Origin of the sequence: Nocardioides lentus, assembly GCF_039529515.1 — a bacterium.
Lineage (GTDB): Bacteria > Actinomycetota > Actinomycetes > Propionibacteriales > Nocardioidaceae > Nocardioides > Nocardioides lentus.
The window spans coordinates 1-84,393 of the sequence record NZ_BAAAMY010000001.1 but is presented as its reverse complement, the minus strand read 5'-3'; the positions used below and the strand labels follow the sequence as shown (position 1 = coordinate 84,393).

The window sequence follows — 84,393 nt, the reverse complement described above, 5'->3', positions numbered from 1 at the left end:
CGCTGCTCGGCCTCGGCGCCGTGGCGGGCGTCGCGCTGGTGCTCGCGCACCTGCTGGTCGGCCGCTCCGAGCTGCCCGCCGCCGACGTGGTCGACGTCCTGCTGCGGCGTACGACGAGCCCCGCCGCGGAGATCATCGTCCTGGACTACCGCCTGCCCCGCGTCCTCGTCGGCCTCGGCGCGGGCGCCCTGCTCGCGGTCTCCGGGGTGCTCGTGCAGGCCGTCGTCCGCAACCCGCTGGCCGAGCCCTCGACGACCGGTGTGGGTGCGGGCGCGGCGTTCGCGGTCGTGGCGTCGTCGCTGTGGTGGCCGACCTCGCCGTACCTGGCCGCGCTGCTCGGCGCCCTGGTCACCGGCGCGGTCCTGTACGCCGTGGGGCGGCGCTCGTTCGCGCTCGTCGGGGTGCTGCTGGGCGCGGTGCTCGCCGCAGCCACCTCGCTGCTGCTGGTGGTCGACTCCGCGCCGCTGGCCACCGTCCTGCGGTGGCTGGTCGGCTCGCTCAACGCCCGCACCCCCGAGGACTGGGCGCTGCTGTGGCCGTGGCTGCTGGTGCTGCTGCCGCTCGCCTGGCTGCTCGCGCCCTGGCTGAACCTCTGGGCGCTAGGGGAGCCGACGGCCGTGGGGCTGGGCGCCCGGCCGGGACCGCTGGTGGCGGTCGTGCTCCTCGCCGCGGTCGCCGCCGCGGGCGCCGCGATCGCGGCCGCGGGGGCGGTGGCGTTCGTCGGGCTCGCCGCGCCCCACGTCGCGCGGCTCGCGGTCGGCACCGACCACCGGCGGCTGGTCCCGGTCGCCGCCCTGGCCGGTGCGCTGCTGCTCAGCGCCGCCGACCTCGCGGCGTTCTCGGTCTCGCTGCGCCTGCCTGGGGTCGGCACCGACGTGTCCGGTGTGCCCGTCGGGGCCGTGACCGCGCTGATCGGCGCGCCCCTGCTGATCGGCCTGCTGCGACGCGAGGGCCGGTCGTGACGGGCCCGGCCCTGCCCCCGGTGCTGGCGGCCGACGGACTCGTCGCGGGCCACGGCGACCGGGTGGTCGTGCCCGCGCTGGACCTCGCGATCGAGGCGGGCACGATCACCGCGCTCGTCGGCCCCAACGGCTCGGGCAAGTCGACGCTGCTGATGACCCTCGCGCGGGTGCTGCGGGCCAGGGGCGGCGTCGTCCGCCTCGACGACGTGCCGCTCGGCGAGCTCGGCTCGACCGCGATCGCCCGGCGACTCGGGGTGCTCCCGCAGACGCCCGCGGCCCCCGCCGGGGCGCGGGTGCGGGAGGTGGTCGAGCAGGGCCGCTTCCCGCAGCGCGGGGCCTGGGCCATGCTGCGGCGCCGCGACGACGGCGCGATCGACCGGGCGCTGGCGCTGACCGGCCTGGGGGACCTCGCGGACCGCCGCCTCGAGGCGCTCTCCGGCGGCGAGCGGCAGCGCGTCTGGATCGCGATGACGCTCGCGCAGGAGACCGGGGTGCTGCTGCTCGACGAGCCGACGACGGCCCTGGACGTGCGCCACCAGCTCGACCTGATGCGGCTGGTCGAGCGGTTGCGCGACGAGCAGGGGATGACCGTCGTGATGGTGCTCCACGACCTCAACCAGGCCGCCCGCCACGCCGACCGCCTCGTCGCGATGCGCGAGGGCCGGGTGCGCGCCGACGGCCCCCCGGACGCGGTCCTGACGCCCGCGACCCTGCTCGACGTCTTCGACCTGCCCGCCGTCGTCGTCGACGACCCCGTGACCGGACGACCGATGTACGTCGCCCGGTGAGCGCCCCGGTGAGCGGCCCGGTGGGTGACCCGGCGGTCGACCCGGGGCTCGGGCTGGCCCGCGAGGTCCACCGCGTCCTCAACGCCACCGCGACCCCGCGGACCCCGGACCTGGCCGACCTGCCCCCGCGCGACGACGGCTCCCCGGTCGCCCTGCCCCGGCCGGCCCCGCCCCGCGGGGACGTCGGCGCGGTGCTCGCCGCGCGCCGCTCGTCGTACCGTTTCGGCGGCCCACCATCCCTCGACGAGCTGGGGGCGGCGCTCCACCACGGCCTGGCGCGGGCGCCCCGCGCGGGCGGCCTGCCCTCGCTCACGGCGTACGTCGTGGCGCGGGAGGGTCCGCTGACCGGGGTGCACCGCGCCGACCTGCGCCTGCCCGTCGCGTCGCTGGTGCCGGTCCGCCGCGGCGACCCGACGGCGTACCTCGCCGCGTCGCTCGACCAGCCGCCCTTCGCCGGCCGCGCGCCGGCGTGGCTCGCGCTCACGGCCGACCTCCGCGCGGCAGCGGGGCGCTACCCGGCGCGGCACTACCGGACGCTGCACCTCGACGCCGGGGCCGCGCTGCAGGCGGTGCTGCTCGCCGCCACCGCCCTCGGGCTGCGGGCCTGCCCGGTGTCGGGCTTCGACGACACCGCCTGGGAGCGGTTGCTCGACCTGGACGCGGACCAGCTGGTGACGGTCGTCGTCGCGCTGGGCAGGTCGGCCGAGGCGACGGGCTAGGGAGGTGCGACCGATCTCAGCTGGTGCTGTCGAGGATCAGGCGCGTCGCTTCACGCGGGGAGTCCCACTGCGGGAAGTGACCGCACCGCTCGAACCAGTGCAGCACCGCGTCCGGGAACAGCTCCGTGGCGCGTGCGGCCTGTCTCGGCACGGTCACCAGGTCACGGCGACCCCATCCGATCGTGACCCGGCCGGGCGCTGTGCCCGCCGGGGCGCCCTCTTGCTTGGGGCCCTTCGTCAGAGCGTTCAGAGCGTCGCGCGTGGACGGGGAGTCCGCCAGCCCGAGCACGTCCGGCAGCACCGTGTCGCGAGGGAGAGCCCAGGGCCGCGCGGACAGCTGCGCCAGCAGGAGAGTCCTGCCCGCCGGGTTGCCGAGCAGCGACGGGAGGGCGCCTCGAAGCGCACGGACCAGAGCGATCGACGGCCGCAGCGTCGCACCGAAGACGGCCTGCTCACGGTCGCTCCAGAAGCCGCCCGGGTCCAGAGCCACGGTGTCGCCGCCGACCCCGCGCCGCGCGAGCTCGAGCACGATGCGCCCACCCATCGACTGGCCCACGGTGGAGACCCCGTCCAGCCCCTGCTCGCGGATGAACTCCGTCACGGAATCGGTCAGGCTCGCGATCGAGACCTCGCCGGCCAACGCCGGTGTCTCACCGAACCCCGGCAGGTCGACAGCGATGACCTCTCGGTGCTCGGCCAGGTCCTCGACGATCGGATCCCAGGACCGCGTTCCTGCGCCCAGGCCGTGCACCATCAGCAACGGACTGCCGCTTCCGCGTCGAACCTGATTCAAGGTCATCTCTAGGACGCTACTCCGGGGGGATCCGGCGGGCTGGGGCTCTCGAGCGCTGAGGGAGTGGTCCTCGCCGGCAGGGCGGGCGCGTCGGTGCTGGGGTGGGCGTCGAGGTCTCCCGAGGACGGAGGTCCCCACGTCGTCCACCTGGAGGGCCTGGACGAGCCCGACGCCACCGTCGCGGCGAGCCCGCCGACGGTGCCACCTCAGAGGGGGTTGGCGACCCGGAAGCCGATGTTGGCGGCCGCGGCGTCGGGGCCGTTGGAGGAGCGGGCGGCGACCCGGTAGCGGTGGCAGTACGACGCGTGGCACAGGTAGGACCCGCCGCGCATGACGCGCAGCTCGGCGCCCTCGCGGGGGGCGTCGGGGCCGGTGGGGTCCCGGCGCGGCGACTCGGCGTACCAGGTGGGCGAGAACCAGTCCGCGCACCACTCCCAGACGTTGCCGGAGGTCTGGTGCAGGCCGTGGCCGTTGGGGGCGTAGGTCTTGACCGGGGCGGTGGTGAGGTGGCCGTCGTCGAGGGTGTTGGTGGTGGGGAAGGTGCCCTGCCAGATGTTGGTGCGCCACCGCCCGCGCGGGGTGAGCTCGTCGCCCCAGGGGTAGCGGGCGCCGTCGAGGCCGCCGCGGGCGGCGTGCTCCCACTGGGCCTCGGTGGGCAGGACGGTGCCGGACCACGCGCAGTAGGCCTGCGCGTCGCGCCACGAGACGTGGACGACGGGGTGGTTCTGGCGCGTCGCGACGTCGGAGTCGGGGCCCTCGGGGTGGCGCCAGTCGGCCCCGCGCACGGCCAGCCACCACGGCGTCGAGGCGACCTGGTGCAGCACGTGGCGGCGCTGCCCTGCGTACGCGAGGTGGAAGACCGCCGAGACCCCCAGGTCCTCGGCGTCGGTGACCCACCCGGAGGCCTTCACGAACGTCGCGAACTGCGCGTTGGTGACCGGGGTCGGCGCGATCAGGTACGGCGAGAGCTCGACGGGGTGCAGCGGCAGCTCGCCGTCCGCGGGGTAGCCCTCGCCGAAGTGGTCGCCCATCGTGAACGCCCCGCCCGCGATCGGCAGCAGGCCCCGGCGTTGCGGCGCCGCGCGCTCGGGAAGGGGGCGGGGGTCGTGGCCGGCGGCGGGGTCGGCGTCCAGCGCGGGGTCCGCGGCCGGGACGCTGCCGGTGATGCCGCCCCTGACGTCGCCGGCGCAGCAGGGGGAGGACTCGGACATCGGCGCCAGCCTAGGTGCGGCCCCCGGTCCCGCTCCCGCTCGACCACCGCGGGGGGTGTCGGTGCGGTCCGGCAGGGTGACCTCGGGCGGTCGTGGGCGGTCGCGGGCGACGCGCTGTACGACGCGCCGACCCGGTTGACGGAATCGAACACGCGTTCGATCATGGACGGGTGACCGCCGCCCCCGACCTCGACGTGCTGCGGGAGCGCATCCGCGGCATGGAGCAGGCCGGGTCGCGCACCGGCGCCGAGCTGCCCACGCACCCCGCCCTGGCCGGGCTGCTGCGCCTGCGCGCCGGCTCGTCGTACGCCGTGGACAGCCTGAGCCTGGCCGCGCTGATGATGGCGGGGCCCTCCGCGCAGGGGGCGTGGACGGCGGTCGTGGGGGTGGGCGACCTGGGGGCGGAGGCGTTCGCCTCGCTCGGGGTCGACCTGGCGCGGACGGTCCTCGTGCCCGACCCCGGGGAGTCCTGGCTCGAGGTCACCGCCGCGCTCGTCGACGTCGCCCCGCTGGTCGTGCTGCGCCCACCCCCGCGGGTCTCCGAGGCCGCCGCGGCCAAGCTCGCCGCCCGCCTGCGCAAGCGCTCCGCCGCGCTGGTCGCGCTGGGCGACTGGCCCCGCTGCGAGGCCCGTCTCGCCGCCACCGGCGTCCGCTGGACCGGCCCCGACCACGGCGCCGGCCACCTCGCCGGCCGCCACGTCGACCTCGTCGTACGACGGGGCGCGGGGCCGGCGAAGGAGGCGTCGCTGTGGTTTCCGGCCGAGGGCTCGGCCCGGCGCGACCGCTCCGTCGAGCGGTCCGGGCTGCGGCCGGCCCGCCCGATCGCGGAGGCCGGCTAGTGGCGGTGGTGCCGGGGCGTCCAGCGCGGGTCGCGGCCGGTCAGCCCGACCAGCCGGTCCAGGTCGCTCGCGTCGTCGCCGACCGCGACGGGCGGACCGAACAGCCCGCCGTCCTCGTTCGCCGGTGCGTCGAAGGACGCCACGAACTCCGCGCACGCCGCCACCGCCGCCGCGTCCGGCGCCCACTCCTGGCCGGTCGCCCGGGCCAGGTCCCAGCCGTGGACGACCAGCTCGTCCAGCGCCACCAGCCCCGCCTCGCGCCCCGGCATCTCGACGGGCCCGGCCATGGTCGTGCCCTCGTAGGCCGCCGGGTCGTCCCAGGCGTCGGCCAGCCCGGCGAGGTCCGCGGCGGTCCGCTCGCGCCACCCGTCGGGCAGCTGGGCGCCGTCACCGTCGCGCAGCAGGCTCGGGTCGAGCGGGGTCCTGCTCGCGGCGTGGGTGAACGCCGCCGTCAGCCCGGTGACGTGCTCGGCCAGGTCGGCGACCGTGTACGCCGGGCAGGGAGTCGGCCCGCCCAGCTGGTCGTCGCGGATCCCGGCCAGCACGCGCGCCATGGCCGTGGCCGTGGGGTGGAAGTCGAGGGTCTCGTCCATGCCGGGGCCGACCCGGCGGGGCGGCCTGACTCATCGGTGCGCCGCTGATGGGCGCCCGCGTGATGGTCGTGTGGTGCCCGGACTGGCCGGTCGTCGCGGCGCTGTGGGAGGCCGGGATGCCCGCCGAGTCCGCGCGTCGCCTGCCCGCCGCCGTCCTCGAGCGCGGCCGGGTCGGCGCCTGCACCGCCGCGGCCCGACGGACCGGCGTACGACGGGGGATGCGGAAGCGCGACGCCCAGGCCGGCTGCCCCGACCTCCGCCTGCTCGACGCGGCGCCCGACCGGGACGCCCGGGCCTTCGAGCCCGTGCTCGCCGCCGTCGAGGACCTGCGCCCCGGCGTCGCGCCGCTGCGCCCGGGGCTGCTGGCGCTGCGCTCGCCCGGGGTGTTCTACGGCGGGGACGCCCACGCCGGCGCGGTCGTCGCGGAGCAGGTCGTCGGCGCCGGCGCCTGGGACTGCCGCGTCGGCGTCGCCGACGACCTCTTCACCGCCGAGCAGGCCGCCCGCCGCGCCGCCCCGCAGGAGAGCGAGGTGGTCGCCCCCGGCGGGTCCGCGGCCTACCTCGCCGCCCTCCCCGTCGAGGTCGTCGACACCCAGCCCGACGCCGGCGACCTCGTCTCGCTGCTGCGCCGCCTCGGCCTGCGCACCCTCGGCGACCTCGCGGCGCTGCCGGCGGACGCGGTGCACGCCCGCTTCGGCGCGTACGGCGCCTGGCTCCACCGCGCCGTGTCCGGCGCGGGCACCGGCGTGGGCCACCTCGGCGCCCGCACCCCGCCCCCCGAGCTCGCCCGGGAGCAGGTCTTCGAGCCGCCCGTGGACTCCGTCGAGGTGCTCTGCTTCTCCATCCGTCGGACGGCGGACGCCTTCGTCGCCGGACTCGCCCACCACGGCCTGGCCGCCACCGAGGTGCGGGTCGAGGTGGAGGTCGAGGACGCCCCGGGCGTCGCCGTCGGCCGCGACTGGCTGCACCCCCGGGTCTTCGGCGCCGCCGACCTCGTCGACCGCCTCCACTGGCAGCTGTCCGGATCGACCCGGGGCGCCCGCAGCGGCTCGGGCCCCTCCGGGGCGGGGACCGGGGCGCAGGGCCGGCGCGCCGCCACCCAGGTCGGCTCGCCGGTGACGCTGGTGCGGTTCGTGCCCGTCGTCGCCGTGCCGGAGGGGGCCCACGCCGAGGGTCTGTGGGGCGGCTCCACCGACGAGCGCGTCGCCCGCGGGCTCGCGAAGGTGCAGGGCATCCTCGGCCACGAGGGCGTCGTCGTCCCCGTGCTCCAGGGCGGGCGCGGGCCCGCGGACCGCCAGACGCTGGTCCCGTACGGCGAGCGCCCCACCGCCCTGCGCGACCGCACCCTGCCCTGGCCCGGCCGCCTGCCCGACCCGCCGCCGGCCCGCGTCTTCCCCGAGCCCTGGCCCGCCGGGGTCCTCACCGACGACGGCCGGCCCGTGCTCGTCGACGACCGCGGCGCCATGACCGGCGTGCCCGGCCGCTTCCGCACCTGCGCCGCCGAGGGCTGGCAGCCCGTCGCCGCCTGGGCGGGCCCCTGGCCCGTCGAGGAGTCCTGGTGGGACGGCGGGCGCCGCCTCACCCGCTTCCAGGTCGTCGGCGTCGACGGCCGCGCCTGGCTGCTGTCCCTCGCCGGCGCCGACTGGTGGACCGAGGCGGGCTACGACTGACACCGACATCCGCACCGACACCGACGGCCGACCCGGCCGCCGGGCCGGCCGGGGTGCTCGGCCCTCACGCCCGCCGGCGCTCCGCCCGCCGCCGCGCGTCGTCGTGCGCCCGCCGCACCAGCTCGACGGCGAGACCGTCGTGGGCGGGGTCCGGGCAGACGATCGAGACCCAGCCCTGGGCGCGGTAGACGGGGTGCGGCACGACGACGTCCGTCGCGGTCCAGTCGTGCGACCCGGGCTCGTCCCGCGGGTCCTCGCCGGTCAGCTCGGTGAACGCGGCGGCGCCGACGTGCACGTTCAGCCGCCAGCGGCCCGGGCCGTCCAGGTCCGAGGCGGTGTCGTCGGGGTAGTCCTTCGTCACGAACGTCGCGTAGGGCTGCTCGCGGGTCGGCACCTCCCCGTCGGGGGCGTAGTAGAAGAAGTGGTCGCCCCAGGCGATCTCCGGGAAGGGTCCGCCCTCGGTCGGGGCGAGCTCCAGCACGCCGTCGAAGGTGCGGACGGTCTCCAGCAGTCGGTCCATGCTCATCCCCCGATCCTCGCCGGGTGACAGGGCCCGCCGCCACGGTCCGAGCTGCTCGACCTCCGCTCGGAGCACCTCGATCGTCGCGCCGCGCCGGGGTGGTCTAGCGTCACGCAGCGTGAGTGCGCAGGCCCCGTCAGCAGTCGTCCTGGTCCGGGCGGAGAGGTTCCGGCCCAACCCGGCGACCGCCGCCGACAACGCCTTCCAGGCCGACGCGCCGGCCGGTCAGAGCGAGGACGACACGGCCGCCCGGGCGCTGGCCGAGATGGACGCCGTCGCCGACGCGCTGCGGGCGGTGGGCGTGCGGGTGCACGTCTTCTCCGACTCCGACCACACCCGGCCCGACAGCGTCTTCCCCAACAACTGGCTCTCCACCCACGCCGGCGGCCAGGTCGCGGTCTACCCGATGTACGCCTCCAACCGCCGCCACGAGCGCCGCGCCGACGTGCTGGAGATGCTGAAGTCCGACTACCGGGTCCAGACGATCGTCGACTACTCCGGCCTCGAGCGCGACGGCATCTTCCTCGAGGGCACCGGCGCGATGGTCCTCGACCACGTCTCCCGGGTCGCCTACGCCGCCCGCAGCCACCGCGCCGACACCCACGTGCTGGAGCGCTTCTGCACCGACTTCGGCTACGAGCCGATGGCCTTCGAGGCGGTCGACTCGCAGGGCGTGCCGGTCTACCACACCAACGTCATCGGCTGCGTCGGCACGGACGTCGCCCTCTTCGCGCTCGGGATGATCCCCGACGAGCAGCGCCGCGAGCAGGTCCGCGAGCGCCTGAGCGTCAACGGCCGGACGGTCGTGGAGATCACCGAGGAGCAGGTCCGGGAGTTCGCCGGCAACGCCGTCGAGCTGTGCGGCCGCACGCCGGAGGGCCGGCGCCGCTACGTCATGGTGATGTCGGCCCGGGCCCGGGCCAGCCTGCGCGACGACCAGGTCGCCGCGATCGAGGAGTCCTGCGAGATCGTCGCGGTCGACATCCCGACCATCGAGCTCGCCGGGGGCTCCGTGCGCTGCATGATCGCGGGGGTCCACCTCGACCGCCGCCCGCAGGTCGAGCCCGAGATCACCGAGGCCGTCGAGGCCATCGACGAGCACCCCCGCACCGCCGACGGCCGCGACCTCATGGAGGGCACGCCGGCCTCCTGACGGTCCGGGGCGGGGATGTCGGTGCTCGCCGGTAGGCAGCGTTCGTGGAGTTCTTCCTCTCGCCGGGCTTCGGCGGCGCCGCAGCGGTGGTGGCCGCTCTCATCGCCTACGCGGCTGCTCGCTCACGCGCGCGGATCGATCGGCGGCTGGGGGAGCGGTCGCAGTGGTGGGCTCGGGCGGAGTGGGCCCTGGACCTGACGAGGGATGCCGACCCCTACAGCCAGCTGATGGGCTGGAACGCCCTCACTACCCTTGTGAACAGCGCACCCACGGACGAGGATGCAGAGCTGATTGCCGGTGCGGCCGAGGCGGCCGAGGCGGACTACCTGGAGCTGGCGGGGACCACGGATGGCGACACGGAGGTGGAAGCGGATGACGACGTCGACGACGAAGAGCGCGGCTGACGCCCCGAGCGCCAGCACGAAGCGCTCGTCGGCACCGGGCCGCTCCGTGTCCTCGAAGGACCTGGCGAAGGCCGCAGGGCGGACGCGCCGGGCCGCCGAGAGGCGCCTGGGCAAGTAGCACCTCGGTCGAACAGGTGTTCGGCTAGTCTTGCGGCATGGGGTGGGAGAACCCGGCGATGCCGTGGCGCGAGCTGGAGCGCCGGCTCTCCGACGGCTCGCGGCCCGAGGTGCCCGACGCCCCCGACGTCGAGGCGCCCATCTCGCGCCGCAAGCGCCGCTCGGGGACCGGGCCCACCCGGCCCCCGCAGGAGACCGCGACCGGCACGCCGTACGCCGAGCTGCACTGCCACTCGAGCTTCAGCTTCCTCGACGGCGCGAGCGGGCCCGACGACCTCGCGGCCGAGGCGGTGCGCCTGGGGCTGCACGGCCTGGCGATCACCGACCACGACGGGTTCTACGGCGCGCCGCTGTTCGCGGAGACCGCGCAGGACCTGCTGGCGGCGGGGCAGCGGCCGCTGCGGACCGTGTACGGCGCGGAGCTCAGCCTCGACCTCAGCGCCGCGCAGACCGGGGTGCCGGACCCCGAGGGCAGCCACCTGCTCGTGCTCGCCCGCGGGGTCGAGGGCTACCACCGCCTCGCCGCCGCGATCACCGAGGCGCAGCTGCGCGGCGACGAGAAGGGTCGCCCGCTGCACGACCTCGACGAGCTGACCGAGCGGGGCCGTGGCCACTGGCTGGTGCTCACCGGCTGCCGCAAGGGGACCGTCCGCCAGGCGCTCGCGGGCGGCGGCGTCCACGCCGGCCGCGCCGACGAGGCGCTGCGCGAGCTGACGAGGCGCTTCGGCGCCGAGCACGTCGCCGTCGAGCTCTCCCACCACGGCCTGCCCACCGACGCCACCACCAACGCCGCGCTCGAGGCGCTGGCCCGCGAGGCCGGGCTGCCGACGGTGGCCACCGGCAACGTCCACCACGCCCGCCCCGCCGACGGCCGGCTGGCCGCCGCGATGGCCGCCGTACGGGCCCGGCGCAGCCTCGCCGAGATGGACGGCTGGCTGCCCCCGTCGGCGTCCGCGCACCTGCGCTCGGGCGACGAGATGGCGCGGCTCTTCGCCCGCCACCCCGGCGCCGTGGCCCGCAGCGTGACGCTGGCCGACGAGTGCGCCTTCGACCTGCAGCGCGCCACCCCGCGGCTGCCCGACCGCAACATCCCCGCCGGCCACACCGCCACCAGCTGGCTGCGGGAGCTGACCGAGCGCGGCTTCGAGCGCACCTACGCCGGGGGCCCGCTCGAGGCCGACGCCCGCGACCGCGTCGAGCACGAGCTGGCGGTCATCGCGGAGAAGGACTTCGCGGGCTACTTCGTGATCGTCCACGACATCGTCGCGTTCGCGCGCAGCCAGGGGATCGTCTGCCAGGGCCGGGGGAGCGCCGCGAGCTCGGCGGTCTGCTACGCGCTGGGGATCACGGTGATCGACCCGGTGTTCTACCGGTTGCCGTTCGAGCGGTTCATCTCCGTGCACCGCGACGAGGAGCCCGACATCGACGTCGACTTCGACTCCAACCGGCGCGAGGAGGTCATCCAGTGGGTCTACGAGACCTACGGCCGTCACAACGCCGCGCAGGTCGCCAACGTCATCACCTACCGTCCCAAGTCCGCCGTCCGCGACGCCGCGAAGGCGCTCGGGCACTCCCCGGGCCAGCAGGACGCGTGGTCCAAGCAGATCTCGTCGTGGTCGCGGGTGATGGTCGCCGAGGGCGGCACGGAGGAGGACCCGGGCATCGACGTGCCCGCGCCGGTGCTCGAGCTCGCGGAGGCGTTCCTCGGAGCCCCACGCCACCTCGGCATCCACTCCGGCGGCATGATCCTCACCCGCCGCCCCATCGGCGAGGTCTGCCCGATCGAGCACGCGCGGATGGAGAAGCGGACCGTCCTGCAGTGGGACAAGGACGCCTGCGAGTGGATGGGGCTGGTCAAGTTCGACCTGCTCGGCCTCGGGATGCTCGGCGCGATCGCGGAGATGACCGAGATCATCGACGGCCACCTGGGCGAGCGCTGGGAGCTGCGCGACATCCCGCGCGAGGAGCCGGCCGTCTACGACATGCTCTGTCGCGCGGACTCGATCGGGGTCTTCCAGGTCGAGTCCCGCGCCCAGATCGGCACGCTGCCGCGGCTGCGGCCCCGCTGCTTCTACGACCTCGCCATCGAGATCGCGCTGATCCGCCCCGGCCCGATCCAGGGCGGCGCCGTGCACCCCTACATCCGGCGCGCGACCGGGGTCGAGGAGGTGTCCTTCGCCCACCCGCTGCTCGAGCCTGTGCTGGGGCGCACGCTGGGCGTGCCGCTGTTCCAGGAGCAGCTGATGGAGATGGCGCGGGTGCTCGGCGACTGCACCGCCGACGAGGCCGACCTGCTGCGCCGCGCCATGGGCTCCAAGCGCGGGGTCGAGCGGATCGAGCGCGTCAAGGACTCGCTGTACGCCGGGATGCTCCGCAAGGGCATGACCCCCGAGCTCGCCGACCGCGTCTACACGCAGATCCTGTCGTTCGCGAACTTCGGCTTCGCCGAGTCGCACTCCCTGTCCTTCGCGGTCCTCGTCTACGCCAGCTCGTGGTGCAAGCTGCACTATCCCGCGGCGTTCCTCGCCGGGCTGCTGCGCTCCCAGCCGATGGGCTTCTACTCCCCGCAGACCCTCACCCAGGACGCGCGCCGCCACGGCGTCGAGGTGCTGCGTCCCGACCTGCTGCGCTCCGCTGCCCGCGCCGACCTCGAGCTGCTCACCGGCCGGACGCCGGGCCCGACCGGGCTCGACGCCTGCGTCGCCGGCGACGCCGAGCCCACGCCGTACGACCCCGACGCGCCGGACCCGACGCCCACCCACCGCCGCGACGGTGCGTACGCCGTGCGGCAGGGGCTGGACGCCGTGCGGGGCATCGGGGTCGACGTGGCCGAGCGGATCGTCGCGGCCCGCGCCGAGCGGCCCTTCGCCGACCTCGTCGACCTCTCGCGGCGGGCCGGCCTGGACTCGGGGCAGCTGGAGGCGCTGGCCACCGCGGGGGCGTTCGAGGACATGGGGGGCGACGGCTCCGGATGGGGGCGCCGGGAGGCGCTGTGGGCGGCCGGGCACACCGAGACCGAGCAGCACCTCGAGGGGATCCGGGTCGCCGGTCCGCCGCCGACGCTGCCGGCGATGGACGCCGTCGAGCTGACGCTGGCCGACCTCTGGGCGACGGGGGTCTCGCCGGAGGGGCACCCGTTCGGCCACCTGCGCCCCCGGCTGCGGGCCGCGGGGATCCGCAGCGTCGCCGACCTGTGGACCGACCAGCCCGGCCGCCGGCTCGTCGTCGCCGGCCTGGTCACCCACCGCCAGCGGCCCGGCACGGCCAGCGGCACGACGTTCCTGAACCTCGAGGACGAGACCGGCCTGCTCAACGTCGTCGTCTCCCCGGGGCTGTGGAAGCGCCAGCGCCGCGTCGCCACCCACGCCGCCGGGCTCGTCGTCCGCGGGATCCTGGAGCGCTCGGAGGGCGTGGTCAACCTGGTCGCCGACCGCCTCGACCCCCTCGAGTCGATCCAGCCCGACGCCGGCGCCGCCCTCGCCGCCCGCCACCGCTCCCGCGACTTCCGCTGAGAGCCAGTCGGCGCGAGCTCCCGGTGCGGTGGGTCGAGTCGGCGCGAGCTCCCGGGAAGTTGCGCCCACTCGGCGGGGTACGGCGGGAGGTTGCGCCCACTCGGCGGGGGTACGGCGGGAGGTCGCGCCGGGTCGACGGACCCGAGCGCCTCCGACGCCGCCCCGTGCTCGTCGGGACCTGCGCCACCCACCCGCCGCGCGATGCGCGACGGCCCCCGGGGGCCGCTGCCCGTCCGGCGCCGGAGGCTCCCCGGCGGGAGAAAGGTAAGGAACGCGGGCGCCGACTCCCAGCCCGATCCACGATCGGCGCGAAGTGGATCGACGTCCTGGGTACCGGGGAGCCATGAGCGACCCCCAGCAGTCCGAGGGCCAGGTCTCCGACGCGGAGTCCCTGGCCGACTCCGGCGAGATCTACCCCGACCAGGCCACCGCCGGCTACCCGACCCACCCCGAGGACGACGACAACATCGACGGCGCCACCGGCGTCGAGGGCTCGAAGCCCCAGGAGGGCACGGCCGGGCCCAACGCCTCGCCGTACTCGGGCAAGCCCACCAACGACTGAGGTCGACCCCGCGGGGGCCCGGGCGTCACGGACGCCCGGGCCTCAGCGCGTGGTGACGACCGCGGGCTCGCCGGGCTCGCTGACCATGCGGCCGGGCAGGCCCCGGCCGACCACGGCGCGGACCTCGTGCTCGCCGGGACCGAGGTCGAGCGTCACCACGTCGTCGGTGTAGAAGCGCGTCTCGCGCTCCTCGCCGTCGGTGGTGACCAGCAGCTGCAGGCTGGTCGCGCTCAGCCGGTCCTTCTCGCTCGCCCAGGCGACCCGCACGCGGCCGTCGTCGGTGGCCGTGACCTCGGGCCGGGGGCGCGGGTCCCAGGCCTCGTCGGCGTCGTAGACGTGCACCTCGCCGGCGAACACGCCCAGCCGGCCCAGCGACTCGAGCATCCGGTCGGCCATCAGGGTCTCGCCCGCGGGGTCCGGGTGGGCGCCGTCGTAGGTGTGCTCGACCGGGTCCCAGGCCGGGTCGTCGGCGTCGCGCAGGCGGTTGACCTGCACCGCGCAGGGCGAGCCGCCCCAGCGCTCGGCCACGAGCGCGTTCGCCTCGGCCGTCCGGCGGTTGCGCTCGGCGGTCTCCTCCGGCGTGCTGCGGGCGCCCTCCGCGGGCGGGATCTCGCCGAGCACGAAACGGGTGTCCGGCGCGACGGCCCGCACGGCCTCCACGTAGGAGGTGAACCGCTCGGCCAGCTCCGCGGGCGTCAGGTCCGGGTCGTTGGCGTCGTTGTAGCCCAGCTGCAGCACGATCACGTCGGGCCGCCCCTGGCGCACCAGCCGCGCGGCGGGGAACTGCTCGCGGCTGCTCGGGAACGTCGCCCCGGCCGAGCCGGCGTGCTCGAGCTGGTCGGCGAAGCCGTGGTCGAGGTGCTCGTACGCCGAGGCGCCGTCGGGGCCGTTCAGCGTCGTCGTCGGGCCGACGAAGACGACGTCCTCGCGACCGGCGCCGCCGTCCTCGACGGGGTCGGTCAGGCCGCGCCACACCCAGTAGCGGTAGGTGGCGGAGCCGCTGCGGCCCTGGGTCATGGAGTCGCCGACGAACATGATCCGCACCGGGCGGCGCTCCGGGTCCAGCACCGGGCAGCCACCGCCGGCGGCCGGGCTGACCCGGGCCTCCTGCGGGACCAGCACCGGCTCGGAGGCGCTGCGGGCCTCGACGAGCACCACGACGAGCAGGAGGATGCTCAAGGCGGTCGCGACCACCGCCGCGCGGGGCACTCGACGACGCACGGCAGCCTGCGGCCGGGCCATGCCCACCTCCCCATGCGATCCGATCGACCCTGCGGGCGGCCCACGGCGTGTCGGGTTGTCCCGGGGCCGCCGTCCAGGCTAGGCGACGGTGCACGCTCGTGCCTAACGATCCCCCGGATCGGACGACGGGGGGCGGTGGACGACGTCGGTGGCCTGCGCCAACCTGGGGTCATGGCCACCCTCCGCCACGCCCGCCCCCACCTCCTCCGCCGAGTCCTGGGGCCCGTCCTCGCCCTGCTCAGCGCGGTGGTGCTGGTCCTCGGAGCCGCGCCGGGCGCCTCCGCGGCGTCCCGCAGCTTCGGCGACGCCCGTGGCGACGGGGCCGCCGACATCACCCGCGTCACGGTCCGCTGGGCCGCCACGCTGCGGGTCTCGGTGAAGCACGCCCGTGCGCTGAGGGACGGCGACACCTACACGGCGTACGTGTCGACCGACCCGGACCGCCCGGGTCCGGAGTACCGCGCCTTCGCCCAGCCCAACTCCGACGTCCTCGGCGTCCGACGGATCTCGTCGTGGGGCGACCGCGGCCGGGCGGTGCGCTGCCCGGGGTTCCGCGCGAGCGCGGACACCTTCGACGCCGACGCGCCGGTCACCTTCAGCGTGCCGGCCGGCTGCCTCGGCGGCGCCGACGGCCCGGTGCGGGTGACCGCCCGCGCCCAGCGCGGGTCGGCCTCGGACTGGGCGCCCCGGGCGCGACGCCTCGGCCCGGCGGTCCGCCAGGGCTGACCGGCCCGAACGGCGTCGTGCGTCAGTCCCGCGTCAGTCCCGCGTGAGCCCCGGCGTGGGCACGCGCCAGGCCGGACCGGGCTCGGAGACCATCGGCAGGCCGGGCGCGCGACCGCGGCCCACCACCGCCCGGACCCGCGAGTCGCGCGGCACCCGCAGCACGGCCGTCGGGGTCTCGAGCCAGTCGGTGCTCCGCGTGTTGCCCTCGGGGCCCGTGACCGTGAGCCGCCAGCGCTGCGAGCCGGTGCGCGCGAGCTCGTCGGTCAGGTCGAAGCGCCACCGGCGCCCGCCCAGGGAGCTCCCGGCGACGGCCGGCGCGGGCGCCCAGGTCTCGCCCGGGCGCACCACGTCGACCCGTCCGGCGAACACGCCGAGCCTGCGCATCGCGTCGAGCATCCGCTGGGCCATCAGGGTCTCGCCGACGGCGTTGGGGTGGGTGCCGTCGTAGGTGTGGCGGGCCGGGTCCCAGTCCGGGCCCCGCTCGGCGCCGAGGCCGTCGCGCAGCCCGTTGACCTCGACCAGGCACGGCCGGGCGAGACGCGCCCGGATCATCCGGTTGGCGCGCTCGGTGGTGGCGTTCTTCTCGGCCAGCGGCAGCTTGGGGCTGCGGCCGGCCTCCGGGACCTGCCCGAGGACGACCAGCGTGCGGGGCCGCCCGAGCCGGGCGTCGGTGGCCCACAGCGCCCGCACGAACCCCGCCGTACGACGGGTCACGTCGCGGGCGGTGACGCCGGCGACGTTGACGTCGTTGTAGCCCAGCTGGAGCACGACGAGGTCGGGGCGCAGACGGCGCACCAGCTGCTCGGGCGGGTCGGGGTGGGTGGGGAACTTCGCGCGCGAGCGCCCGGCGTGGCCGAGCTGACGGGCGAACCCGTGGTCGGGGTGCTCGTAGGTCCGCGCCGCCGCCAGCCCCGCGGGCGCGCCGTTGGTCACGAAGCGCGGCCCGACGAACGCGGCGTCGACGCCCGCACGCCGCAGGCCCCGCCAGGTCCAGTAGCGGTAGGTCGCCGACCCGGTCAGCCCCTGGGTCATGGAGTCCCCGACGAACGTGATCCGCCACGGCCCGGTGTGCTCGCGTGCGGCGGCGCACCCGGCGCCCGGGGCCGGTGTCGCCGCGCCCACCGTCGTGCCGGCCGCGCTGCCCGTCGCAGGGGAGGTCGTCGCAGGGGAGGCCGTCGCGGGCGAGGCCAGGGCGAGGGTCGCGGCGAGGCCGGTCAGCACAGCGGCGACGCGCACGGGACCTCCTCGCGCCGGCCGGGTCCCTCCCGACGGGGCAGCCGCACCCTAGGCGACGGGCGGTGTCGGTGGGGCGTGATTGAGTCGGCGTGTGAGCTTCGGTGTCCACCACGCCCCCGGGACGGCCGCCCTCGCGGACGGTCTCGCCGGGCTGCTGGCGACCCCGCTGGCGGACCCGTTCGCCCAGGAGGTCGTCGTGGTGCCGACCCGCGGCGTGGAGCGCTGGCTCGGCCAGCGGCTCTCCCACCGGCTCGGCGTGGGCCCGCGCGGGGGCGACGGCGCCTGCGCGGGCGTGCGGTTCCTCGCGCCCCACTCCTTGGTGGCCCTGCTGCTCGACCGCGAGCGCGACGACCCCTGGCACCCCGACCGCCTCGTGTGGCCCGTGCTGTCCGCGGTCGACGACTCCCTCGGCGAGGCGTGGTGCGCGACGCTCGCCGACCACCTCGGCCACGGCGTGCCGGGGGAGGAGGGCGAGCTGCGTCGCGCGCGGCGCTGGTCGGTCGCCCACCGCCTCGCCCGGCTCCTCGCCGCGTACGCCGTGCAGCGGCCCTCGCTGGTGACCGACTGGCGCACCCGCCCCGGCGACGGGCGGACCGGCGAGGGCGACGGGGCGGGCGGTCCCCTCGACGGCGACCTCGCCTGGCAGGCCGAGCTCTGGCGCCGGGTCCTCGCCCGCGTCGACGCCCCCGCCCCCGACCTGCGCCACGCCGAGACGCTCGCCCGTCTGCGGACCGGCGACCCGGGCCTCGCGCTGCCGGGGCGGCTGTCGCTGTTCGGCCACACGCGCCTGCCCGTCACCGAGATCGAGCTCCTCGAGGCCCTCGGCGAGCACCGCGAGGTCCACCTGTGGCTCCCGGTCGCCTCCCCGGCCCGCTGGGAGACCGCCCGCGCCGACGGCGCCGGGCGCCCGGTGCCGCGCGCCGACGCGGAGTCCGCGGCCCCCGTCGGCCACCCCCTGCTCGCCTCGCTGGGGCGCGACGCCCGCGAGCTGGCCTCCCTGCTCGCCGGTCGCCCCGCCCTGCCGGTCGATCCCGCGGACGGAGCCGCCGCGCCCCCGGGCGGGCCCCCGGCGACGCTCCTGGGCCGGCTGCAGGCCGACCTGCGCGCCGACCGCGCCCCGACCCCGGCCGAGCGGGCCGCCCGCCCGCTCGCCGCCGACGACCGCAGCCTGCAGGTCCACGCCTGCCACGGTGCGTCGCGGCAGGTCGACGTCCTGCGCGAGGTGCTCGTCGGGCTGATGGAGGACGACCCCACCCTCGAGCCCCGCGACGTGCTGGTGATGTGCCCCGACGTCGAGACGTTCGCGCCGCTCGTCTCGGCCGGGTTCGGCCTCGGCGCGGGCGCCCCCGAGCCCGGCGGCGCCCCGGTCGCGGGCGGCGACCACCCCGCCCACCGGCTCCGCGTGCGCCTCGCCGACCGCTCCCTCGGCAGCACCAACCCGCTGCTGGCCCTCGCCGACCGGCTCCTCGAGCTCTCCGGCAGCCGGGTCACGACCACCGAGGTCCTCGACCTCGTGGCCAGCGACGTGGTGCGCCGCCGCTTCCGGCTCGGCGACGACGACCTCGACCGGGTGCAGCGGTGGATCGACGCCGCCGGGGTGCGCTGGGGGCTGGACCGGGAGTCCCGCGCGGCGTGGGCGATGGACCGCTTCGGCCACAACACCTGGCGCGCCGGCCTGGACCGGGTGCTCCTCGGGGTCGCGATGAGCGGCGACGAGCACGCCCACCTCGGGGTCGGGCTGCCCCTCGACGACGTCGGCAGCAGCGAGGTCGACCTGGCCGGCCGCCTCGCCGAGCTGCTCGACCGCCTCGACGGCTGCCTGCGCGAGCTCGCCGCCGCCGGTCCCGCGCACGCCTGGACCGACGCCGTACGACGGGGGGTCGCCGCGCTCGGCGAGGTCGCGCGCGACGACGCCTGGCAGGTCTCCGAGCTGGAGCGCGAGCTCGACCGGGCCGCCCGCGGCGGCGACGGCACCGAGGAGCTCCGCCTCGCCGACGCCCGCGCCATGCTCCGCACCCGGCTGGCCGCCCGGCCCACGCGCGCCAACTTCCGCACCGGCACCCTGACCGTGTCGACCATGGCGCCGATGCGCTCGGTGCCCCACCGCGTGGTCTGCCTGCTCGGCCTCGACGACGACGTCTTCCCCCGCGCCGCCGTGCCCGACGGCGACGACGTGCTCGCCCGGCGTCCGCTCACCGGCGAGCGCGACGCCCGCGGCGAGGACCGCCAGCTCCTCCTCGACGCCGTGCTCGCCGCCGGCGAGCACCTGGTGGTCACCTACGCCGGCGCCGACGAGCACACCGGCGCCCGTCGTCCGCCCGCGGTCCCCCTCGGCGAGCTGCTCGACGCGGCCGACCGCACCGGCGCGACCGCGGTGCGCGACCACGTGCTCACCCGCCACCCGCTGCAGCCCCACGACGCCCGCAACCTCAAGGCCGGCGCCCCCGGCGACGACCCGCCGGAGTGGGCCGCCGACGGCGTCGAGGGTCCGGCGCGGCGACCGTTCTCCTTCGACACCGGCGCCCTGGCCGGGGCGCGCGCGCTCGTCACCGACCGCGTCGAGCCCGGTCCGCTCGTGCCTCTGCCGCTCCCCGCGCTGCCGCCCGCCGCCGAGGTCTCGCTCGACGACCTCCGCGAGTTCGTCACCCGACCCGTGCGCACCTTCCTGCGCCAGCGCCTCGACGTGTCCCTGCCCCGCGAGGTCGCCGAGCCCGCCACCGCGATCCCGGTGACCCTCAAGCAGCTCTCGCGCTGGGAGGTCGGCGACCACCTGCTGCGCGAGCTGCTCGCGGGCGCGGACCCCCAGGCGCTGTTCACCGCCGAGCAGCTGGGCGGGCGGCTGGGGCCCGGCCAGCTGGGGGAGGCCTCGCTCGCCGAGATCGTCGACGACTGCCTGCGGCTGTGGACCAGCACCGCCGAGCTGCGCGCCGACGGCCCCGACGCGGTGGACGTCGACGTCGAGCTCGGCGGCGACCTGGCGGGCCGCCGTCTGGTCGGCACCGTCGGCGGCGTCCACGGCGACCGCGTGGTGCGCCTGGGCTACTCCCGGCTCAAGGCCACCCACCGCCTGGCCGGCTGGGTCGACCTGCTGGCGCTCAGCGCCGCCGACCCGGAGCGGCCCTGGACCGCCCACACCGTCGGCCGCGACGCCCGCCGCGGCCCCACCCGCGCGGTCGCCGGCCCGCTGCACGACCGCGCGCTGCCGCTGCTCGCCGACCTCGTGCGGATGCGCGACCTCGGGCTGCGCACCCCGATGCCGCTGCCCGCCGCGACCGGCGAGGCCTGGGCCCGCGCCGCCGCCCGCCGCCAGGCCGGCTCCCGCGTCGACCCCGCCGCCGAGGCGTCCCGCGAGTGGGTCACCGACACCTTCAACCCGCGCTCCTTCCCGAAGGAGGACGCCGAGGCCGCCCACGTGCGGGTCTGGGGCGAGCGCGCCCCGCTGCAGCTGCTCCTCGACGCCGGTCTCGCGTCCGCCGCGACCCGGCTCTGGGAACCCGTGCTGGCGCACGAGGAGGTCCGACCCCTGTGAGCACCCCCACCCCGTTCGACGTGACCGGTCCGCTGCCCACCGGCACCGTGCTCCTCGAGGCCAGCGCCGGCACCGGCAAGACCTGGACCATCGGCGCGCTCGTCACCCGGATGGTCGCGGAGGGCGCGGTCGCGCTCGACGACATGCTCGTCGTGACCTTCGGGCGCGCCGCCAGCCGCGAGCTGCGCGAGCGGGTCCGCGCCCAGCTGGTCGAGGCCGAGCGGGTGCTCTCCGAGGACCCCGCCGCCGAGGCCGGGCCCGACGGCCCCGACCCGGTGCCCGCCTCCGAGCTGGTCGACCTGCTCCGGACGCTCGACGGCGAGCGGCGCCGGGCCGCGCACCGCCGCGTCGTCACCGCGCTCGCGTCGTACGACGCGGCCACGATCGTGACCACCCACCAGTTCTGCCGGCTCGTGCTCGACTCGCTCGGCGTGGCCGGCGACACCGACCCGGCCGCCCGGCTGGTCGAGGACCTCTCCGACCTCGTCGGCGAGGTCACCGACGACCTCTACCTGCGGGCCTTCGCCTACGACCCCGAGCCGCCGGCGTTCGACCACGAGACCGCGCTCGCGATCGCCACCGACGTCGTCGGCGACCCGCAGGCCCGCCCCGAGCCCGCCGACGCCGAGCGCACCACGGTGCCGGGCCGCAAGGTCGCCTTCGCCCACGCCGTGCGCGCCGAGGTCGACCGCCGCAAGCGCCGCCTCGGCGTGCTGTCCTACGACGACCTGCTCTCGCGGCTGGCCGACGCCCTCGCCGACGAGGCCGGCGCGGCCCGCCAGCGGATGCGGCGGCGCTGGTCGGTGGTGCTCGTCGACGAGTTCCAGGACACCGACCCCGTGCAGTGGGCCGTGCTCGACCGCGCCTTCTCGGGCCACGCCACGATGGTGCTGATCGGCGACCCGAAGCAGGCGATCTACGCGTTCCGCGGCGGTGACGTCGCCACCTACCTCACCGCCGCCGGCTCCGCCGAGCACCACCACACGCTCGTCGTGAACCGCCGCAGCGACGCCACGCTCCTCGAGCGCCTGCAGGTGCTGCTGGGCGGGGCCGAGCTGGGGGCCGGGATCCGGGTCGGCCCCGTCACCGCCCACCACCGGACGTCGCGAATCCTGGGCGCCGACGGCGCCCCGCTGCCGGCGTTCCGGCTGCGGACCCTGCGCACCGCCGACTTCACCGCGCTCGGCCGCGACGGCCTGCCGACCGTGCGGCAGGTGCGGCCCCGCGTCGCGCTCGACCTCGCCCGCGACGTCCGCCGCCTGCTCACCTCCGGGGCCACCTGGGACGGCCGGCCGCTCCAGGCCCGCGACGTGGCCGTCGTCAGCCACCGCCACGCCGACCTCGCGACCGCCCGCGACGCGCTGCTCGCCGTCGGTGTGCCCGCCGTCATCGCCGGCGGCGGCAGCGTCTTCGCCACCGCGGCCGCCACCGAGTGGCTGGTGCTGCTCGAGGGCCTCGAGCAGCCGCACCGCAGCGCGCGGGTCCGCGCCGCGGCCCTCACCTGCTTCCTGGGCCACGACGTGGCCGACCTCGACGCCGGGGGCGACGACCTCACCGACGCGGTCGCCGACCGGCTGCGCAGCTGGACCGAGCTGCTCCGCGTCCGCGGGGCGGCGGCCGTCTGGGAGGCCGCGACCGCCGAGGGCCTGCCCGCCCGGGTGCTCGGCGAGGTCGGCGGGGAGCGCCGGCTGACCGACCTGCGCCACGTCGGCGAGGCCCTCCACGAGGCCGCTCTCGTCGAGCGGCTCGGCCTGGTCTCGCTGCTGGGCTGGCTGCGCGAGCAGGTCCGCCTCGGCCGGGAGCGCAAGGGCAGCGAGCGCACGCGTCGCCTCGACTCCGACGCCGCCGCCGTGCAGCTCGTGACGGTCCACGCGTCGAAGGGCCTGGAGTACCCGGTCGTCTACCTGCCCGCCGTCGCCGACCGGTGGGTGCCGCCGGCCGACCGCCCCCTCTTCCACGACGCCGACGGCACGCGCTGCCGCAACGTCGGCAACGGCGGACCGCACTGGTCGGACCACCAGGCCCGCTGGGCCGAGGAGGAGGCGGGCGAGTCGCTGCGGCTGCTGTACGTCGCGCTGACCCGCGCGCAGTCGCAGGTCGTCGCCTGGTGGGCGCCGTCGTCCAACGCCGCCGCCTCGCCGCTGCACCGGCTGCTGATGCGCGAGCCGGGCGCCGTCGAGGTGAGGACCCGGCCCACCCCGCCCCCCGACGACGAGATGGCCGAGCGGCTCGCCGCCTGGCAGGCCGCCGGCGGCCCGGTCGTCGAGCGCGCCGACCATCCCGACGCCGGGGCGCCGCTCGTGCCGCGCGACCCGCCCCCGCTGGCCGTGCGCCGCGCCTCCCGGGTCGTCGACCAGGTGTGGCGCCGCACGTCGTACTCCTCCCTGAGCCGGCTCGACGCCGTCGGCGTGGGGGCGGGCGCCGCTCCGGGCGCCGCAGCGGGCGACGCCCCTGCGCCGGTCCTCGCCGGTCCCGGCGTCGGCAGCGAGCCGGAGGTGGGCGTCCGCGACGACGAGGACGCCCCCGGCCTGCCCGCCGCGCTGCCGGCCGTCGCGCTCGCCGACGACCCGGTCTCGCCGATGGCGACGCTGCCGACCGGCGCGACGTTCGGCTCGCTGGTCCACGCGGTCCTCGAGCTGGCCGACCCGGCCGCCGGCGACTGGCGCGCCGAGCTGACGCGCCACGTGGTCGAGCAGCGGGCCCGCTGGGCCGTGGACGTCGACGTCGAGGTGCTCGTCGACGCCCTCGTGGCCGTCGGCGAGACCCCGCTGGGCCCCGCCGCCGACGACGTCACCCTGCGCGCGCTGCCCCTCGCCGAGCGGCTGGCCGAGATGGAGTTCGAGCTGCCGCTGGCCGGCGGCGACCGAGCCGCGGGCGCCGACGGGAGGCCCGGGACGAGGTCCGACGTACGGCTGGGCGACCTCGCCCCGCTGCTGGAGCGGCACCTCGCCGCCGACGACCCGCTGCGCCCCTACGCCGCGACGCTGCGCGGCCCGCTGGGCGACCAGGGCCTGCGCGGCTACCTCACCGGCTCCGTCGACGTGGTGCTGCGCGTCGGCGACGCCGCGAGCCCGCGCTACCTCGTCGTCGACTACAAGACGAACTGGCTCGGCCCGCTCGACGAGCCGGCCACCGCCGGCCGCTACGCCCCGCCGGCGCTGGCGGCCGCGATGACCCACTCCGACTACCCGCTGCAGGCGCTGCTGTACGCCGTCGTGCTCCACCGCTTCCTGCGCTGGCGACAGCCCGGCTACGACCCCGCCACCCACCTCGGGGGCGTGCTCTACCTCTACCTGCGCGGCATGTGCGGGACCGCGACCCCCGTGGTCGACGGCCAGCCCTGCGGCGTCTTCGCGTGGCGGCCGCCCGCCGCGCTGGTCGAGGCCATGTCCGACCTGCTGGACGGCGCCCCCGGCGCCGGGGACGGGGACCCGACGTGACCGAGCTGTTCGAGCCCACCGACGCCGCCGACCACCGGCTCGCGCTGCGCGCCGAGGGCCTGCTGGCGGCGTTCAACCGCGCCGGCCTGCTGACCGCCGCCGACACCCACGTCGCGGTCCGGGTCGGCGCGCTCGGCGGGGAGACCGACGAGACGGTGCTGCTGGCCGTCGCGCTCGCCGTCCGCGCCGTACGACGGGGCTCGGTCGCCCTCGACCTCGCCGCGGCGCCGGGGGCCGCTCCCGCCCCGCCCGCCGAGGACCTCGGTCCGACCCCCTCGACCCCCGCGACCCCCGCGACCCCCGCGACCTCCGCGCCGCCCTGGCCGGAGCCGACCGCGTGGGCGCGGGCCGTGCGCGGCTCGGTCCTCGTCGACGCCGGGGTGCTCCACCACGAGCACGGGCTGCTCTACCTCGACCGCTACCACCGCCTCGAGGCCCAGGTCGCCGACGACCTCGCCCGCCGCGCCGCCCAGGAGCCACCGGAGGTCGACGAGGACCGGCTCGCCGCGGCCGTCGCGGCCGTCGCCGGCGAGCACTTCAGCGCCGAGCAGCGCCGCGCCGCCGAGCACGCCGTGCGCTCGCGCACCACGATCCTCACCGGCGGCCCCGGCACCGGGAAGACCACGACCGTCGCCCGGGTCCTGCTCCTGCTGGCCGACCAGGCCGCGGCCCGCGGTGAGCGGCTCTCGATCGCGGTCGCCGCCCCCACCGGCAAGGCCGCGACCCGGCTCGAGGAGGCGATCGCGGGTGAGCTCGCCGGGCTGCGCGCCGGCGACGCCGCCGCGCTGGTCGACCGGCTGCCGGCGCTGGCGGGCGTCACCCTCCACCGGCTCCTGGGCTGGCGGCCCGACAACGCCACCCGCTTCCGCCACCACCGCGGCAACCGGCTGGGCCACGACGTGGTCGTCGTCGACGAGTCCTCGATGGTCGACCTCACCCTGATGGGGCGGCTGCTGGAGGCGGTCCGGCCCCGGACCCGCCTGCTGCTCGTCGGCGACCCCCAGCAGCTGACCTCCGTCGGGGCCGGTGCCGTGCTGGGCGACCTCGTCGACGCCCACGCCGACACCTCTGGCTCGCCGGTGGCCGCGCTGACCGTCAACCACCGCTCGACCCGCCACATCAACGAGCTCTCCGAGCGCCTGCGCCGCGGCGACGCGGACGGCGTGCTCGCGGTGCTCGACGCCGGGGACGACGAGGTGAGCCTCGTCGAGCTGCCCGACGCCGCCGACGGACCGGAGGCCGCCGAACGGGCCGCGGCGGAGCTGCACGAGGTCTGCCTCGGCGCCGCCCGGCGGGTGCGCGGCGCGGCGCGCGACGGCGACGTCGCCGGCGCGCTCGCGGGTCTGGACGCCCACCGGCTGCTGTGCGCCCACCGGGAGGGCCCCTGGGGCGTCGGGGCCTGGAACCGCCGCGTCGAGCTGTGGCTCGCCGAGGACGACGAGGCGCGCGGCGTCGCCCCGTCGTACGGGCCCTGGTACGCCGGGCGCCCGCTGCTGGTGACCAGCAACGACTACACGCTCGACCTCTACAACGGCGAGACCGGCGTCGTCGTGCCGACCGCGGGCCGGCCACGGGCCTTCTTCGCCGGCGGCCGGGAGGTCTCGCCCGGGCGGCTCGACGCCGTGGAGACGATGCACGCGATGACGGTCCACAAGTCCCAGGGCAGCCAGGCCGCCGAGGTCACGGTGCTGCTGCCCGGCGAGGACTCGCCCCTGCTGACGCGCGAGCTGTTCTACACCGCCGTGACCCGCGCCGAGCGGCGCCTGCGGGTTGTCGGCAGCCGGGCCGCGGTGCGGGCGGCGGTCGAGCGGCGCGCCGAGCGGGCGACCGGCCTGGCGGCGCGGCTGCGGACGGCCCGGGCGGCGGACGGGCCCGCCGACGCCGGGCGCCGATAGGGTTCGGGCCATGCCGTTCCTGCTCCGCGTGGAGCTGCCCGACGTGCCCGGGTCGCTGGGCCGCGTCGCGACGGCGATCGGTGAGGCCGGCGGCGACATCGACGCGATCGAGATCGTCGAGCACCGCGACGACGGCTACGCGGTCGACGACGTGCTCCTCGAGATGGCGCCGGGCCACATGCCGGACTCCATCGTCTCGGCCTGCAACACCCTCGACGGGGTGCAGGTGATCTGGATCAGCCGGTACGCCGCGGGCGGCAACCTGTTCCTCGACCTGGAGGCCGTCGAGGAGCTCACCGCCGACCCGCCGGCCGCGCTGGACCGGCTCGTCGACGTGCTGCCGATGACCTTCCGGGCCGACTGGGCCGCCCGGATCCGCCCCGACGGCGACACGGGCCGCGCCCGGGTCCTCCACGCCACCGGCGCGGCCCCCGACGAGCTGCCCTGGCCGGGCCTGACCCGCGCCGAGCGCCTGGAGGAGGCCGAGGGCGACGTCGACATCCGCTGCGGTGCCCCGGTCGACGACCAGCAGGCCGTGCTGATCGGGCGGCGCGGCGGTCCGGACTTCCTCGACTCCGAGCTGGCCCGCCTGGGTCACCTGGTCGGGCTCGCGGTCACCATCAACCGCGGGTGAGGCACACTGACCGCAGCCGGGCGCCGGCCCGGCCCCACGACGGAGGACCCATGACCGTACGCCGATCTGTCTCGTCGCCCCTCAGGCTGGCCGTCACCCTCGCGGGTGGCCTCGCGGCCCTCGGGCTGCTGACCTCCTGCGGCGCCGGCACCGTCGACGCCGGCACGCTCGAGGAGCAGATCACCAACGAGGTCACCGAGCAGACCGGCGAGGCCCCCGAGGGCGTCACCTGCCCCGACGACCTCGAGGGCGAGGAGGGCGCGACGACCACCTGCGTGCTCACCGCGACCGACGGCTCCGAGTTCGACGTCGCCGTCGACGTCACCTCCGTCGAGGGCGAGCAGGTGAACTTCAACTTCGAGGTCGCCACCGAGCCGACCTCCTGATGGGCGCCGTGAGCACCGTCCGGCGGCCTCGCGGGACCCGCTTGGCCCTCTTCGGCGGGACCCTGCTGCTCGGCGGGGTGCTGGCGGGCTGCGGCTCGACCGTCGACTCCGAGGACGTCACCGACCAGGTCGCGACGGCCATCGAGGACAGCGCAGGCGCACCGCCCGACGCCACCGACTGCCCCGACCCCCTCGACGCGGAGGAGGGTGCGACCACCACCTGCACCGTGACGGTCGACGACACCGACTACGACGTGCCGGTCGAGGTCACCGGCGTCGACGGCGACACGGCCGACTTCGACATCACCGTGCCCGAGGAGCTGCGCGTGCCGCGGGTCGCCGCCGACGACCTGGCCGACCAGATCGCCTCCGGCGTCGCCGACCAGGTGGGCGAGGAGCCCGAGGGCGTGACCTGCCCGGAGGACCTGCGCGGCGAGGTCGGCACCACGCTCACCTGCGTGCTGACCGCGCCCGACGGCACCGAGCTCGACACCGAGGTCGAGGTGACCTCGGTCGAGGGCGCCCAGGTGAACTTCTCCTTCGAGGTGCTCCCCGAGTCGAACGGCTGACGTCGTGAGCGAGCGGTGGCGCGCGGTGGCCCGGGCCGAGAACGGTCCCGGGTACGCCGCGGCGTACGCCGAGCGCTTCTCCGCGATCGCTCGCGAGGGCGGCTCCGTGCACGGCGAGGCCGACTTCCTGGCCGCGCTGCGGCCCCCGCCCGCGCGGGTCCTCGACGCCGGCTGCGGCACCGGGCGGGTCGCCGTGCGGCTGGCGGAGCTGGGGTACGACGTGGCCGGGGTCGACGCCGACGCCGACATGCTCGCCGTCGCCCGCGCCGAGGCCCCGGCGCTCGCCTGGGACCACGTCGACCTGGCCGACGCCGCAGCGCTGGGACGCGCCATGGACGCCGCCGGGCTGGGTACCGGCGTCGACGTGGTCCTCCTCGCCGGCAACGTCGTCCCCCTGGCCGACGAGGGCTCGCTGGATGCGCTGGCCGCGGCGTGCGGCGACGCGGTGGTCCCGGGCGGGCTCCTGGTCGCCGGGTTCGGCCTCGACGACGAGCACCTGCCCGAGGGCTGCCCGGTGACGCCGCTGGCGGACTGGGACGCCGCCTGCGCCGCCGCGGGCCTGACGCTCGCGGAGCGCTTCGCCGGCTGGGACCTCGCCACCCGGCTCGGCGCCTCCGTCGCCCCGGAGGGCTACGTGGTCGCCGTCCACACCCGGGAGGCGGCGTGAGGGTCGTCGTCCTGACCGGCGCCGGGATCTCCGCGGAGAGCGGCGTGCCCACCTTCCGCGACGCCGACGGTCTGTGGGAGGGCCACCGCGTCGAGGACGTCGCGACCCCGCAGGCCTTCGACGCCGACCCCGGGACCGTCCACCGCTTCTACGACGCGCGCCGCGCCGCGCTGGCGGGCGTCGAGCCCAACCCGGCGCACGTCGCTCTCGCCGAGCTCGAGCGCGCCCTCGGCCCCGACCTGCTGCTCGTGACCCAGAACATCGACGACCTCCACGAGCGGGGCGGCTCCACCGCCGTCCTCCACATGCACGGGCGGCTGCTGTCGGCGCTGTGCGCGGAGTGCGGGGCCCGCTGCCCGTGGGAGGGGCCGATGATCACCGCGGGCCCGTGCGCGCTCTGCGGGGTCGCGGCCCTGCGCCCCGACGTCGTCTGGTTCGGCGAGGTCCCGCTGGGCATGGACCGGATCCAGGCCGCGCTCGAGCGCGCCGAGGTGTTCTGCTCGATCGGCACCTCCGGCGCCGTCTACCCGGCCGCCGGCTTCGTGCAGTACGCGCGGGCGCACGGCGCGGGGACCGTCGAGCTCAACCTCGTGCCCTCCGAGGGCACCCACCACTTCGCCGACGCCCGCCACGGCCCCGCCTCGCAGCTGGTGCCCGCCTGGGTCGACGAGGTCCTCTCGGAGGTACGCGCATGAGCACGACGACCCGCAGCGCCCGTCGCCAGCAGATGATCACCGCGGTGTTCGCCGTCATCGGGGCGGTCCTGCTGGGCTCGCTGCTGCGCTTCGAGCCCGGTGGCACCAACTTCTACCTGGTCACGCTCGCGCTGGCCCTGGTCTGGACGATCGGTGCCTTCGCCGCCGGTCCCGTGCACCTCGGCCGGCAGGGCTGGGCCACGCTGCGGCTCGCCGGTCCGGCGCGTCACCCGGACGAGACGCGCCCCGACGCCGGACCCCGGGACCGCTTCATCGGCCCGCGGCCGCTGCTGTGGCCCCTGGCCATCGGGCTCGGCCTGGCCGGCGTGTTCGTCGTCGGCGGCCTGATCGTGCGCGAGATCCCGTTCCTCTACGACGCGGTGACGGCGGTGCTCGCCTTCGCGGACGCCGGCACCGGGCCGCTGCTGCTGTTCATCACCGTGGTCAACGGGCTCGCCGAGGAGCTGTTCTTCCGCGGCGCCCTCTACGACGCGGTGCGCGGGCGCAAGGTGCTGATCACGACGGTCGTCTACGCGTTCGCGACGCTGCTGACCGGCAACGTGATGCTCGCCTTCGCCGCGATCGTCATCGGCCTCGTCTGCGGCCAGCAGCGCCGCGTCACCGGCGGCATCCTCGCGCCGATGATCACCCACGTCACGTGGTCGGCCTCGATGCTCTACGCGCTGCCGCTGCTGTTCCCGATGTGAGGTCAGGCGGCCGGGCGACGACGGACTTCACCAGGGCGGCCCGCGCCACGACGTCCTCCCCGACGGTCGCGGTGACCGTGACGAACGCCAGCCGGCGCGTGCGCCGGTCCAGCGCGCCGCGGGCGACGACCGTCTCCCCGACCCCCGCGGCCCGCACGAGGGTCGTGGCGCTGCTGTGGGTCACGGCGTGCTCGTCGGCGCGCAGCGAGGGCGCCACCGCCAGGTAGCCGGCGGCCTCGAGGAGCACGGCGAGCGCTCCGGCGTGGGCGGCCCCCGCTCCGCCGTCGACCAGTCCGGAGACCGCGAGGACGGCGCCGGCCGCCGGGTCGGCGTCGTCGAGCAGGGCGACGCCGAGCGCGGTGGGCAGCGGCAGGCCGACGGCCAGCCGGGCCCGTCGCAGCAGGGCGGGGCCGGAGGGCGGCTCGGGACGGGTCTTCATCCCGCCTGGGTAGCGGCCCGACGTGAACGGGCGGTGACGCGGCCCGCCGGACCTCAGTCCAGGCCGGCCTTGCGGCGGTCGTCGATGGCGACGCGCACCGCGTCCTCGTAGGACATCGGCTCGCCCGGCACGACGTCGTGGACGGAGTCGTCGGTGACCAGCACCTCGGTGTCCATCGAGTCGACGAGGTTGCGGGCGGTCATGGTGTCGACGTCGGTGACCAGGCTGAGCCAGTACGACGACAGCCGCGGCGAGAGGATCGGGACCGGCACGATCGGCGGGGCGTGGCCCTTGATGACGCGCGAGGCGATGCGGAGCATGTCGAGGTAGTCGATCTGGTCGGGGCCGCCGATCTCGAAGACGCGGCCCACGGCGTCGGGGTTGCCGCCCACGCCGACGAGGTAGCGCACCACGTCCTCCAGCGAGATGGGCTGCGTGCGGGTCTTGACCCAGCGCGGCGCGATCATCGCGGGGAGCTTGTCGACGAGCTGGCGGGTGATCTCCCAGGAGATGCCCTCGTGGCCGACGATGATCGCGGCCCGCAGCACCGTGACCGGCACCCCGCCCTCGCCGAGGAGCCGCTCGACCTCGCGGCGCGACCGCAGGTGGGGCGAGAGGTCCTGCTCGTCGGTGCCGAGGCCGCCGAGGTAGACGATCTGCTCGACGCCGGCCTCCTTCGCGAGCCGCCCGAAGGTCCGCGCGGCCTCGGCGTCCTTCTTCTCGAAGTCCTTGGCGTCCAGCGAGTGCACCAGGTAGTAGGCGACGTCCACGCCGGCCAGCGGCTCGGTCAGGCTGTCGGGCTCCGACACGTCGCCGCGCACGGGCGTGCCCGCCCCGTCGTACGTCTCGGGGTGGCGGGTCATCGCTCGCACCTCGTGGCCCTTCTCGACCAGGGCCGGCACGAGGCGCCGCCCCACGAACCCGGACGCCCCGGCCACCAGCACGTTCCGTGAGTCCGCCATGTCCCCAGTGTGCCCGTCCGTGGCCCGCTCCATGCCCGCCGGGCCGTCGGAGGTGGCGCGGGAGGGGCGGCTCGGCCGGCTCGGGTGGACCGGGGTGGACCGGGGTGGACCGGGGCGGCGGGATAGTCCCTGACGTTCTGACCGCGAAACCGCCCGATCCGTGGTCCGTACGTCAGGGACTATCCGGCGCGGGCCGTACGGCGGCCCCGGGGTGGTCCGTACGTCAGGGACTATCCGGCGCGGGCCGTACGGCGGCCCCGGGGTGGTCCGTACGTCAGGGACTATCCGGCGCGGGCCGTACGGCGGGACCGCGGCGGGACCGCGGCGGGACCGCGGCGGGACAGCGGCGGGATCAGCGGCGGGACCAGGCGGCCCAGAGGTCGGCGTAGGTGCCGCCGGCGGCGACGAGGTCGGCGTGGGTGCCGGACTCGACGACCCGGCCGTCGGCCATGACCCAGACGCGGTCGGCGGCGGCGGCCTGGGTGAGGCGGTGGGCGACGGTGAGGGTGGTGCGGCCCCGGGTGGCGTACGCCGCGGCGCGCTCGAGGTCGCGGGCCCCGGCGGAGCCGGCCTCGGCGGTGGCCTCGTCGAGGACGACGACGAGCGGGTCGGCGAGGGGGACCCGGGCCAGGGCGAGGTGCTGGGCCTGGGCGGGGGTCAGGGGGTGGGCGCCGTCCCCGACGACGGTGTCGAGGCCGTCGGGCAGCGCCTCGACCCAGCCGCGGGCCCCGACCGCGTCGAGCACGGCGACGAGGCGGGCGTCGTCGGCGTCGGGGGCGGCGAGGGTGAGGTTGTCGCGGACGGTCCCGGCGTACGTGTGGACCTCCTGCGTCACCACGGCGACCGGCAGCCGACCATCGGCCTGGGCGGCGTCGAGGGGCACGCCGCCGAGCTCGACGGTGCCGGTGGTGGGTCGCAGGTGACCGGCGGCGATGGCGGCCAGGGTGGTCTTGCCGGCGCCGGTCGCGCCGACGACGGCGACCCGCTCGCCGGGGGCGACGTCCGCGTCGACCGCGACGAGGACCGGGCGGCCCTCGCGGTAACTGTGGCCGACCCCCCGCAGGCGCAGCGACGCGTCCGCCACCGCCCGGGGCGCCGGGGCCGCCGGGCGGGGCATCTCGGCGAGCCCGACGAGCCGGGTCAGCGAGGCCCCGGCGGACTGCACCTCGTCGAAGAGGAAGACCACGGCGCCCACCGGGTTGAACAGCCGGTGGAAGAGCAGCGCCGCCGCGGTCACCTCGCCGACCGTCACCGCGTCGGCCCGCACCCCGAGGAAGCCGACCACGAGCACCAGCAGCAGCCCGACAAGCTCGGCGCGGTTGGTGCGGTTGCCGAAGCGGGTGAACAGCCCGACAACGTCGATCCCCACCGACGCCGCGCGCCAGGAGGCCGCCTCGACGCGGCGCTGGTGGTCCGCGGCGAGGCCGTGGGCGCGCAGCGTGCCGCTGGCGTGGACGCCGACCACGAGCGCCTCGGCCCGCTCGCCGTTGGCCTCGCGCTCGGCGCGGTAGCGGGGGCCGGACTGCGGCAGGTACCACCGCAGCGCCCACACGTACGCCGGGACCGCGCCGAGGCCGGCCAGGCCCAGGCGCCAGTCCAGCGCGAAGAGCCCCGCGCCGGTGAAGACGATCGCGACCACCGAGGTCATCAGGGTCGGCACGGCGTCGCGCAGCGACTCCTGCACCAGGCGGACGTCGTCGCCCACCCGCGACAGCAGGTCCCCGGCGCCGGCCTCCTCGAGCCGGCCGGCGTCGAGGTGCAGGGCGCGGTCCAGCACCTCCTCGCGCAGCTCGGCCAGCGCGGGCTCGCCGGCCCGGGCCAGCCAGGTCACCGCGACCGTGGTGGCCACGGCCCCCACGACCGCGGCGACCGCGATCAGCGCCGCCGCCACGACCAGCGACGAGGTGGTGCCGCCGGACTCGGCCAGGTCCACGATCCGGCCCAGCACGAGCGGCGCCACCAGGCCCGCCAGCCCCGCGACGGTGAACGCCGCGGCGCTCACGGCCAGCGCGCGCCGGTGCCCGCCGAGGAGCCGCCGCGCCGTGCGCGCCGCCTCGGCGCCCGTCGAGGTCGGCAGCGCGCCGGGCCGGGGCCCGCTCACCGCAGCACCGCCGCGGCGTACGCCGGGTCGTCGAGCAGGTCGGCGTGGGTGCCGGTGGCCGCGACCTCGCCGCCGCGCAGGTGCACGACGAGGTCGGCGCGCGCGAGCAGGGCCGGGCTGGAGGTCAGGACCAGCGTGGTGCGCGGCCCCGTGGGGCCGGGGGTGCGGGGGTGGCGCAGCGCGACGAGGCCCTCGGCGATGCGGTGCTCGGTGACGGCGTCGACGGCGGTGGTGGGGTCGTGCAGCACCAGGCCGGGGGCGTCGGCGGCGAGCGCGCGGGCGAGGGCCAGGCGCTGGCGCTGGCCGCCCGACAGGGTGGTGCCGTCGGCGGCGACGGGCTGGTCGAGGCCGGCGGGGTCGAGGTCGACGACGTCGTCGGCGGCGGAGGCGGCCAGCACCGCGCCCAGCTCGTCGGCGCCGAGCCGGCCCTGCGGGTCGACGTTGCTGCGCAGCGTGCCCTCGAGCAGGTCGACGTGGTGGGGCACCAGCAGCAGCCGCTCGCGGCGCCCGACCAGGGTGAGGTCGGCCAGCGGCGTCCCGTCGAGGCGGAGCGCGCCGGCGGCCGGCGGGGTCTCCCCGCGCAGGAGGGCGCCGAGGGCCGCGGCGTCCGCGGGGTCCTCGGTGACGACGGCGGTCAGGGCCCCGGGGGCGGCGCGCAGGGTGACGCCGCGCAGGGTCGCGACGCTGACGTCGTCGAGGACGACCTCCGGGGCGCCCGTCCCCGGCGGGTCGAGGAGGCCCCCGGTCACGAGCGGAGGGGTCGCGAGCAGGTCGACGACGCGACCCGCCGAGGCACGGGCGCGCGCCAGCTCGGCGACCAGCCGGGTCAGCAGCTGCACCGGCTCCGCGAAGAACTGGGCCAGGCCGACGACGGCCACGAGCTCGCCGATGCTCAGCTGCCCGTCGAGCGCGCGGGCGCCCGCCAGCAGCGCGACGCCGGCGAGGAACAGCCCCGACAGGCCGGTCGCGACGCCGTACACGAGGCCCTCGGAGCGGGCCGCCGCCACGCCGGCGTCGGCGGCGGCGCGGCTGGAGCGGCGGTAGCGGCCGAGCACGACGTCCTCCGCGCGGATGCCGCGCAGCGGCCGGACGCCGCGGACCAGGTCGGTCGCGACCCCGGTGGTGTCGGCGACCGCGGCCTGCGCGGCGGCGCTGCGGCGGGCCAGGCGCGGCGCCAGCAGCTGGGTGACCGCCAGGACGGCCGGCACGCCCAGCAGCACCACGAGCGCGATCAGCGGGTCGATGCGCACCAGCACCACGGCGCTCGCCACGAGCCCCACCACCCCGGCCGCGGTGAACACGAGCTGGCGCACGACCGTGGCGACGGCCTCCGCGTCGCCGGTCGCGAGCGCGAGCACCTCCCCGGGCAGGCGACCGGTGCGGGCGCCCCGCTCGTCGAGGACGTGGGCGGAGATCTCGCCGCGGACCCGGTGGGTCTCCTCCTGCATCGCGCGGAACGCGACGAACGCGCCGAACCGGTAGGAGAAGCTCAGCACCACGAACAGCAGGCACAGCGCCAGCGCCCACCCCACCACCGCGCCCACGTCGCCGGTGGCGACCGCGCGGTCGACGACGACGCCGATCAGCACCGGCACCATCGCCTCGCAGACCTGCCAGCTGCTCGCCAGCGTGGCGGCGCCGAGGACACGGCGCCACTGGCGGGCGAGCGTTCGGCGGACCAGGGCGTCGCCGGTGGTCGGACGCGGGCCCGGCGGGGGAAGGGGCGGCGCGGGTCGGGTGCGGCCGTACCGGCCCCCGGGCGTCCCGCCCGCCGTCGTCCCGGGCTGCGACACCTGGCCTCCTCGTCTCGTGTTAGGTCACCCTAACCGTCTCGTGCCCGCGCGCCGGACGGCCCCGGGCCCCCGTCGCGACCACTAGGGTCGGAGTGCACCCCGAGGAGGGCCCATGAGCCAGTACGACCCGGCCCCCGCCGGCGACCCCACCCCGCCCACGACCGGCCCCGCCGGCACCCCGCCGCCCCCGCCGGCGCCCGCGTCGTCCGGCGCCGCGGACCCGTCGTACGACGAGCGGAGCGGCGCGGGCGAGCCCGCCGACCGCCGCGCCCCGGCCAAGGAGGCGCTGTCGGGCACCCGCACCAGCCACCTGTGGGTCGGCCTGCTGCTGATGGTCGTCGTCCTGGTGCTGCTCGCGGTCTTCATCCTGCAGAACACCCAGGACGTCGACGTCAGCTACTTCGGCGCCACCGCCCAGTCGCCCCTCGCGGTCGCCCTGCTCATCGCCTTCGCCGCGGGCCTGCTCGTCGCCGGCATCGCCGGCACCCTGCGGATCTGGCAGCTGCGCCGCCGGGTGCGCAAGCTCGACCGCTGAGTCCCGCCGGGACGGCGGACCCCGGCCGGCGGGACGCGGCTCAGCCGCCGGTCGAGGAGAAGTGCTGGTAGTCCTCCAGCGAGGTGTAGTCGCCGCCCCACCGCCAGCCGATGGCGGCGAAGGCGCGGACCACGACGCCGTCGGGGCGGATCATGCCGGGGGCGTCGCGGGAGCGGTCGAGGTACGCGGAGGCGAGCTCGGGCACGACGACGTCGCCGCGCCGGTAGGGGTTCTGGAACGGGTTGAGGTCGATCGCCCGGCCGTAGGCGTGCTCGGAGTACGACGTGCCGCCGGTGACGGCGCGGCACACGAACGCGCCCGAGCCGTTGCCGTCGCCGGTCGGCGGGACGTGGAGCTCGTCGGCGCGGGTGATCCGCAGCTCCTCGAGCGGGAACCGGGCCCGCCACAGCGTCCGGAAGACCCCGACCAGGTCGTCGGCCCACACCGAGGCGACGAGCAGCTCGCCGGTGTGGCGGGCGTCGTCGAACCCGACGAAGGTCACCCGCACCCAGGCGAGGTCGTCGGCGGCCACGGGGCAGCCGGGCTCCCAGGTGGACCGCTCCAGCACCCGGGCGGGCACGGGGTCGACCACGCGGCTCGCGAAGCCGGGTCCGGGCAGCGGAGCGATCGTGTCGGGCAGCGTGAACGCCCGCGTCCGCAGCGCCGGCGGCGTCGGGCGGACCTCCCCGAACCCGTCCGGGCCCTCCGGCAGCACCCGCGTGCCGAGCCACGGAGGCGGCACGCTGCCGGGCGCGGGCCGGGGCTCGGTGGACGGCTCGCTGGACGGCCCGGTGGTCGGCTCGGGCGACGAGGACGCCGCGGGGGACGCGCTCGGGGCCGGGTCCGCGGTCGGCGCGCCGGCGCCGCAGGCGGTCGTCAGCAGGGCCGACGCGACGGCGACGGCGGCGCAGAGGTGGCGGGCCCGGGACACGCCCCGAGGCTAGGCTCCGGCCCATGACGACAGCTGCCCAGCTCGCCGCCGAGGTCCGCACCGCGATCGCGGACCAGCCCTACACCGTGGTCGACGAGACCCCGGAGGGGTTCTCGATGCACATCGACGTGGTGGACGCGCGGTGGTGGTCGCTGTTCCACCGCAACGGGCTGAAGAAGACGTGGCGCTGGGACGTGAAGGTCAAGGACGGCGGCACCTACTCGGTGACCGACAAGGCCGCCGAGGTGCGCTGGCAGGCGGGCGCGGACGTCGGCGGCGGGGTGCCCCGGCCGACGCTGAAGTTCGCCGCCGAGTTCTCCGGCGGCACGGCGGTGCAGGTCAGCAAGCAGAAGGTGTGGGCCTTCGACGACTCCGGCCGCTTCACCAACGTCGTCGACTACTCCTTCGACTCCCGCGAGGGCAACGAGCTGATCAACACCGTGGCCCAGCGCATGGGCCTGAGGCGCACGATGAACACCCGCGCGAAGATCGCGCTGTACGTCGCGGTCTTCGCCGCCGTCGGCACCGCGCTGGGCGGGCTGTGGGCCCTGGTCCTGGCCCTCACCGGCAACCTCGGCTGAGCCGGGTCGGGCCGGGTCGGGCCGGGTCGGGCCGGGTCGGTCAGCCCGCCCGGCGCGACTCGTCGACGCGCAGGCTCTTGACGAGCGCCTCGAACTCGGGCGCGAGGACCTTCGCCTGCTCCCCGGTGCTCGTCAGGCTCACGACCAGGACGGCGCGGCGCCGGGGCTGCTCGGGGTCGACCAGGCCGAGCACGGCCTGCAGCCGGGCGAGGACGTACTCGGTGCCGTCGATCTGCGCGACCGACTGGATGATCTGGCTGTAGCCGGGGGACTGCGCGGTGCCGGCGGCGCGACGGTCCATGAGCCGGGCGTCGCCGGTCTCCTCGCGCAGCCGCATCACGCACTCGTCGGCGATCTGCTCCATCGTCGCGTCGTCGGTGCGCCAGCCGCCGCTGAAGGACAGCACCGGGGTGTAGTCGCCCTCGGTGTCGTCGCGCAGCGCCACGAACAGCGCGTTGCGGATCCCCCCGAAGTCGGGCGGCACCGCACGCCACTGCGGGGCGGGCAGGTCGAAGCGGATCGGGACGGGGAAGTCGTCCATGTCGTGCTCCTTCTCAGAAGATGCTGCCGAGGGCGTCGCCCATGGCGTCGCCCGCGTCGCTGAGTCCGTCGCCGATGGCGTCCACGCCGTCGCCGATGCCGTCGCCGATGTCCTGCACGGTGTCGACCACCTCGCCCGGGTCGATCGTGATCTCACCACTGAGGCTGCCGCCGATGCCCAGCGCCGCGCCGAACGAGCCGCCGATCGTGAACGACCCGTCCTCGTTCATGCCGACGTTGACGTCGGCCTCCACGCCGGCGCCGACCCAGCCCTCGGCCGTGCCGGCGACACCGACGCCGCCGACCTCGCCGGAGGCGCCGATCTCGCCGCGGGCACCCACGAACGCCTCGCCGCCCGCGTGGACGCCGTCGGGACCGATGCCCGCGTCGACGCCGGCCTCGACGCCGACCATGGCGTTGCCCTCGACGCCGATCTCCACCGGGCCGGCGGCCAGGCTCGCGGAGCCCTCCGCCTGCGCCAGGTAGCCGGCGGCCCCCGCGTTGGCCTGCAGGCCGTCCTCGCCGAGCGTCATGCCGGCCTCGGCCTCGTAGCCGATGCCGTGGACGCCGCCCTGCGCGTTGGCCGTGACCGGCCCGTACTGGTCGGTGACGCTGCCCTCCGCGCCGTACACGGAGTCGCCGGCCTCGACCGAGCCGAGGTCGACGCTGACGCCGAGGCCGTCGTCGTCCTCGCCGGGCTCGGTCGCGTCGGACTGCACGTCGGAGTCGTCGACGTCGGTGAGCCCGTCGCCGTCGAGGTCGGGGTCGACGTCGTCGGTGACGCCGTCGCCGTCGGTGTCGGTGTTCTGCGCGGCACCGTCGCCCCAGCCGCCCTCCCACGACCACGTCGGGTCGGCCTCGTTCTCCGAGACGGTGGTCGTGGTGTCGCCGAAGCCGCCCTCGTCGTCCTCGCCGCCGGGGCCGGTCATCGCCCCGGGCAGCCGTCCGACGCTCTCGCCGGCGGTCTCCGCGGAGGTGACGACGTCCTCGCGGGCCTCGGCGAGCAGCTCCTGCGCCTCCTGCCGCAGCGCCACGCCCGGGTCGAGGAAGATGCCGGGCCGCGGCGGCAGGGACGCCGGGCCGGCGCCGCCGATGGTCGGGACGGGCCGGTCGAGGGCGGCGTTGTAGGTGGCGACCGCGTCGTTGTGCGCGGTCAGCGCCTGCTGGGTGGCCTGCTCGCCCTCGCGCCACTTGGCGATGGCGCGCCGGGCCTTGTCCTGCGCGGAGGACAGCACTCCGGCGTGGTCGCCGAGCTTGGTCTCGACCTCGAGCAGGTCGTCGGCGATGTCGGCCCAGGGCCGCACCGAGCTGCGGTAGGTCGCGTCGAAGGCGTCGGCGGCGAGGCCCTCCCACTGCGGCACGCTCACGCCCGCGAGCGTGTCGTGGACGGCGTTCATGTGGCGGCCCTCGTCGCCGAACGCCGTGGCGGCGGTGCGGACCTGGCCGGGCTCACCGGGCACCAGCTGCGTGGGGTCCTCGGTCTCGCCGAGCTCCTTGACCTCCATCGCGCTCACACCGCCCCGCTCAGGCCGACGAACCCGGCCCCGGACGCGGTGTCCTGCGTGGTGAAGTCGACGCGCGTGTCGCGCAGGCTGCCGGCCTTGGTGGTCGCCTCCGCCGCCAGCTCGTGCATCGCCGACTCCACGCCCCGCTTGCCGGCGTCGACCCAGGAGGCCAGGGTCGGGTGGCCGAAGACCTCGGCCGTGGCGGCGGCGAGGTTCATCGTGCGGGTGCGCGACCCGGCGACGGCGTCCTCGATCTGTCCGGCTGCGGTGTCGAGCTGCTCACCGACTCTGACGGTCATGGGCGGAGGTCTCCTCGGGTGTCGCGGAGGTGGTCACCAGCACGTCTACCCGCCAGGTCGGCGCGGAAACCTCCTCCGCCCGACTCAGTCCGACCCGGGTGTGCGGCGCAGGAGCAGGCCGGTGCCCGCGGGGAGGTCGACGACCGACCCCGCGACGCCGGGCGCGGTCGGGGTGGTGACCAGCACGTCCCACCCTCCGGCGGGCAGCGGGTGCGTCGCGGGCTCGTGCCCGAGGTTGGCGACCAGCAGCGTGTCGCGGCGCGCCAGGGTGAACACGCGGGTCCGCTCGTCGGCCGTCGCGCGCACCGCGGTGAACGAGGGGTCGGTCAGTGCCGGCACCGACCGGCGCACCTCGGCGAGTCGGCGGTAGAGCGCGAGCAGGACGGCGTGACGGCCGCCCTCGGCCTCGGACCAGTCGAGCTTGCTCGCCGTGAAGGTGGCCGGGTCCTGCGGGTCCGGGACCGTGTCGGGGTCCCAGCCCATCCTGGCGAACTCCTCGATCCGGCCGTGGCGGGTGGCCTCGGCGATCTCGGGGTCCGTGTGGGAGGTGAAGAACGCGAACGGCGTCGACGCCGCCCACTCCTCGCCCTGCCAGAGCATCGGGGTGAAGGGCCCCAGGAGCGTCAGCATCGCCGCGAGGGCGAGCCGGTCGTCGTCGAGGTGGCCGGGCGCGGGGTCCGAGAGCCGGTCGCCGCGGGCACGGTTGCCGACCTGGTCGTGGTTCTGGTTGGCCACCACCAGCCGCCAGGTCGGCAGGTGCTCGACGTCGACGGGCCGGCCGTGGTCGGCCTCGCGGAAGGAGCTGTAGGTGCCGTCGTGGAAGAAGCCGCGCTCGCAGACCTTCGCCAGCGCCGAGAGCGGCTCGAAGTCGGCGTAGTAGCCGGAGGTCTCGCCGGTCAGCGCGACGTGGACGGCGTGGTGGTAGTCGTCGCTCCACTGCGCGTCGAGGCCGCGGCCGCCGCCCTCACGGGGGGTGACCATGCGGGTGTCGTTGAGGTCGGACTCGGCGATCAGCGTCAGCGGACGGCGCTGGTGCGCGGACAGGGCGGCGACCTCGACCGCCATCTCCTCCAGCAGGTGCACCGGCGAGGAGTCGACCAGCGCGTGCACGGCGTCGAGCCGCAGTCCGTCGACGTGGTAGTCGCGCAGCCACATCGCGACGTTGTCGAGCACGTAGCGGCGGACCTCGCCCGAGCCCTCGGCGTCGAGGTTGACCGCGTCGCCCCAGGTGGTGCGGCCCTCCGTGAGGTAGGGCCCGTACGCCGGGAGGTAGTTGCCCGAGGGGCCGAGGTGGTTGTAGACGACGTCCTGGACCACGCCGAGGCCGGCCGCGTGGCAGCCGTCGACGAAGCGCTGGTACGCCGCGGGCCCGCCGTACGTCTCGTCGACGGCGAACCAGCCGACCCCGTCGTAGCCCCAGTTGTGGGTGCCGTCGAAGGAGTTGACGGGCATCAGCTCGACGAGGTCGACGCCGATGGAGCGGAGGTGGTCGAGCCGGCCGAGGGCGGCGTCGAGGGTGCCCTCGGGGGTGAAGGTGCCGACGTGCAGCTCGTAGACCACCGACCCGGCGAGCTGGCGGCCGGTCCACGCGCCGTCCGTCCAGGCGTCCGGGTCGAGCTCGACGGTGCGCGAGCGGCCGTGGACGCCGTCGGGCTGGCGCCGCGAGCGGGGGTCGGGCAGCACGGTGTCGGCGCCGTCGAGTCGGTAGCCGTAGTCGACCTCGCCGGTCTCGGGCACCCGCGGGTCCGGCGCGCCGTCGGGGCCGTCGGGGGTCCACCAGCCGCCGTCGCGGGGGCGGAGGGCCACGGCGTCGTCGCCGACGACGAGGTCGACCGCGGCGGCCGCGGGGGCCCAGACGTCGAAGCGGCTCATCGGGTCTCCTCCCCGGCGTGGTCGGTGGGGAGCAGCAGCGCGACGGGGTAGGCCGCGAGCAGTTCGTCGAGGCGGACCGCGCCGTCCCAGCGCCGTCCGGTCAGCGCGTCGGTGACGCCGCCGGCGGGCAGCCGCAGCACGGTGTCGCCCCAGCCGCCGCGCTCGGCGAGGCCCACGGGCAGCCGGGTGGCCACGGTGACGGCGCCACCGCGGTCGAAGGCGACCACGTGGTCGGCGGCGTCACCCTCGGCGAGCAGCGGCTCGTAGGCGGTGAACAGCCCGGGGTGCTCGCGGCGGGCGTGCAGCGCGGCGTGCACGAGGTGCAGCTTGGCGGCCCCGGAGTCGTCGCGACCGCCCACCCACGGAGGCCGGACGCCGGCAACGACCGCGTCCAGCACGGAGCGGCGCACGGCGTAGTCGACCGGCCGGCGGTTGTCGGGGTCGACGAGGCTCTGCTCCCACAGCTCGGAGCCCTGGTAGACGTCGGGGACGCCGGGCATCGTCAGCGAGACCAGCTTGGCCGCGAGGGCGTTGGACTGGCCGGGGGTGACGACGACCTCGAGGAGCTCGTCGAGGACGGCGCGCACCCGCCGGTCGTCGAAGGCCGCGTCGACGCAGGCGTGGACGGCGGCCTCGTACTCGGCGTCGACGTCGGTCCACTGCGTGCGGTCGCCGGCCTCGCGCATCGCCTTCTCGGCGTAGGCGTGGAGGCGGTCGCGGTACTGCTCCCGGGTGTCCGGGTCCTGCGATCCCGGCCACGCGCCGAGGACCGCCTGCCACAGCAGGGAGCCGAACGACGGGTCGGGGACGGGGACCAGGTCGAGCAGGCGGTCCAGGGCCCGCTCCCAGGTCGCCGGCACCTCCGCGAGCACCGAGATCCGGGCCCGCACGTCCTCGCCGCGCTTGGTGTCGTGGGTGGACCCCGCGACCATCGCGTGGGGCCAGGCGTGCAGGCGGCGGGCCATGACGGCGTGGAAGTCGCCCGTGGTGAGGGACCACACCGACGGGTCGCCGCCGACCTCGCACAGCGAGGTGAGCCGCGAGGTGCGGTAGAACGCGCAGTCCTCGACGCCCTTGGCCATCACCATGCCGCTCGTCTGCTGGAAGCGCAGCGCGGGCGGGGCGTCGGCGTCGCCGAGCACCGCGACCGCGGTCTCGAGCACGTCGTCGAGGTCGGGCCGGTGGCGCAGCGCGGCCGCGTGCGCGTCGGCGAGGTGCTCGGCGCCGTGGGGCAGGTAGGAGCGGTAGGTGCCGAAGCAGGCGAGCAGCTCGGCGACCGCGTCGACGAGGGCCTCGTCGGTGTGCCCGCCGACCCCGTGGGCGCGCAGCTCGCGCACGATCCGGCGGACCTCGGAGCCGAGGATGGTGTCGGCGACGGTGCGCTTCGTGCCGTGGACCATGGCCGCCCAGTCGTGGGGGCGCGCGGCGAGGCGTGCCTCGAGGGCGGTCAGCGGCTCCTCGCCGGCCGGGTCGACGAGCAGCCGGTCGACCAGCGCCATCGCGTCGTAGCCGGTGGTGCCGGCGGTGGCCCAGGACTCCGGCAGCTCCTCGGAGCCGGGCCCGACGCCCTCGAGGATCTTCTCGACGAGCACGTAGGCGTCGCCGGTGAGCGCGGCGAGGTCCGCGAGGTAGCCCTCGGGGTCGCGCAGGCCGTCCGGGTGGTCGACCCGCAGGCCGTCGACGAGCGGCTCGCGCCCCTCGCCCGCGAACCAGCGCCCGATCTGCTCGTGGGAGGCGTCGAACCAGCGACGCTCCTCGACCCGGATCCCGGCCAGCGTGTTGACCGCGAAGAAGCGGCGGTAGTTCAGCCCGTGGTCGGCCTCGCGCCACAGGGCGAGGCGGTAGTGCTGCGCGGCGTGGGTGGCCTCGACGTCGCCGGCCACGAGCGTGCCGGGCGCCACCGGGAAGCGGTGGTCGTGGTAGCGGATCTCGCCGTCCTCGAGGCGCAGCGCCCCGCCCCAGTCGTCGACGTCGTCGTCGCCGAGGACGGGGACGACGAGGCGCCCCCGTGAGGCCTCGTCGTCCCCGCCGCCGGTCCAGTCCACGTCGAACGCGTCGGCGTACGTCGAGGACGGTCCGTGGGTGAGCAGGTCCCACCACCAGTCGTTGGCGGCCGGGGTGGCCACGCCGACGTGGTTGGGGACGATGTCGACCAGCACGCCCAGGCCGAGGCGGCGCGCCTCGGCCGCGAGCCGGGTCAGGCCGGGCAGCCCGCCGCGGGAGGCGTCGACGCGGTGGTGGTCCACCACGTCGTACCCGTGGTCGGAGCCCGGCTCCGCGGCCAGCAGCGGCGACAGGTAGACCCAGTCGACGCCGAGGTCGTGCAGGTAGGTCAGGGTCCGCGTCGCCTCGGTGAGGTCGAACGCCTCGGTGACCTGGAGCCGGTAGGTGCTGACAGGCACGCGGCCGGCCGCGCCCGACCTCGACGTGGGGGCCGTGCTCATCTCGCGATCATCCCTCGCTGACGGGCTGCGCCCGGTCGTTGTAGGCCGCGATGGACGCGGCGACGGAGTGGTCCACCTCGGGCGCGGGGGGCTGGGTCTCCCGCAGCACCATCAGGCTGGAGGAGGACATGGGCAGCGTCGAGCCGGGCTCGAGCCCGGTCGAGCCGGTGGCGTCGCCGGCGGTGTCGATCACGACGTCCCAGCCGTCGGCGTACTCGGCCGGCGGCAGGACGATCTCGGCGTCGCCGTCGGCGTTGAAGTACAGCAGGAAGTGGTCGTCGGTGATGGTGCCGCCGCGGGCGTCCTTGCCGGCGATGCCGTGGCCGTTCAGGTACATGCCCAGCGCCTGCGCGGGGTCCTCGCCGTGCCAGTCCTCGTCCTCCATCGGGCGCCCGTCGAGGTGCAGCCAGACGATGTCGTTGAGGCGGTCGCCCTCGTCGCCGGTCGGCACGCGCACCTCGTCACCGGTGAAGAACCGCTTGCGGCGGAACGTCGGGTGGTCGTGGCGCAGCTTGGTGACGGCGGCGGTGAACTCGACCAGGGGGCCGTCGACGTCCTCCCAGTCCATCCACGCGATCTCGGAGTCCTGGGCGTAGGTGTTGTTGTTGCCGCCCTGGGTCCGGCCCATCTCGTCGCCGTGCAGGATCATCGGCACGCCCTGGCTGAGCAGCAGGGTGGCGAGGAAGTTGCGCTGCGCGCGGGCCCGCCGGGCCAGCACCTCGGCGTCGTCGGTGGGACCCTCGACGCCGAAGTTCTGCGAGCGGTTGTGGCTCTCGCCGTCGTTGTTGTCCTCGCCGTTGGCGTCGTTGTGCTTCTCGACGTAGGACACGAGGTCGCGCATCGTGAAGCCGTCGTGGGCGGTGACGAAGTTGATGCTCGCCACCGGGCGGCGCCCGGAGTGCTCGTAGAAGTCGCTGGAGCCGGCGAGGCGGCTGGCGAACTCGCCCAGGCTGGGCTCGCCGCGCCAGAAGTCGCGCACGGTGTCGCGGTAGGCGCCGTTCCACTCCGCCCACTGGGGCGGGAACCCGCCGACCTGGTAGCCGCCGGGGCCGACGTCCCAGGGCTCGGCGATGAGCTTGACCTGGCTCACGACCGGGTCCTGCTGCACGAGCTCGAAGAACGTCGCGAGCCGGTCCACGTCGTAGAACTCGCGCGCGAGGGCGCTGGCGAGGTCGAAGCGGAAGCCGTCGACGTGCATCTCGGTGACCCAGTAGCGCAGCGAGTCCATGATCAGCTGCAGCGAGTGGGGCTGGCGCACGTTGAGGGAGTTCCCCGTGCCCGTGTAGTCCATGTAGTACTGCGGGTCGTCCTCGACCAGGCGGTAGTACGCCGGGTTGTCGATGCCCTTGAAGCTCAGGGTCGGACCGAGGTGGTTGCCCTCCGCGGTGTGGTTGTAGACCACGTCGAGGATGACCTCGATGCCCGCGGTGTGCATCGCCTTGACCAGGGCCTTGAACTCCTGCACCTGGTGGCCGGCGTCGCCGGTGGCGGCGTAGTCGGCGTGCGGCGCGAAGAAGCCGAGGGTGTTGTAGCCCCAGTAGTTGCGCAGGCCCTTCTCGAGCAGGGTGTTGTCCTGCACGAACTGGTGGACCGGCATCAGCTCGATCGCCGTCACCCCGAGCTTCCGGAGGTGGTCGGTGACCGCGGGGTGGGCCAGCCCGGCGTACGTGCCCTTCTGCTCGTCGGGCACCTCGGGGTGCTGGATCGTCATGCCCTTGACGTGGGCCTCGTAGATGACCGTCTCGTTGAGGGGGACGCGCGGGGCGCGGTCGCCCTCCCAGTCGAAGAACGGGTTGATGACGACGCCGAGCGTCATGTGGGGACCGGAGTCCTCGTCGTTGCGCGAGTCGGGGTCGTCGAAGTCGTAGCCGAACAGCGACGGGTCCCAGTCGATCTCGGCGTACGTGGCCTTGGCGTAGGGGTCCAGCAGCAGCTTGGTGGGGTTGCAGCGCAGCCCGTTGGCGGGGTCCCAGGGGCCGTGGACGCGGTAGCCGTAGCGCTGGCCCGGCTGCACGGTCGGCAGGTAGCAGTGCCAGACGTAGGCGTCGACCTCGGTCAGCTCGACGCGGGTCTCGGTGCGCTCGCCGTCGGGCGACACCTCGAACAGGCACAGCTCGACCCGCTCGGCCACCTCGCTGAACAGCGCGAAGTTGGTGCCGCTCCCGTCGAACGTCGCCCCCAGCGGGTAGGGCTCTCCCGGCCAGCTCTCCACCACGTGCGTCTCCTACGAGTCGGGCCGGCGTCCGGCTTTTGAACGATCAAACTAGCGGTCGAGGGGTAGTACCCGCTCATCGTGGCGAACAGTTCCTGCCCTCGTCACCCGGTGGACGCGCCGTCGCGCCGAGTCGGCCCGGATGCGCACGGTCGGGGCGTCGAGTCGGCCCGGATGCGCACGGTTGGGGCGTCGAGTCGGCCCGGATGCGCACGGTCGGGGCGTCGAGTCGGCCCGGATGCGCACGTCGCCACCGGGCTCGCCGCCGGTCGGGTGGCGACCTAGGCTCGGTGCGAGCCCATGACGACCCCCATGACGACCCCCGTGACCGACCCTGCCGCCGGCCCTGACCGGGACACGCCGCCACCGCTGCTGCTGGCGGTCGACGCGCCGTCGCTGCTGCACCGGGCGCACCACGCGCGGGTCGCCTCGGACCTGCGCGACCGGGGCGGGCGCCCGGCGTGGGCGCTGCACGGGATGCTCCGGCAGGTGCTGGACGCGGTGGAGCGGTTCGCGCCCGACCGGGTGGTGCTCGGCTTCGACGACCGTCGCGCGTCGGAGCGGGCGGACCGGTTCGGCGCCTACAAGGCGGGCCGGGCCGAGAAGCACCCCGAGCTGGTCGAGCAGATCGACCGCGCCGCGGCGATGCTCGACGCGATGGGGCTGCACACCGTCACCCCGGCGGGCCTCGAGGCCGACGACGTCACCGCGTCCGCCGCGACGTGGGCGCGCCGCGAGGGCTGGGAGTGCGTCGTGGTGACCTCCGACCGTGACGCCTTCGCCCACATCTCGGAGTCGACGAAGGTGCTGCGGCTCATCAACGGCGGCATCCACGCCTCCCCGCTCCTGGACCCCGCCAAGCTCTTCACCATGTACGGCGTGCCGGCGGGCCACTACCTCGACTACGCGGCCCTGCGCGGCGACGCCAGCGACAACCTGCCGGGGGTCTCCGGCATCGGCGAGAAGGCGGCCGCGCTGCTGCTGGAGGCGGCGGGGTCGATGCAGGCGGTGTGGGCGGACGTCGAGCACGCCGGCGGCGCGACCCTCGTCGCGGCGCTCGACTCGCTCGCCGTCGAGCGCAACGGCCGACGGGTCGGCGCGGGCGTGCTGCGCCGGCTGGTCGCCGACGGGGCGCGGGAGCAGTTCGAGTTCAACCGCTCGATGATGGCGGGGCGCGACGACCTCGACCTCGGCCTCACCCCCGACGTACGACGCTCGACGGGCGCGCTGCCGCTGGCCGAGGACGCGGTGGCCCGCGTGGCCGGCCACCTCGGGGTCACGACGACGACCGACCTCGCCGTCCGGGTGCTGTGCGGGACGACGCCGGCCTCACGAGGGGCCTGACCCGACCCGCCACCTGCGCACCCGGGCCGACTCGGCGCCGATCTTGTGCGCACCCGGGCCGACTCGGCGCCGTTTTCGTGCGCACCCGGGCCGACTCGGCGCTCAGTCGTCGGCGAGCTCCGGCGGGAAGCCGCCGGTGGCGACGGGCGACCAGCGGGTCGGGGTGACGCGGATCAGCGACTTGCCCTGGTCGCGCATGGCCTGGCGGTACTCGTCCCAGTCGCTGTGCTCGCCCGCGATGGCGCGGAAGTAGTCGACCAGCGGCTCGATCGCCTCCGGGACGTCCAGCACCTCGACGTCGCCGTCGACCTGGATCCAGGCGGCGTCGAACTCGTCGGAGAGCACCAGCACGCTGGCCTTCTCGTTGCGCCGGGCGTTGGCGGTCTTCGCCCGCTGCGGGTACGTCGCGATCACGATGCGGCCCTCGTCGTCGACCCCGCCGGTGACGGGGGAGGACTGGGGGGCGCCGTCCTTGCGGCTCGTGATCAGGACCATGTGGTGACGGGGCCGGACGAACTCCAGCATCCCGTCGCGGTCGACCTCGTCGCTCGTCGCCAGCTTGCGTGCCATGGCCGCCACGATATCGAGCGGGCAAGGGCGGCTACCGTCACCGGGCGTGAGGATCTTCGTGGCCGTCCGCCCCGACGAGGAGGCCGTCGCCGACCTCGAGGAGTTCCTCGAGCCGCGCCGCGACGCCCTGCCCGAGGGCTGGCGCTGGGCGGCGAGCGAGCAGTGGCACGTGACCCTCGCCTTCGCCGACGACGTCGACGAGTGGCGCGTGGAGGAGCTGGTCGAGCGCGTCGGCGACGCCGTCGCCCACCGCGCGGCGCCCGCCCTCGCGGTCGCCGGCGGCGGGGCGTTCCCGCACCCCGACGGCGCGAAGGTGCTGTGGGCCGACCTGGCCGGCGACGCGGGCGACCTCACCGACCTCAGCGCCGTGACGCGGCAGGCCGCCACCCGGGCCGGCGTACGCGTCGACGGGCAGGCGTTCCGTCCCCACCTCACCGTGGCCCGCTCCGCGCGCCCGGCGCAGGCGACGTCGTGGGTCCGCCTCCTCGACGCGTACGCCGGGCCCGACTGGCTCGCCGACGAGGTCGAGGTCGTCGCGTCCCACCTCGGCGAGGGTCCCCGCGGGCGCCCGCGCCACGAGGTCCTCGCCTCCCTGCCGCTGCGCGTCGAGGACTGAGCCGTGGCGCCCGCCCGACCCGCCGACGCCCGGTCCGCCGCCGCGGGCCGTGGTCCCCGCCGCCCCCGACCGACGCCGCCGTCGCTCGGCGGCCTCGAGGGGCGCGACCCGGCCGACGTCGACTGGGACGCGGGCCTCGACGGCGCCCGGGTCGTCGGCGCCGACCTGTCGGGGCGGCGCCTGGACGGCGTCACCTGGCAGGAGTCGGAGCTCGTCGACCTCCGCGCCGACGGTGCCCGCTGGGAGGGCTGCCGGCTCCTCGACGTGCGCCTGGACCGGCTGGACGCCCCCGACCTCCTCGCGCCCGGGTCGACCTGGCGTGACAGCGAGGTCCTCGGCTCCCGGGTCGGCGCCCTCGGCCTGCACGGCGCGAAGGTCACCTCGCTGCGCGTCGCGGGGAGCAAGGTCGACTACCTGAACCTGCGTGGCGCGGAGGTCGCCGACCTGGTGCTGGAGGACTGCACGATCGGCGAGCTCGACCTCGCCGACGCGCGCCTGGCCCGGGTCTCCCTCGACGGCTGCACGATCGGCACCCTCGACGTGCGCGCCGCCGGCCTGGTCGACGTCGACCTGCGCGGCGCCCGCCTCGACGCCGTCGACACCCCCGCGGGGCTGCGCGGGGCCACGGTCACCCACGCCCAGCTCCTCGACCTCGCGCCCGCGCTCGCCCGCGAGGCCGGGCTGCTCGTCGACTGAGCGGCCGGCCCCGCCCCGGGGTCCGCGCCGCGTGGGACGCCCGCCGCCGTCGGTGATCGCGGCTAGGTTCAGCACCGTGAGGACACGGGCGTGAGGATCGGGGTGGCGCGCGAGACGCGCCGGGGGGAGACACGGGTCGCCGTCGTGCCCGAGGTCGCCGAGCGGCTGGTCGCGCTCGGCGCCGACGTGCTTGTCGAGCCCGGAGCCGGCGAGGCGGCCGGCTTCGCCGACGAGGCCTACGCCGCGGCGGGCGCGACGCTCTCCGGGGAGGCGCTCGAGGCGGCCGAGCTGGTGCTCGCCGTGCAGCCGCCGGCGCCCGCCACCGTCCGCCGGATCCCGCGCGGGGCGGCGCTGGTGTCGTTCCTGCCGGTCGGGGCCACCGACACCGTCGCCGAGCTGCGCGACCACGGCGTCGACGCCTGGGCCGTCGAGCTGCTGCCCCGGATCTCGCGGGCCCAGGCGATGGACGCCCTGTCGTCGCAGGCCCTCGTGGCCGGCTACCGCAGCGCGATCGTCGCCGCCGGCCTGCTGCGACGGTTCTTCCCACTCAACATGACCGCCGCCGGCACGGTGCCGCCCGCCCAGGTGCTCGTCCTCGGTGCCGGCGTCGCCGGCCTCCAGGCGATCGCGACCTGCCGGCGCCTCGGCGCCGTGGTCAAGGCGTACGACGTGCGCCCGGCCGCGGCCGAGGAGATCGCGTCGATGGGCGCCGAGGCCGTGACGCTCGACCTCGAGGACCTCTCCGGCGAGGGCGGCTACGCCCGCGCGGCCGACGCCGAGACCGCGGAGCGCCAGCGCGAGCTGCTCGCGCCGTACGTCGCGGCGGCGGACGCCCTGGTCACCACCGCGGCCGTGCCCGGCCGACCCGCGCCGCTGCTGGTCACCCGCGCGATGGTCGAGCAGATGGGTCCCGGCTCGGTCGTCGTCGACCTCGCCGCGGAGTCCGGCGGCAACGTCGAGGGCTCCGAGCCCGGCCGGGTGCTGCGCATCGGCGAGGCGCAGGTCTGGGGCGGCGAGAACGTCCCGGCCCAGATGCCCGAGCCCGCCTCCCGGCTGTACTCCCAGAACCTCCTCGCGCTGGTCACCCTGATGACCACCCACGAGCCGGAGACCGACCCCGGGCCCGACGAGCCCCCCGAGCCGGGCGCCGGGGTCGTCGAGGTGCCGGCGCCGACGCGCGGGCCGCTGCGCTTCGCCCCCGACTTCGACGACGAGATCGTCGCCACCTCCTGCGTCGTGCACCGCGGCGTGGTCGTCCACGAGGCGACCCGCGCCACCCTCCAAGGCGGTTCCCTGTGATCGAGCTCCTGACCATCCTCGTGCTGAGCGTCTTCGTCGGGGTCGAGGTGATCTCCAAGGTCTCCTCGACGCTGCACACCCCGCTGATGTCGGGGGCCAACGCCATCCACGGCGTGATCCTGCTCGGCGCCGTCCTCGTCACCGGCTCGACGAGCGAGCCCGCCCTCGTGGCGCTCGGCCTGGTCGCGATCGTGCTGGCGACGGTCAACATGGTCGGCGGCTTCGTCGTGACCGACCGGATGCTGCAGATGTTCGCCCGGCGCCGACCGGGCCCCGGCGGCCCGACCGGCCGGGGCGCCCCGGCCGGCCCGAGCGCCCCGCGGGGGCAGCAGTGACCCTCGACGCCACCCCCACCTGGGCGCAGCTGGTCTACCTGCTCTGCGCCGTCGGCTTCATCCTGGCCCTCAAGGGCCTCTCGGGACCGCGCACCGCCCGCGCCGGCAACCTCGTCGGTGCGGCCGCCGCGGTCGTCGCCTGCGCGCTGCCGTTCCTCTACCTCGACCTCGACCACGTCGTCCTGATGCTGGTCGCGATCGCGGTCGGCGCCGGTCTGGGCGTGTACGGCGCCCGCGTCGTGCGCATGACGCAGATGCCGCAGATGGTGGCCCTGTTCAACGGCGTCGGCGGCGGGGCCGCCGCGCTGGTGGCGCTCGTCGAGCTCCACGCCTACCTCCCGGTCGGCGACGTCCTGGGCTGGGACACCTGGGCGATCACGGCGTTCACGGTCGTTGTCGGCGCCGTCTCCTTCGCGGGGTCGGTGGTCACGTTCGCCAAGCTGCAGGAGCTGATGACCTCCCGCCCGGTCGTGTTCCCGGGGCTGCCGGTCGCCGCCGTGGTCGTGGTGGTCCTCGCGCTGGCGGGGGCGGTCTGGCTGAGCGTCGGCGGGGAGTCGCTGTGGCTCGGCTTCGCGCTCGGCCTGCTCGGGCTCGTGCTCGGCGTCCTGCTCGTGCTGCCCGTCGGCGGGGCGGACGTGCCGATCGTGATCTCCCTGCTCAACGCCTTCACCGGCCTGACCGTCGCGGGCGGCGGCTGGCTGCTCGGCAACACCGTCCTGCTCGTCGCCGGCACGCTGGTCGGCGCCTCCGGCACCTTCCTGACGCTGCTCATGGCCCGCGCGATGGGTCGCCCGGTCACCGGGATCCTGTTCGGCGCGCTGCGGGGCGGCTCCACGGCCGGGTCGACGGCGCTCTCGGACCGTCCGGTGCGCTCCGGCACGGCCGACGACGTCGCCATCACGCTCGCCTACGCCGACCGCGTGATCGTGGTCCCCGGCTACGGGCTGGCCGTCGCGCAGGCCCAGCACACCCTGCGCGAGCTGGTCGACGTGCTCCACGAGCGGGGGGTGCGCGTCGACTACGCCATCCACCCGGTCGCCGGCCGGATGCCCGGCCACATGAACGTGCTGCTCGCCGAGGCGCAGGTGCCCTACGAGCAGCTGGTCGAGATGGACCGGATCAACGGCGAGTTCCCCCGCACCGACGTGGTCCTCGTCGTCGGCGCCAACGACGTCGTCAACCCGGCGGCGCGCACCGAGAAGGCGTCACCGATCTACGGCATGCCGATCCTCGACGCCGACAAGGCGCGTCAGACGGTGTTCCTCAAGCGGTCGATGCGCCCGGGCTTCGCCGGCATCGAGAACGAGCTGCTGCACCAGCCCGGCACGATGCTGCTCTTCGGCGACGCGCGCGAGTCGCTCACCGACGTGCTCGCGGGGGTCAAGGCGCTCTGAGCCGGGGCGCCGCGCGGACCTACTGGGCCACGCCGTACAGGCGGTCGCCGGCGTCACCGAGGCCCGGGACGATGTAGCCGACCTCGTTGAGGCGCTCGTCCATGGCGGCCGTGACGACGGTGACCGGCACGTCGACGCCCTCGAGGTCGCGCTCGAGCCGCTCGCAGCCCTCGGGTGCGGCGAGCAGGCAGATCGCGGTGATGTGGTCGGCGCCGCGGTCGACGAGGAAGCGGATGGCCGCGGCGAGGGTGCCGCCGGTGGCGAGCATGGGGTCGAGCACGTAGCACTGGCGTCCCGACAGGTCGTCGGGCAGCCGCTCGGCGTACGTCGCGGCCTCGAGGGTCTCCTCGTTGCGGACCATCCCGAGGAAGCCGACCTCCGCGGTCGGCAGCAGCCGCACCATCCCGTCGAGCATCCCGAGGCCGGCCCGCAGGATGGGGACGACGAGCGGCTTCTCGGCGAGGCGGACGCCGGTCGTGGGGGAGACCGGGGTGGTGATCTGCACGGTCTGCACCCGCACGTCGCGCGTGGCCTCGTAGGCCAGCAGCGTCACCAGCTCGTCGGCGAGGCGCCGGAAGGTCGGCGAGTCCGTGCGTACGTCGCGCAGCGTGGTCAGCTTGTGGGCGACGAGCGGGTGGTCGACGACGTGGGTCCGCATGACCCGCAGCGTAGTGGTCCGCGAGACTGGCCCCCGTGTGGGAAGACGCGATGCGCGAGGCGCTCGCCGAGGCCGCCCTCGCCGGGCGGGCCGGTGACGTGCCGGTGGGCGCCGTCGTGCTCGACGACGCCGGCGCCGTCGTCGGCCGGGGCCACAACCGCCGCGAGGCGGACGGCGACCCCACCGCCCACGCCGAGGTGCTCGCGCTGCGCGCGGCCGCCGTCGCCCGCGGCGAGTGGCGGCTGACCGGCTGCACGCTCGTGGTCACGCTCGAGCCCTGCACCATGTGTGCCGGCGCCGCCGTCCTCGCCCGCGTGGACCGGGTCGTCCTCGGCGCCTGGGACGACCGCGCCGGCGCGGCCGGCAGCCTGTGGGACGTGGTGCGGGACCGGCGCCTGAACCACCGACCCGAGGTCGTCCCCGGCGTGCTCGCCGAGACCTGCGCCGGCGTGCTCGACGCCTTCTTCGCGACCCGGCGCGACCCCGACGGCCACCGGGCCGGGCCGGTCTAGCCGCCCAGCCCGAGCAGGCCCACCATCACCGGCAGCAGCAGGACGATGAGGATCGCGCCGATGATGTCGAAGGAGAAGCCCGAGCGGATCATCTTCGTGATCGGCACGACGCCGGAGCCGTAGACGATCGCGTTCTGCGGCGTCGAGACCGGCAGCATGAAGCCGAACGACGCGGCGAACGTCGCCGCCAGCGCCGGCACGAACGGGTTGACGTCGGCGGCCAGGGCGATCGGGATGATGATCGGGACGACCACCGCGGCCGCGGCCGTGTTGGAGGTGGTCTCCGAGATCACGATCGCCAGGATCGCGGCGAAGATCGTGATGGCGAAGACGTTGGTCAGCCCGAGCAGGTCGAAGGAGCCCTCGCCGATGGTGAGCGCGAGGCCGGTCGACTCCAGCAGGGAGCCGAAGATGATGCCGGTGCCGAACAGCACGACGGTGCCCCAGTCGATCTTGGCGGCGTCGGACCAGCGCAGCGTGTACTCCCGGTCCTTCCAGCTCGTGGGCAGCACGAACAGCAGCGAGGCGCCCAGCACGGCGACGACGCCCTCGTTGAGCCGGCCGCTCACCGTCTCGTAGATCGCGGAGTCGGTGGTGTAGAGCAGCGCGATGATGCCGGGGAAGATCCACAGCGTCACGGTGATCCCGAAGGCGACGAGGGTGTTGCGCTCCGCGACGGTCAGCTTCCCCAGCTTGGCCTTCTCCTCGCGGACGTACTCCTCGACGCCCTCGAGCTCGCGGATCTCCGGCCTGTTGAGGAGCAGCAGGATGATCGCCAGCGCGACGAACATCAGCGCGCAGATCGGCAGCGCCATCAGCATCCAGTCGAGGAAGCTGATCGCCTCGCCGGTGGCCTCCTCGATCAGGCCGCGACCGATCAGGTTGGGCGGGGAGCCGACCGGGGTCAGCAGGCCGCCGACGGACGCGCCGTACGCCAGCATGAGCATCAGCGCGACGCCGACGCGCAGGCGCAGCGGGTCGAAGTCGTCCTCGACGATCCCCTTGGACTGCATGAGCTTGGCGATGACGGTGAGGATGCCGATCGCCGTGGGCAGCAGCATGGCGACGGTGGCGGTGTTGGACACGAACGCCGAGAGCAGGGCGGTGATCGCCCCGAAGGCGATGATCACCCGGAACGTCGAGCGCCCCACGCCCGGCAGGTTGAGCACGAACATCGCGAACCGCTTCGCCAGGCCGTGCTTGAGCATCGCCTGCGCGAGGATGAAGGCGCCGATGAAGGTGAAGACGGTGGAGGAGCCGAACGGCGCGAGCGTGTCCTCGGCCGGCGCGACGCCGAGCACGACGATGGCGGCGATGCCGATGAACCCGCCGACCGGGATCGGGACGGGCTCGGTGATCCACAGGACGATCACGCCCAGGAGGATCGCGGCCAGCCCCTGCTGCGTGTCGTCCATCGACAGCGGCAGGAACCAGAACACGACCGACACCGCGGGGGCCAGGAAGAGCCCGACCGTGCGACGGGCCTTCTCGAACGCCTCCTCCCGTGGCGAGAGCTGCTGCTCCCCGAGGCTGCGGTACGTCGCCGAGCCCAGGAAGGCCTGGTCGACGTCCGTGCGGCCGCGGGAGGGACCGGGCGGGGGCGTGTCTCCGAGATCCGTCACCGGAGCAGTGAACCATCTGTGTGGCCCGCGACACAGCGCCCCGCGCGGCGACCTCGGTTGGGCGCCCGTCCCCACGCTCCGGTAGCCTCACCGGCGGTGGCGTGTCCGAGCGGCCTAAGGAGAACGCCTCGAAAGCGTTTGTGGGAGCGATCCCACCGAGGGTTCAAATCCCTCCGCCACCGCCAGTCGGACGGATCGTGGTGGATCGGTGCTCCTCAGGAGCAGCGATCCACCACGATCCACGTCCGCCCGCCCGTGCCGTGCCGTGGCACGCTCGGACCATGCGCCTCAGCCGTGACGACACGGGCCCGGACGCGGACTTCTACCGCGTCCCGCGCTTCGTCACCCACCTCGACGACGCCGCGATCGCGGCGGTCTCCGACCTGTACGACGAGCTGGGCGTCGACGGGGACGTGCTGGACCTGATGTCGTCGTGGGTCTCGCACCTGCGCCGGAGACCGGCGCGGCTCACGGTGCTGGGCCTCAACGCCGAGGAGCTCGCCGCCAACCCGATGGCCGACGAGCGGGTCGTGCACGACCTCAACGCCGACCCGGCGCTGCCGTTCGCCGACGCGTCGTACGACGCGGTGCTCTGCTGCGTGTCGATCGACTACCTCGTCGACCCGGTGGCGGTCCTGGCCGAGGTCGCCCGGGTGCTGCGACCCGGGGCGCCCGTGGTCGTCACGTTCTCGAACCGGTGCTTCCCGACCAAGGCCGTGCACGCGTGGCTGGCCACCGACGACGCCGGCCGGTGCGCGATGGTCGCCGACCACCTGGCCGCCGCCGGGGGCTTCGCGCCGGCGCGGGTCGAGCGGCGTACGCCGGCCGGCCGCTACCGCGGCGACCCGGTGTACGCCGTCACCGCGACGCGCGCACCGGGGCCGACTCGACCCTGAGGCGGTGCGCAACCGGGCCGACTCGACCCCGAGGCGGTGCGCAACCGGGCCGACTCGACCCTGAGGCGGTGCGCAACCGGGCCGACTCGAGGCGCCGGTCCGGAACAGGCCCGTGCGGCGGAGGGTTGTCCTCGCATGGCCCAGCACTGGATCGCGACCCGACCGGGAGACCTGAGCGTCTTCGAGCTGACCGACCACGACCCGCGTGTGCCGCGGACCGGGGAGGTCACGATCCGGGTGGCCGCAGCCGGCATGAACCCGGCCGACTACAAGCACGTCGCCGGTGGCGATCCGGCGGACTTCCCCCGCCCGGTCGGCTACGAGGTCGCCGGGACCGTCACGGCCGTCGGGCCGGACACCGAGATCGTGACCGGCGCGGTCGCGGTCGGCGACGAGGTGCTGGCCTTCCGCGTCTCCGGCGGCTGGGCGACCGAGCTGACCGTCCCCGCGGCGGACGTCCTGCACCGCCCCGACGAGATCCCCGTCGAGCAGGCGGCCAACCTCCTCCTCGCCGGCAGCACCGCCGCCGAGATGCTCCACGTCACGGGCGCCAGGTCCGGCGAGACCGTCCTGGTGCACGGCGCCTCCGGGGCGGTCGGCGTCAGCGTGCTCCAGCAGGCCGCCGTCATGGGCGTCCGCGTGGTCGGCACCGCGAGCGAGGTCAACCACGAGGTGGTGCGTCGCTACGGCGGCGTCCCCGTGACGTACGGCGAGGGGCTCGAGCAGCGGGTCCGCGACGCGGCTGCCGACCTCCCGGGCGGGGCGGTCGTCGCCGGCCTGGACTGCGTCGGCACCGACGAGGCCCTCGACGTCTCGCTCGCGCTCGTCGCGAAGGACCGCGTCGTCACCATCGCCGCGTTCGAGCGCGCCGAGGCCGAGGGGATCCGCGCGATCGCCGGCCGGATGCCCGCGAGCCAGGCCTACCGCGACGGCGTCCGCGTCGAGCTGGTGCGGCTCGCCCGCGAGGGCCGCCTCGAGGTGCCGATGGCCCGCACCTACCCGCTCACGCAGGCCGTCGAGGCCGCGGAGTTCCTCGCGAGCCAGCACCCGGGCGGCAAGATCGCCCTGGTCCCGTGACCGCCGATCCCGTGAGCGCCGGCCCCGGGGCCGGTCCCGCGGGCGCCGGCCCCGCCAGCGCCGTCTACGTCGCGGCGCCGACGGGCTGGACCGGCAAGTCCACCGTCGCGCTCGGACTGGTGGAGGCGCTCTCGCGTCGCGTCGAGCGTGTCGGCGTGTTCCGGCCCGTCGTGCGCGCCGGCTCCGACACCGACGGGTCGGGCGGGCGCGACTACGTGCTCGACCTGCTCGTCGCCCACGACGCCGTCGCGCTGTCGTACGACGAGTGCGCGGGCGTGGCCTACGAGGAGGTCCACGCCGACCCGGGCGCCGCGATGGAGCGGATCCTCGAGCGGTTCCACGCGGTGGCCGCGCAGTGCGACGCCACCGTGGTCGTCGGCAGCGACTTCACCGACGTCGGCAACCCGGCCGAGTTCGCGTTCAACGCCCAGGTCGCCGCCAACCTCGGCGCTCCGGTGCTGCTGACCCTGGGCGGCACGGGTCGGGGCGGGGCCGCGCTCGGCGCCGCCGAGCTCGCCACGCTCGCGAGCGTCACCGCCGAGGAGCTGCGCGCCCACCACGCGACGCTGCTCGGCGTGGTGGCCAACCGCGTCGTCGGGGGCGAGGAGGCCCTCGCCGCGGCCCGCGCCGCCGTCACGCTCGGCGACGCACCCGGCTTCGCCCTCCCGGACGAGCCCCTGCTGGGCGCACCCTCGATGGGCGAGCTCGCGGCGGCCTGCGACGGCCGTCTCGTCAGCGGCGACGGTGCGCTGCTCGCCACCGAGGTCACGGGTGTCGTGGTCGCGGCGATGACGCTGCCGCACGTGCTCGACCGACTCCTCGAGGGTGCCGTCGTCGTCACCCCGGGCGACCGCCCCGAGATCGTCCTGGGCGTGCTGATGGCGCAGCTGTCCGACGGCTTCCCACGCACCTCCGGCATCGTCCTCAACGGCGGGCTCGAGCTCCCGCCGCAGGTCGGGCGGCTGCTCGAGGGCCTCGGCTCCACGACCCCGATCGTCGCCACCGACCTCGGCACCCACGCCACCACCTCCGTCCTCAACGACGTGCGGGGCCGCCTCACCCGCGACTCGCCCCGCAAGGTCGCGACGGCCACCGCGCTCTTCGCGGCCCACGTCGACGCCGACGCGCTGCTCGACCGCCTGGCGCTCACCCCGAGCGCGACCGTGACCCCCCTGATGTTCGAGCACCAGATCCTCGACCGGGCCGGCGCCGCGCTGCAGCGCATCGTGCTGCCCGAGGGCGACGACGAGCGCGTGCTGCGCGCCGCGGAGGTCGTCGTGCGCCGGGGCGTCGCGACCCCGGTCCTGCTCGGGGACCCCCGGCAGGTCCGCGCCCGCTCCGCCGAGGTCGGCGTCGACCTCACCGGGGTGGAGGTCGTCGACCCGCGCGACCCCGAGCTGGTCGAGCGCTTCGCGTCCCTGTACGCCGAGCGGCGCGCCCACCGCGGCGTCGACCTCGACGACGCCCGCGCGCTCGTGGTCGACGTGTCCTACTGCGGCACGCTGATGGTCGAGACGGGCCTGGTCGACGGCATGGTCTCGGGCGCCGCCCACTCCACGGCGTCGACCGTGCGGCCCGCGCTCGAGGTGATCCGCACCCCGCCCGGGGTCGCCACGGTGTCGTCGGTGTTCTTCATGTGCCTGCCCGACCGCGTCCTGGTCTACGGCGACTGCGCCATCAACCCCGACCCGACCGCGACCCAGCTCGCCGACATCGCGGTGTCGTCGGCGGCCACGGCCGCGGCGTTCGGGATCGAGCCGCGGGTCGCGATGCTGTCCTACTCGACCGGCACCTCCGGCGCGGGCAGCGACGTCGACAAGGTCGCCGAGGCCACGCGCCTGGTGCGCGAGCGGCGGCCCGACCTGCCGGTCGAGGGCCCGATCCAGTACGACGCGGCGATCGACCAGGCGGTGGCGGCGACCAAGCTGCCGGACTCCGCGGTCGCGGGCCACGCCACCGTGCTCGTCTTCCCCGACCTCAACACAGGCAACAACACCTACAAGGCCGTGCAGCGCTCGGCCGGTGCCGTCGCGGTCGGCCCCGTGCTGCAGGGCCTGGCCAAGCCGGTCAACGACCTGTCCCGCGGCGCCGACGTCCGCGACATCGTCGGCACCGTGGCCATCACGGCCATCCAGGCCCAGGAGCAGGAGGAGGGCCGGGCGCAGGGCCGGGGGCAGGACGCATGAGCGCCCCGGTGCTGGTGCTCAACACCGGCTCGTCGTCGCTGAAGTACCGCGTCGTCGACGCCGCCGACGGCACCGTCCTGGCCTCCGGGCTGGTCGAGCGCATCGGCGAGGCCACCGGCCGTGTCGAGCACCGCGTCGACGGCTCGACCCACGCGGTCGACGTCCCGGTCGCCGACCACGAGGCGGCGATCGCGGCGGCCCTCGACGCGTTCGCGACCCACGGCCCCGACCTCGCCGGGGTCGGCCTGCGGGCCGTCGGCCACCGCGTCGTCCACGGCGGCACGCGCTTCGCCGAGCCCGTCCTCGTCGACGACGACCTGGTCGCCGCCGTCCACGAGCTGGCCCCGCTCGCGCCGCTGCACAACCCCGCCAACGCCGTCGGGCTCGAGGCCGCCCGCCGGGCGTTCGCCGACCTGCCCCACGTGGCCGTCTTCGACACCGCCTTCCACCAGACCCTGCCGCCCGCCGCCCACACCTACGCCGTGCCCGCCGCCTGGCGCGAGGCGGGCGTCCGCCGCTACGGCTTCCACGGCACGTCCGTCGCGTTCGTGTCGCGGGCGGCGACGGCGGCCCTCGGGCGCGCGGTCGACGACACCCGGCTGATCGTCCTGCACCTGGGCAACGGTGCCTCCGCCACCGCGGTCGACGGCGGCCGGTCGGTCGCGACCTCGATGGGCCTGACCCCGCTCGAGGGTCTCGTCATGGGCTCGCGCTCGGGCGACCTCGACCCCGCCGTCCTCGGTCACGTCCGCCGCGAGCTGTCCCTCGACGCCGACGAGGTGGAGCGTCAGCTCAACGCCGCGTCGGGGCTCCGCGGCCTCGCGGGCGACAACGACATGCGGGGGGTCGTGGCCGCCGCCGAGGCCGGTGACGCGGACGCCGAGCTCGCGCTCGACGTCTACTGCCACCGGATCCGCTCCTACGTCGGCGCCTACCTGGCCCAGCTCGGCGGCCTCGACGCCGTCGTGCTGACCGGCGGGGTGGGGGAGAACTCCCTCGCGGTCCGCGCCCGCGCGCTCGACGGGCTGGCGCACCTCGGCATCGAGGTCGACGCCCACCGCAACGTCACCGAGCGGCCCGGTCCGGGGTGGGCCGCGCGGATCTCGCCGGACGGCGCGCCCGTCGCGGTGCTCGTGGTGCCGACCGACGAGGAGTGGGAGATCGCCAGCCAGGCGGTGGCCCTGCTGGACGCGGCCGCGGGGGCGCGCCCGGGTGGGTCCTAGGTTGGGGACATGAGCACCCCCGACGAGACCCCCCGCGCCGACGCGGGCCCCACCGACGCCACCGGCACCGACCACGAGGACGCCGGCACCAGCGGTGGCGACCCGATCGCGGGCGTGCGCATCGACGAGGCCGAGGCCGAGCACGCGGTCGAGCCCGACTCCGACGCCTTCGAGGCCGAGGGCCCCGGCGCCTCCTCCGGCCACGCCTGAGCCGACCCGGCCGGTGAGCGGCACCGTCTGCGTCGTCGGGTCCCTCAACGAGGACACCACCCTCGACGTCCGGGCGCTCCCGGCGCCGGGGGAGACGACGTTGACGGCCCGTCCTCGGCGCGCGGCGCCCGGCGGCAAGGGAGCCAACCAGGCGGCGGCCGCGGCCGTGCTCGGCGCCGAGGTCGCGATGATCGGTGCCGTCGGGGACGACGGGGCGGGTGATCGCGCCCTGGCGGCGCTGCGCGACGCCGGCGTCGAGGTCTCCGGGGTGGTGCGCCGCGCCGGGACCCCCACCGGGGTCGCCGTCCTCGTCGTCGACGCGGCGGGTGAGAACACGATCGTCGTCGACCCCGGCGCCAACGCCTCGCTCGGCGCCGAGGAGACGGCGGGCGCCGTCGCCGCCCTCGCCCCGGCGGTGCTGCTGCTGCAGCTGGAGGTCCCGCTGCCCGCGGTCGTCGCGGCGGCCCGCGCCGCCACCGGGACCGTCGTGCTCAATCCCGCGCCGATGCCCGACGACCCGGGTCCCGTCCGGGCCCTGCTGCCGAGCGTGGACGTGCTCGTCCCCAACCGCAGCGAGCTCGGCCGCCTCGCCGGCCGCTCCGAGCCGCGCACCGCGGCCGAGGTCGCCGACGGGGTCGCCGCGCTCGGCCACGCCGGCGGCGTCGTGGTCACCCTGGGCGCCGAGGGCGCCCTGTGCTTCCCGGGCCCGGGCGCCGCCCCGGTCGTCGTGGCGGGCGAGAGCGTGGCGACGGTGGACGCGAGCGGCGCGGGCGACGTGTTCTGCGGCTGCCTGGCCCGCGAGCTCGCGGCGGGCGCGTCCCTGCCCGACGCCGCGCGGCGTGCCAACGCCCTCGCCGCGGCCAGCACGGCGTACCCCGGCGCGCGGATCGACCCGCGCACCGGCCCGCGAGCCGGCCCGGAGGTCGGCGCGGGCGGCGTCTAGGCCGGCGGGAGACCGTCGGCGGCGAGCAGGTGGAGCGCCGCCGCCGTGACCAGCGCGGGACCGAGGGTCCCGGCCGGCGCCGCCGGCCCGCCGGTGCCGACGACGGCCAGGGCGCCGCGACGTCCGTCGAGCAGGCGCGCGAGGTCGTCGGCCACGAGCAGCGGCCCGTCGAGCTCCACGACCCGGGCCGCGTCGCCGATCGCGCTCCGCAGCCGCGTCACGTACGCCGGGTCGCTGACGACGGCCGCCGGGCCGTCGGTGAGCGTGACCTCGGCGTCGACCCCGACGGCCAGCGCCGTGCAGCGGGCCAGCCGGTCGACCTCGGTGCGGAGGGCCTCGCGCTGGGGCTCCGAGTGGGCCCGCATCACGCCGTGCAGCAGCCCCTCGACGGGGGGCAGGCCCCCGGCGTCGGCCGGCTCGCCGACGCGGGCCGCGGTCACGGTGGCCGCGCAGGGCTCGTCGCGCGCGAGCTGGGCCACCGAGTAGCGCAGCCGCGTCACCAGCTCGCCGGCCGCGAGGAGGGCGTCGCCGCCGGGCGCGCGGCCCGCGCGGTAGGCGACGCGGAAGCCCTCGCCGTGCGCGGTGGTCGCGCCCGCCCGGAGGTGGACCTCCCCGGCGGGCCGGTCCGGGTCGAGCCGCACGGCGAACGCCTCCTCGGGGCCGAGCGGGCCGGTCGTGCCGCGGTCGTCGGGCCGGGTGGCGCCGGGCGTGCGCCACACGAGCAGCACGTCGCGGACCGGCGGTGCCTCCGCGAGCGCGGCGGCCGCGCCGAGGAGCGCGGCGGCGTGGGCCCCCGCGGGGTCGGCCCGCAGCAGGACCGCGGGCCCGGCCCCGGGGGAGGCCGCCGCGACGGGTGCCACCACCCCCGTCGGGCACGTCCGCGGCTCCAGGCCGAGCCCGACGAGGGCGTCGGCGAGGGCCTCGGCGGGGGTGGGGGCCGGGTCGGGGCCCGAGCCCTCGGCGTGCTGCTCCATCCACCCCTGGCGCGCGGCTGCCTGGGACCACCGGTCGACCATGCGGCAGACCGTAGCGGCGGCGCCGCGGGTGGGGGGCCGGAACGGCGCAGACGGCTCGGGTCGCTCGTCTACGTTGGGGCGGTGAGCGACTACGACCTCGTCATCGTCGGTGCCGGCTCGGGCAACATGATCGCGGACCACCGCTTCGACGACTGGCGGATCGCCATCGTCGACGCCGGGCCCTTCGGCGGCACCTGCCTCAACCGGGGCTGCATCCCGTCGAAGATGTACGCCCACACCGGGGAGGTCGCGGCGACGGCGGCCGACGGCCCCCGCCTCGGCGTCCGCACGTCGTACGACGGGGCGGACTGGCCCGCGATCCGCGACCGGATCATGGGCCGCATCGACGAGAACGCCGCCGGCGGCCGCGACGGCCAGGCGAAGCGCGACAACATCGACGTCGTGGTCGGCGAGGCGCGCTTCACCGGCCCCCGCACGCTGACGGTCGACCTCGAGGCGGGCGGCGAGCGGACCCTGACCGCGGACCGCGTCGTGCTCGCCACCGGGTCGCGGCCCGTCGTCCCGCCGATCGACGGGCTCGAGGAGCTCGGCGGCGCGGACCACGGCTGCGTCCACACCAGCGACTCGATCATGCGCCTGGACGCCCTGCCGCAGCGGATGGCCGTGGTCGGCGGCGGCTACGTCGGCTCCGAGTTCGCCGACGTCTTCCACTCGCTCGGCGTCGAGGTGCTGCAGGTCGAGTCCGCCGAGCGGCTGCTCAGCACCCAGGACCGCGAGGTCGCCGACCTGTTCACCGCCAGCGCCGCCGAGCGCTGGGACGTCCGCCTGGGCACCCAGCTGACCCGCGTCGAGGCCGCGGGGGACGGGGCCGGCGGGGACGGGCTGCGGCTCCACCTGGACGACGGGTCGACCGAGACCGTCGGCGTGCTCCTGCTGGCGACCGGCCGCCGGCCCAACAGCGACCGGCTCGACCTCGACGGCACCGGGATCGACGTGGACGACGCCGGCCGGATCGTCGTCGACGCCCACCAGCGCGCGACCGCCGACGGCGTCTGGGCCCTCGGGGACGCCAGCAGCCCGTTCCCGCTGAAGCACGTCGCCAACCACGAGGCGCGGGTGGTCCAGCACAACCTGCTGCACCCGGACGCGCCCGTCGAGACCGACCACCGGTTCGTGCCGCAGGCCGTGTTCGCCTCCCCGCAGGTCGCCGCGGCCGGGCTCACCGAGGAGCAGGCGCGCGAGGAGGTCGCCGACCTCGTGGTCGGACGCGCCGAGTACGGCGCCACGGCCCACGGCTGGGCCCTCGAGGAGGACGACCGCCACGGCGAGGCCACCGGCCACGTCGTCAAGCTGCTGGCCGACCGCGCCACGGGGCTGCTGGTCGGCGCGCACCTGATCGGCCCGCAGGCCTCCGTGCTGATCCAGCCGCTGCTGCAGGCGATGGCCCTCGGCACGCCGGTCGCCGGCCTCGCGCGGGCGCAGTACTGGATCCACCCGGCGCTCACCGAGGTCCTCGAGGGCGCGCTGCTCGACCTCGACGAGCAGCTGGCCGGCTGAGACCGGGCGGGCCCGTCAAGATCCCGCCGGGCCCCGTCAAGGAAGCGTCAGGACCGTCGTCGCGGGGGCCGCCCGGGTGTGGGCTGGGCCCGTGACCGATGTGATCTTCCTGCTGACCACGGTGGCGGCGTTCGCGCTGCTCGCCGTGCTCGTCGGCGTCCTCGACCGGTGAGCGGCGTCTGGCCCGCGCTGGGCCAGGCGGCCCTGCTCGTGGCGCTGCTCGCCCTGACCGTCCCCGCCGTGGGCCGTCTCCTGGCCCACACCTACACCTCCGAGCGGCACCTCGCCGTGGAGCGGGGCGCCTACCGGCTGCTGCGCCTCGACCCCGACGCCGACCAGCGCTGGCGCACCTACGCGCTGTCGGTGCTGGGCTTCTCGATGGTGGGCGTGCTGCTGCTGTACGGGCTCGCGCGCGTGCAGCCCCTGCTGCCGCTGAGCCTCGGGATGGCGGCGGTGCCCGCCGACGGCGCCTGGAACACCGCCGTCAGCTTCGTCACCAACACCAACTGGCAGTGGTACTCCGGGGAGACCACGCTCGGCCACCTCGTGCAGGCCACCGGGCTGACGGTGCAGCAGTTCCTGTCCGCCGCGACCGGGATGGCCGTCGCCGCCGCCCTCGCGCGCGGCCTGGCGCGCACCGGGGCGTCGGGGGTGGGCAACTTCTGGACCGACCTGGTCCGCACCGTCGTCCGGGTGCTCCTGCCGTTCGCGGCGGTCTCCGCGGTGCTGCTCGTGCTGACCGGGGTCGTGCAGAACCTCGCGTCGCCCTCGACCACGGCCACCGCCACGGGCGGCGAGCAGGCCTACGTCACCGGGCCGGTCGCGAGCATGGAGGCGATCAAGGAGCTCGGCACCAACGGCGGCGGGTTCTTCAACGTCAACTCCGCGCACCCCTACGAGAACCCGACGCCGGTCTCGAACCTGCTGGAGCTGTTCCTGATCCTGCTGCTGCCGTTCGCGATGGCGTGGGCGTTCGGGATCATCGTCCGCGACCGCCGCCAGGGCGGCGCCGTGCTCGCGGTGATGGCGCTGCTGCTCACCGTCGCCGCGGGGCTGCTGACCTGGGCCGAGATGGCCGGGCCGGGCGCGGTGCCCACGCTCGCCGGCGGCGCGCTGGAGGGCAAGGAGGTCCGCTTCGGCACGGCGGGCTCGGCGCTGTTCGCGGCCGTCACGACCGGCACCTCGACCGGGGCGGTCAACTCCATGCACGACTCGCTGACCGCGCCGGGCGGCGGGATCAGCCTGTTCCTGATGATGCTCGGGGAGATCGCGCCCGGCGGCGTCGGGTCCGGCCTGTACGGGATGTTGATGCTCGCGGTCGTCACCGTCTTCCTGTCCGGGTTGATGGTCGGGCGCACCCCGGAGTACCTGGGCGTGCGGATCGGGCAGCGCGAGATCAGCCTGGTCGCGGTCTACGTCCTGCTCACCCCGGTGCTGGTGCTCGTCGGCAGCGCCGTCGCGCTCAGCGCGCCCGCCGGCCTGGCGGGGTTGCAGGAGGGCGGGCCGCACGGGCTGACCGAGGCCGTGTACGCCGTGACGTCGGCGTCCAACAACAACGGCTCGGCGTTCGGCGGGCTCACGTCGGGCACGCCGTTCTGGAACACGCTGCTGGGCCTGTGCATGCTGCTCGGCCGCTTCGTGCCGATCGTCGTCGTGCTCGCGCTCGCGGGCCGGTTCGCCGCCGCCGGACGCTCGCCGCGGGGGGCCGGCACCCTGCCCACCCACTCGCCCCTCTTCGTCACCCTGCTGTCGGGGGTCGCGCTGGTGCTCGTCGGTCTGACCTACGTGCCCGTGCTCGCCCTCGGCCCGATCGTGGAGTCCCTGTCATGAGCGTCCTGACCGCCGCCCAGCTCGGCGGCGCCCTGCCCGGCGCGCTGCGCAAGCTCGACCCGCGCGAGCTGCTCGCCACCCCGGTGATGCTGGTCGTCGAGGTCGGCGCCGTCGTCACGACCGTGCTGTCCGTGCTCGACCCGAGCGTGCTCGGCTGGATGGTCACCGTGTGGCTGTGGCTGACCGTCGTGTTCGGCACGCTCGCGGAGTCCGTCGCCGAGGGGCGGGGCAAGGCGCAGGCCGCGAGCCTGCGCGCGCTGCAGACCGAGACCACGGCGTACCGGGTCGTCGGGGAGGGCGCCGGGGCCCGGCTCGAGGAGGTGCCGAGCACCGCGCTGCGGGTCGGCGACGTGGTCGCGGTCGAGGCCGGCCAGCGGATCCCCGGCGACGGCGACGTGGTCGAGGGTGTCGCCTCGGTCGACGAGTCGGCGGTGACCGGGGAGTCGGCGCCGGTGATCCGCGAGTCGGGCGGTGACCGCAGCGCGGTCACCGGCGGCACCACGGTGCTCTCGGACCGGATCCTGGTGCGGATCTCCTCCGAGCCCGGGCAGTCCTTCGTCGACCGCATGATCGGCCTCGTCGAGGGCTCCGCGCGTCAGCGCACCCCCAACGAGATCGCGCTCGACGTGCTGCTCGCGACGCTGACGGTGGTCTTCGTCGTGGTGGTGGGCTCGCTCTGGGTGTTCGCGGACTACTCCGACGCCACCCAGCCGGCGGTGGTGCTCGTGGCGCTGCTGGTCTGCCTGATCCCGACGACGATCGGGGCGCTGCTCTCAGCGATCGGCATCGCCGGCATGGACCGGCTGGTGCGCCGCAACGTGCTCGCGATGTCCGGGCGCGCGGTCGAGGCCGCCGGCGACGTCGACGTGCTGCTGCTCGACAAGACCGGCACGATCACCTTCGGCAACCGGCGTGCCAGCGAGCTGTTGCCCCTCGACGGCGTCGGTGCCGAGGACCTGGCCCGCGCCGCGGTCGCGTCGTCGCTGGCCGACGAGACGCCCGAGGGGCGCAGCATCGTCGAGCTGGTCGACCCGGCCCGGGCCGGCGCCGCCCCCGGGGAGCGGGTGCCCGCGGGGGCGGAGCTGGTGGCCTTCTCCGCGTCGACGCGGATGAGCGGCATCGACCTCGACGGTCGGCGCACGCGCAAGGGGGCGGCGTCGGCGGTGCGCGCCTGGGTGGTGGAGTCCGGCGGCGCGGTGCCCGCGCAGCTCGACGACCTCGTGCAGGACGTGAGCGCCTCCGGGGGCACGCCGCTGGTCGTCGCCGAGCGCGTCGGCGAGGAGCCCGCCCGCGTGCTGGGCGTGGTGCACCTGAAGGACGTGGTCAAGGACGGCATCGTCGAGCGGTTCGCGGAGATGCGGGCCATGGGGATCCGCACCGTGATGATCACCGGCGACAACGAGGTCACCGCGCGCGCGATCGCGGCCGAGGCCGGCGTCGACGACGTCCTCGCGGAGGCGACGCCGGAGGACAAGCTGGCCCTGATCCGTGCCGAGCAGGAGGGCGGCCGGATGGTCGCCATGTGCGGCGACGGCACGAACGACGCGCCCGCGCTCGCGCAGGCCGACGTGGGGGTCGCGATGAACACCGGGACGACCGCGGCCAAGGAGGCCGGCAACATGGTCGACCTCGACTCCGACCCGACGAAGCTGATCGACGTCGTGGAGATCGGCAAGCAGCTGCTCATCACGCGCGGGGCGCTGACGACGTTCTCGGTGGCCAACGACGTCGCGAAGTACTTTGCGATCCTGCCCGCGATGTTCGTCGTCGCGTTCCCCGAGCTCGACGCGCTCAACGTGATGCGGCTGTCCTCGCCCGGCTCGGCGATCGTCTCGGCGGTGGTGTTCAACGCCCTGGTGATCGTCGCGCTGATCCCGCTGGCGCTGCGGGGCGTGCGCTACCGGCCGGCGTCGGCGGAGAGCCTGCTGCGCCGCAACCTGCTCGTGTACGGCGTCGGCGGTCTGGTCGCGCCGTTCGCCGGGATCAAGCTCCTCGACCTCGTCGTCTCCCTGCTGCCCGGACTGTGAGGACCACCGTGACCTCGTTCGACCCCGTGACCCCGCTGCTGTCGCTGGCCCGCTACGCCCTCGCCGGGCTGCGGGTGCTGCTGCTGATGACGCTGCTGCTCGGCGTCGTCTACCCGCTCGCCGTGACCGGCGTGGCCCAGGTCGTCGCGCCCTGGCGCGCGGACGGCTCGCTGGTCGCCGCCGACGGCGGTCGCGCCGACTCCCCCGCCGAGGCGGTGGGCTCCGAGCTGATCGGCCAGGTCGTCGACGACGAGCGGCTGTTCCAGCCGCGGCCCTCGGCGGCCGGCGACGGCTACGACACCCTCGCGACCTACGGCTCCAACCTCGGGCCGAGCTCGCCCGAGCTGCTCGCCCTGGTGCGGGAGCGTCGTACGGAGGTCGCGGAGCGGGAGGGCGTGCCGGAGAGCCGGGTGCCGCCCGACGCGGTGACCGCGTCCGCGTCGGGGCTCGACCCCCACGTCTCCCCGGCGTACGCCGCGCTGCAGGTGCCGCGGGTCGCCCGGGCGCTGGGCCTGTCGGAGACCGAGGTCCGCGACGCGGTCGCGGACCACACCGCCGGGCGCGCGCTCGGGGTCCTCGGGGAGCCCCGCGTCGCCGTCCTGCCGCTCAACCTGGCGTTGCTGCGGGCGGCGGGGGAGCGGGTCGGGTCAGGGGAGTGAGCCGGGGCCGAACCGTCGGAGCTCCTGGGGGCACCGGCAGGCCTCGGCGAGCTTGGCGGCCCACGCGAGGGCCCGTTCCCGCGACTCCAGCTCCAGGACGCAGAACCCCCCGCCGAGGTCCGCGGACTCCGGGTAGAGGTCGGCGGTGACCGTGCCGTCGGCGTCGACGAGCGCCGGGGCGACCTCGTCGTCCAGACCACCGGAGAACAGCAGGACGCCGGCCTCCTGCGCCTCGCGGACGACGGCGAGCGCCGCCTCGCCCACGGCCGGCAGGTCCTCGGGGGCGACGTCCATGGCGGAGGCGGGGAACGAGATCAGGTAGGCGGCCATCCCGTGAGCGTGGCACCGGCGCACCGGGTGCGTCGAGGTGCGCTAGGAAGGAGTCATGGAGCGCGTCTGGACCTTCGTCGACACGGCCGTCACCGCCACGCTGGTCGACTTCGCCGATCCCGCCCTCGCCGGCGAGCCCGACGTGCGGGAGCGCGGCGTACGGCTGGAGGTGCGGCCGGTGCGGTGGTCGACCACGGGCTCGATCTACTCCTCGCCCGCGCTCACGCTGGGACCGGCCGCCGTCCGGGTGGACCTGCTCGAGTCCGCGCCCGGCGCCGCGGACCGCATGCACTGGCACCCGCGGATGAGTGACGGCGAGCCCGGCGACCGCACGTTCGACCCCGCGATGGTCGCCGACCCCGCCGGCTGGGTGCGCGCGTGGCTGGGTCGGGTCGGCGAGTGGTGCGCGGCCGAGGACGTCCCGCGGATCGCCGCCGTCGGCGACGAGGTCGTCGCCGTGGTCGAGCAGCTGATGACCGAGGCCCGCCGGCCCTGGCCCGACGTCGAGCACGACGAGCGCGGCCTGGTCGTGGCCTGACCAGTACGGTCGGGGCTGTGCCGAAGGACCCGCAGGACCCCGCCGACGAGGGCGGTCGGACGCCCCCCGCCTGGCTGATGCTCGCCGCGGGAGCGGTGATCCTCGTCATCGGCGCGTTCCGCTACACCTCCGACGCCGGCAGCTGGCAGATCTCCGTCGTCTTCGGGGTCGTCGCCCTCGTCATGGGCGGCGCGATCGCCGTCAGGAAGCGGAGCCTGCGCTAGCAGCCGGCCCGCGTGCGGGTGGTCCCCCGCGCCCGCTCGAGGACGCGGTCGAGGGCGGCGTGGGTGTCGTGGCCGTGGGTGGTGCTCGCCCGGCCTCGTGGCTCGGCCGCGGACGGCCTCGCACCTCGACCACCGGTCCCGGGGGAGCTCGCGCCGACTCGGCGTTCGCTCGCTGCTCGACCACCGGTCCCGGGGGAGCTCGCGGCGGGTCGGCTCTCGCTGGTCGTCGTACCGCTGACAGGCGCGCCCGGAGCCGATAATCTCCTGCCCGACCATGTGCGTGCCGCATGTCGCGGTGCCGGGGGGCCCGCACGCCGCAGCGGTCGGTGCCACGTCCTGCCCGGACGTGGGGGAGGTGCACGTGCAGGGTCAGTCGTCCGGGGACGGCGGGTTCGACGTCGGAGGGCGTTCCTTCGACCACTACGCCCGGCTCGTCCGGCGCTTCGTCGGCGTGCCGGTGGCGCTCGTGACCCTCGTGGAGGAGGACCGCCAGGTCTTCCCCGGGGTCCTGGGCCTCCCCGAGCCGTGGCTCGCCGCGCGGGAGACGCCGCTGACCCACTCGCTGTGCCGGTACGTCGTGGCCGACGGCGCCCCGCTGGTCGCCGAGGACGTCCGGGAGGTCCCACGCCTCGCCGACAGCCTGGCGGTCCCGGACCTCGGCGTCGTCGGGTACGCCGGGTGGCCGCTCACCGACGCCTCCGGCCGGGCGGTCGGCTCGCTGTGCGCGATCGACACCGAGCCCCGGGCGTGGACGGAGGAGGACCTCGCCGCGCTCGAGGACCTCGCCCGGGCGTGCTCGGCCGAGCTGCAGCACGCCGCGGCCGAGGTCGCCGCGACCCACGAGCTCGCCCGGAGCGTCGTGGCCGCCGCCGACGTCGCGATGGTCGTCGTCGACGACCGCCGGCGCGTGCTCCTCGTCAACGACCACGCCGAGGCCCTCGCGGCCACGGCGGGGTTCCGCTTCGACGCCCCGCCCCACGCCGGGCCCGAGGTGTGGCGCGCCGACCGCGCCGAGCGTGTGGCCGAAGAGGCCCAGGTGGTGCCGCGTGCCGTGCGCGGGGAGGCTCCGTCGCGCGAGATCGAGTGGTTCGGGCCGCCCGGCGACCAGGTCGCCGTGGTCGCCACCGCCCGCCGGCTCGAGGGCGTCCCCGGGTCGTGGCGCACCCTGGTCGTCCTGCACGACGTCACCGAGCTCGCCATGGCCCAGGAGCTGCGGGAGCGGGTGTCGGCCACGGTCGCCCACGAGATGCGGACGCCGCTGACCGCGATCCTCGGCTACCTCGAGCTCCTCGGCGACGACCTCGACGCCGACGACCCCGCCGACGCCGCGACCGTGCGGAGCCTCGAGCGGATCCGCCGGAGCGCCGACTCGCTCGTCGACCGCATCGGACGCGTGCACGACACCTCACCCCGGCGACGCCACCACGGGCTCCGGGCCACCGACGTCACCGACCTCGTCCGTGGCGTGCTCGAGTCCTTCGGGCCCCCGACGGCGCCGCCCGGCTCGCGGCTGCGGCTCGACGCCGAGGACCAGCAGTGGGCGAACGTCGAGGACGCCCGCATCGAGCAGGCGGTCGAGAACCTCGTCGCCAACGCGCTGAAGTACTCCGGGCCGGACGGCCACGTCCACGTCACCGTCCGTGCCCGCGCCGACGACGTCGAGGTCCTCGTCGCCGACACCGGCGCGGGGATGACCCCCGACGAGGTGGCCCGGGCCTTCGACCCCTACTGGCGCTCGAGCGCCGCCCGAGGCAGCAGCGTGCGGGGTCTCGGGCTCGGGCTGCCGCTGGTCCGCGAGATCGCCGCCGAGCACCACGGCCGCGTCGACATCGACAGCGCTCCCGGGCGCGGCACCACCGTCACCCTGACCCTCCCGCGCGTCCCGATCTGACCCCGCCCGCCCGCCCCCGCACACCAGGAGCCCGATGGTCACCTACGTCGTCCGCCTCGAGTGGCCCGCCGACCGCACCCCCGCGCTGCGCGCCGACGCCCTCACCGCCCGCCTCGCCGCGCACGAGCCGAGCGTCGAGCACGAGCCGAGGCTCGGCCCGGGCCCCGTCGTGGTCGACGGCGACGAGCGGCCCTGGAGCATCACGGTCTGCGCCGAGGGCACGACGCCCCGCCTCGCGGCGATGAACGCGCTCGGCGTCGTCGAGCCCGTGATCGGCGCGCGGGTCAGCCGCTTCGAGGTGCTCTCCTCCGCCGAGTGCGAGCAGGTCGCCGAGGACCTCGACGCGGTGCCGGAGCTGATCTCCGACGAGTCCGTCGCCCATCTCGTCGGCGACACCCACGGCCCGCTGGCCGAGCTCCTCACGCGACCCGACTTCCCGCCCGTCGTCGTCGAGACCCGCCTCGGTCCGCTGCGCGACCTCCGCGAGGTGCAGGCCTGGCTGCGGGACCGGGGCGGCGCCCGCGGCCCCGACCCCCGGGCGTCAGGCGGTGGCGGGCACCGGACGGCGTGACGCCCGCGCCTGGCGGGCGAGGTCGCGCAGCTGACGGGGCAGCGTCCGCGGCGTCGTCGAGGCCAGCCACCCGTTGGGCAGCGAGAGCCGGAACACCTTGTGCCACGCGCTCGCCACCTGCTGGGGCAGCGGCGCGGAGTGGTAGCTCAGCCCGAACCGCTCGAAGACCGCGCGCACCTGCGGCGACATGGACCGGTACCGGTTGCTCGGCAGGTCCGGGAACAGGTGGTGCTCGATCTGGTGCGACAGGTTGCCGGCCATCAGGTGCAGCGCGGGCGAGCCGGAGATGTTGGCCGAGCCGAGCATCTGGCGCAGGTACCACTCGCCGCGCGTCTCCTCGGCGGGCACGGTCTCGTGCTCGAAGGTCTCCACCCCCTCGGGGAAGTGGCCGCACATGATCACCGAGTGGCTCCACAGGTTGCGGAGCAGGCAGGCGGTCAGGTTGGCGGTCAGCGTCGCCCGCCACCCCGGACCCGACAGCAGCGGGTGCACGACCACGTCCTTCGCGACCTGCCGCGCGGCCTTGCGCGCCGTGGCGCGCACGTCGCGGCGCAGCTCGTCGGAGAACCCCTCGCCGGCGCGCAGCTCGTCGCCGACGCCGAGGTCGTACAGCGCGATGCCGTACTCGAAGAAGCAGGCGTTCACCAGGTTCCAGAACGGCTGGACGAGGTGGCGCGTGCGCCACTCCTGGTCCTCGTCGACACGGAGGATCCCGTAGCCGAGGTCGTTGTCCTTGCCGAGGATGTTGGTGAAGGCGTGGTGCTGCTCGTTGTGCGCCTTCTTCCACTGCGCGGGCGGCGACGCGTGGTCCCAGTCCCACGTCGCGGAGTTGATCCGGGGGTCGCGCATCCAGTCCCACTGGCCGTGGAGGACGTTGTGCCCGATCTCCATGTTGTCCAGGATCTTGGCGACGGTGAGCGCCGCGGTGCCGAGCACCCAGGCCGGTCGCCAGCGGCCGGCGAGCAGCACCGCGCGGCCGCCGAGCTCGAGGCTGCGCTGGACCGCGATCACCCGCCGGATGTAGGCCGCGTCGCGGGCGCCGCGGCTGGCGAGCACCTGCTCACGGACCTCGTCGAGCGCGCGGCCGATGGCCGCGACGTCGTCGTCGGTGAGGTGGGCGGTGGGACCGGTGGCCCGCTGGGCGGGCGGCTGCTGCAGGAGGGTCATGGGGGAGGACTTCCCGGGCCGGGGGAGGGATGACGACGGACGGTACCCAACGCCGCCAGCGCCACGGGCGGCGCCGGGGGACCCTGGGGTGGTGCGGGAGGATGGTCGCGTGAGGTTCCGCCTGGCCAGCGTCAACGCCGCGTCCGGGCGGGACTGGGGCACCGGACGGCACGACGTCGCCGCCTGGGCCGCGGCCGCCGCGACGCTGGACGCCGACGTCGTCGGGGTGCAGGAGGTCGACCACCTGCTGCCCCGCAGCGGCGCCGTCGACCAGACCGCCGCGCTCGCCGCGGCGCTCGGCGTCGTGGACCCGACCCGCGCGCGGTTCCTGCCCACCGTCCACGGCAGCCCGGGCACGCCGGACTGGCGCCCGACGCGACCCGGCGAGCCCGAGGGCCCGTCGTACGGCGTGGCGCTGGTGAGCCGGCACCCGGTCGAGGCCTGGCACGAGCGCCGCGTGCGCGGCTCACGGCTGCGGCTGCCGCTCGTCGTCGGGCCCGGGGGTGTGATGTGGGTGCCGGACGAGCCGCGGGGCGCGCTGGCCGCGACGCTGCGCACCCCGGAGGGCCCGGTCACCGTGGTGAGCACCCACCTGTCCTTCAGCCCGCCCCGCGCGGTCGCCCAGCTGCGCGAGATCACGACCTGGGCCGCGTCGCTGCCCGGGCCGGTCGTGCTGCTCGGCGACCTCAACCTCCCCGGCCCGGTGCCCGCAGCGGTGTCCGGCTGGGAGTCGGCGGCGCAGCACGCGACCTTCCCGGCGGGGCGGCCGCGGGTGCAGCTCGACCACGTGCTGCTCGCCCCGTCGGCCCCCGGTGCGCCCGCACCGCGGGTGGTCGCCTCGGCGGCCGAGGTGGTCGGCGGCAGCGACCACCGGTCGCTGGTCGTCGATCTCACCATCGGTGCGGGACACTAGGGACATGGCCGGGTCGCTGCAGAAGCCGCCACCGCGCAAGGCGCGGCACCTCATCGACTTCGACGCGCCGCCACCCCCGCCGGACCCGGAGGCGGAGAGGCGCCTCGAACGGGTCCAGCAGTGGGTGCTCTCGGTCCTGGTGGTGACCACGATCGTGCACCTCGTGGTCGGGCTCGTGATCGCGGCCGTGACGCTGGCCGGCGAGCTCTACGCCCAGGTCGGTCTCGTGCTGATCTCCGGGTTGTTCATGGGGATGGCCGTCGCGACCGCACGTGCCATCCACCGCCGCCGCGCGCTGTCGGCCTGGCTGCTGATCAGCCTCGTGCCGGTCGCGGTCGGGCTCTGGCTCCTCAGCCGGTGAGCACGGTGCCGATCGCGGCGACGAGCATGACGGCGGAGCCCGACAGGGCGTAGCGGTGGGCGATCAGCCTCGCCGCCGCCGTGCGCAGGCCGCTCACGCGGCCTGACCGTCGGGAGCGCCCGGACGGGTCGGCAGGGCGACGGAGCCGTCGTCGACGACGGGCGTCAGCAGGCCCTCGCGCACGGCCCAGGCCAGCGCCTGGGTGCGGTCGGAGGCGCCGACGGCGTGGTACGCGCTGCGCAGGAAGTCGCCGACGGTCTCCTCGGGGAGGAGGAGCGCGCGCTGCATGGCGGACACGTCCGCACCCAGCGCGCTCATGCCGAGGACGGTCGCCTCGACGGTCGACAGCTGGGCGGAGTTCACGAACTCGGCGTCGGAGCCGAACCTCCAGCCCAGGGTCGCGGCCCGGGAGGTCGTGGTCCCCGCGGAGGAGTGCGTGACGGTGGGCGCGGTGGAGATGTCGCGGGCCTCGGGGGCGTCGACGGTGAGCGTCACGGTGGTGTCCTTCCGGGTCGGGGCCGGCCTCGTTGCCGGATCCAGGTAGTTCGAGTTCCAACAACTGCAAGTTAACCACAAGGGTGTGGAGGTTTGACCAGGGGTCTGGGGTTAAACCTCTACAAACTTTTCCTTCCACCGTGGACGTTGGCTACCCTGAGTCCATGACGACGACGGCTGACCGAGGCATGCCCGGAGACGCTGTCGACCAGCTGCCCGTCGGGGTGACGCTGTCGATCGGCGACCTCGCCGAGCGCACCGGGCTGACACCGTCCGCGCTGCGCATGTGGGAGCAGCGGTACGGCTTCCCGATCCCGCACCGGCTCGCCGGCGGCCACCGCCGCTACACCACCCACGACGTGGAGCAGGTGCGCGACGTCGTCCGGCGTCGCGACGCGGGGGTGCGGCTGGAGCAGGCGATCGACGACGTACGACGCCGCGCGGCGCCGACGACGCCGTCGGTGTTCGCCACGCTCCGGGACCTCCACCCGCACCTCGAGGTCAGCCGGATGCACAAGTCGACGCTGCTGGCGATGTCGTGGGCCATCGAGGACCAGGTCGTGGCCCTCGCCGACCGCGCCGTGCTGTGGGGTGCGTTCCAGAAGGCGTCGTTCTACAAGCCGGCCACGTCCCGCTGGCGCGAGCTGGCCCGCTCCAACGCGGGGGTGACCGTGTTCGCCGACTTCGAGCAGTCCGACCTGACGACGACCCCGCGCCGGGTGGCGCTGACGCCGGACGCGCCGATGGTCCGGGAGTGGGCGGTCGTCGTGGACTCCTTCGCGTTCCCCGTCGCCCTGACCGCCTGGGAGCTGCCGGGCCAGGAGGACGTGGCCGACCGTGGCCGGGTCTTCGAGACCATGTGGACCCTCGACGCGGCCGCCGTGCGCGACGCCGCGCGGGTCTGCGCCGAGGTCGCCCGCTCGGTGGACCCGTCCGCCGCGCAGGGTCAGTACGCCCCGCCGCCGCCGCTCGACCCTCAGGACCAGCGACCGCCGTCGCTGGCCCGCGTCAGCGGGATGATGACCCGGATGGCCGCCTACGTGGACCGCTGGGCGCCGGTCGACCGCGAGGCGCCGGGCGCGGGACGACCGCCGGGCTGATCCCGCACGTGGCCCGGTGGTCGGCCGCGCTCGTCAGGCACGCCCTGTCTCGACCCGCCCGACCCGCCCGACCCGCCTGGGCGGGCGTGACGCCTACCCCGCCGCGGGCGGGGCGGCGGCGTCCGGCGCGACCGCGTCGGGGCCGGCCTCGTGGTGGACGCGCCCCGTGGAGCGGCGGTGCTGCTTCATCTCGGCCTCGAACAGGTGCCGGCGTCCGCCGACGAGCTGCTCGCGGGCCTCGCGCTCCAGGCGCCGGAACGTCGCGTAGTAGCCGTCGTCGTACTCCTCGACGACCTGGAAGGTCCACCGGCCGGCCAGCACGTTGCGGCCGACCAGCTCGCGCTCGACGGTGTCGGCCAGGTCGTCGTGCCCGGCGCTGCGCAGCTTGCCGACGGCCTCGCCGAGGGTGAGGTCGGCGGTGCCGCTCATCCGGTGGAAGGCGTAGAGGCCGCCGCGGGCGACCTCGACGGCCTCCAGGGCCTCGGAGAGCGAGCCGAGCGCCTCGACCGTCGCGTCGCCCACACCGTCGGGTCGCTGATGACCGGCGGCGTCGGGGAGGTCGCGACCGCCGGCACCGTCCGCGGGCTCAGACATCGATCCCCCTCACCCAGCGCTCACCGGCGTCGCCACCCCAGGCGTCCCACGCCACCCGGCCGGGGGACGGGAAGCCGTCGGACCCGCTCGTGAAGCCCTCGGCGTCCTTGTCGACGGAGTGGCGCTTGAAGTACGCCTGCATCTTCGACACCTCCTCGTCGCTCAGCGCCTCGCCGTCGGCCAGCTGGTGGGCGCGGTGCGTGCCCGTGTCGGTGAAGCCCTTGCCCGCGCGGCCCTCCTCGATCCAGCGCACCGCCCGCTGCCCGGTCTCCTGCACGCCCTTCGGGGGCCGGTGGCCGCCGTCGTCCTTCGCCATCGCTCGTCACCTCGCTGGTCGGGAGGACCCGGACGGTCCTCGGCGCGGCGGTACCCCGAAGTCGGACCGGTCGTGCGGGGGCTGGGCAGCGGCGGCGCGGAGTGGGAGGTTGGTCGGTGCGGTCCTACCGGACCGTGCTCGACCGAGTGGTCAACGAAAGGGAGCCCACCATGGCTACCGTGCTCTGGATCATCGCCGTCATCCTCGTGGTGGCCGGCATCTTCGCCCTCCTGCGCAAGCAGCTCGTCTGGGGCGCCGTGCTCATCGTCGTCGGCCTGCTCGTGGGCCCCGGCGGCGTCAGCATCTTCACCTGACGCGCACACGACGGAGGGGACCGGCGCCTCGCGGCGTCGGTCCCCTCCGTGCGGGTGGGGCGGGGCTCAGCCGACCCGGGAGACCCCGGGGATCCGGCTGAGCTGCGCCTTGACGAGCTGCTGCGGGCGCTGCTGCTCACCCTGGACGGCGCCGAGGACGACCAGCGTGCCGGTCACGGCGGGCAGGGCCCACTGGACCAGCTTGAGCTGGCGCTGCGCGTCGGCCGTCTCCTTGCTGGTCGACGCGGAGGGCTCGGTCGCGCCGGCACCGCCGGTGTGGGCGCCCTCGGCGACCTTCCTGCCGAGCACGCCGCTGTAGGCGGTCAGGCCGAGCGCGGCGACGGTCAGCACCGACTTGACGGCGGTGTTCGACCTCGCGCCGGGCTGGGCGGCCACGCGCGACGTGTTGGCGCCGATGAGGCCGACGCCCCCGATGACGTGGGCGCCGATGGCGGCCGCGTTGACCGGCGCCCAGCGGGCCCAGCCCTTCGAGGACAGCGCGAGGCGCTCGGTGGGGTCCTTCGCCTCGGCGGCGGCGCCGTTGAGGCCGACCGCACCCATCAGGGTGCCGCCGAACCAGGCGGCGAGGCCGAGGTCGTGCATGCTGCGTACGACGGAGTTCGTGCTGGGCATAGAGGTCGTCCATTCGGTCGGGATCGGGTGGTGCGGTGCCGACCAGTACCCGATGACGACCGGACCAGAGGTCCGGGCGGCCCTCAGTCGAGGAACGCGTCCGCGGTCAGCGGCAGGTCGCGGACCCGGCGGCCGGTCGCGTGCCAGGCGGCGTTGACGATGGCCGCGGCCGTGCCGACGATGCCGATCTCGCCGATCCCGCGGCTTCCCATCGGGGTCGCGAGCGGGTCCTCCTCGTCGAGCCACTCGGCCTCCACGTCGCCGACGTCGGCGTGGGAGGCCACGTGGTAGGTCGCGAGGTCCTGGGTGACGACGTGGCCGTGGCGGTGGTCGCGGTGCCCGTCCTCGTGCAGCGCCCCCGACAGCCCCATCACGAGCCCGCCCTGGAGCTGCGAGCGTGCGGTCGTGGGGTTGATGACGCGCCCCACCGAGTAGACCCCGAGCAGCCGCGGCACGCGGAGCTCGCCGGTGTGGCGGTGGACCCGCACCTCGGCGAAGCAGGCGCCGAAGGAGTGCAGCGCCCACCGCTCCATGTCCGGGTAGCCCTCCGTCGTCGCGGTGGTCTCCGCGCCGGCGTCCGGGCTCCGTCCGTGGTCGGCGCGGAAGCGCTGGGCGCTCTGGACGATCGCCGTCCCCCACGAGGAGGTGCCGGCGGAGCCGCCCGCGACGGTCGCCGCGGGCAGGTCGGTGTCGGCGACGGCGAGCTCGATCGCCGCCGGGTCGACGCCGAGGGCGTCGGCCGCGACCTGGGTCAGCACGGTGCGCGCGCCGGTGCCGATGTCGACGGCACCGATGGCCACGGCGTAGCGGCCCTCGCCGAGCGCCCGGACGCGGGCGGCGTTGCCCGGCATGAACAGCGCCGGGTAGGTCGACGCCGCGACGCCGGTCCCCACCCACCAGTCGCCGACGAGACGGGTGCCGGGCGCGGGGTCGCGGTCCGCCCAGCCGAAGCGGGCGGCGCCGCGCTCGAGGCACTCGACGAGGCGCCGGTTGTTGAAGGGGTTGCCGGTCTCGGGGTCGACGTCGGGCTCGTTGCGCACCCGCAGCTCGACCGGGTCGACGCCGCAGGCGACGGCGAGCTCGTCCATCGCGACCTCGTGCGCGAACATCCCGGGCATCTCGCCGGGGGCGCGCATCCAGGCCGGCACGGCGACGTCGAGCGGCACGACGCGGTGCGTCGTGCGGCGGTGGGGCGCGGCGTACATCATGCGGGCCGCGGTCGCGGTCTGCTCGACGAACTCCTTCGAGCGCGAGGTCTGGCTGCGGGCGTCGTGGCCGACGGCGACCAGCGTGCCGTCGGGCTCCGCGCCGAGCCGGAGGCGGGAGGTCGTCTGCGTCCGGTAGCCGGTGAGCGCGAACATCTGCTGACGCGTGACGGCGAGCTGCACCGGGCGTCCCTCGACCGCGATCGCGGCCAGGGCCGCGGCCACCTCGGGGGCGTGCGGCAGGCCCTTCGAGCCGAACCCGCCCCCGACGTACGGCGCCCGCACGCGGATCGCGGAGACGTCGAGGCCGAGCATCGGGGCGAGGGTCGAGGCGACCCCGTGCACGGCCTGCGTGGAGTCCCACAGCGACAGTCGCTCGCCGTCGTAGTGCGCGGTCACCGCGTGGGGCTCCATCGGGCTGTTGAACTCGTGGGGCGTGGAGTAGGTCTCGTCGACGACCACGGCCGCGCGGGCCAGCCCGGCGTCGAGGTCGCCGTCGTCGGTGTCGGGCTCGTGGCCCGCGTTGACGGCCTCGGGGGCGTAGGCCTCGCCGTCGGCCATCGTCACCTGTGCGGCCTCGGGCGCCTGGTGGACCCGGACCAGCCGGGCGCCCTCGCGGGCCGCCTCGGCCGTCTCGGCCAGCACGAGGGCGACGATCTGGCCCCGGAAGCGGATGACGTCGTCCTGCAGGACGGCCAGCTCGGCGTCGTCGGTCCGCGCCAGTCGCGGCGCGGAGGTGTGGTCGAGCACGCGGAGGACGCCCGCGTGGGCCAGCGCGTCGTGGGCGTCGACCCGCTCCACGCGGCCGCGGGCGGTCGTCGAGGTGACGAGCCAGGCCACCAGGGGGTCCGCGGCGGTGGGGTCGTCGTCGAACCCGTGCTCCACGGCGTACGCGGCGCGGCCGGTGACCTTCTCGCGGCCGTCCTGCCGGGCGAGCGAGGTGCCCATGGAGCGGGCGGTGACGGGGGTGGCGGTCATGCGAGGTCCCTCCCGGCCAGCGCCGCCAGGGCGCCGGTGGTCACGCCGCGCAGCATCGCGGGCTTGTAGGCGGTGTCGGGGGTCGTGGTGGCGTGCCGGGTCTCGGCGTCGACGGCGTCGCGGACCGCGGCGGCGTCGAGCACCCGGCCGCGGAGCACGCCCTCGGCGGCGGTGGCCCGCCACGGGACGTGGGCGACCCCGCCCCAGGCGAGGCGCACGTCGCGGACGGTGCCGTCGGCGTCGAGGTCCAGCGCCGCGGCGGCGGAGACCAGCGCGAAGGCGTACGACGCGCGGTCGCGGGCCTTCACGTACGTCGAGCGCCGTGCCAGGTCGGAGGCCGGCAGCTCGACGTGGGTGACCAGCTCGCCGTGCGCGAGCGTCGTGTCGGTCTCCGGGTGGTGGCCGGGCAGGCGGTGGAGCTCGCCGATCGGCACGCGGCGCTCGCCCTCGGGGCCCAGCACCACGACGACCGCGTCGAGCGCGGCCAGGGCGACCGCGAGGTCGGAGGGGTGGGTGGCCACGCAGGCCTCGGACGCGCCGAGGATCGCGTTGTAGCGGCCGTAGCCCTCCAGCGCGGAGCAGCCCGACCCGGGCTCGCGCTTGTTGCACGGCGTGGTCACGTCGGAGAAGTAGACGCAGCGCGTGCGCTGCAGGAGGTTGCCGCCGGTGGTCGCCTGGTGGCGGATCTGGCCCGACGCACCGGCCAGCAGCGCCCGGCTCACGCCGGGGAACCCGCTGCGCACCAGCGGGTGGGCGGCGAGGTCGCTGTTGCGCACGTTGGCGCCGATCCGCAGCCCGCCGTCGGGTCCGGCGTCGGGGGTGCTCTCGACGTCGGTCAGGGGCAGGCCGCTGACGTCCACCAGGCTGCCCGGGGTGGCGACGCCCAGCTTGAGGTGGTCGACCAGGTTGGTGCCGCCCCCGAGGAAGCGGGCGTCGGGGTCGGCGGCGACCGCGGCGACCGCCGCGGCGGCGTCGGTCGCGCGGACGTAGGCGAGCTCCCTCATGCGCGGGCCCCCTGCCCGGTCCGCCCGGCCTGCTCGTCGGCGGGGCGCTGGCGGGGCGGGAGGCCGGCGGACTCGCGGATCGCGTCGACGATGCCGCGGTAGGCGCCGCAGCGGCACAGGTTGCCGCTCATCCGCTCACGGATCTCCTCGTCGGTCGCGTCGTCGGCGAGGTCGACCGCCTCCTCGAGGTCGGCGGTCACGTGGCTCGGGTGGCCCTGCTTCACCTCGTCGAGCATCCCGACGGCCGAGCACACCTGGCCCGGGGTGCAGTAGCCGCACTGGTAGCCGTCGTGCGCGAGGAAGGCCTCCTGGACGGGGTGCAGGGCGTCGCCGTCGCCGAGCCCGGCGGCCGTGACGACCTCCGCGCCGTCCTGGGCGACCGCCAGGGTCAGGCAGGTCAGGTGGCGGCGACCGTCGAGCAGCACGGTGCAGGACCCGCACTGGCCGTGGTCGCAGCCCTTCTTGACGGTGTGCACGCCCAGGCGCTCCCGCAGCGCGTCGAGCAGCGTCGTGCGGGTGTCGACGGTCACCGACCGCGGCGTCCCGTCGACGGTGAGGGTCACGTCGGTCTCCATGGCCGGGCGGTACCCACCCCGCGACGCGCCACCCGGTCCGCGGCCCGGTCCGGGAGCGGGCCGGGCCACGCCCCGCTACGGGTGACGCAGGCGCAGCACCAGGCCGCGCTCCCCGTGCCGACGCCCCGCGGCCTGCCAGCCGTCGGCGTCCGCCTCGCGGGCCAGGGCGTCGGCCTGGCGGTCGTCGCCGAGCTGCACCAGCAGGCTGCCGCCGGGAGCGAGGTGGCCGCGCACGGCCGCCACGGCGGCGCGGGCGACGTCCAGGCCGTCGAGCCCGCCGTCGATGGCGCCGAGCGGGTCCTCCGGGAACGCGGAGACCTGGGCGCTGCGCACCCAGGGCGGGTCGGCCAGCGCGAGCGCGAAGACCTCGTCGTCGGCCAGGGCCGACTCGAAGGGCGCCTCGCGCACCTCGACCCGGTCGGACAGGCCGTTGCGCGCGGCGTTCGCGGTCGCCGTCGCGCAGCAGGCGGCCTCGCGGTCGACCGCGACCAGCGCCCGTCCCGAGAGCCGGGCGAGGAGGAGGCCGATGTGGCCGGCCCCGGTGCACAGCTCCAGGACCGGTCCCTCCGGGGCGTCGTCGAGGAGCTCGTCGGCCCACAGCGACTGCAGCCGCGTCCAGTCGCGCGGGTGCAGGACGTCGGGGCCGTGCTCGATCACCAGGCCGCCGAAGTCCACGGTGGCGGGCTCCTCCTCGGCTCGTGCGGTGTCGGGCGCCGTGACGGGTACGGACATCTCGTGCTCCTCTCCTCGCCGCCCGGTCGGGACGGCTGCTGCCCGGTGTCCGCCCGCCCGCGCGCCATGCAGGCCGCTCCCGCGACCGGCCCCACGATCCCCGGAAGGTCCCCCCGATGAGGCTCCCCACCCCGCGCGGCCCCCTCGGGCACGCGCTCCACGCGCTGCTCGCCCGCGCTCCCGAGACCGACACGTCCCCGACGGCGCCCGACACGCTGCGCGACGCCCTGCGCGGCGCCGACGAGGAGGACCGGGCCCTGAGCCTGTGGGTCCTCCACGAGCTGCACTACCGCGGCTTCGACGCGGTCGACGACCGGTGGGAGTGGCACCCGGCCCTGGCCGGGGTGCGCCACGACCTGGAGCGGGAGCTGGAGGAGCGGGTGCGCACGCGCTTCGCCCAGGCCTGGACCGGCGACCTCCCGGCCCCGGCGGACCTCGCGGAGACGCTGTTCACCATGGCCGAGACGCACGAGGGCCCGTCGCTGGCCCGCCACGTCGAGCGCCGCGCGACCCCCGAGCAGGTCGACGACCTGCTGCGGCAGCGCTCGCTGTACCACCTCAAGGAGGCCGACCCGACCAGCTGGGTCGTGCCGCGGCTCGCGGCCGCCCCCAAGGCGGCGCTCGTGCAGGTGCAGTACGACGAGTACGGCGCCGGCCGCGCCGATGCCGTCCACCAGGAGCTCTTCCGCGCCGGCATGAGCGAGGTCGGCCTCGACGCGTCGTACGGCGCCTTCGTCGACGAGGCGGTCCTCTCGACGCTCGAGCAGAACAACGTGCTCAGCCTGTTCGGCCTGCACCGCCGGCTGCGCGGCGCCGCGGTCGGGCACTTCGCGGCCTTCGAGGCCACGAGCTCGCTGCCGTCGCGCCGCCTCGCGGCGGGCCTGCGCCGCCTGGGCTACGCCGACGCCATGGCCGCCTACTACGACGAGCACGTGGAGGCCGACGCCGTGCACGAGCAGCTCGCCGCCCGCGAGGTGTGCGGCGCGCTGGTCGCCGCCGAGCCCGACCTCGTCGAGGACGTCGTGATGGGCGCCTGGGCCTGCCTGGACCTCGAGACCCGCTCGGCCCTCGCCCTGCTCGAGCGCTGGGAGGTGGCGGCGTGAGCGCCACCCCGCCCCGCCGCCTGCGGGCCTGCCCCGGAGGGCCGCTGCTGGTCGACGGCGACGTCGAGCTCACCGACGAGGACGGCACCGTCCACCGCTCGACCCGTCCCGTCACCGCGGTGTGCCGGTGCGGCGCCTCCGCCCGTGCGCCGTGGTGCGACGGCAGCCACAAGCTCCTCGCCGCCCGCCGGGTCTGAGCGGTCGCCGGCCGGCGGCGGCCCGGGGACCACGGGGCATCATGGACACCATGCGGAGCGAGAGCGGGGTGCGGGTCGCCGACGTGATGGTGACCGACCCCAAGCGGCTCCCGGCGACGGCGACCGCGGGGCGGGCCCGCGCCGTGCTCGACGACGGCCACGTGCACATGGTCCTGCTCGTCGACGGCGACCGTCTCGCCGGCACGGTCGTCCGCGACGACCTCGAGGCGGTGGCCGACGACCGTCCCGCGCTCGGGGTCGCCCGGCTCGCCGGCCGCACCGTGGACCCGACGGTCCCCGCGGACGCCGCGCTGGCCGAGCTGCAGGCCCGCGGGCAGCGACGCCTCGCCGTCGTCGACGCCGACGGGCGCCTGCTGGGGCTGCTCTGCCTCAAGCGCCGACGGACCGGCTTCTGCTCCGACGCCGACGTGGCGGACCGGGCCGCGGGCCCGCGGCGCAGCGGGTTGCGGACTCCTTGAGGAAGCGTGGCGGGGGCTTGCGGATACCTCCGTCGTACGCGGGGTCTTGACCGTGGGGGTCGTTGAGGGTTGAACGGCAGAGTTCTTCTCATCAGGGAACCCGGGGGGGCCGGGTCCCGCACGAGGGAAGAGACAGCGCCATGAGCCACAAGGCCACCAAGACCAGCAAGTCCGCCAAGTCCGGCAAGTCCGGCACGCGTTCCACCTCCACCAAGGTCCTCGCGACCGTCGTCATGGTCACCGCGGCTGCGGGTGCGGC

The 84,393-nt window shown here is 76.0% G+C and carries 80 protein-coding genes and 1 tRNA gene; 50 read left to right on the top strand and 31 right to left on the bottom strand.

The genetic code is table 11. The features are described from left to right. The 3 genes from ABD158_RS00405 to ABD158_RS00395 form a co-directional block, all read left to right on the top strand. A partial coding sequence (locus ABD158_RS00405) for a FecCD family ABC transporter permease (RefSeq protein WP_344002106.1) occupies positions 1-962 on the top strand: 962 nt, incomplete at its 5' end. Next, positions 959-1,750 (top strand): ABC transporter ATP-binding protein, encoded by a 792-nt coding sequence (locus ABD158_RS00400; RefSeq protein ID WP_344002104.1) that lies wholly within the window; start codon positions 959-961, stop codon positions 1,748-1,750. The genes ABD158_RS00405 and ABD158_RS00400, both read left to right, overlap by 4 nt. Beyond that, a complete protein-coding gene (locus tag ABD158_RS00395) occupies positions 1,747-2,469 on the top strand; it encodes a nitroreductase family protein (protein ID WP_344002102.1) in 723 nt (240 codons plus the stop codon). The genes ABD158_RS00400 and ABD158_RS00395 overlap by 4 nt, the downstream gene beginning before the upstream one ends. Positions 2,470-2,485: 16 nt before the next feature. On the opposite strand, the gene ABD158_RS00390 is transcribed toward ABD158_RS00395, so the two are convergent. Then, a complete protein-coding gene (locus tag ABD158_RS00390) occupies positions 2,486-3,268 on the bottom strand; it encodes an alpha/beta fold hydrolase (RefSeq protein WP_344002100.1) in 783 nt (260 codons plus the stop codon). 200 nt (positions 3,269-3,468) lie between these two features. After that, the gene (locus ABD158_RS00385) at positions 3,469-4,473 is read right to left on the bottom strand and encodes a formylglycine-generating enzyme family protein (protein WP_344002098.1); all 1,005 of its coding nucleotides are present in this window, start codon (positions 4,471-4,473) and stop codon (positions 3,469-3,471) included. Between the two features lie 170 nt (positions 4,474-4,643). Between ABD158_RS00385 and ABD158_RS00380 the strand changes: the two genes are divergently transcribed. After that, positions 4,644-5,312: a hypothetical protein gene (locus tag ABD158_RS00380; protein WP_344002096.1), complete on the top strand. Its 669-nt coding sequence runs from the start codon at positions 4,644-4,646 to the stop codon at positions 5,310-5,312. Here the strand turns inward: ABD158_RS00380 and ABD158_RS00375 are convergent. After that, on the bottom strand, positions 5,309-5,905 hold the full coding sequence (locus ABD158_RS00375) for a TIGR03086 family metal-binding protein (protein ID WP_344002093.1): 597 nt from the start codon (positions 5,903-5,905) through the stop codon (positions 5,309-5,311). The genes ABD158_RS00380 and ABD158_RS00375 overlap by 4 nt on opposite strands. A 47-nt stretch (positions 5,906-5,952) precedes the next feature. On the opposite strand from ABD158_RS00375, the gene ABD158_RS00370 reads away from it, so the two are divergent. Next, positions 5,953-7,575 carry a DNA polymerase Y family protein gene (locus ABD158_RS00370; protein WP_344002090.1) on the top strand — a complete coding sequence of 541 codons (1,623 nt, stop codon included), beginning with the start codon at positions 5,953-5,955 and terminating at the stop codon, positions 7,573-7,575. A gap of 64 nt (positions 7,576-7,639) precedes the next feature. Here the strand turns inward: ABD158_RS00370 and ABD158_RS00365 are convergent, their stop codons facing one another. Next, positions 7,640-8,101 (bottom strand): DUF6194 family protein, encoded by a 462-nt coding sequence (locus ABD158_RS00365; protein WP_344002088.1) that lies wholly within the window; start codon positions 8,099-8,101, stop codon positions 7,640-7,642. Between the two features lie 112 nt (positions 8,102-8,213). Here ABD158_RS00365 and ctlX point away from each other — a divergent pair, with 112 nt between their 5' ends. From ctlX to ABD158_RS00345, 4 genes are all read left to right on the top strand, one after another. Next, positions 8,214-9,248 (top strand): citrulline utilization hydrolase CtlX, encoded by a 1,035-nt coding sequence (gene ctlX / locus ABD158_RS00360; protein ID WP_344002085.1) that lies wholly within the window; start codon positions 8,214-8,216, stop codon positions 9,246-9,248. Positions 9,249-9,292: 44 nt separating this feature from the next. After that, entirely contained in the window at positions 9,293-9,652 is a 360-nt protein-coding gene (locus ABD158_RS00355) for a hypothetical protein (RefSeq protein WP_344002082.1), read from the top strand. 155 nt (positions 9,653-9,807) lie between these two features. Next, positions 9,808-13,281, top strand: coding sequence for an error-prone DNA polymerase (locus ABD158_RS00350; protein ID WP_344002079.1), 3,474 nt, complete (start codon positions 9,808-9,810; stop codon positions 13,279-13,281). A 343-nt stretch (positions 13,282-13,624) separates the two neighbouring features. Beyond that, complete coding sequence (locus ABD158_RS00345) at positions 13,625-13,843, top strand: hypothetical protein (RefSeq protein WP_344002076.1); 219 nt, start codon at positions 13,625-13,627, stop codon at positions 13,841-13,843. 42 nt (positions 13,844-13,885) lie between these two features. On the opposite strand, the gene ABD158_RS00340 is transcribed toward ABD158_RS00345, so the two are convergent. Next, a complete protein-coding gene (locus ABD158_RS00340; RefSeq protein WP_344002073.1) occupies positions 13,886-15,022 on the bottom strand; it encodes an SGNH/GDSL hydrolase family protein in 1,137 nt (378 codons plus the stop codon). 234 nt (positions 15,023-15,256) lie between these two features. Here ABD158_RS00340 and ABD158_RS00335 point away from each other — a divergent pair, with 234 nt between their 5' ends. Beyond that, entirely contained in the window at positions 15,257-15,811 is a 555-nt protein-coding gene (locus ABD158_RS00335) for a hypothetical protein (protein ID WP_344002070.1), read from the top strand. A gap of 33 nt (positions 15,812-15,844) precedes the next feature. On the opposite strand, the gene ABD158_RS00330 is transcribed toward ABD158_RS00335, so the two are convergent. Then, a complete protein-coding gene (locus ABD158_RS00330; protein ID WP_344002068.1) occupies positions 15,845-17,047 on the bottom strand; it encodes an SGNH/GDSL hydrolase family protein in 1,203 nt (400 codons plus the stop codon). A 91-nt stretch (positions 17,048-17,138) separates the two neighbouring features. Here ABD158_RS00330 and recC point away from each other — a divergent pair, with 91 nt between their 5' ends. The 9 genes from recC to ABD158_RS00285 are packed head-to-tail and all read left to right on the top strand — an operon-like array spanning position 17,139 to position 29,569. Then, positions 17,139-20,576 carry an exodeoxyribonuclease V subunit gamma gene (gene recC, locus ABD158_RS00325; protein WP_344002065.1) on the top strand — a complete coding sequence of 1,146 codons (3,438 nt, stop codon included), beginning with the start codon at positions 17,139-17,141 and terminating at the stop codon, positions 20,574-20,576. Further along, positions 20,573-24,016, top strand: a complete 3,444-nt coding sequence (locus ABD158_RS00320) for a UvrD-helicase domain-containing protein (RefSeq protein WP_344002063.1) — start codon at positions 20,573-20,575, stop codon at positions 24,014-24,016. Before recC ends, ABD158_RS00320 begins: the two co-directional genes overlap by 4 nt. Then, positions 24,013-25,911: an exodeoxyribonuclease V subunit alpha gene (gene recD, locus ABD158_RS00315; RefSeq protein WP_344002060.1), complete on the top strand. Its 1,899-nt coding sequence runs from the start codon at positions 24,013-24,015 to the stop codon at positions 25,909-25,911. The genes ABD158_RS00320 and recD overlap by 4 nt, the downstream gene beginning before the upstream one ends. Before the next feature lie 19 nt (positions 25,912-25,930). Beyond that, entirely contained in the window at positions 25,931-26,545 is a 615-nt protein-coding gene (locus ABD158_RS00310) for an ACT domain-containing protein (protein WP_425573127.1), read from the top strand. A gap of 50 nt (positions 26,546-26,595) precedes the next feature. Then, a complete protein-coding gene (locus ABD158_RS00305) occupies positions 26,596-26,931 on the top strand; it encodes a DUF4333 domain-containing protein (RefSeq protein ID WP_344002054.1) in 336 nt (111 codons plus the stop codon). 41 nt (positions 26,932-26,972) lie between these two features. Beyond that, entirely contained in the window at positions 26,973-27,500 is a 528-nt protein-coding gene (locus ABD158_RS00300) for a DUF4333 domain-containing protein (RefSeq protein WP_344002051.1), read from the top strand. 4 nt (positions 27,501-27,504) lie between these two features. Further along, entirely contained in the window at positions 27,505-28,167 is a 663-nt protein-coding gene (locus tag ABD158_RS00295) for a class I SAM-dependent methyltransferase (protein ID WP_344002048.1), read from the top strand. Beyond that, positions 28,164-28,862, top strand: a complete 699-nt coding sequence (locus ABD158_RS00290) for an NAD-dependent deacylase (RefSeq protein ID WP_344002045.1) — start codon at positions 28,164-28,166, stop codon at positions 28,860-28,862. The genes ABD158_RS00295 and ABD158_RS00290 overlap by 4 nt, the downstream gene beginning before the upstream one ends. Next, positions 28,859-29,569 carry a CPBP family intramembrane glutamic endopeptidase gene (locus ABD158_RS00285; RefSeq protein WP_344002042.1) on the top strand — a complete coding sequence of 237 codons (711 nt, stop codon included), beginning with the start codon at positions 28,859-28,861 and terminating at the stop codon, positions 29,567-29,569. The genes ABD158_RS00290 and ABD158_RS00285 overlap by 4 nt, the downstream gene beginning before the upstream one ends. Here the strand turns inward: ABD158_RS00285 and ABD158_RS00280 are convergent. The 4 genes from ABD158_RS00280 to ABD158_RS00265 form a co-directional block, all read right to left on the bottom strand. Continuing rightward, positions 29,517-30,008 (bottom strand): PaaI family thioesterase, encoded by a 492-nt coding sequence (locus ABD158_RS00280; RefSeq protein ID WP_344002039.1) that lies wholly within the window; start codon positions 30,006-30,008, stop codon positions 29,517-29,519. The two genes, ABD158_RS00285 and ABD158_RS00280, sit on opposite strands and share 53 nt — an antisense overlap. 53 nt (positions 30,009-30,061) lie before the next feature. After that, complete coding sequence (locus ABD158_RS00275; protein ID WP_344002036.1) at positions 30,062-30,970, bottom strand: NAD(P)H-binding protein; 909 nt, start codon at positions 30,968-30,970, stop codon at positions 30,062-30,064. 352 nt (positions 30,971-31,322) lie between these two features. After that, the gene (locus tag ABD158_RS00270; protein WP_344002033.1) at positions 31,323-33,071 is read right to left on the bottom strand and encodes an ABC transporter ATP-binding protein; all 1,749 of its coding nucleotides are present in this window, start codon (positions 33,069-33,071) and stop codon (positions 31,323-31,325) included. Then, entirely contained in the window at positions 33,068-34,864 is a 1,797-nt protein-coding gene (locus ABD158_RS00265; RefSeq protein WP_344002030.1) for an ABC transporter transmembrane domain-containing protein, read from the bottom strand. The genes ABD158_RS00270 and ABD158_RS00265 overlap by 4 nt, the downstream gene beginning before the upstream one ends. A gap of 112 nt (positions 34,865-34,976) precedes the next feature. On the opposite strand from ABD158_RS00265, the gene ABD158_RS00260 reads away from it, so the two are divergent. Continuing rightward, on the top strand, positions 34,977-35,399 hold the full coding sequence (locus ABD158_RS00260; RefSeq protein WP_344002027.1) for a LapA family protein: 423 nt from the start codon (positions 34,977-34,979) through the stop codon (positions 35,397-35,399). Positions 35,400-35,439: 40 nt separating this feature from the next. On the opposite strand, the gene ABD158_RS00255 is transcribed toward ABD158_RS00260, so the two are convergent. Then, positions 35,440-36,330, bottom strand: a complete 891-nt coding sequence (locus tag ABD158_RS00255) for a M15 family metallopeptidase (protein ID WP_344002024.1) — start codon at positions 36,328-36,330, stop codon at positions 35,440-35,442. Between the two features lie 23 nt (positions 36,331-36,353). Between ABD158_RS00255 and ABD158_RS00250 the strand changes: the two genes are divergently transcribed. Next, positions 36,354-36,911 (top strand): hypothetical protein, encoded by a 558-nt coding sequence (locus ABD158_RS00250; RefSeq protein ID WP_344002022.1) that lies wholly within the window; start codon positions 36,354-36,356, stop codon positions 36,909-36,911. Between the two features lie 40 nt (positions 36,912-36,951). Here the strand turns inward: ABD158_RS00250 and ABD158_RS00245 are convergent, their stop codons facing one another. The 6 genes from ABD158_RS00245 to glgX form a co-directional block, all read right to left on the bottom strand. Then, positions 36,952-37,452 carry a hypothetical protein gene (locus tag ABD158_RS00245; protein WP_344002019.1) on the bottom strand — a complete coding sequence of 167 codons (501 nt, stop codon included), beginning with the start codon at positions 37,450-37,452 and terminating at the stop codon, positions 36,952-36,954. 13 nt (positions 37,453-37,465) lie between these two features. Then, positions 37,466-38,956, bottom strand: a complete 1,491-nt coding sequence (locus ABD158_RS00240) for a putative T7SS-secreted protein (protein WP_344003707.1) — start codon at positions 38,954-38,956, stop codon at positions 37,466-37,468. A gap of 5 nt (positions 38,957-38,961) precedes the next feature. Continuing rightward, entirely contained in the window at positions 38,962-39,255 is a 294-nt protein-coding gene (locus tag ABD158_RS00235; RefSeq protein WP_344002016.1) for a hypothetical protein, read from the bottom strand. An 84-nt stretch (positions 39,256-39,339) separates the two neighbouring features. Beyond that, positions 39,340-41,127, bottom strand: a complete 1,788-nt coding sequence (treZ, locus tag ABD158_RS00230; RefSeq protein WP_344002014.1) for a malto-oligosyltrehalose trehalohydrolase — start codon at positions 41,125-41,127, stop codon at positions 39,340-39,342. Continuing rightward, the gene (gene treY / locus ABD158_RS00225) at positions 41,124-43,571 is read right to left on the bottom strand and encodes a malto-oligosyltrehalose synthase (protein WP_344002011.1); all 2,448 of its coding nucleotides are present in this window, start codon (positions 43,569-43,571) and stop codon (positions 41,124-41,126) included. Before treY ends, treZ begins: the two co-directional genes overlap by 4 nt. A 7-nt stretch (positions 43,572-43,578) precedes the next feature. Continuing rightward, positions 43,579-45,783 (bottom strand): glycogen debranching protein GlgX, encoded by a 2,205-nt coding sequence (gene glgX, locus ABD158_RS00220; protein WP_344003705.1) that lies wholly within the window; start codon positions 45,781-45,783, stop codon positions 43,579-43,581. A gap of 312 nt (positions 45,784-46,095) precedes the next feature. Between glgX and ABD158_RS00215 the strand changes: the two genes are divergently transcribed. Next, entirely contained in the window at positions 46,096-47,127 is a 1,032-nt protein-coding gene (locus ABD158_RS00215) for a 5'-3' exonuclease (protein ID WP_344002008.1), read from the top strand. A 102-nt stretch (positions 47,128-47,229) separates the two neighbouring features. Here the strand turns inward: ABD158_RS00215 and ABD158_RS00210 are convergent, their stop codons facing one another. Further along, positions 47,230-47,697, bottom strand: a complete 468-nt coding sequence (locus ABD158_RS00210) for a PPOX class F420-dependent oxidoreductase (protein ID WP_344002005.1) — start codon at positions 47,695-47,697, stop codon at positions 47,230-47,232. 46 nt (positions 47,698-47,743) lie between these two features. On the opposite strand from ABD158_RS00210, the gene thpR reads away from it, so the two are divergent. The 5 genes from thpR (at position 47,744) to ABD158_RS00185 (ending at position 52,037) form a co-directional block, all read left to right on the top strand. Further along, the gene (gene thpR, locus ABD158_RS00205) at positions 47,744-48,313 is read left to right on the top strand and encodes an RNA 2',3'-cyclic phosphodiesterase (protein WP_344002003.1); all 570 of its coding nucleotides are present in this window, start codon (positions 47,744-47,746) and stop codon (positions 48,311-48,313) included. A gap of 3 nt (positions 48,314-48,316) precedes the next feature. Further along, complete coding sequence (locus tag ABD158_RS00200) at positions 48,317-49,009, top strand: pentapeptide repeat-containing protein (protein ID WP_344002000.1); 693 nt, start codon at positions 48,317-48,319, stop codon at positions 49,007-49,009. A gap of 90 nt (positions 49,010-49,099) precedes the next feature. Then, on the top strand, positions 49,100-50,308 hold the full coding sequence (locus ABD158_RS00195; RefSeq protein ID WP_344001997.1) for an NAD(P) transhydrogenase subunit alpha: 1,209 nt from the start codon (positions 49,100-49,102) through the stop codon (positions 50,306-50,308). After that, positions 50,305-50,643, top strand: coding sequence for an NAD(P) transhydrogenase subunit alpha part 2 (locus tag ABD158_RS00190; protein ID WP_344001994.1), 339 nt, complete (start codon positions 50,305-50,307; stop codon positions 50,641-50,643). Before ABD158_RS00195 ends, ABD158_RS00190 begins: the two co-directional genes overlap by 4 nt. Then, the gene (locus ABD158_RS00185) at positions 50,640-52,037 is read left to right on the top strand and encodes an NAD(P)(+) transhydrogenase (Re/Si-specific) subunit beta (RefSeq protein ID WP_344001992.1); all 1,398 of its coding nucleotides are present in this window, start codon (positions 50,640-50,642) and stop codon (positions 52,035-52,037) included. The genes ABD158_RS00190 and ABD158_RS00185 overlap by 4 nt, the downstream gene beginning before the upstream one ends. 19 nt (positions 52,038-52,056) lie before the next feature. Here the strand turns inward: ABD158_RS00185 and upp are convergent, their stop codons facing one another. Then, positions 52,057-52,695 (bottom strand): uracil phosphoribosyltransferase, encoded by a 639-nt coding sequence (upp, locus tag ABD158_RS00180; protein WP_344001989.1) that lies wholly within the window; start codon positions 52,693-52,695, stop codon positions 52,057-52,059. Positions 52,696-52,745: 50 nt separating this feature from the next. On the opposite strand from upp, the gene tadA reads away from it, so the two are divergent. Further along, positions 52,746-53,207 carry a tRNA adenosine(34) deaminase TadA gene (tadA, locus tag ABD158_RS00175; protein WP_344003702.1) on the top strand — a complete coding sequence of 154 codons (462 nt, stop codon included), beginning with the start codon at positions 52,746-52,748 and terminating at the stop codon, positions 53,205-53,207. On the opposite strand, the gene ABD158_RS00170 is transcribed toward tadA, so the two are convergent. Beyond that, entirely contained in the window at positions 53,204-54,829 is a 1,626-nt protein-coding gene (locus ABD158_RS00170) for an SLC13 family permease (RefSeq protein WP_344001987.1), read from the bottom strand. The genes tadA and ABD158_RS00170 overlap by 4 nt on opposite strands. A 95-nt stretch (positions 54,830-54,924) precedes the next feature. On the opposite strand from ABD158_RS00170, the gene ABD158_RS00165 reads away from it, so the two are divergent. From ABD158_RS00165 to ABD158_RS00135, 7 genes are all read left to right on the top strand, one after another. Then, positions 54,925-55,014, top strand: a tRNA-Ser gene (locus ABD158_RS00165). Positions 55,015-55,110: 96 nt separating this feature from the next. Further along, entirely contained in the window at positions 55,111-55,725 is a 615-nt protein-coding gene (locus ABD158_RS00160) for a class I SAM-dependent methyltransferase (RefSeq protein WP_344001985.1), read from the top strand. A gap of 135 nt (positions 55,726-55,860) precedes the next feature. Further along, the gene (locus ABD158_RS00155; protein ID WP_344001982.1) at positions 55,861-56,802 is read left to right on the top strand and encodes a quinone oxidoreductase family protein; all 942 of its coding nucleotides are present in this window, start codon (positions 55,861-55,863) and stop codon (positions 56,800-56,802) included. Next, positions 56,799-58,988: a phosphate acetyltransferase gene (pta, locus tag ABD158_RS00150; RefSeq protein WP_344001979.1), complete on the top strand. Its 2,190-nt coding sequence runs from the start codon at positions 56,799-56,801 to the stop codon at positions 58,986-58,988. The genes ABD158_RS00155 and pta overlap by 4 nt, the downstream gene beginning before the upstream one ends. Further along, positions 58,985-60,211 carry an acetate/propionate family kinase gene (locus ABD158_RS00145; RefSeq protein ID WP_344001976.1) on the top strand — a complete coding sequence of 409 codons (1,227 nt, stop codon included), beginning with the start codon at positions 58,985-58,987 and terminating at the stop codon, positions 60,209-60,211. The genes pta and ABD158_RS00145 overlap by 4 nt, the downstream gene beginning before the upstream one ends. Before the next feature lie 9 nt (positions 60,212-60,220). Beyond that, positions 60,221-60,421: a hypothetical protein gene (locus ABD158_RS00140; protein WP_344001973.1), complete on the top strand. Its 201-nt coding sequence runs from the start codon at positions 60,221-60,223 to the stop codon at positions 60,419-60,421. Between the two features lie 13 nt (positions 60,422-60,434). Then, entirely contained in the window at positions 60,435-61,364 is a 930-nt protein-coding gene (locus ABD158_RS00135) for a PfkB family carbohydrate kinase (RefSeq protein WP_344001970.1), read from the top strand. Here ABD158_RS00135 and ABD158_RS00130 read toward each other — a convergent pair. After that, positions 61,361-62,380: a zinc-binding metallopeptidase family protein gene (locus ABD158_RS00130; protein ID WP_344001967.1), complete on the bottom strand. Its 1,020-nt coding sequence runs from the start codon at positions 62,378-62,380 to the stop codon at positions 61,361-61,363. The two genes, ABD158_RS00135 and ABD158_RS00130, sit on opposite strands and share 4 nt — an antisense overlap. Before the next feature lie 81 nt (positions 62,381-62,461). On the opposite strand from ABD158_RS00130, the gene ABD158_RS00125 reads away from it, so the two are divergent. The 4 genes from ABD158_RS00125 to kdpC all read left to right on the top strand — a co-directional run bounded on the left by ABD158_RS00125 (position 62,462) and on the right by kdpC (position 68,414). Next, a complete protein-coding gene (locus ABD158_RS00125; protein ID WP_344001964.1) occupies positions 62,462-63,898 on the top strand; it encodes a mycothione reductase in 1,437 nt (478 codons plus the stop codon). A gap of 168 nt (positions 63,899-64,066) precedes the next feature. After that, positions 64,067-65,728: a potassium-transporting ATPase subunit KdpA gene (kdpA, locus tag ABD158_RS00120; protein ID WP_344001961.1), complete on the top strand. Its 1,662-nt coding sequence runs from the start codon at positions 64,067-64,069 to the stop codon at positions 65,726-65,728. Beyond that, positions 65,725-67,755, top strand: a complete 2,031-nt coding sequence (kdpB, locus tag ABD158_RS00115; RefSeq protein WP_344001958.1) for a potassium-transporting ATPase subunit KdpB — start codon at positions 65,725-65,727, stop codon at positions 67,753-67,755. The genes kdpA and kdpB overlap by 4 nt, the downstream gene beginning before the upstream one ends. Positions 67,756-67,763: 8 nt before the next feature. Continuing rightward, positions 67,764-68,414 carry a potassium-transporting ATPase subunit KdpC gene (gene kdpC, locus ABD158_RS00110; RefSeq protein ID WP_344001955.1) on the top strand — a complete coding sequence of 217 codons (651 nt, stop codon included), beginning with the start codon at positions 67,764-67,766 and terminating at the stop codon, positions 68,412-68,414. Here kdpC and ABD158_RS00105 read toward each other — a convergent pair. Beyond that, the gene (locus ABD158_RS00105) at positions 68,403-68,744 is read right to left on the bottom strand and encodes a YciI family protein (protein ID WP_344001952.1); all 342 of its coding nucleotides are present in this window, start codon (positions 68,742-68,744) and stop codon (positions 68,403-68,405) included. The two genes, kdpC and ABD158_RS00105, sit on opposite strands and share 12 nt — an antisense overlap. Before the next feature lie 55 nt (positions 68,745-68,799). Here ABD158_RS00105 and ABD158_RS00100 point away from each other — a divergent pair, with 55 nt between their 5' ends. The 4 genes from ABD158_RS00100 to ABD158_RS00085 all read left to right on the top strand — a co-directional run bounded on the left by ABD158_RS00100 (position 68,800) and on the right by ABD158_RS00085 (position 71,968). After that, entirely contained in the window at positions 68,800-69,282 is a 483-nt protein-coding gene (locus ABD158_RS00100) for a hypothetical protein (RefSeq protein ID WP_344001950.1), read from the top strand. A 17-nt stretch (positions 69,283-69,299) separates the two neighbouring features. Continuing rightward, the gene (locus tag ABD158_RS00095) at positions 69,300-69,506 is read left to right on the top strand and encodes a hypothetical protein (RefSeq protein ID WP_344001948.1); all 207 of its coding nucleotides are present in this window, start codon (positions 69,300-69,302) and stop codon (positions 69,504-69,506) included. A 361-nt stretch (positions 69,507-69,867) separates the two neighbouring features. After that, a complete protein-coding gene (locus ABD158_RS00090; RefSeq protein WP_344001947.1) occupies positions 69,868-71,397 on the top strand; it encodes an ATP-binding protein in 1,530 nt (509 codons plus the stop codon). A gap of 34 nt (positions 71,398-71,431) precedes the next feature. Further along, entirely contained in the window at positions 71,432-71,968 is a 537-nt protein-coding gene (locus ABD158_RS00085) for a hypothetical protein (RefSeq protein WP_344001944.1), read from the top strand. Here the strand turns inward: ABD158_RS00085 and ABD158_RS00080 are convergent. Further along, a complete protein-coding gene (locus ABD158_RS00080) occupies positions 71,939-73,135 on the bottom strand; it encodes a fatty acid desaturase family protein (RefSeq protein ID WP_344001941.1) in 1,197 nt (398 codons plus the stop codon). The genes ABD158_RS00085 and ABD158_RS00080 overlap by 30 nt on opposite strands. Positions 73,136-73,244: 109 nt before the next feature. Between ABD158_RS00080 and ABD158_RS00075 the strand changes: the two genes are divergently transcribed. Together ABD158_RS00075 and ABD158_RS00070 are read left to right on the top strand one after the other, a co-directional pair. Further along, positions 73,245-74,048, top strand: a complete 804-nt coding sequence (locus tag ABD158_RS00075; protein ID WP_344001938.1) for an endonuclease/exonuclease/phosphatase family protein — start codon at positions 73,245-73,247, stop codon at positions 74,046-74,048. Positions 74,049-74,052: 4 nt separating this feature from the next. Beyond that, a complete protein-coding gene (locus tag ABD158_RS00070) occupies positions 74,053-74,409 on the top strand; it encodes a hypothetical protein (protein WP_344001935.1) in 357 nt (118 codons plus the stop codon). 93 nt (positions 74,410-74,502) lie between these two features. Here the strand turns inward: ABD158_RS00070 and ABD158_RS00065 are convergent, their stop codons facing one another. Further along, positions 74,503-74,904 carry a helix-turn-helix domain-containing protein gene (locus ABD158_RS00065; RefSeq protein WP_344001932.1) on the bottom strand — a complete coding sequence of 134 codons (402 nt, stop codon included), beginning with the start codon at positions 74,902-74,904 and terminating at the stop codon, positions 74,503-74,505. A gap of 164 nt (positions 74,905-75,068) precedes the next feature. Here ABD158_RS00065 and ABD158_RS00060 point away from each other — a divergent pair, with 164 nt between their 5' ends. Continuing rightward, entirely contained in the window at positions 75,069-76,004 is a 936-nt protein-coding gene (locus tag ABD158_RS00060; protein WP_344001929.1) for a DICT sensory domain-containing protein, read from the top strand. Positions 76,005-76,097: 93 nt separating this feature from the next. Here ABD158_RS00060 and ABD158_RS00055 read toward each other — a convergent pair whose 3' ends face one another. After that, positions 76,098-76,598, bottom strand: coding sequence for a hypothetical protein (locus tag ABD158_RS00055; RefSeq protein WP_344001926.1), 501 nt, complete (start codon positions 76,596-76,598; stop codon positions 76,098-76,100). Then, entirely contained in the window at positions 76,591-76,914 is a 324-nt protein-coding gene (locus tag ABD158_RS00050; RefSeq protein ID WP_344001924.1) for a hypothetical protein, read from the bottom strand. The genes ABD158_RS00055 and ABD158_RS00050 overlap by 8 nt, the downstream gene beginning before the upstream one ends. Positions 76,915-77,084: 170 nt before the next feature. Here ABD158_RS00050 and ABD158_RS00045 point away from each other — a divergent pair, with 170 nt between their 5' ends. Next, entirely contained in the window at positions 77,085-77,228 is a 144-nt protein-coding gene (locus tag ABD158_RS00045) for a GPGG-motif small membrane protein (protein WP_344001921.1), read from the top strand. 66 nt (positions 77,229-77,294) lie between these two features. On the opposite strand, the gene ABD158_RS00040 is transcribed toward ABD158_RS00045, so the two are convergent. The 5 genes from ABD158_RS00040 to ABD158_RS00020 all read right to left on the bottom strand — a co-directional run bounded on the left by ABD158_RS00040 (position 77,295) and on the right by ABD158_RS00020 (position 82,355). Continuing rightward, a complete protein-coding gene (locus ABD158_RS00040; protein WP_344001919.1) occupies positions 77,295-77,861 on the bottom strand; it encodes a hypothetical protein in 567 nt (188 codons plus the stop codon). Between the two features lie 83 nt (positions 77,862-77,944). After that, a complete protein-coding gene (locus tag ABD158_RS00035) occupies positions 77,945-80,044 on the bottom strand; it encodes a xanthine dehydrogenase family protein molybdopterin-binding subunit (protein WP_344001918.1) in 2,100 nt (699 codons plus the stop codon). Further along, positions 80,041-81,048, bottom strand: a complete 1,008-nt coding sequence (locus tag ABD158_RS00030) for an FAD binding domain-containing protein (protein ID WP_344001915.1) — start codon at positions 81,046-81,048, stop codon at positions 80,041-80,043. The genes ABD158_RS00035 and ABD158_RS00030 overlap by 4 nt, the downstream gene beginning before the upstream one ends. Next, the gene (locus tag ABD158_RS00025; RefSeq protein ID WP_344001912.1) at positions 81,045-81,623 is read right to left on the bottom strand and encodes a 2Fe-2S iron-sulfur cluster-binding protein; all 579 of its coding nucleotides are present in this window, start codon (positions 81,621-81,623) and stop codon (positions 81,045-81,047) included. The genes ABD158_RS00030 and ABD158_RS00025 overlap by 4 nt, the downstream gene beginning before the upstream one ends. Before the next feature lie 75 nt (positions 81,624-81,698). Next, complete coding sequence (locus ABD158_RS00020) at positions 81,699-82,355, bottom strand: methyltransferase (protein WP_344001909.1); 657 nt, start codon at positions 82,353-82,355, stop codon at positions 81,699-81,701. A 116-nt stretch (positions 82,356-82,471) separates the two neighbouring features. On the opposite strand from ABD158_RS00020, the gene ABD158_RS00015 reads away from it, so the two are divergent. The 3 genes from ABD158_RS00015 to ABD158_RS00005 are packed head-to-tail and all read left to right on the top strand — an operon-like array spanning position 82,472 to position 84,134. Then, the gene (locus ABD158_RS00015) at positions 82,472-83,458 is read left to right on the top strand and encodes an iron-containing redox enzyme family protein (RefSeq protein ID WP_344001906.1); all 987 of its coding nucleotides are present in this window, start codon (positions 82,472-82,474) and stop codon (positions 83,456-83,458) included. Beyond that, positions 83,455-83,655, top strand: coding sequence for a CDGSH iron-sulfur domain-containing protein (locus tag ABD158_RS00010; RefSeq protein ID WP_344001904.1), 201 nt, complete (start codon positions 83,455-83,457; stop codon positions 83,653-83,655). The genes ABD158_RS00015 and ABD158_RS00010 overlap by 4 nt, the downstream gene beginning before the upstream one ends. Positions 83,656-83,705: 50 nt before the next feature. Beyond that, positions 83,706-84,134: a CBS domain-containing protein gene (locus ABD158_RS00005; protein ID WP_344001900.1), complete on the top strand. Its 429-nt coding sequence runs from the start codon at positions 83,706-83,708 to the stop codon at positions 84,132-84,134. Positions 84,135-84,393: the final 259 nt, after the last annotated feature.

Coding starts and splice junctions, on each gene's coding strand:
- ABD158_RS00390 (WP_344002100.1), bottom strand. CDS start 3,268: ATGACCTTGAATCAGGTTCGACGCGGAAGCGGCAGTCCGTTGCTGATG.
- ABD158_RS00385 (WP_344002098.1), bottom strand. CDS start 4,473: ATGTCCGAGTCCTCCCCCTGCTGCGCCGGCGACGTCAGGGGCGGCATC.
- ABD158_RS00375 (WP_344002093.1), bottom strand. CDS start 5,905: ATGGACGAGACCCTCGACTTCCACCCCACGGCCACGGCCATGGCGCGC.
- ABD158_RS00370 (WP_344002090.1), top strand. CDS start 5,953: ATGGGCGCCCGCGTGATGGTCGTGTGGTGCCCGGACTGGCCGGTCGTC.
- ABD158_RS00365 (WP_344002088.1), bottom strand. CDS start 8,101: ATGAGCATGGACCGACTGCTGGAGACCGTCCGCACCTTCGACGGCGTG.
- ABD158_RS00350 (WP_344002079.1), top strand. CDS start 9,808: ATGGGGTGGGAGAACCCGGCGATGCCGTGGCGCGAGCTGGAGCGCCGG.
- ABD158_RS00345 (WP_344002076.1), top strand. CDS start 13,625: ATGAGCGACCCCCAGCAGTCCGAGGGCCAGGTCTCCGACGCGGAGTCC.
- ABD158_RS00335 (WP_344002070.1), top strand. CDS start 15,257: ATGGCCACCCTCCGCCACGCCCGCCCCCACCTCCTCCGCCGAGTCCTG.
- ABD158_RS00305 (WP_344002054.1), top strand. CDS start 26,596: ATGACCGTACGCCGATCTGTCTCGTCGCCCCTCAGGCTGGCCGTCACC.
- ABD158_RS00285 (WP_344002042.1), top strand. CDS start 28,859: ATGAGCACGACGACCCGCAGCGCCCGTCGCCAGCAGATGATCACCGCG.
- ABD158_RS00280 (WP_344002039.1), bottom strand. CDS start 30,008: ATGAAGACCCGTCCCGAGCCGCCCTCCGGCCCCGCCCTGCTGCGACGG.
- ABD158_RS00275 (WP_344002036.1), bottom strand. CDS start 30,970: ATGGCGGACTCACGGAACGTGCTGGTGGCCGGGGCGTCCGGGTTCGTG.
- ABD158_RS00260 (WP_344002027.1), top strand. CDS start 34,977: ATGAGCCAGTACGACCCGGCCCCCGCCGGCGACCCCACCCCGCCCACG.
- ABD158_RS00250 (WP_344002022.1), top strand. CDS start 36,354: ATGACGACAGCTGCCCAGCTCGCCGCCGAGGTCCGCACCGCGATCGCG.
- ABD158_RS00245 (WP_344002019.1), bottom strand. CDS start 37,452: ATGGACGACTTCCCCGTCCCGATCCGCTTCGACCTGCCCGCCCCGCAG.
- ABD158_RS00240 (WP_344003707.1), bottom strand. CDS start 38,956: ATGGAGGTCAAGGAGCTCGGCGAGACCGAGGACCCCACGCAGCTGGTG.
- ABD158_RS00235 (WP_344002016.1), bottom strand. CDS start 39,255: ATGACCGTCAGAGTCGGTGAGCAGCTCGACACCGCAGCCGGACAGATC.
- treZ (WP_344002014.1), bottom strand. CDS start 41,127: ATGAGCCGCTTCGACGTCTGGGCCCCCGCGGCCGCCGCGGTCGACCTC.
- treY (WP_344002011.1), bottom strand. CDS start 43,571: ATGAGCACGGCCCCCACGTCGAGGTCGGGCGCGGCCGGCCGCGTGCCT.
- ABD158_RS00215 (WP_344002008.1), top strand. CDS start 46,096: ATGACGACCCCCGTGACCGACCCTGCCGCCGGCCCTGACCGGGACACG.
- ABD158_RS00210 (WP_344002005.1), bottom strand. CDS start 47,697: ATGGCACGCAAGCTGGCGACGAGCGACGAGGTCGACCGCGACGGGATG.
- upp (WP_344001989.1), bottom strand. CDS start 52,695: ATGCGGACCCACGTCGTCGACCACCCGCTCGTCGCCCACAAGCTGACC.
- tadA (WP_344003702.1), top strand. CDS start 52,746: ATGCGCGAGGCGCTCGCCGAGGCCGCCCTCGCCGGGCGGGCCGGTGAC.
- ABD158_RS00160 (WP_344001985.1), top strand. CDS start 55,111: ATGCGCCTCAGCCGTGACGACACGGGCCCGGACGCGGACTTCTACCGC.
- ABD158_RS00155 (WP_344001982.1), top strand. CDS start 55,861: ATGGCCCAGCACTGGATCGCGACCCGACCGGGAGACCTGAGCGTCTTC.
- ABD158_RS00145 (WP_344001976.1), top strand. CDS start 58,985: ATGAGCGCCCCGGTGCTGGTGCTCAACACCGGCTCGTCGTCGCTGAAG.
- ABD158_RS00140 (WP_344001973.1), top strand. CDS start 60,221: ATGAGCACCCCCGACGAGACCCCCCGCGCCGACGCGGGCCCCACCGAC.
- ABD158_RS00130 (WP_344001967.1), bottom strand. CDS start 62,380: ATGGTCGACCGGTGGTCCCAGGCAGCCGCGCGCCAGGGGTGGATGGAG.
- kdpB (WP_344001958.1), top strand. CDS start 65,725: ATGAGCGTCCTGACCGCCGCCCAGCTCGGCGGCGCCCTGCCCGGCGCG.
- ABD158_RS00105 (WP_344001952.1), bottom strand. CDS start 68,744: ATGGCCGCCTACCTGATCTCGTTCCCCGCCTCCGCCATGGACGTCGCC.
- ABD158_RS00100 (WP_344001950.1), top strand. CDS start 68,800: ATGGAGCGCGTCTGGACCTTCGTCGACACGGCCGTCACCGCCACGCTG.
- ABD158_RS00085 (WP_344001944.1), top strand. CDS start 71,432: ATGGTCACCTACGTCGTCCGCCTCGAGTGGCCCGCCGACCGCACCCCC.
- ABD158_RS00080 (WP_344001941.1), bottom strand. CDS start 73,135: ATGACCCTCCTGCAGCAGCCGCCCGCCCAGCGGGCCACCGGTCCCACC.
- ABD158_RS00070 (WP_344001935.1), top strand. CDS start 74,053: ATGGCCGGGTCGCTGCAGAAGCCGCCACCGCGCAAGGCGCGGCACCTC.
- ABD158_RS00060 (WP_344001929.1), top strand. CDS start 75,069: ATGACGACGACGGCTGACCGAGGCATGCCCGGAGACGCTGTCGACCAG.
- ABD158_RS00055 (WP_344001926.1), bottom strand. CDS start 76,598: ATGTCTGAGCCCGCGGACGGTGCCGGCGGTCGCGACCTCCCCGACGCC.
- ABD158_RS00050 (WP_344001924.1), bottom strand. CDS start 76,914: ATGGCGAAGGACGACGGCGGCCACCGGCCCCCGAAGGGCGTGCAGGAG.
- ABD158_RS00045 (WP_344001921.1), top strand. CDS start 77,085: ATGGCTACCGTGCTCTGGATCATCGCCGTCATCCTCGTGGTGGCCGGC.
- ABD158_RS00040 (WP_344001919.1), bottom strand. CDS start 77,861: ATGCCCAGCACGAACTCCGTCGTACGCAGCATGCACGACCTCGGCCTC.
- ABD158_RS00035 (WP_344001918.1), bottom strand. CDS start 80,044: ATGACCGCCACCCCCGTCACCGCCCGCTCCATGGGCACCTCGCTCGCC.
- ABD158_RS00030 (WP_344001915.1), bottom strand. CDS start 81,048: ATGAGGGAGCTCGCCTACGTCCGCGCGACCGACGCCGCCGCGGCGGTC.
- ABD158_RS00025 (WP_344001912.1), bottom strand. CDS start 81,623: ATGGAGACCGACGTGACCCTCACCGTCGACGGGACGCCGCGGTCGGTG.
- ABD158_RS00020 (WP_344001909.1), bottom strand. CDS start 82,355: ATGTCCGTACCCGTCACGGCGCCCGACACCGCACGAGCCGAGGAGGAG.
- ABD158_RS00015 (WP_344001906.1), top strand. CDS start 82,472: ATGAGGCTCCCCACCCCGCGCGGCCCCCTCGGGCACGCGCTCCACGCG.
- ABD158_RS00005 (WP_344001900.1), top strand. CDS start 83,706: ATGCGGAGCGAGAGCGGGGTGCGGGTCGCCGACGTGATGGTGACCGAC.